Origin of the sequence: Halomonas sp. KG2 (assembly GCA_030440445.1) — a bacterium.
In the GTDB taxonomy this organism is placed as follows: domain Bacteria; phylum Pseudomonadota; class Gammaproteobacteria; order Pseudomonadales; family Halomonadaceae; genus Vreelandella.
In genome coordinates this window covers 2,412,219-2,527,561 of record CP098528.1, presented here as the reverse complement: position 1 = coordinate 2,527,561, position 115,343 = coordinate 2,412,219, and the positions used below count along the sequence as shown (strand labels likewise).

At 51.7% G+C, this 115,343-nt stretch carries 104 protein-coding genes, 1 tRNA gene, 1 other RNA gene and 3 pseudogenes (2 of these 109 cut by a window edge); 67 read left to right on the top strand and 42 right to left on the bottom strand.

The window, feature by feature from the left end; translation table 11 throughout:
* The 7 genes from NDQ72_11865 to NDQ72_11835 form a co-directional block, all read right to left on the bottom strand.
* On the bottom strand, positions 1 to 1,603 hold the 5' portion of the coding sequence (locus NDQ72_11865; protein ID WKD26768.1) for an AMP-binding protein. 101 nt of this gene lie to the left of the window's left edge; the window shows 1,603 of its 1,704 coding nt (coding positions 1-1,603); its start codon is at positions 1,601 to 1,603; its stop codon lies beyond the left edge, outside the window.
* Positions 1,604 to 1,669: 66 nt separating this feature from the next.
* Positions 1,670 to 2,575: a hydroxymethylglutaryl-CoA lyase gene (locus tag NDQ72_11860; protein ID WKD26767.1), complete on the bottom strand. Its 906-nt coding sequence runs from the start codon at positions 2,573 to 2,575 to the stop codon at positions 1,670 to 1,672.
* A gap of 10 nt (positions 2,576 to 2,585) precedes the next feature.
* On the bottom strand, positions 2,586 to 4,625 hold the full coding sequence (locus tag NDQ72_11855) for an acetyl/propionyl/methylcrotonyl-CoA carboxylase subunit alpha (GenBank protein ID WKD26766.1): 2,040 nt from the start codon (positions 4,623 to 4,625) through the stop codon (positions 2,586 to 2,588).
* Entirely contained in the window at positions 4,622 to 5,455 is an 834-nt protein-coding gene (locus NDQ72_11850) for an enoyl-CoA hydratase/isomerase family protein (protein ID WKD26765.1), read from the bottom strand. Before NDQ72_11850 ends, NDQ72_11855 begins: the two co-directional genes overlap by 4 nt.
* A gap of 11 nt (positions 5,456 to 5,466) precedes the next feature.
* The gene (locus tag NDQ72_11845; protein WKD26764.1) at positions 5,467 to 7,074 is read right to left on the bottom strand and encodes a methylcrotonoyl-CoA carboxylase; all 1,608 of its coding nucleotides are present in this window, start codon (positions 7,072 to 7,074) and stop codon (positions 5,467 to 5,469) included.
* A 10-nt stretch (positions 7,075 to 7,084) separates the two neighbouring features.
* Positions 7,085 to 8,254: an isovaleryl-CoA dehydrogenase gene (locus NDQ72_11840; GenBank protein WKD26763.1), complete on the bottom strand. Its 1,170-nt coding sequence runs from the start codon at positions 8,252 to 8,254 to the stop codon at positions 7,085 to 7,087.
* A gap of 20 nt (positions 8,255 to 8,274) precedes the next feature.
* Positions 8,275 to 8,688 carry a MerR family DNA-binding transcriptional regulator gene (locus NDQ72_11835; GenBank protein ID WKD26762.1) on the bottom strand — a complete coding sequence of 138 codons (414 nt, stop codon included), beginning with the start codon at positions 8,686 to 8,688 and terminating at the stop codon, positions 8,275 to 8,277.
* Between the two features lie 360 nt (positions 8,689 to 9,048).
* On the opposite strand from NDQ72_11835, the gene NDQ72_11830 reads away from it, so the two are divergent.
* The 9 genes from NDQ72_11830 (at position 9,049) to NDQ72_11790 (ending at position 18,217) form a co-directional block, all read left to right on the top strand.
* Positions 9,049 to 9,837 carry an ABC transporter ATP-binding protein gene (locus NDQ72_11830; GenBank protein WKD30385.1) on the top strand — a complete coding sequence of 263 codons (789 nt, stop codon included), beginning with the start codon at positions 9,049 to 9,051 and terminating at the stop codon, positions 9,835 to 9,837.
* Positions 9,834 to 10,583, top strand: coding sequence for an ABC transporter ATP-binding protein (locus NDQ72_11825; GenBank protein WKD26761.1), 750 nt, complete (start codon positions 9,834 to 9,836; stop codon positions 10,581 to 10,583). The genes NDQ72_11830 and NDQ72_11825 overlap by 4 nt, the downstream gene beginning before the upstream one ends.
* A 127-nt stretch (positions 10,584 to 10,710) precedes the next feature.
* Positions 10,711 to 11,934 carry an ABC transporter substrate-binding protein gene (locus tag NDQ72_11820; GenBank protein WKD26760.1) on the top strand — a complete coding sequence of 408 codons (1,224 nt, stop codon included), beginning with the start codon at positions 10,711 to 10,713 and terminating at the stop codon, positions 11,932 to 11,934.
* 82 nt (positions 11,935 to 12,016) lie between these two features.
* A complete protein-coding gene (locus NDQ72_11815) occupies positions 12,017 to 12,904 on the top strand; it encodes a branched-chain amino acid ABC transporter permease (protein WKD26759.1) in 888 nt (295 codons plus the stop codon).
* Between the two features lie 2 nt (positions 12,905 to 12,906).
* Complete coding sequence (locus tag NDQ72_11810) at positions 12,907 to 13,899, top strand: branched-chain amino acid ABC transporter permease (protein WKD26758.1); 993 nt, start codon at positions 12,907 to 12,909, stop codon at positions 13,897 to 13,899.
* A 246-nt stretch (positions 13,900 to 14,145) separates the two neighbouring features.
* Positions 14,146 to 15,300, top strand: coding sequence for an acyl-CoA dehydrogenase family protein (locus NDQ72_11805; GenBank protein WKD26757.1), 1,155 nt, complete (start codon positions 14,146 to 14,148; stop codon positions 15,298 to 15,300).
* Positions 15,301 to 15,320: 20 nt separating this feature from the next.
* The gene (locus NDQ72_11800) at positions 15,321 to 16,436 is read left to right on the top strand and encodes an enoyl-CoA hydratase/isomerase family protein (protein ID WKD26756.1); all 1,116 of its coding nucleotides are present in this window, start codon (positions 15,321 to 15,323) and stop codon (positions 16,434 to 16,436) included.
* Positions 16,437 to 16,500: 64 nt separating this feature from the next.
* Positions 16,501 to 17,394, top strand: a complete 894-nt coding sequence (gene mmsB / locus NDQ72_11795; protein ID WKD26755.1) for a 3-hydroxyisobutyrate dehydrogenase — start codon at positions 16,501 to 16,503, stop codon at positions 17,392 to 17,394.
* Positions 17,395 to 17,584: 190 nt separating this feature from the next.
* A complete protein-coding gene (locus NDQ72_11790) occupies positions 17,585 to 18,217 on the top strand; it encodes a glutathione S-transferase family protein (GenBank protein WKD26754.1) in 633 nt (210 codons plus the stop codon).
* A gap of 265 nt (positions 18,218 to 18,482) precedes the next feature.
* On the opposite strand, the gene NDQ72_11785 is transcribed toward NDQ72_11790, so the two are convergent.
* Positions 18,483 to 19,403, bottom strand: a complete 921-nt coding sequence (locus NDQ72_11785; protein ID WKD26753.1) for a 2-dehydropantoate 2-reductase — start codon at positions 19,401 to 19,403, stop codon at positions 18,483 to 18,485.
* Between the two features lie 613 nt (positions 19,404 to 20,016).
* Here NDQ72_11785 and NDQ72_11780 point away from each other — a divergent pair.
* The 5 genes from NDQ72_11780 (at position 20,017) to NDQ72_11760 (ending at position 23,189) form a co-directional block, all read left to right on the top strand.
* Positions 20,017 to 20,763, top strand: a complete 747-nt coding sequence (locus NDQ72_11780; protein ID WKD26752.1) for an endonuclease NucS — start codon at positions 20,017 to 20,019, stop codon at positions 20,761 to 20,763.
* 119 nt (positions 20,764 to 20,882) lie between these two features.
* A complete protein-coding gene (locus NDQ72_11775) occupies positions 20,883 to 21,749 on the top strand; it encodes a DUF4375 domain-containing protein (protein WKD26751.1) in 867 nt (288 codons plus the stop codon).
* Between the two features lie 90 nt (positions 21,750 to 21,839).
* A complete protein-coding gene (locus NDQ72_11770) occupies positions 21,840 to 22,217 on the top strand; it encodes a hypothetical protein (GenBank protein ID WKD26750.1) in 378 nt (125 codons plus the stop codon).
* A 107-nt stretch (positions 22,218 to 22,324) separates the two neighbouring features.
* Complete coding sequence (locus tag NDQ72_11765; GenBank protein ID WKD26749.1) at positions 22,325 to 22,555, top strand: hypothetical protein; 231 nt, start codon at positions 22,325 to 22,327, stop codon at positions 22,553 to 22,555.
* 220 nt (positions 22,556 to 22,775) lie between these two features.
* Positions 22,776 to 23,189, top strand: a complete 414-nt coding sequence (locus tag NDQ72_11760) for an immunity 70 family protein (GenBank protein ID WKD26748.1) — start codon at positions 22,776 to 22,778, stop codon at positions 23,187 to 23,189.
* Between the two features lie 324 nt (positions 23,190 to 23,513).
* Here NDQ72_11760 and NDQ72_11755 read toward each other — a convergent pair whose 3' ends face one another.
* The 7 genes from NDQ72_11755 to NDQ72_11725 form a co-directional block, all read right to left on the bottom strand.
* Complete coding sequence (locus NDQ72_11755) at positions 23,514 to 23,867, bottom strand: RidA family protein (GenBank protein ID WKD26747.1); 354 nt, start codon at positions 23,865 to 23,867, stop codon at positions 23,514 to 23,516.
* A gap of 31 nt (positions 23,868 to 23,898) precedes the next feature.
* Positions 23,899 to 25,311 carry an NAD(P)/FAD-dependent oxidoreductase gene (locus NDQ72_11750; GenBank protein ID WKD26746.1) on the bottom strand — a complete coding sequence of 471 codons (1,413 nt, stop codon included), beginning with the start codon at positions 25,309 to 25,311 and terminating at the stop codon, positions 23,899 to 23,901.
* Positions 25,308 to 25,640, bottom strand: a complete 333-nt coding sequence (locus tag NDQ72_11745; GenBank protein ID WKD26745.1) for a (2Fe-2S)-binding protein — start codon at positions 25,638 to 25,640, stop codon at positions 25,308 to 25,310. The genes NDQ72_11750 and NDQ72_11745 overlap by 4 nt, the downstream gene beginning before the upstream one ends.
* Positions 25,618 to 26,742, bottom strand: a complete 1,125-nt coding sequence (locus tag NDQ72_11740; GenBank protein ID WKD26744.1) for an FAD-binding oxidoreductase — start codon at positions 26,740 to 26,742, stop codon at positions 25,618 to 25,620. The genes NDQ72_11745 and NDQ72_11740 overlap by 23 nt, the downstream gene beginning before the upstream one ends.
* Before the next feature lie 66 nt (positions 26,743 to 26,808).
* On the bottom strand, positions 26,809 to 27,807 hold the full coding sequence (gene dctP, locus NDQ72_11735; GenBank protein ID WKD26743.1) for a TRAP transporter substrate-binding protein DctP: 999 nt from the start codon (positions 27,805 to 27,807) through the stop codon (positions 26,809 to 26,811).
* Between the two features lie 52 nt (positions 27,808 to 27,859).
* Positions 27,860 to 29,158 carry a TRAP transporter large permease gene (locus NDQ72_11730; GenBank protein ID WKD26742.1) on the bottom strand — a complete coding sequence of 433 codons (1,299 nt, stop codon included), beginning with the start codon at positions 29,156 to 29,158 and terminating at the stop codon, positions 27,860 to 27,862.
* Positions 29,151 to 29,717, bottom strand: coding sequence for a TRAP transporter small permease subunit (locus NDQ72_11725; GenBank protein ID WKD26741.1), 567 nt, complete (start codon positions 29,715 to 29,717; stop codon positions 29,151 to 29,153). The genes NDQ72_11730 and NDQ72_11725 overlap by 8 nt, the downstream gene beginning before the upstream one ends.
* A 142-nt stretch (positions 29,718 to 29,859) precedes the next feature.
* On the opposite strand from NDQ72_11725, the gene NDQ72_11720 reads away from it, so the two are divergent.
* Positions 29,860 to 30,789 (top strand): LysR substrate-binding domain-containing protein, encoded by a 930-nt coding sequence (locus NDQ72_11720; protein ID WKD26740.1) that lies wholly within the window; start codon positions 29,860 to 29,862, stop codon positions 30,787 to 30,789.
* Between the two features lie 427 nt (positions 30,790 to 31,216).
* Here the strand turns inward: NDQ72_11720 and NDQ72_11715 are convergent, their stop codons facing one another.
* Complete coding sequence (locus NDQ72_11715; GenBank protein ID WKD26739.1) at positions 31,217 to 32,107, bottom strand: LysR family transcriptional regulator; 891 nt, start codon at positions 32,105 to 32,107, stop codon at positions 31,217 to 31,219.
* A gap of 161 nt (positions 32,108 to 32,268) precedes the next feature.
* Between NDQ72_11715 and NDQ72_11710 the strand changes: the two genes are divergently transcribed.
* From NDQ72_11710 to NDQ72_11685, 6 genes are all read left to right on the top strand, one after another.
* Positions 32,269 to 33,135 (top strand): SDR family NAD(P)-dependent oxidoreductase, encoded by an 867-nt coding sequence (locus NDQ72_11710; protein ID WKD26738.1) that lies wholly within the window; start codon positions 32,269 to 32,271, stop codon positions 33,133 to 33,135.
* Complete coding sequence (locus tag NDQ72_11705; protein ID WKD26737.1) at positions 33,132 to 33,971, top strand: SMP-30/gluconolactonase/LRE family protein; 840 nt, start codon at positions 33,132 to 33,134, stop codon at positions 33,969 to 33,971. The genes NDQ72_11710 and NDQ72_11705 overlap by 4 nt, the downstream gene beginning before the upstream one ends.
* 848 nt (positions 33,972 to 34,819) lie before the next feature.
* The gene (locus NDQ72_11700; protein ID WKD26736.1) at positions 34,820 to 36,781 is read left to right on the top strand and encodes a KAP family NTPase; all 1,962 of its coding nucleotides are present in this window, start codon (positions 34,820 to 34,822) and stop codon (positions 36,779 to 36,781) included.
* Positions 36,781 to 37,647, top strand: a complete 867-nt coding sequence (locus tag NDQ72_11695; GenBank protein WKD26735.1) for a hypothetical protein — start codon at positions 36,781 to 36,783, stop codon at positions 37,645 to 37,647. The genes NDQ72_11700 and NDQ72_11695 overlap by 1 nt, the downstream gene beginning before the upstream one ends.
* Positions 37,644 to 39,011 (top strand): hypothetical protein, encoded by a 1,368-nt coding sequence (locus NDQ72_11690; GenBank protein WKD26734.1) that lies wholly within the window; start codon positions 37,644 to 37,646, stop codon positions 39,009 to 39,011. Before NDQ72_11695 ends, NDQ72_11690 begins: the two co-directional genes overlap by 4 nt.
* Positions 39,011 to 39,778, top strand: coding sequence for a TatD family hydrolase (locus tag NDQ72_11685; GenBank protein WKD26733.1), 768 nt, complete (start codon positions 39,011 to 39,013; stop codon positions 39,776 to 39,778). Before NDQ72_11690 ends, NDQ72_11685 begins: the two co-directional genes overlap by 1 nt.
* A gap of 110 nt (positions 39,779 to 39,888) precedes the next feature.
* On the opposite strand, the pseudogene NDQ72_11680 reads toward NDQ72_11685, so the two are convergent.
* Positions 39,889 to 40,516, bottom strand: a pseudogene (locus tag NDQ72_11680) (tyrosine-type recombinase/integrase).
* Between the two features lie 84 nt (positions 40,517 to 40,600).
* Between NDQ72_11680 and NDQ72_11675 the strand changes: the two are divergent.
* The 3 genes and pseudogenes from NDQ72_11675 (at position 40,601) to NDQ72_11665 (ending at position 43,212) form a co-directional block, all read left to right on the top strand.
* Positions 40,601 to 40,684 (top strand): annotated as a pseudogene (locus NDQ72_11675) (hypothetical protein).
* 209 nt (positions 40,685 to 40,893) lie between these two features.
* The gene (locus NDQ72_11670; protein WKD26732.1) at positions 40,894 to 42,171 is read left to right on the top strand and encodes an IS3 family transposase; all 1,278 of its coding nucleotides are present in this window, start codon (positions 40,894 to 40,896) and stop codon (positions 42,169 to 42,171) included.
* Between the two features lie 312 nt (positions 42,172 to 42,483).
* A complete protein-coding gene (locus NDQ72_11665; protein ID WKD26731.1) occupies positions 42,484 to 43,212 on the top strand; it encodes a hypothetical protein in 729 nt (242 codons plus the stop codon).
* Between the two features lie 666 nt (positions 43,213 to 43,878).
* Here NDQ72_11665 and NDQ72_11660 read toward each other — a convergent pair.
* On the bottom strand, positions 43,879 to 45,243 hold the full coding sequence (locus tag NDQ72_11660) for a PLP-dependent aminotransferase family protein (protein ID WKD26730.1): 1,365 nt from the start codon (positions 45,241 to 45,243) through the stop codon (positions 43,879 to 43,881).
* A gap of 174 nt (positions 45,244 to 45,417) precedes the next feature.
* On the opposite strand from NDQ72_11660, the gene NDQ72_11655 reads away from it, so the two are divergent.
* The 5 genes from NDQ72_11655 (at position 45,418) to NDQ72_11635 (ending at position 49,691) form a co-directional block, all read left to right on the top strand.
* Entirely contained in the window at positions 45,418 to 45,651 is a 234-nt protein-coding gene (locus tag NDQ72_11655; GenBank protein WKD26729.1) for a hypothetical protein, read from the top strand.
* A 2-nt stretch (positions 45,652 to 45,653) separates the two neighbouring features.
* Entirely contained in the window at positions 45,654 to 47,006 is a 1,353-nt protein-coding gene (locus tag NDQ72_11650; GenBank protein ID WKD26728.1) for a tripartite tricarboxylate transporter permease, read from the top strand.
* 100 nt (positions 47,007 to 47,106) lie between these two features.
* Complete coding sequence (locus NDQ72_11645) at positions 47,107 to 48,366, top strand: hydroxymethylglutaryl-CoA reductase, degradative (GenBank protein ID WKD26727.1); 1,260 nt, start codon at positions 47,107 to 47,109, stop codon at positions 48,364 to 48,366.
* Between the two features lie 9 nt (positions 48,367 to 48,375).
* Complete coding sequence (locus NDQ72_11640; protein WKD26726.1) at positions 48,376 to 49,281, top strand: hydroxymethylglutaryl-CoA lyase; 906 nt, start codon at positions 48,376 to 48,378, stop codon at positions 49,279 to 49,281.
* 170 nt (positions 49,282 to 49,451) lie between these two features.
* Positions 49,452 to 49,691: a DUF333 domain-containing protein gene (locus tag NDQ72_11635; protein ID WKD26725.1), complete on the top strand. Its 240-nt coding sequence runs from the start codon at positions 49,452 to 49,454 to the stop codon at positions 49,689 to 49,691.
* Positions 49,692 to 50,211: 520 nt separating this feature from the next.
* Here NDQ72_11635 and NDQ72_11630 read toward each other — a convergent pair.
* Positions 50,212 to 51,165 carry a helix-turn-helix domain-containing protein gene (locus NDQ72_11630; protein WKD26724.1) on the bottom strand — a complete coding sequence of 318 codons (954 nt, stop codon included), beginning with the start codon at positions 51,163 to 51,165 and terminating at the stop codon, positions 50,212 to 50,214.
* Between the two features lie 146 nt (positions 51,166 to 51,311).
* Here NDQ72_11630 and NDQ72_11625 point away from each other — a divergent pair, with 146 nt between their 5' ends.
* Both NDQ72_11625 and NDQ72_11620 read left to right on the top strand, forming a co-directional pair.
* Positions 51,312 to 52,190, top strand: coding sequence for an MBL fold metallo-hydrolase (locus NDQ72_11625; protein ID WKD26723.1), 879 nt, complete (start codon positions 51,312 to 51,314; stop codon positions 52,188 to 52,190).
* A 109-nt stretch (positions 52,191 to 52,299) separates the two neighbouring features.
* The gene (locus NDQ72_11620) at positions 52,300 to 52,815 is read left to right on the top strand and encodes a GNAT family N-acetyltransferase (GenBank protein WKD26722.1); all 516 of its coding nucleotides are present in this window, start codon (positions 52,300 to 52,302) and stop codon (positions 52,813 to 52,815) included.
* Between the two features lie 75 nt (positions 52,816 to 52,890).
* Here NDQ72_11620 and lhgO read toward each other — a convergent pair whose 3' ends face one another.
* Positions 52,891 to 54,105 carry an L-2-hydroxyglutarate oxidase gene (gene lhgO / locus NDQ72_11615; protein ID WKD26721.1) on the bottom strand — a complete coding sequence of 405 codons (1,215 nt, stop codon included), beginning with the start codon at positions 54,103 to 54,105 and terminating at the stop codon, positions 52,891 to 52,893.
* 64 nt (positions 54,106 to 54,169) lie between these two features.
* Entirely contained in the window at positions 54,170 to 55,132 is a 963-nt protein-coding gene (glaH, locus tag NDQ72_11610) for a glutarate dioxygenase GlaH (protein WKD26720.1), read from the bottom strand.
* Positions 55,133 to 55,380: 248 nt separating this feature from the next.
* Here glaH and NDQ72_11605 point away from each other — a divergent pair, with 248 nt between their 5' ends.
* The 14 genes from NDQ72_11605 to NDQ72_11540 all read left to right on the top strand — a co-directional run bounded on the left by NDQ72_11605 (position 55,381) and on the right by NDQ72_11540 (position 65,319).
* On the top strand, positions 55,381 to 56,007 hold the full coding sequence (locus NDQ72_11605) for a LysE family translocator (protein WKD26719.1): 627 nt from the start codon (positions 55,381 to 55,383) through the stop codon (positions 56,005 to 56,007).
* A 91-nt stretch (positions 56,008 to 56,098) separates the two neighbouring features.
* The gene (locus NDQ72_11600; GenBank protein ID WKD26718.1) at positions 56,099 to 56,578 is read left to right on the top strand and encodes a pyridoxamine 5'-phosphate oxidase family protein; all 480 of its coding nucleotides are present in this window, start codon (positions 56,099 to 56,101) and stop codon (positions 56,576 to 56,578) included.
* A gap of 133 nt (positions 56,579 to 56,711) precedes the next feature.
* Positions 56,712 to 56,969, top strand: coding sequence for a type II toxin-antitoxin system Phd/YefM family antitoxin (locus tag NDQ72_11595; protein ID WKD26717.1), 258 nt, complete (start codon positions 56,712 to 56,714; stop codon positions 56,967 to 56,969).
* On the top strand, positions 56,957 to 57,259 hold the full coding sequence (locus tag NDQ72_11590; protein ID WKD26716.1) for a type II toxin-antitoxin system RelE/ParE family toxin: 303 nt from the start codon (positions 56,957 to 56,959) through the stop codon (positions 57,257 to 57,259). Before NDQ72_11595 ends, NDQ72_11590 begins: the two co-directional genes overlap by 13 nt.
* Before the next feature lie 201 nt (positions 57,260 to 57,460).
* Positions 57,461 to 58,048, top strand: coding sequence for an O-methyltransferase (locus NDQ72_11585; GenBank protein ID WKD26715.1), 588 nt, complete (start codon positions 57,461 to 57,463; stop codon positions 58,046 to 58,048).
* An 82-nt stretch (positions 58,049 to 58,130) separates the two neighbouring features.
* Complete coding sequence (locus tag NDQ72_11580; GenBank protein WKD26714.1) at positions 58,131 to 58,535, top strand: DUF1801 domain-containing protein; 405 nt, start codon at positions 58,131 to 58,133, stop codon at positions 58,533 to 58,535.
* Between the two features lie 92 nt (positions 58,536 to 58,627).
* Positions 58,628 to 59,842, top strand: a complete 1,215-nt coding sequence (locus tag NDQ72_11575) for a winged helix DNA-binding domain-containing protein (protein WKD26713.1) — start codon at positions 58,628 to 58,630, stop codon at positions 59,840 to 59,842.
* Between the two features lie 22 nt (positions 59,843 to 59,864).
* Positions 59,865 to 60,284 carry a DUF2784 domain-containing protein gene (locus tag NDQ72_11570; protein WKD26712.1) on the top strand — a complete coding sequence of 140 codons (420 nt, stop codon included), beginning with the start codon at positions 59,865 to 59,867 and terminating at the stop codon, positions 60,282 to 60,284.
* A gap of 140 nt (positions 60,285 to 60,424) precedes the next feature.
* Positions 60,425 to 60,631: a ParD-like family protein gene (locus NDQ72_11565; protein ID WKD26711.1), complete on the top strand. Its 207-nt coding sequence runs from the start codon at positions 60,425 to 60,427 to the stop codon at positions 60,629 to 60,631.
* Positions 60,624 to 61,415 (top strand): type I methionyl aminopeptidase, encoded by a 792-nt coding sequence (gene map, locus NDQ72_11560; GenBank protein ID WKD26710.1) that lies wholly within the window; start codon positions 60,624 to 60,626, stop codon positions 61,413 to 61,415. The genes NDQ72_11565 and map overlap by 8 nt, the downstream gene beginning before the upstream one ends.
* Positions 61,416 to 61,571: 156 nt before the next feature.
* Complete coding sequence (locus NDQ72_11555) at positions 61,572 to 62,015, top strand: VOC family protein (GenBank protein ID WKD26709.1); 444 nt, start codon at positions 61,572 to 61,574, stop codon at positions 62,013 to 62,015.
* Between the two features lie 162 nt (positions 62,016 to 62,177).
* A complete protein-coding gene (locus NDQ72_11550; protein WKD26708.1) occupies positions 62,178 to 62,771 on the top strand; it encodes a LemA family protein in 594 nt (197 codons plus the stop codon).
* Positions 62,772 to 62,796: 25 nt separating this feature from the next.
* Complete coding sequence (locus NDQ72_11545; protein WKD26707.1) at positions 62,797 to 64,752, top strand: M48 family metallopeptidase; 1,956 nt, start codon at positions 62,797 to 62,799, stop codon at positions 64,750 to 64,752.
* 150 nt (positions 64,753 to 64,902) lie between these two features.
* Positions 64,903 to 65,319: a VOC family protein gene (locus NDQ72_11540; GenBank protein ID WKD26706.1), complete on the top strand. Its 417-nt coding sequence runs from the start codon at positions 64,903 to 64,905 to the stop codon at positions 65,317 to 65,319.
* Between the two features lie 196 nt (positions 65,320 to 65,515).
* On the opposite strand, the gene NDQ72_11535 is transcribed toward NDQ72_11540, so the two are convergent.
* On the bottom strand, positions 65,516 to 66,217 hold the full coding sequence (locus tag NDQ72_11535) for an NAD(P)H-dependent oxidoreductase (GenBank protein WKD26705.1): 702 nt from the start codon (positions 66,215 to 66,217) through the stop codon (positions 65,516 to 65,518).
* A 122-nt stretch (positions 66,218 to 66,339) separates the two neighbouring features.
* On the opposite strand from NDQ72_11535, the gene NDQ72_11530 reads away from it, so the two are divergent.
* Positions 66,340 to 67,245, top strand: a complete 906-nt coding sequence (locus tag NDQ72_11530) for a LysR substrate-binding domain-containing protein (GenBank protein WKD26704.1) — start codon at positions 66,340 to 66,342, stop codon at positions 67,243 to 67,245.
* 113 nt (positions 67,246 to 67,358) lie between these two features.
* On the opposite strand, the gene NDQ72_11525 is transcribed toward NDQ72_11530, so the two are convergent.
* Positions 67,359 to 69,275, bottom strand: coding sequence for a DNA topoisomerase III (locus tag NDQ72_11525; protein WKD26703.1), 1,917 nt, complete (start codon positions 69,273 to 69,275; stop codon positions 67,359 to 67,361).
* Positions 69,276 to 69,467: 192 nt separating this feature from the next.
* Between NDQ72_11525 and NDQ72_11520 the strand changes: the two genes are divergently transcribed.
* Positions 69,468 to 70,715: an AarF/ABC1/UbiB kinase family protein gene (locus tag NDQ72_11520; protein WKD26702.1), complete on the top strand. Its 1,248-nt coding sequence runs from the start codon at positions 69,468 to 69,470 to the stop codon at positions 70,713 to 70,715.
* Positions 70,716 to 70,797: 82 nt separating this feature from the next.
* Positions 70,798 to 72,618 carry an SEC-C domain-containing protein gene (locus NDQ72_11515; GenBank protein ID WKD26701.1) on the top strand — a complete coding sequence of 607 codons (1,821 nt, stop codon included), beginning with the start codon at positions 70,798 to 70,800 and terminating at the stop codon, positions 72,616 to 72,618.
* Between the two features lie 2 nt (positions 72,619 to 72,620).
* Here NDQ72_11515 and NDQ72_11510 read toward each other — a convergent pair whose 3' ends face one another.
* Positions 72,621 to 73,991 (bottom strand): MFS transporter, encoded by a 1,371-nt coding sequence (locus NDQ72_11510; protein ID WKD26700.1) that lies wholly within the window; start codon positions 73,989 to 73,991, stop codon positions 72,621 to 72,623.
* Between the two features lie 118 nt (positions 73,992 to 74,109).
* On the opposite strand from NDQ72_11510, the gene NDQ72_11505 reads away from it, so the two are divergent.
* From NDQ72_11505 to NDQ72_11485, 5 genes are all read left to right on the top strand, one after another.
* Positions 74,110 to 74,628, top strand: a complete 519-nt coding sequence (locus NDQ72_11505; GenBank protein WKD26699.1) for a peptidylprolyl isomerase — start codon at positions 74,110 to 74,112, stop codon at positions 74,626 to 74,628.
* A gap of 455 nt (positions 74,629 to 75,083) precedes the next feature.
* Complete coding sequence (locus tag NDQ72_11500; protein WKD26698.1) at positions 75,084 to 75,596, top strand: hypothetical protein; 513 nt, start codon at positions 75,084 to 75,086, stop codon at positions 75,594 to 75,596.
* A gap of 98 nt (positions 75,597 to 75,694) precedes the next feature.
* Positions 75,695 to 76,750, top strand: a complete 1,056-nt coding sequence (locus NDQ72_11495; GenBank protein ID WKD26697.1) for a GGDEF domain-containing protein — start codon at positions 75,695 to 75,697, stop codon at positions 76,748 to 76,750.
* 277 nt (positions 76,751 to 77,027) lie between these two features.
* On the top strand, positions 77,028 to 77,210 hold the full coding sequence (locus tag NDQ72_11490; protein WKD26696.1) for a hypothetical protein: 183 nt from the start codon (positions 77,028 to 77,030) through the stop codon (positions 77,208 to 77,210).
* A gap of 50 nt (positions 77,211 to 77,260) precedes the next feature.
* Positions 77,261 to 78,484, top strand: a complete 1,224-nt coding sequence (locus tag NDQ72_11485) for a PqqD family protein (protein WKD26695.1) — start codon at positions 77,261 to 77,263, stop codon at positions 78,482 to 78,484.
* 149 nt (positions 78,485 to 78,633) lie between these two features.
* Here NDQ72_11485 and NDQ72_11480 read toward each other — a convergent pair whose 3' ends face one another.
* Complete coding sequence (locus NDQ72_11480; protein WKD26694.1) at positions 78,634 to 80,364, bottom strand: proline--tRNA ligase; 1,731 nt, start codon at positions 80,362 to 80,364, stop codon at positions 78,634 to 78,636.
* Positions 80,365 to 80,607: 243 nt separating this feature from the next.
* Between NDQ72_11480 and NDQ72_11475 the strand changes: the two genes are divergently transcribed.
* Positions 80,608 to 81,042, top strand: coding sequence for a hypothetical protein (locus NDQ72_11475; protein ID WKD26693.1), 435 nt, complete (start codon positions 80,608 to 80,610; stop codon positions 81,040 to 81,042).
* A gap of 119 nt (positions 81,043 to 81,161) precedes the next feature.
* Here NDQ72_11475 and NDQ72_11470 read toward each other — a convergent pair whose 3' ends face one another.
* Positions 81,162 to 82,370 (bottom strand): benzoate/H(+) symporter BenE family transporter, encoded by a 1,209-nt coding sequence (locus NDQ72_11470; protein ID WKD26692.1) that lies wholly within the window; start codon positions 82,368 to 82,370, stop codon positions 81,162 to 81,164.
* Positions 82,371 to 82,519: 149 nt separating this feature from the next.
* Between NDQ72_11470 and NDQ72_11465 the strand changes: the two genes are divergently transcribed.
* Positions 82,520 to 83,107: an XRE family transcriptional regulator gene (locus NDQ72_11465; protein WKD30384.1), complete on the top strand. Its 588-nt coding sequence runs from the start codon at positions 82,520 to 82,522 to the stop codon at positions 83,105 to 83,107.
* On the opposite strand, the gene nfo is transcribed toward NDQ72_11465, so the two are convergent.
* Together nfo and NDQ72_11455 are read right to left on the bottom strand one after the other, a co-directional pair.
* Positions 83,077 to 83,937, bottom strand: a complete 861-nt coding sequence (gene nfo, locus NDQ72_11460) for a deoxyribonuclease IV (GenBank protein ID WKD26691.1) — start codon at positions 83,935 to 83,937, stop codon at positions 83,077 to 83,079. The two genes, NDQ72_11465 and nfo, sit on opposite strands and share 31 nt — an antisense overlap.
* A gap of 36 nt (positions 83,938 to 83,973) precedes the next feature.
* Positions 83,974 to 84,741, bottom strand: coding sequence for a glycerophosphoryl diester phosphodiesterase (locus NDQ72_11455; GenBank protein ID WKD26690.1), 768 nt, complete (start codon positions 84,739 to 84,741; stop codon positions 83,974 to 83,976).
* 180 nt (positions 84,742 to 84,921) lie between these two features.
* On the opposite strand from NDQ72_11455, the gene NDQ72_11450 reads away from it, so the two are divergent.
* From NDQ72_11450 to glpK, 4 genes are all read left to right on the top strand, one after another.
* Complete coding sequence (locus NDQ72_11450; GenBank protein WKD26689.1) at positions 84,922 to 85,899, top strand: NADPH:quinone reductase; 978 nt, start codon at positions 84,922 to 84,924, stop codon at positions 85,897 to 85,899.
* A gap of 261 nt (positions 85,900 to 86,160) precedes the next feature.
* Complete coding sequence (locus NDQ72_11445; GenBank protein WKD26688.1) at positions 86,161 to 88,011, top strand: SLC13 family permease; 1,851 nt, start codon at positions 86,161 to 86,163, stop codon at positions 88,009 to 88,011.
* A 126-nt stretch (positions 88,012 to 88,137) separates the two neighbouring features.
* Positions 88,138 to 88,896, top strand: coding sequence for a DeoR/GlpR family transcriptional regulator (locus NDQ72_11440; GenBank protein WKD26687.1), 759 nt, complete (start codon positions 88,138 to 88,140; stop codon positions 88,894 to 88,896).
* A gap of 164 nt (positions 88,897 to 89,060) precedes the next feature.
* On the top strand, positions 89,061 to 90,545 hold the full coding sequence (gene glpK, locus NDQ72_11435; GenBank protein WKD26686.1) for a glycerol kinase GlpK: 1,485 nt from the start codon (positions 89,061 to 89,063) through the stop codon (positions 90,543 to 90,545).
* 76 nt (positions 90,546 to 90,621) lie between these two features.
* On the opposite strand, the gene NDQ72_11430 is transcribed toward glpK, so the two are convergent.
* From NDQ72_11430 to betI, 11 genes are all read right to left on the bottom strand, one after another.
* Positions 90,622 to 92,280, bottom strand: coding sequence for an FAD-dependent oxidoreductase (locus tag NDQ72_11430; GenBank protein WKD26685.1), 1,659 nt, complete (start codon positions 92,278 to 92,280; stop codon positions 90,622 to 90,624).
* Positions 92,281 to 92,449: 169 nt separating this feature from the next.
* Complete coding sequence (locus tag NDQ72_11425; GenBank protein WKD26684.1) at positions 92,450 to 94,189, bottom strand: ABC transporter substrate-binding protein; 1,740 nt, start codon at positions 94,187 to 94,189, stop codon at positions 92,450 to 92,452.
* Between the two features lie 94 nt (positions 94,190 to 94,283).
* Positions 94,284 to 94,556 carry a DUF2160 domain-containing protein gene (locus NDQ72_11420; GenBank protein WKD26683.1) on the bottom strand — a complete coding sequence of 91 codons (273 nt, stop codon included), beginning with the start codon at positions 94,554 to 94,556 and terminating at the stop codon, positions 94,284 to 94,286.
* A gap of 15 nt (positions 94,557 to 94,571) precedes the next feature.
* Positions 94,572 to 95,468, bottom strand: a complete 897-nt coding sequence (locus NDQ72_11415; GenBank protein ID WKD26682.1) for a carbohydrate ABC transporter permease — start codon at positions 95,466 to 95,468, stop codon at positions 94,572 to 94,574.
* Position 95,469: 1 nt separating this feature from the next.
* Positions 95,470 to 96,357 (bottom strand): sugar ABC transporter permease, encoded by an 888-nt coding sequence (locus tag NDQ72_11410; GenBank protein WKD26681.1) that lies wholly within the window; start codon positions 96,355 to 96,357, stop codon positions 95,470 to 95,472.
* On the bottom strand, positions 96,354 to 97,451 hold the full coding sequence (locus tag NDQ72_11405) for an ABC transporter ATP-binding protein (protein WKD26680.1): 1,098 nt from the start codon (positions 97,449 to 97,451) through the stop codon (positions 96,354 to 96,356). Before NDQ72_11405 ends, NDQ72_11410 begins: the two co-directional genes overlap by 4 nt.
* Positions 97,444 to 98,541, bottom strand: coding sequence for an ABC transporter ATP-binding protein (locus tag NDQ72_11400; GenBank protein WKD26679.1), 1,098 nt, complete (start codon positions 98,539 to 98,541; stop codon positions 97,444 to 97,446). Before NDQ72_11400 ends, NDQ72_11405 begins: the two co-directional genes overlap by 8 nt.
* Before the next feature lie 444 nt (positions 98,542 to 98,985).
* A complete protein-coding gene (locus NDQ72_11395; protein WKD26678.1) occupies positions 98,986 to 101,472 on the bottom strand; it encodes an acyl-CoA dehydrogenase in 2,487 nt (828 codons plus the stop codon).
* A 198-nt stretch (positions 101,473 to 101,670) separates the two neighbouring features.
* Positions 101,671 to 103,347: a choline dehydrogenase gene (gene betA, locus NDQ72_11390; GenBank protein WKD26677.1), complete on the bottom strand. Its 1,677-nt coding sequence runs from the start codon at positions 103,345 to 103,347 to the stop codon at positions 101,671 to 101,673.
* A gap of 99 nt (positions 103,348 to 103,446) precedes the next feature.
* A complete protein-coding gene (gene betB / locus NDQ72_11385; GenBank protein WKD26676.1) occupies positions 103,447 to 104,916 on the bottom strand; it encodes a betaine-aldehyde dehydrogenase in 1,470 nt (489 codons plus the stop codon).
* Between the two features lie 10 nt (positions 104,917 to 104,926).
* Positions 104,927 to 105,550 carry a transcriptional regulator BetI gene (gene betI / locus NDQ72_11380; GenBank protein WKD26675.1) on the bottom strand — a complete coding sequence of 208 codons (624 nt, stop codon included), beginning with the start codon at positions 105,548 to 105,550 and terminating at the stop codon, positions 104,927 to 104,929.
* A gap of 191 nt (positions 105,551 to 105,741) precedes the next feature.
* Between betI and NDQ72_11375 the strand changes: the two genes are divergently transcribed.
* From NDQ72_11375 to ffs, 3 genes are all read left to right on the top strand, one after another.
* Entirely contained in the window at positions 105,742 to 106,674 is a 933-nt protein-coding gene (locus NDQ72_11375; protein WKD26674.1) for a choline ABC transporter substrate-binding protein, read from the top strand.
* A gap of 103 nt (positions 106,675 to 106,777) precedes the next feature.
* Positions 106,778 to 106,854: transfer RNA gene (locus NDQ72_11370), tRNA-Met, on the top strand.
* 55 nt (positions 106,855 to 106,909) lie between these two features.
* Positions 106,910 to 107,006: signal recognition particle sRNA small type (ffs, locus tag NDQ72_11365), an RNA gene on the top strand.
* A gap of 690 nt (positions 107,007 to 107,696) precedes the next feature.
* Here ffs and NDQ72_11360 read toward each other — a convergent pair.
* The gene (locus tag NDQ72_11360; GenBank protein WKD26673.1) at positions 107,697 to 109,082 is read right to left on the bottom strand and encodes a HEPN domain-containing protein; all 1,386 of its coding nucleotides are present in this window, start codon (positions 109,080 to 109,082) and stop codon (positions 107,697 to 107,699) included.
* Positions 109,083 to 109,639: 557 nt separating this feature from the next.
* Here NDQ72_11360 and NDQ72_11355 point away from each other — a divergent pair.
* From NDQ72_11355 to NDQ72_11340, 4 genes and pseudogenes are all read left to right on the top strand, one after another.
* Positions 109,640 to 109,960: a hypothetical protein gene (locus NDQ72_11355; GenBank protein WKD26672.1), complete on the top strand. Its 321-nt coding sequence runs from the start codon at positions 109,640 to 109,642 to the stop codon at positions 109,958 to 109,960.
* A 315-nt stretch (positions 109,961 to 110,275) separates the two neighbouring features.
* Positions 110,276 to 110,359 (top strand): annotated as a pseudogene (locus NDQ72_11350) (hypothetical protein).
* Between the two features lie 209 nt (positions 110,360 to 110,568).
* A complete protein-coding gene (locus NDQ72_11345) occupies positions 110,569 to 111,846 on the top strand; it encodes an IS3 family transposase (protein ID WKD26671.1) in 1,278 nt (425 codons plus the stop codon).
* Positions 111,847 to 112,461: 615 nt separating this feature from the next.
* Positions 112,462 to 112,893 carry a DUF488 family protein gene (locus tag NDQ72_11340; protein WKD26670.1) on the top strand — a complete coding sequence of 144 codons (432 nt, stop codon included), beginning with the start codon at positions 112,462 to 112,464 and terminating at the stop codon, positions 112,891 to 112,893.
* Between the two features lie 34 nt (positions 112,894 to 112,927).
* On the opposite strand, the gene NDQ72_11335 is transcribed toward NDQ72_11340, so the two are convergent.
* Positions 112,928 to 113,494, bottom strand: a complete 567-nt coding sequence (locus tag NDQ72_11335) for a YIP1 family protein (GenBank protein ID WKD26669.1) — start codon at positions 113,492 to 113,494, stop codon at positions 112,928 to 112,930.
* A gap of 125 nt (positions 113,495 to 113,619) precedes the next feature.
* Between NDQ72_11335 and NDQ72_11330 the strand changes: the two genes are divergently transcribed.
* On the top strand, positions 113,620 to 114,036 hold the full coding sequence (locus tag NDQ72_11330; protein ID WKD26668.1) for a MarR family transcriptional regulator: 417 nt from the start codon (positions 113,620 to 113,622) through the stop codon (positions 114,034 to 114,036).
* A gap of 188 nt (positions 114,037 to 114,224) precedes the next feature.
* Here the strand turns inward: NDQ72_11330 and NDQ72_11325 are convergent, their stop codons facing one another.
* Positions 114,225 to 115,343 carry the 3' portion of an MFS transporter gene (locus tag NDQ72_11325; GenBank protein ID WKD26667.1) on the bottom strand. The gene runs 375 nt beyond the window's last position, so only the last 1,119 of its 1,494 coding nucleotides appear in the window; its start codon lies off the right edge, out of view — the gene reads right to left on this strand; the stop codon is at positions 114,225 to 114,227.

The window sequence follows — 115,343 nt, the reverse complement described above, 5'->3', positions numbered from 1 at the left end:
TAAAGTAGCGGGGAATCTTAAAGTGAGTGATTTTGCCTTTGCAGTACTCGCGCAGGTCTTCTCCAGTGACGTCTCCTGCGCTGCTATTGAGCTTCACCCAAGCAATTAACTCTTCGCCATACTTCTTATCCGGAACACCGGTGACCTGTACTTCTGAAATCGCAGGGTGGGCGTATAAAAACTCCTCGATCTCTTTAGGGTATACGTTCTCACCGCCGCGAATCACCATATCTTTAATGCGGCCAACGATCTGGATGTAGCCTTCCTCGTCCATCGTGGCAAGGTCGCCTGTGTGCATCCAGCCGGCTTCGTCAATGGCTTCAGCCGTGGCTTTGTCATTGTTCCAGTACTTGAGCATCACACTGTAGCCACGGGTGCAGAGCTCACCAATTTCACCACGGGGCAGAATGCCGCCGTTGCCAGGATCGACGATCTTACTTTCCAGGTGGGGTTGGGTACGGCCAACGGTAGAAACGCGCTTATCAATGGTGTCGTTAGCGCCGGTTTGGGTGGAAACCGGGCTGGTTTCTGTCATGCCGTAGGCGATCTGTACGCCTTTCATGTTCATCTTTTCGATGACCTGCTTCATGATTTCTGCAGGACAAATAGAACCCGCCATAATGCCGGTGCGCAGCGTGGAAAAATCAGTCGTGGCAAAGTCGGGGTGCTCTAGTTCGGCGATGAACATCGTGGGTACGCCGTAAAGCGCGGTGGATTTTTGCTCGTGTACCGCTTTTAGCACTTTGCCGGGCTCGAACCCTTCATCTGGATAAATCATCGCCGCGCCATGGGTCATGCAGCCCAGGTTACCCATCACCATGCCGAAGCAGTGGTAGAGCGGTACGGGAATGACCAAGCGGTCTTCGCTGGTAAAGCCCATGCTTTCGGCAACAAAGAAGCCATTGTTGAGGATGTTATGGTGAGAGAGCGTCGCGCCTTTCGGAAAGCCTGTTGTGCCCGAGGTGTACTGAATATTGATCGGGTCATCAAACTGTAGCGTGGCCTGCAGGTCATCAACATCCGTCTGGCTGATCTTGTTGGCTTCGTTAATGAAGTCTTCCCAGCGCCACATGCCACTATGCTTGTCAGTGCTCAGATTAATGATGCACTCAAGATCAGGCAGCTTTTGCGATTTTAGCTGACCCTCTGCGCTGCTATTTAGCTCGGGCGCGAGTTCAAACAGCATGGCGGTGTAATCAGAGCTTTTGAATTGATTGGCAGTGACTAAAAAACGCGCACCGGATTGATTCAACGCGTAGTCCAGCTCATGGGTGCGATAAGAGGGGTTAATGTTGACTAAAATTGCACCGATCTTGGCGGTGGCAAACTGGGTTAGGGTCCATTCGCAGCAGTTAGGTGCCCAGATGGCAACCCGGTCGCCTTTTTTAACGCCAATGGCCAGCAACGCACGGGCGCAGCGGTTAACTTCTTCCTGAAGCTGGCGGTAGCTCCAGTGAATGTTCTGATGAAGAGCGATTAGCGCGTCGTTATCGGCATACTGTGCGGCGATTTGATCAAATTTATCACCAATGGTCATGCCCAGCAGCGGCTTGTCTGCGGTGCTGCTGGTATAGCTAGGTAGGGTGTGTGCAGGTGATGCCATGGATGTCTCTCCGAACTGTTTTTTTTGTCTCAACGGGAAGAAAGCAGTTGGCTTCTATAGTTATGATTAACTAACCGTGCTTTTGGCCAACGCGACTTTAGAGCTGGGCTTGCGACCAAGCTGCTGAGTGATCCAGACGCCCGTCTCAATCACTGCCTGGAGGTCGATGCCGGTGTTAATGCCCAGCCCCTCCAGCAGGTAAAGTACGTCTTCTGTGGCCACATTGCCGGACGCACCTTTGGCATAAGGGCAGCCGCCAAGCCCTGCAGTCGCGGCGTCAATCACGCTCACGCCTTCTTCCATTACGGCATATAAGTTAGCTAGCGCCATGCCATAGGTGTCATGGAAATGGGCCGCTAAATACTCGATGGGCACCTGCTGGCGGGCAGCCTCAATCATTCGCTTGGCGGCTAGTGGCGTGCCCACGCCGATGGTGTCACCCAGAGAGATTTCATAGCAGCCCATCTCATAAAGTGCGCTAGCGACCTCGGCAACTTTTTGCGGAGAAATAGCCCCTTCATAGGGGCAGCCCAGCACGCAGGACACATAGCCACGTACCCGCACACCTGCTTCATTGGCACGCGCCAGCACTGGCTCAAAGCGTGTCAGCGACTCAGCAATCGAGCAGTTGATGTTTTTCTGAGAAAACGCCTCAGAAGCGGCGCCAAATACCGCGACTTCTTCAACGCCCGCTGCCAGTGCGCCTTCCAGGCCTTTCAGATTAGGCGTTAACGCCGAATAAACCACGCCGGGTTTGCGGGCAATACCGCGCATTACCTCGCTGGCATCGCCCATTTGTGGCACCCATTTTGGCGAGACAAAGCTGGCGGCCTCAATATGGGTAAGGCCAGCATTCGCCAGCCGTTCGATCAGTTCGATTTTGGTAGCGGTGGGCACCAGGGTGCCCGGTTCGTTTTGCAAGCCATCGCGGGGGGCCATTTCAAACAGCTTAATAGATGTCGGCAGTGCCATCGGTTAGCTCCTATTCGCTGGGGGCAAAGTCGAGTAGCACGTCACCTTGACTCACGGTATCGCCCGACTGGAAGTGGAACGTCTCCACGCTACCATCGGCAGGCGCAGTCATGGTGTGCTCCATCTTCATCGCTTCCATGACCATCAACGGCATGCCTTTCTCTACCGCCGCGCCAGGCTCTACCAGCAGCGCGACAACGGTGCCATTCATGGGGGCGGTGAGGGTTGATTCCGCTTCATGGTGACCGTGGTCAATGGCATCAATGCGTCGCCAGAAGAGGCGTGTTTCGCCACTGGGTTCAGCCATCACTACGATATGACCATCGCGGCGTGCCTGTAGACGGCGGCGGTGGCCGTTTAGCGTGACGGCTACCGCATCACCTGTCAGCGATTGTAGGCTAGCGGTCAACGTTTGATCGCCGATGGTCAAGTTCCACAGCGATTCGCCGCTTTCGCGTTTACCTTCAACAATCACCACCGCTGCGTCGCTGTCGGCTGCCTGGGCGCTTGCCGGGTCACACAGCGCAATACGAATGGTATGAGGAGCATTCAAGCGGAAACCGTCATGGCGATCCCACGGAGAGTCGCTCTCGCACTCTTTGGCCAGTTGGTTTAAACCGATCAGCGCGGCGCTGGCGTAAGCCTCGGTAGAGTAGCTGCGCGGCGCAAACAGGGTGGCTTCATTGCGTTCGATAAAACGCGTGTCGAGCTCGACGATTTTAAAGCCTGGGTGATTTGCCAAGCGCTGCAGGAAAGCGCGGTTAGTCACCACGCCCTGCACATCCAACGCCGCCAGGGCGCGGTTGAGAGTGGCTAGTGCTGCATCCCGGTCAGCGCCGTGAACAATCAGTTTGGCCAGCATGGGGTCGTAGTGCATGGAAACAACATCACCACTTTCTACGCCGCTGTCTAAACGCACCTGATCGCTATCTAAGTCGGCACCTTCTAAATCCAGTGCGAAGCGAGTTAATAAACCGGTGGCCGGCAGGAAGTCTTGCTCTGGGTCTTCAGCATACAGGCGCGCTTCAAAACTATGGCCGGTGATGGTGAGCTCGTCTTGTGTGCAGGGGAGCGGTTCACCCATCGCAACGCGCAGCTGCCATTCGACCAAATCCTGGCCGGTAATCATTTCAGTAACAGGGTGCTCAACCTGCAGGCGGGTGTTCATCTCCATAAAGTAGAACGAGCCGTCGGCGTCGAGCAGGAACTCCACAGTACCTGCGCCCACATAGCCAATTTCTTTGGCCGCGCGAACGGCAGCGTCGCCCATCGCACTGCGCAGTTCAGGCGTCATGCCTGGGGCTGGCGCTTCTTCTATGACTTTCTGATGGCGGCGCTGAACGCTGCAATCCCGCTCGAATAGGTAGACGCCGTTGCCGTAGCGGTCGCAGAATACCTGTACTTCGACATGACGAGGCTGCACCAGGTATTTCTCAATCAGCATGCGGTCGTCGCCGAAAGCGGCGCTGGATTCGCGCCGACAGCCATCCAGCGCTGCTTTAAATCCTTCGCCGCTTTCCACCACGCGCATGCCTTTACCACCGCCACCGGCGCTGGCTTTCAACATCACCGGATAACCGATTTTGTCGGCTTCGCTGCGCAGCAGTGCATCATCCTGATCGTCACCATGATAGCCAGGTACCAGCGGCACGCCTGCATTGGCCATACGTGCTTTCGCGGCAGATTTATCGCCCATCGCGGCAATCGCCGACGCAGGGGGGCCAACAAAGATGATGCCCGCTTGCTCAAGGGCTTTAACAAACCCACCGTTTTCCGAAAGAAAGCCGTAGCCGGGATGAATGGCACCAGTACCGGTGCGTTTGGCGGCATCGATAACCGCATCAACATTAAGGTAGCTTTCGCGGGCGGCGGCAGGGCCTAAGCGAACGGCTTCATCAGCCTCGCGTACATGGCGAGCCGTGGCATCGGCATCTGAATAAACGGCAACCGTTTTCAGCCCCATGCGGCGGGCGGTGCGCATTACGCGACAGGCAATTTCACCGCGGTTGGCCACTAGCAACGTGTCGAATTTAGTAAGGTCAAGCGTCATGAGCGTGGCTCCGCAGCAGTGTTGTGTTCTTGAAGGCCAGACGGTTGTGTCCAGGCAGGGCGGCGCTTTTCAAAAAAGCTCGCTAAGCCCTCTTGACCCTCTTGGCTCACCCGCAGTTTGGAGATCACCTGGCAGGTGTGTTCTCGGGTGGCGTCACTGCCGGGTGCTTGAGCCACGCTTGCCAGCAGTGCTTTGGTTGCCCGTTGGGCTTGGGGAGAGCCACCCAGCAGGGTGTCGAGCATGGCGTCTACGGCGCTATCCAAGGCATCGTGTTCCACCACTTGGTGAACCAAGCCGAGCGCCATCGCCGTTGGCGCGTCCATCACTTCAGCAGTGAGTGCGTAACGGCGCATTTGGCGTTCGCCAAGCGCGCGCTGAACATAGGGGCTAATCACCGCGGGCGATAGGCCAATTTTGACTTCCGATAGGCAGAATTTAGCTTTATCTGAAGCGACGACCAGATCGCAACAGGCGGCTAGACCCACCGCGCCACCAAAGGCCGCCCCCTGAACTCGGCAAACGGTAGGGCACGGCAGGGTGTCTAACCCAAACATAAGCGCCGACAGTTTGCGTGAGTCCGCTAGGTTGTCTTCCAAACCGTAATCGACCATGCGCTTCATCCAGTTGAGATCAGCGCCCGCAGAGAAACTTTTACCTTCAGAGCCAAGCACCACCACCCGAACGTCACCGGCGTTGGCCAGCGCGTGCAATTCGTCTAAATGGGCGTTTAGTTCAGCGATCAGGCTGTCGTCAAAGGCGTTATGCACCTCTGGGCGGTTTAACGTCAGGCGCGCCACGCCTTCTTCGATCAGTAGCGTTGAGTAAGCCATAGTGTTCGCCCTTACATCCGGAACACGCCGAAGCGTGTCTCTTCGACGTCAGCATTCATTGCAGCGGCCAGCGAAAGCCCTAAGACATCGCGAGTTTGAAGTGGATCAATGACGCCGTCATCCCATAGGCGGGCGCTAGCATAGTAGGGGTGACCCTGGTGCTCGTACTGGTCGCGAGTGGGCTGCTTAAAGGCTTCTTCTTCCTCTTTGGTCCACTCGCGGCCCTCGCGCTCATACTGCTCACGTTTAACCTGAGAGAGCACGCCTGCTGCCTGCTCGCCGCCCATTACCGAAATACGCGCATTGGGCCACATGAACAGCAGGTTAGGGTCATAGGCGCGACCACACATTCCGTAGTTACCTGCGCCAAAACTGCCGCCAATCAAAACGGTGAACTTGGGTACTTTGGCGCAGGCGACGGCAGTCACTAACTTCGCACCGTGCTTAGCGATGCCTTCATGCTCGTACTTAGAGCCGACCATGAAGCCAGTAATGTTTTGCAGGAACACCAGCGGAATCTTGCGCTGGGCGCAAAGCTCAATAAAGTGTGCACCTTTTACCGCGCTCTCTGAAAACAGCACGCCGTTGTTGGCCACAATGCCCACCGGATAGCCGTGGATATGCGCAAAGCCGGTTACCAAGGTGTCGCCGTAGTAGCGCTTGAACTCGTCAAAGTCAGAACCATCAACAATGCGACCAATCACTTCGCGAACGTCGTAAGGCTTCTTAAGGTCGGTGCCAACAATGCCGTACAGTTCGCTGGGGTCGAGTTTGGGAGGTTGGGGCGCTTGCATGGCTAATTTGCCGCGCTTTTGCCAATTTAAACGGGACACACAAGCACGCGCCAACTGCAGGGCATGGGCATCATTTTCAGCGTAGTGATCGGCTACGCCGCTGATTTTGGCGTGCACATCGGCACCGCCCAGGTCTTCAGCACTAATGTTTTCGCCCGTGGCCGCCTTCACTAGCGGTGGGCCGCCCAGGAAAATCGTGCCCTGTTCTTTAACGATGATTGATTCATCCGCCATGGCGGGTACATACGCACCGCCAGCTGTGCAGGAGCCCATGACCACCGCTATTTGCGGGATGCCCTCTGCCGACATCGTGGCTTGGTTATAGAAAATGCGCCCGAAGTGATCGCGGTCGGGGAACACTTCATCCTGGCGGGGCAGGAAAGCGCCGCCGGAATCGACTAAATAGATGCACGGTAAACGGTGCTTGCGGGCGATTTCTTGGGCGCGCAGGTGCTTTTTCACCGTTAGCGGGAAATACGTACCGCCTTTTACCGTGGCATCGTTGGCCACAATCACGCACTCAACGCCAGATACCCGGCCAATGCCCGTTACCACGCCTGCCGCAGGTACGTCGCTATCGTAAACGTGATGGGCAGCCAGGGCGGAAAACTCTAAAAATGGCGAGCCTTCGTCAATTAAGTGATCGATACGGTCACGCACAAATAGCTTGCCGCGGCTCTCGTGGCGTTCACGCGCCTTGGGGCCGCCGCCTTGGGCGACGGCAGCGGTCAATTCTCGTAGCTTGGAAACTTCCCCCAGCATGGACGCTGCATTGCTTTGAAAGACATCGCTGCGGGGATTGATCTGTGTAGAGAGTGTGCTCATGGCGCGGCCCTTACTTTGTTTCGGTGAAGAGTTCGCGGCCAATCAGCATCCGGCGAATTTCGCTGGTGCCCGCGCCAATTTCATACAGTTTGGCATCGCGCAGAAGGCGACCGGTAGGGTACTCGTTGATATAGCCGTTGCCGCCGAGCAGCTGAATGGCATCTAGGGCAACTTGGGTGGCTTTCTCTGCGCAGTAAAGAATCACGCCCGCTGCGTCTTTACGCGAGGTCTGGCCGCGGTCGCAGGCTCCGGCAACGGCGTATAAGTAGGCGCGACAAGCGTTCAGCGTGGTGTACATATCCGCCACTTTGCCTTGTACCAACTGGAACTCGCCAATTGACTGGTTGAACTGCTTGCGCTCGTGGATATAGGGCATCACCACATCCATAGCGGCCTGCATAATACCAATAGGGCCAGCAGCCAGTACGGTGCGCTCGTAATCCAAGCCACTCATGAGCACGCGAACCCCTCTACCGACCTCGCCCAGTACGTTTTCAACCGGTACTTTGCAGTCTTGGAAAACCAGTTCGCAGGTGTTAGAGCCGCGCATGCCCAGCTTGTCGAGCTTCTGTGCCGTAGTGAAGCCAGGCATGCCTTTTTCAATAATGAACGCTGTAATGCCTTTAGAGCCTGCGTCTGGATCAGTTTTGGCGTACACCACCAGTACGTCGGCGTCAGGGCCATTGGTGATCCACATCTTGTTGCCGTTAAGGATGTAATGATCACCATCCAGCTTGGCACGTAGCTGCATTGACACGACGTCAGACCCTGCACCTGGCTCTGACATTGCCAGTGCGCCTACGTGGTCGCCGCTGATCAGCTTGGGCAGGTATTTCTCTTTTTGTGCAGCGCTGGCGTTGATCTTTAGCTGATTGACGCACAGGTTCGAGTGCGCGCCATAGGAGAGGGCGACGGAGGCGCTTGCCCGGGAAATTTCTTCCATCGCAATACAGTGGGCAAGATAGCCCATACCACTACCGCCATCTTCTTCAGATACGGTAATCCCCAACAGACCCATGTCGCCAAACTTCTTCCACAGATCATTTGGGAATTCGTTGTTGCGGTCGATTTCAGCAGCGCGCGGGGCAATTTCGCTAGCGGCAAAGGCATTGACCTGCTCGCGCAGCATGTTCAGTTCATCGTCGAGGCCGAAATTGAGTTCTGAATAGTGTGAAAACATGGTCAATCACCTTGTCATTGTTAAAGGGAGCTTTTCGTCGTTAAAGAAGGTTTTTCATTGAGTTCTTCAAGGGCCTGGCGGCAGCGAATTTCAGCGCTTTCAAGTTCCAGCTGCACCATCGTGATGTCTTTCATTTGTTGTTCTAGAGCCGATTTACGCTCGCTGATTTTGCTTAGCATCAAATGCAGCTGCTTTTCGCTGCCGCTGCGGGTCTCATCCCACAACTCAAAAAGTTCGCGAATTTCTGCTAAGGAAAAGCCGAGTCGTTTACCGCGTAGCGTTAATTTCAGGCGCACGCGATCTTTGCTGCTGTAGATGCGTGTTTGACCACGGCGAGCAGGGTGGAGTAACTCCTGATCTTCATAAAAGCGGATGCTTCGAGTGGTAACGTCGAACTCGCTGGCCAGTTCACTGATCGTGTAGGTTTTGCTCATGATCATTGTTCTCGTCGATAGGGGGATGTCCCTATGGAACACTGACCATGAGGCTAAAACAAGTTTACGTTAACGTAAAGCAGTAGTTGTGCTTGTGTGATTTCCTTGATTTTTCGTTAATCAATTGAAAAATAACTATTTTTATTATTAACGTGAAGAAACGTTAAAGAAGCGTAGACCAAAGTTGTAATTGTAATACCCCTCAAGTGATTGCTAGTTTGCACCTACACCTTACGTTCAGGTAAGGGTGTGTTGCCGGCTAACGAGTTTTACTTGATGAAGCGGTTGGTGAAACGTCAGCACCCAACACCCGGATACAAGAACACCCGAACACAAGAACAAAAAGAGGCTTACCACTCCATGCGTGAAGACGATGTTCTTAATGGGCCAGTGCTCGAAACGCGAGGACTGACCAAAGAATTCCGCGGTTTTACCGCCGTGGATGACGTTAATCTTCAAGTTCAAGAAGGGCATATTCACGCCCTGATTGGCCCCAACGGTGCTGGAAAGACCACCGTTTTTAACTTGCTAACCAAGTTTCTGCCGCCTACACGTGGAGAAATCCTTTATCGCGGTAAGCCCATTACCAGCAAAAAATCCAATGAGATTGCGCAGCTGGGTCTCGTGCGCTCATTTCAAATTTCAGCGGTGTTTGCGCACATGACGGCGCTGGAAAACGTCCGAGTAGCGCTACAGCGTCAATTAGGCACATCGTTTCACTTCTGGAAATCAGAAAAGTCGCTAGATCACCTTAATGAGCGTGCGCTAGAGCTGCTTGATGAGGTCGGCCTGCGTGAATACGCCGATACATTAACGGTAGAAATGCCTTACGGCCGTAAGCGCGCCCTGGAAGTTGCCACCACGCTGGCGCTTGACCCTAAGATGATGCTGTTGGATGAGCCGACTCAGGGGATGGGGGCAGAGGACGTTGATCGTATCGTCGAGCTGATTAAGCGTGTTTCGAAAGGGCGCACCGTCTTAATGGTGGAGCACAATTTGAGCGTAGTAAGCAGGCTTTGTGACCGTATTACGGTATTAGCCCGCGGCGCGGTGTTGGCCGAAGGTAATTATGACGAGGTTTCCCGCAATCCATTAGTGCGCGAGGCTTATATGGGCAGTGAAGCTGCTGAAGAGGAGGCTGCCGTATGAATACTGCCGAAGCCTATGAAGCCAACGAGCTAGCCGATTCCCAAACGCTAGAAATGTTGAGAGTGCAAGACTTGCACGCTTTCTATGGTGAGTCACACATTCTTCACGGCGTGAACTTTGATGTTAAGCGTGGGGAGTTGGTTACGCTGCTGGGTCGCAACGGCGCGGGACGTAGTACTACCCTGAAGTCCATTATGAATATGGTCGGGCGTCGCACCGGCTCGATTGTGATTAATGGCAACGAAACGCTGAATATGAAGGCGCACCATATTCCAAGGCTTGGGATTGGTTACTGCCCCGAAGAGCGCGGTATTTTTGCCAGCCTAGATGTGCACGAAAATTTATTGCTTCCGCCCACGGTTCGCTCTGGCGGAATGAGCCTAGATGAAATCTACGGCATGTTTCCTAACCTTTACGAGCGCCGCAGAAGCCAGGGGACGCGGCTTTCTGGTGGTGAGCAGCAGATGCTTGCCATGGCACGCATTCTACGCACCGGCGCGCGGCTTTTGCTGCTCGATGAAATTACCGAAGGCTTAGCCCCCGTTATTGTGCAAAAACTTGGCGAAGTGCTTATTCAACTGAAAGAGCGCGGTATGACTATTGTTCTGGTGGAGCAGAACTTCCGTTTTGCAGCGCCGCTGGCAGATCGTCATTTTGTAATGGATCACGGTCAGATTGTTGAAGAGATTAGCGCTGAGCAGCTTCCGTCACGTCGAGACCATCTCAACACCATGCTGGGGGTATAACGCCAATCTAGATCATAAACACAGCATCAGCTTCGCAGTAGGTGCACTACAACACTAAACGCTCTATAAGCATTTTATTCGTACGTCGTAACACAACAACAAAGGCCTCAAGGGCCAGGAGACGAACATGACCTTTATGAAAAAAACGCTGACCGCCAGCATCGCCGTTGCCGCCGCTTCTACTATGGCAGTCTCAACCGCTCACGCCGAAATTAGCGATAATGAGGTACGCATTGGTTATTTGGCAGATATGTCAGGGACTTATCGTGACTTAGCTGGCCCAGGCGGCGAAACAGCCATGGAAATGGCGGTTGCTGATTTTGGTGGCAGTGTTAACGGCTCGCCCATTGTGATTTTTAGTGCTGATGATCGTAACAGTGCCGACGTCGGTGCTAACACGGTGCGTGAGTGGATCGACCAGCGTAACGTCGACATGGTGGGTGGCCTAGTGGCGTCCTCGGTGTCTATTGCGGTCACTAAAGTGCTGGAAGAAAACAATGGCCTGGGCATTGTGTCGGGTTCTGCGGCATCAAGCATTACCAATGAGCACTGCACGCCCAACCACATTCACTGGGTTTACGATACTTATCCACTAGCAAACGGTACTGCAAAAGCAGTTGTAGAGCAGGGCGGCGACAGCTGGTTCTTGTTAACTGCTGATTATGCGTTTGGCCATGCGCTGGAAGCTGATGTGACCAACGTGGTTGAAGCCAATGGCGGCGAGATTGTTGGCGGCGTACGCCACCCGTTCCCGACAAGCGACTTCTCCTCGTACATCCTTCAGGCCCAAGGGTCTGGCGCGAAGATTGTAGGTTTGGCTAACGCCGGTGCTGACACCGTGAACGCGATCACCACCGCTAGCCAGTTCGGTCTCACGCAGAGTGGCCAGCAACTAGCAGGCCTGCTGATCTTCCTCAACGATGTACACGCGCTAGGTCTGGAATCCACCCAAGGACTGCTGCTAACGACGGGCTGGTACTGGAACATGGATGAAGAGGCGCGCGCTTGGTCAGATCGTTATTTTGAAGAAGTTGGTCGTATGCCCACCATGGTTCAGGCGGGTATCTACTCAAGCACCATGCACTACCTGAAAGCCGTAGAAGCCGCGGGAACCGACGATCCTGAAGTTGTACGCGCCCAGATGGCTGATATGCCCATTGAGGACTTCTTTGCGCGTAACGGCTCCATTCGTGAAGATGGCCGCATGATTCATGACATGTACCTTGCCCAAGTGAAAACACCGGAAGAGTCTACCGGTGAGTGGGATCTGTATGAAATCCTCAGCACCATTCCTGCCGATGAAGCCTACCGTCCGCTCTCTGATAGCCAGTGCAAACTGGTTCAAAACTAAGTCGAATAACAACCGCAAGTGACGTTAGAACTGGTTGGTGGCAGCTTGCCACCAACCGCTTGACGGCGAGGAGAGTCATACAATGACGATGATATTCGGCGTGCCATTGGCCGTTTTCATGGGCCAGTTAACGCTTGGGCTTGTGAATGGCGCCTTTTACGCACTGCTCAGTTTGGGCCTGGCGGTCATCTTCGGCCTACTGAAGATCGTCAACTTTGCCCATGGGGCGCAATACATGCTGGGAGCCTTCGCCGCACTGTTAGGCTTTCGCTATTTAGGCATCAACTATTGGCTGGCGCTGTTTCTGGTGCCACTGGTGGTGGGTGGTTTCGGCATGCTAATGGAGCGCTTCTTACTGCGTCGCATTGCCCATTTAGACCATCTTTATGGACTGTTGCTCACCTTCGGGTTGGCGCTAATTTTTGAAGGCACGCTGGTTAATTTCTTTGGCGTTTCGGGTGCGCGGTACGCGACTCCGGAGGCACTGCAGGGCGGCCTGAATCTAGGCTTCATGTTCCTGCCTACCTATCGTGCCTGGGTGCTGGTAGCGGCACTGGCCATGTGTTTATTTACCTGGTTTATGATTGAGCGCACCCGCTTGGGGGCCTATCTGCGTGCAGGTACTGAAAACTCCCAACTGATGCAAGCGTTTGGGGTAAACGTACCGCTATTGATCACGCTTACTTATGGCTTTGGCGTAGCGCTAGCCGCTTTTGCGGGGGTGTTGGCAGCGCCGTTATATCCTGTGTCCCCGACCATGGGGTCAAGCCTGCTGATTGTGGTGTTCGCGGTGGTCGTTATTGGGGGTATGGGATCTATTCTAGGTGCGATTCTTACTGGCCTGGGAATGGGGATCATCGAAGGCTTAACCAAAGTGTATTACCCCGAAGCCTCCAATACCGTGATCTTCTTGGTGATGATATTGGTGCTCATGTTACGCCCCGCTGGGCTGTTCGGTAAGGAGGCATAACCATGGCAGACTCTCAAGCACTCAATGCGCCATCAGCCGTAAAAGAGCGACAGAAGCGGGCCAAAATGCGCCGTAACATGTTTTATATAGCGCTCTTGGCCATCGGGTTAGTTGCGCCTTTTTTGGCCTATCCCGTTTTTCTAATGAAAATTCTTTGCTTCGCGCTTTTTGCCTGCGCCTTTAATTTGCTGCTGGGCTATGCGGGATTACTCTCGTTCGGGCACGCGGCATTTTTAGCCACCGGTGGTTATGTGACTGGCTACTTGTTGGCAAGCTATCCAGGGCTAACGCCAGAGGTGGGGATTATTGCGGGCACCTTAATGGCAACCCTGTTAGGGCTGTTGTTTGGGGTGCTTTCGATCCGGCGTCAGGGCATTTACTTTGCCATGGTGACGTTGGCACTGGCTCAACTGATGTTTTTCGTCTTTGTTCAGTCATCGTTTACCGGTGGTGAGGATGGCCTGCATGGTGTGCCACGCGGTGACTTGTTTGGCGTGATCAGTCTAAGCAGTAACTTGGCGATGTATTACTTCGTTTTTGCCATCTTCATAGTTGGCTTTGCGCTGATCCAACGCACCGTGCATTCTCCCTTTGGCCAGGTGCTTAAAGCGATTCGTGAAAATGAGCCGCGCGCTATTTCGCTGGGCTACAACGTTGATGCTTACAAGCTGTTGGCGTTTGTACTCTCTGCGGCGCTGGCCGGGTTGGCGGGCTCTACCAAAACCGTCGTGTTTCAGTTGGCGTCGTTAACCGATGCGCACTGGCACATGTCGGGTGAAGTTATCCTAATGACGCTGCTGGGTGGGGTAGGCACACTGCTTGGCCCTCTTATGGGCGCGGGCATTGTGGTTAGCCTGCAGCACATTTTGGCGCAGTCGCCGTTGGGAAACTGGGTAAGCGTTATTCTGGGGATTATCTTTGTTGTCTGCGTACTTAGCTTCCGCAGCGGCATTGTGGGCGAGCTCACCAAAATGTATCGCAAAAATTTCAAATAACCGGTTCTGTCCGATGATTGGGTGCCCTAGGGCACCCTTTTTTCTGCCCAAATCACGTTTCTACGCCAAAGGTAGTGAGGTAAGCCGGTTGCACCTGTCAGGTTAAGAATATAAGTTAACGTAAACGTCAACGTGCCTGTAAAGACAATTGCCAATAACGCCAACGGCTAATAAAGATAATAGCAAACGCCAAGCTGCCCAACCTGCTCACAGGCTGTTCAGCGACGCATGCTGCGGAGATTCGCCATGAATTTTGAGTTAAGTGAAGACCAGGTCGCCTTTGCCGATATGGCCCGGGCATTCGCCCAGAACGAGTTAGAACCCAACGCTGCGCAGTGGGATGCCGAAGCCTTCTTTCCTGTCGATGTTATCCGCAAAGCGGGGGAGTTAGGTTTTTGTTCACTTTACGCGCCAGAACGCGTTGGCGGGCTGGGCCTTTCCCGTCTGGATGCCAGCATTATTTTTGAACAGCTTTCCATGGGCTGCACCTCAACCACCGCCTATCTCACCATTCATAACATGGTGACCTGGATGCTGGCTGACTTCGGCACCTCCGAAGCAGTGGAACAGTGGGGCGAAAAGCTCGCCACCGGCGAGTTACTGGGTTCTTACTGCTTAACTGAACCCAATGCAGGCTCTGATGCAGCCTCGCTTAAAACCACCGCCAAGCGTGATGGCGATGACTACGTACTCAACGGTAGCAAGATGTTTATCTCTGGCGCCGGCAGCACCGACTTTTTGGTGGTGATGGCGCGTACCGGCGGTGAAGGTCCCAGCGGCGTTTCTGCCTTTGCGGTTGATGCCAAAGCAAGCGGCATTAGTTACGGCCGTAAAGAAGACAAAATGGGTTGGAACAGTCAGCCAACCCGCATGATTACCTTTGAAGATGTGCGCGTTCCCGCTAACCACCTGTTAGGCAACGAAGGCGATGGCTTTAAAATTGCCATGAAAGGCTTGGATGGCGGACGTATCAACATCGCTACCTGCTCAATCGGCACTGCCCAGCAGGCGATCAATAAAGCCCGTGAATATATGCTGGAGCGTAAGCAGTTTGGTAAGCGTTTGGCAGACTTCCAGGCGCTTCAGTTCCGCATGGCGGATATGGTTACTGAGCTTGTTGCGGCTCGCCAGTTAGTGCGTATGGCAGCCACAAAGCTGGATGCTGGCCATCCCGATGCCACTACCTATTGCGCCATGGCTAAGCGCTTTGCGACTGATGTCGGCTTCAAAGTGTGTGATGAAGCGCTGCAGCTCTATGGTGGCAACGGCTACATTAAAGAGTATCCGATGGAGCGCTATGTGCGTGATTCTCGTGTACACCGTATTTTGGAAGGAACTAACGAAATCATGCGGCTGATTATTTCCCGTCGCGTGCTCTCTGATGGTGCCTCTGAGCTTTAGCCAACCACAAGGACAATGGAATGAGTAGCGTACTGTTTGCTGAACACGCCACCCAAGATGGCCATGTTATTGGCGAGATCACGCTTAACGCCGAACGTTCGCTGAATGCTCTGACGTTAGAGATGATTGAAGAGATTTTGCCGCGCTTGAACGCGTGGCAAACCGACGAGCGAGTTGTTGCGGTTCTGCTGGACAGCGCCGGTGAAAAAGCCTTTTGCGCAGGGGGCGATGTCGTCAATCTGTATAAAGCGATTAAAGGTGACGGCGAACCAGACTTTCCTGAGCGTTTCTTTGAACACGAGTACCGCCTGGACTACCTGCTTCACACCTATCCCAAACCGGTCATTTGCTGGGGCAGCGGTATTGTGATGGGTGGGGGAATGGGGTTGCTTAGCGGAAGCAGCCACCGAATTGTGACAGAAACCTCTCGGCTGGCGATGCCAGAAGTGACGATTGGCCTTTACCCGGACGTTGGCGCTAGCTGGTTTTTAAACCGTCTGCCGAATGGCACCGGACGCTTTTTAGCCATGACCGGCAGCCAAATTAACGCGCCAGATGCCGTTCATCTCGGCCTTGCCGATCGTGCGATTGCTAGCCATTACCGCGCAGACCTAGCTCAAAAACTGATGGACGCCACCTGGGGGGAAGGAAAGCAAACTGACGCCCATGGTGTGGTCAACCGAGTGCTGCGCGAATTTGAACAAGCCTCTCAAGAGGTGTTTGCCGAGCTGGAATCGCCGGTTCACAAATCCGCCGCATTGATTCGTGAACTAATGGATCACGATACGGTTGAGCAAACCGTGGATGCCGTGTTAGCGGTTCGCAGTGACGACAAATGGTTCAGCAAAGCGCAGAAAACGCTTTCCCACGGCAGCCCCGTATCAGTGAAGCTGATTGATGAGCAGCTAAAGCGCGCCAAGCATATGTCGTTGGCTGAGGTGTTCCAGTTTGAGCTGGCGCTTTCAGTGCAGTGTTGCCGCCATCAGGAATTCCCCGAAGGCGTACGTGCGCTGTTGGTCGATAAAGACGGTAAGCCTGCCTGGAAATACCCAGATGTCGCGTCCGTCGAACAAGCTTTTATCGATGAGCTGCTGGCTTCGCCGTGGCAAACGAGCCCTCTGGCGGATCTTCACTAAGCTATTTCTTCAAACCATTTTCCCAACCCAATTCACCGTCAATTTTCTAACAAGGACAATAAAGATGACCACTGTCGCGTTTATCGGTTTAGGCAATATGGGCGGCCCTATGGCGGCCAACTTGGCGAAAGCGGGCTTTAACGTTCGCGCGTTCGACCTTTCTGAACAAGCGCTGGAAACCGCGAAATCCCAAGGCTGTGAAGTAGCAGTCTCTGCAAAAGCAGCGGCCACCGATGCAGACTTTATTATTTCCATGCTGCCCGCAGGCAAGCACGTGCGTGGGCTGTATGTGGATGGCGACGAGCCGCTGTTTGATGTCATCAAAAAGAGCGCTCTGGTGATTGATTGCTCGACCATCGATGCGGATACCGCCCGCAGCGTTGCTGCCGCTGGCGCTGAAAAAGGCGTTGGTTTTGTCGACGCGCCTGTGTCTGGCGGGGTAGGCGGCGCGCAGGCCGGCACATTGAGCTTTATTGTGGGCGGTAGCGCGGCACAATTTGAACAGGCCAAGCCCGTACTAGAAGTGATGGGTAAGAATATCTTCCACGCTGGCGACCACGGTGCAGGCCAAGTGGCCAAAGTGTGCAACAACATGCTGCTTTCCATCCTGATGGCGGGCACCTGCGAAGCGATCAACATGGGCGTAAAAAATGGCCTGGATCCAGCGGTGCTTTCCGAAATCATGAAACAAAGCTCGGGGGGGAACTGGGCGCTAAACGTTTACAACCCGTACCCCGGCGTGATGGAAAATGCCCCCGCTTCGAAGGGCTATCAAGGCGGCTTCCAGGTAGACCTGATGATTAAAGATCTGGGCCTCGCTATGGATGTTAGCCAGCAAAGCGCCTCACCGGTGCCCATGGGGTCTGCCGCACGCTCGCTATTCACCCTGCATAAAGCCGGCGGCAACGGCAAACTCGACTTCTCCAGCCTGCTGCAGTTTTATCAAGATAAGGAGTGAGGGTACGGCGTGAATGGAAAATGGTGAGGAGCAAGGGGTGGTGTCGCGCGTGGTAGCGAGTTTTGCGCGGAACGAGCAACACTAGGCACCCGTGAGCGGGCGGCATAGCCGCCCCTTGCCACTTGCTTCAAAGGCGGGCACACTCATTTTCTTCACTATTCTCAGATGTATGCCCAGAAAAAGGACTGCCATGATTACGCTTTGGGGCCGCAATAACTCCACGAACGTCAAAAAAGTGCGCTGGGTGCTCGAAGAGCTCGGTTTGGCGTTTGAACAAATTCCGGCAGGAATGCAGCACGGGGTCAACAATACCTCAGCGTACTTGGCCATGAATCCCAATGGGCTAGTGCCGCTACTCAAAGACGACGCGACCGATAGCGTGTTATGGGAATCCAACACCATTATCCGCTACTTGGCCGCGCAGTATGGCCAAGGCAGCTTATGGGTAGATGATCCCGCCAAGCGCGCCCAGGCAGAGAAATGGATGGACTGGGCGAACAATACGCTTTCGCCCAAGCACCGCGTTATTTTGCAGGGGTTCGTAAGAACACCGCCGGAAGAGCGGGATAACGCCGCTATTGATGCCGGAATGCTAGCCTGTGAAAGGTCATTCGAGCTGTTAGATAACGCGCTGGCAAACCAAAGCCAACCCTGGTTTTCCGGCGATGAGTTCGGCCTCGGCGACATTGCCCTAGCGCCGTTTATCTATAATTTATGGAACATTGGGTTAACCTGGCAGCGGCGCCCCAGTCTGGAGCGCTGGTACCAACAGCTCGCAGAACGCCCCGCCTTTCAGAACGTAGTGATGATCCCTGTAACCTGATCTAGAAAGTGCTCTCCCGCCATCAGGGAGAGCGCTTTAGCGCGCGACAATTTGCTAAATGGCTAAATACACGGGCTGTATCGTGCATTTATGCGATGGAGCATACGGGTTTTGTAGTGCGTGGTAAGCGAAGCGCACCCGCAATGGCAGCCCGGCGCAGCGGTTTTAAGTGGAACAGCACAGCCCTGGCAGCGCAGTAAATAAGGGCAATTTAATATTGTGGGAGGGCGCTTTAGTGGGCGATGATTCAGCCACCAAATGTTCCCTAAAACTCCGCCTCCAATTTAGCCAATTCGCTATTAAGTTCCTTCAACACCCCATATGGCAAGCCATGGCGCTCGGCGTTATCAATCAACGGCCCTAAAATTGCCCCGCGCTCGGTGGGGCGCTTGGCCTCAACATCCTGCAACATCGAGGCCTTATTGTTAGCGGTGTTCTCCACCACCTGCCACACCAGTGCCAACCACGCGTCTTCACCTTCGCTACCATTCGGTGATGCAATGTTTTCCTGGTTTAAAATCGCCGCGACCTCTTTTACCACCGCTTCCACGCGGCCTGCATAAGCGTTACCGCGCAGCTCACCATTGCGCACGCCATTAAGCGCGACCAATGGGTTGATCGCCGCATTCACCGCCAGCTTCTGCCACAAACGCTGGCGTATATCACCGACCGCCGTTGCGGCAAAACCTGCCTCACTCAATAGCGCCGCTAACGCCTCCGCCAACCCCGCGTGCTGATTATCTAAATCACCGATAAACGTAGGCCCGCGCCCCGCGTGAACTACGCCATCATCCCCAGTGAGATAAGCACCCTGAGTCGTGGTCGCGCACAGCACTGGCCCCGGCCACGTTTGTGTAATACGCGGCTGTGCTAAAAAGCCGTTCTGCCACAGCACCAGCGGGGTCGTGGGCGAAACCCTATCGGCAATACTGGCAAGTGCCGCCTCGGCGGCCATGGCTTTGGTGGTGATATGTACAAACCCAGGCGCGGGCAGTGGATGAGAAGTCAGCTCTGCAGCCGTAAAGCTCGCCAGCCGCTGAATTCGCTCTTCACCTTCAGGGAGGGTTAGGCGCTGTTGTTCAGGCAGCGCACGTCGGCCAATCAAAGTAGTGTCAGTCAAGGGGGAAAGCGAATGCGCCAACAGGCGACCAATGGCCCCAGGGCCAAGTATCCAATGGGAAGTCATCGTTGATTTTTAGCCATTAGCAGCAGTGTAGCCGCCAAGCTTACCGTGTTCAGCACTAGGAAATGAAGGTGAAGTGATCAGCGACTGCATGGTCACCGAGAGATCCCCGCATTAAAGCAGCCCATATCGCGCCGATGCAGTTGACCTAACTAACCTGGTTCACTGCATCGGCTTTTTTTGTATAAGTGATAGCAGCGGAAAGGTGTGTTATCAGCCAATAGACTCTAGACGTGGTAGAAAACTGCAATGCGCGGCTAATGACTAATGACGAGGCTAAGGTTTATCTGATAGCGTTAAGCCTAAGAAGATTTTGTTTGAGTAATTGGGCCGCGTTACAGAGAAGAGAGGAGCACGTTTGAAATGGTGCATGTGATGTCGGTTTTACGGCCTTGAGAGGCTCATCGAGTCAAGGTGTCATGCTGGTTCAGCAGTGTTATGCAGCCGGCACGATAATCTATGTTATACAGCCTATTTATACTTAATTTTTTCTTTATTTCAATGAGCTAGGTCGTAAATGATAGGCGGTATAACCTGAATGAGCGCGCCGCCGGGTTTATTGAGGTTATGTAGCGGGATGTATAATCACTGTTGGGCGTCATAGGGGGAGAATTAGATGCCAGCAATGTACGACAAGCCTGTCCGAATTCTCATGCAGGAGATGATCCCCGCCCTTGGGCTCTCTCCAGGCGATACATTCACCAGGGAACAAGCTGTCCAATGGTTCTCTGAAAATTATCCAAAGATTAAACAGGGCACCGTCGCTGCACACTTGGTCCGTCTCTCGACCAATGTGCCGACCAGACTGCAATACAGCGTTCGGCCCGACGGATCGGATGATCACTTCTTCAAGATCGATAGCAGCACTTTTCGCCTATACGAACCAGGAAGAGACCCAACTCCGATCTCAGAATCCACCCCAGCCCCTGAAGAGCCAGCTGAAGCCACTTCAGAGGGAACGGGTCAGTTTGCTTATGAGCACGACCTTCGAGATTTCCTTGCGAGGAATCTTCAACTTATTGAGCCAGGCCTTACTCTGTACACCGATGAAGGCATCACTGGTGTGGAATTTCCAGTCGGCGGTCGTTTCATCGATCTACTAGCTATTGACTCATCTGGGAATTACGTCGTGATCGAGCTCAAGGTATCGAAGGGCTATGATCGAGTAGTCGGCCAGCTCCTTCGCTACATGAACTGGATCAAGATCAATCAAGCTGACGAAGGCCAGAGGGTCAGAGGCGTGATCGTCGCAAAGAACATTAGTGAAGACCTTCGGCTTGCCTGTGCGGGGTTGCCAGATGTTGCATTGGCGGAATACGAATTGGCAGTATCCATTAAGCCAATTGCCGGGCTGAAGGTATGACGCCCAACAAAGTGTTGCAGCGGACATTTGAACCGCTGCCCATTTTTGCTGACGCAAAAACAGGCATCGCCTCAAATGCCGCTGAACACAGGCGTTAGTTGTCCTGGAGAAATCGGTACATGCATAAAGTAGAGAAAGAAATTAAAGCCATATTTGGTCGAGCTGACCTAGGCATCTGGGCGGAGGGGCAAGTTAAATGCGATATGTCAGGTGGATCTGTAGGCTACACAGGCAGCATTAAATCCGGACTGCTAAAGAAAACTAAAAGTGATATCACTGAAACATTAAACAGGCTAGATCTAGAGTATGGCGAAGATTTTGGCAGCAAACTTTTCGAGCTTCGAGAAGAGTCAAAAAGAGAAAGTTACGGCCCTATCTACCGGTGCAATATTAATGTAAAGGGCAAAAATATTGGGTTTGAGTATTTCTGGGAAGGCGCGCCGTTTCAGTCCCTGTCTGAAGTCGAGCCAGGCATTAACGGAAGTCTACCTAACTTTATTTACGAAAGGATGTTCACGAAAGAATTAATAGCCCATGTGAATAAATGGGAATTAGACACCGCTATATTTATGTTCGTGCCAGCTCAAAAGCAGCGGAATGAAGTAATACCAGAAGACCTCTTAGATATGTACGCATTAGTTGATTGGCAGGCTGATACCGACAATGGTGGGCTGAATCAGTACTTTGCGAGAGAGATTGACTACTTTGGTTGTTTTGATAGGGAGGAACTTTATCCAAGGGTTTTACGGGCCATTAAAAAAGTGAATCATCAAATTGGCGAAAACCTTTTTTCTGAGGCAATGGCTCTCTTTTCACACTTTTACGAACGGGTAGATCGTGCAAGGGAAGCAATGGATATTGTGGCAGTTGAAAAGCAAGAGGAAAGCGATATTAATGATAGGTATTTTAAAATGTACGATGATCTTGAATTAAAGAGGTGTGATTTTGTCAAACAACACTCAGAGCTTTTTGCAGTCAGCAACTAACAAACGGCGGCAGGCGGACTAATTTACGCTCCTTCGTCGCTACAATTGGCCCGCTGCACCGGGCGTTATAGCCCATATTGAGGAGGTGGTATGTCGTTCGAAGAATTAAGGTCTGAAGTGCACGAGACTTACATGGAAAACTATGTTGCTGGGTTTAAGAATAACAACGTTACGCTAATCGATAAGATGGTCAAGTATCCAATCGCATACATTAAAAATGGCACGGTGACGATGTGTGATTCCTATCCTATAGACCCCAAAAGCCTTAAAGAGGAAAAAGGTTGGGATCATTCTGTCGAGTGGAAGTTTGAGGTTACAGCTGTCAACGATAGTGAAGCCCATGCAGTTGCCTCTGCTGTTAGATGCAGAATAGATGGTTCTAGAATTGAGAGTGTTCATGGATTTTATGCTTTTACAAAAACAATCGATGGATGGAAGATATACGCCGTTGCGGATACAACATTCTAGCCATAATAATTCGCAGCAGTACGCGGCTGATGGCCGCCGGATGCTCCTGACGTCGCGCCGCTGTGCTTTGCGTTATGTGAAAGACGACTATTCAGCTAAGAGTATATATGGGTACAGCTACGAAATTTTTAATATTATATTTAATTCCAGTGATTTCCTTTGCTGGTACTGTTGGTGCCTATATATTTGTTTATGGAGAGAGTGTTGATCATCCTCTAATAGATGTTGCCTTGGCGTTAGTTGTATTAGGTTTTCTGTTTTCATCGATTATCAGTGTTAAGCTAATCTCTCATTTTTTAAGTAGTAATATAAATTACTTGGGTGTTTTTTTACTGTAGTGGGTTGGCTGTTAGAGCTTTTCCCAGTAAGTGTGTATATGTTATTGCTTGTGCAGTGAGTGCAACCAATAATACAGATATAACAAGACGCTTAAGGCACATTTCCAACGCATGGCATTTTTAGTTTGAATTGGATTTAGTATTTACGGCACAATGGGTTAAGTTTAGCGGTGGCGTTGTTCGCTATTTAACGCGACGTTAGCAATACTGAGGATCAGGCATGGCTGTAGGCATTAAGGTTGGGAGCATTACAGATGAAATTGGCACCTCAGACTTTTTCCATGCCTTTTTCAGCACTGTAAGCTTTAACCTCGAAAAGGGATGGGGAAGTCGTTTCCCTCTTCTTCTCACTAACCTATATCAAGGTGGACTTGATGCGGCGTTCGCTGAAAATGCTCTAGCCGAGTTAGCGCAGGTTAAAGAGGAGTTGTCCGCATTCTCTCCAGAGCAGGTGGTTTGGGATATCGAAGATCTTTCAAAGCAACCGCCGTGGGGTTCTGACATTTCACAGGACATCACGTCACTGGCCAACTATTTTGTGGCGTCTACAGGTCGTGATCTCATAGAAATTTTATTAGAAGCGCTAGATGAAGCTGCCAAGAGCAAAAGGCCAACTGCTATTGTTCATTGCTAACAAGGTGCTGCTATCGGGCAAATTTCCGCAGAGCGCGGCGCTATGTGTTGTTATAGTTAGGGGAAGTCCACCCCGCTTTTCGCTCCCCCTCGATCATTCGCTCCAAGCGGTCAGCTTAGTTCAGGTGTTAGTCCTACTATAGGATTTGAAAGCTGAGCAAGATGAAGACTGGTGGACTAATGCTCATTCAAACATTCATCTCGAAAGCGTCCATGACAACATGGCGTTCCCACAGAACTGCTTGCCCATAGGGTCGAATTCTAAAGTGCAGTGCTACTCAATCTGGGGTGACGTCTGCGGTAAGGGCGATCCGGAGTAGTGAAATTACTTAGCCACTGCAGCAACAATGGATATTTCCACCAGTAATTCAGGGCTAGCCATTTTTGCCTCTACACAGGCACGTGCAGGCGCACACCCTTCGGGTACCCAGGTGTCCCACACTTGGTTCATTGCCTCGAAAAGAGCCATATCTTTCAAATACAATGTAGCAGAGAGCATGTGATGCTTATTGCTACCAACGGATTCAAGAAGGGCATCGACTTTGGCGAGCATTGTTTCGGTCTGGCCGATAATATTGGCGCGACGGTCTTCTGCTACCTGACCACATAAGTAGACAGTGTCGTGGTGTACAACTGCTCGGCTCATACGGGTGCCGGTTTCGTAGCGTAAAAGTGACATTTTGGGACTCCAAGAAAAATTGAAAAAGTAGTCAGTCTGCAATGTCTGCAATGTCTGCAAGCTCACCGATTGTCAAGGGCTTAATTGGTGGGCGAAGGTGATAGTAGCCAACAGCATCGACAGGTTGATTAGTGCGCTCAGCGAGCACCTGAGAAACCGTCAGACCGCATAGGCGACCCTGGCAAGGCCCCATGCCAGCTCGGCAGAAAGCTTTGGCTTGGTTGGGTCCTTGGCAACCAGCGTCTGCGATGTGGCGCAGTTCACCTGCAGTGATTTCCTCGCAGCGACAGACAATAGTGTCATCTTCAGGAATAAGAAAAGTTCGGGCAGGTTGATAAAGCACATCCAGGAAAGGCCGTATGGCTTGGTGCGGTCTCAAGCGCCGCCGAAGGGGCGCCGCTCGTGTATCGCGCGCACTTTCCTCCAACTGCCCTAATTGATTGGCAATCTGCAATACTGAAATTCGTCCAGCTTCCTCAGCTGCCTGAGCACCGGCAATACCGCTTGAGTCACCTGCCACAAAGATGCCTGCCCTAGAGGTTTCACCCCAGAGGTCGACCTGGGGATGCCAGCAAAGCTGTTGCTCGTGCCAGTGGTGTTCAAGCTCTAACGCTCTTGTTAACTGCACATTGGGTACGACGCCTTGGTGGACCAGAAGTGAGCGACAATGTAACTCTTGATCAATCCCTTTGCGGCGATAGTACACCTTGCCTAAATGATCATCGTTACCTAGTTCGGCTCTAAGGCTTTCTACTCCAGTAATATATGGAATCCCCGAGCGCTTGAGTGAGCTCAGCAAGCCAACTCCTTTAAGAAGCAACTTGGGGTTACGCAGCGCACCAGGGATAAACCGTGCTGCATGAAGGTAGTTTGCGCGGGGGGTGGTATCCAGTACCGCTTCGATAGCAACACCTGCATTAGACAACTGGCTAGCTATCAACAGCAAAAGAGGGCCACTGCCAGCCAGCACCAGAGGTGCCGGTGGCACCAGGGCGCTACTCTTGAGCAGTACTTGAGCGGCGCCGCAGGTCATGACACCCGGAAGCGTCCAGCCCGTAAACGGCACTGGCCGCTCCTGGGCGCCAGTCGCAATCAGTAATCTACGGGCACGGATCTGTCGGCTACGGCCATGATAGGAAACATTTAGCGTTAGATTTTCCTCGACATCCCATACCGAGGTGCTAGGAAGGTAGTCGATGTGTGATGCCTGCATGGCTTCTAGTAGGAGCCGGCCCTTGTAGTAGTCGCTACCAAGTACCCCCTTGTCAGCTAACGGTGCTCGCTCGATAGCTCTGTAGATTTGCCCGCCGGCTTCTTCTTGCTCATCGATCAAAACGGTGGCTAGCCCAAGTTGTCCCGCTTCAGCTGCAGCGGCCATTCCAGCTGGGCCTGCACCTATGATTGCAAGGTCATAGCAGTACTCGGCCATACTACGTTTATTCATGTTGCTGCCTCCTGCGGGAGAGCATGGATATCGCGGGCACCGAGTTGGCGGCGAATCTGCATCCCATCGCGAACTTTCACCATGCAGCCCTGCTGATTGGACACGCCATCTATATCCAGCAGGCATTCGAAGCATACGCCCATGAGGCAGTAGGGGGCTCGTGGGCTGCCGCTTGTCGGCGTCGTGCGAGACGGCACCAAACCCGCCATTAACACGACTGAGGCGGCGGTATCATGACTGTCTACTTTGATTGCCTGATCCTCTAAAAAGACTGTCACTGACTCACCTATACGCGTGGGCAAGCGTTCAAAGTGTGAAACGTTCGGCATGGAATACCTCAAAAGAAGAGTCGTATAGACCGCTGGCAATCGAGTCAGCCAGCGGACCTTCATGAAAGGCCGTCAAGGTGACGCCGCTGTGGCAAGTAACAAGGTGCGCACCAGGATAAGCCGTCGACGATTGATAGATTGGATAGCCATCCTGTGTCATGACGCGCAATGCGCCCCAAGCGCGAACCAGTTTCACATCGCGTAGCAAAGGGAACAGCCTGATTGCACGGTGGGCTATCTTTGCCATGACCTTGGTAGTAGTTCCACTGTCGAAGCCCACGTCTTCTTTGGAGTCACCGATCTGGAGGGTACCCTCGCCAGTCTGGCGAACATGCCCGGTTGGATAGTTAAGGAAGGGGCGAACCCGTTCGCCCACGAGCACTTGTCCACGGTTGGGCAACAATGGTGCAGACAGGCCAACTTGGGGAGCCAGCTCACGATTACCTAGGCCGGCACACAGCACAACCCGAGCACACTCCCAGTCACCAGCACGCCCACGGATACGAAATCCTGCGGGGCGGGGGACAATAGTTTCCACCCGTCCAGTATTGTCAATGATGCCCCCTTGCATCTTGAAACGTTTCGTCATGGCACGCAGCAGCAGCAGTGGGTTTACGTGGCCATCTTCCGGGCACCAAGTGGCACCAGCCACTGTGTCTCCTACTTCTGGAATTTTTTCCCGAGCCTGCTTCAGATCCATTGTTTCGTAGGGGTAGTCTCCGCCTGCCGCTTCGCGCATTTTTTCCAGCATGCGTGTGCGGTCCTCAAGCTCTTGTTCTGTCAGGCAGAGGTACAATCCTCCACGCTGCTGAAGCTGAACATCGACTCCGGTGTAGTCCTCAATAGCTGCAGCGAAGGTGGGCCATAGCCGTGCGGATAGCCGAGTGATATCGGCATATTCCGGCAAGGTATCTCCTTTACCCTGTACCCACACCAAGCCAAAATTACCTCTTGAGGCACGCAACGCCACGTCACCTTCGTCGAGCACCGCGACATGCAATCCGTTGCGCTGCAAACCTAATGCGATTGCCATGCCAACCAGGCCGCCACCTATCACGCAGACGTCGGCGATACGCGCTCCTGGCGTCACTGTTTCTTTCATGGTGAATCCTTGCGTCGTTCCGGGTAACTCGGTGAGCCCGGCCGAGTGGCCGAGCTAGGAAGCGTATCAACGACCAGCGCGATCCAGCACATCGTTAGCCCATTCGCTACCGATATCGTCGAGAATTACGGGCCATACTGTCTCGCGAACGATTTCCGCATGCTCGGCGATCTGCTCGTCCGACGTTGAGACAATGGTGGCACCCGCTTCTTCAAGAAGCTGCTCGTTACGATCCTGATCCGCCTCGGCCTTTTCCCAGCGATTTCTCTCGAAGCGCTCTGCTGCTGCGCTTAAGGCTTCTTGCTGATCTTCAGCCAAGCTTTCGTAGGCGGGTTGGCTAATCAATAGGTACCACATCTCGAAATGTGTGTTGAGCGGTAAGTAATACTGCGTAACATCTCGGAAAGAGGCGTAATAGCCCTCGGCTCCCGAGCCCATGATGCCGTCGACCACGCCAGTTTGGATGGCGGTAAAGGCGTCTGAAAAAGGTAAGGGAGAGCCGATATACCCGATGTTATCTGCCATCAGCTGGAAAGATTTCATCGGTGGCACACGCAGTCGGGCGCCTTTGTCAGCGGTAGGGTCGTTGGCATTATCCACTTCACTATTTAGTGCCACCCCACCGAAATAGACTGGCCATGCTCCTAGAACATGAATGCCCTGATCTGAGTAAAGTTCTTCGACAGTCTCACGCAAAGGAGCGCCAGCTGTGAACGTCTCTTCAGCGTCTTCCCAGTTCTGCACAAGATAAGGCAAGTAGGCTAACTGGAAGCGACGATCAACTTCCGATGACGGAGGCTGAATAGCCATATCCACCGAGCCGATGCTAAGACCTTCCTGCACCGTGGTGTAGTCGCCGAGAGCACTGGCAGGAAACAACCGGATACTAATTGCTCCATTGGTGGCTTCTGCTACGTCTGCTGCGAATGTGCGCGCATCATTATCGATGGCGGTTCCTTCGGGGCGTACATGCGATAACATCAGGTTGGCAGCTTCAGCCATCGTGCTTGCTGAAACCGATAAGGCGATAGCAGCCGTCAGAAACTTAATTGAAGGCATTTTCATTGTTTTCTCCACTTTTTTATTGCAGGTATCGTGCTCGATTTATTGGAATTGATCAGTAACCGAACAGGCTGGGTAGATATTCGGACAGGTCAGGCCAGGCTGAAACAAGTACCACCACTGGCAGATAACCAAACAGGATCAGTGTCATGGCGGGTTTGACTACTTCGGTGAACTTCACCTTGCCAATGCGGGCGCCGAGATAAAGGATGCTTGCGTAGGGTGGGGTTACGCCGCCCATGGCGGTGTTGACACCCATGATGGCAGCAAACTGAATGGGACTGACTCCCAAGGCTTCCATCAGAGGAAGTAGCAAAGGACCGGTCAGGATAATAGCGGTGATATCGTTGACTACCATGCCGATGCCGAAAAGCATCAGATTGATAAGCAGTAATAAAAGGAACTTGTTGTCAGTAACCGCGAAGATCATCTCGACCAAGGCTTGGGGAATACCTTCCCGTACAAACAGCTGACTGAGTATCAAGCTGAACAGGATCATGATCAGGATGGCACCAATGGAGGTAGCGGACTCCTTGCCTGACTCAAGCAGCGTCTTCCAGGTTAGGCCACGATAGATCATGAAACCTACTGGTACGGCGTAAATAACAGCAACTGCAGCGGCCTCGGTAGGCGTCATGATGCCACCGTAAATACCACCTAGAATTATCACTGGCATTAGTAGTGCTGGTAGTGCATGAAACGTGCGTCGACCGGCATCACGAATTCGCTTGTCGAATGCCATTGGTTCGTCAAGCACCAGATCGAATTTGCGCGACATAAACATGTTGACAGCACAGAACAGAAACATGATCAGGAGGCCTGGGCCTAACGTTGCCAGGAAGCTTGCTAAGATAGATGTGTCCGTAACCCATCCATAGACAATCATTGTGACGCTGGGAGGAATCAGTAAGCCCAGAATCGAGGAGTTTGCAATCAGCGCTGTCGCGTAGGCTCGGGGATATCCTTTGCGCTCCATTTCAGGAATGAGAATGGGGCCAATAGCCGCAATTCCCGTTAGACCGCTTCCGGAAATAGCGCCAATGATGGCGCAACTAATTGTTGCCATTACACCCAAGCCGCCACGAACCCGTCCCACGAAGATGTTGACGAACCTGAGAAGACTGGAGGCAATGCCACTAACGCTCATCAATGTTCCAGCAAAGACGAAGAGTGGGATTGCCAGGAGTATCGGGTTGGTGAGCTGGCTGAATCCCCACATCATCATACCGCGCATTGTCGACTCGCCGATCATGGTCATGACCATGAGAGCCGCACCGAAGCAGTAGGGTAGGGGGACTCCTAGGGTCAGCAACACGATCAGCACAGCAAATGCAAGAAGTGCTATCTCAATCATGATTTTTATCCTTGTTATTATCGGCCAAAACCTTGAATTCCTGAACTTCAGCAGTTTCGGGATAATTGGGGTCACTAGGGGGATGGTCGGGCTTTTGGCGAATACCAAATAGGTAGCCGAGATTGCGCAGCAAGTGCCACAGAGTAAAAATAACCATTAGAACGAGACCGATTATTAGTGCGGACTCATAAATAATGGTTGGTATATAAAGGGTTGGAGTGCTTTTGCCTACCCGAGAGGCATAGCTGATGTAATCCCATGCCCAAGTAGTCAGCCAAATCGAGATAATCACGCTGAGCGCATCGGAAAAAGCCTGCAGATAACTTTTAGCACGATCAGTTTTCAAAAAAATATCTAGCACATTAGCTCTAATCTGAGTGTCTTCACGTGACGCATTGACACTGCCGAGCATATAAAGCCAAAGAGTAGGAATCAGCGTGGCTTCTTCAAGACCCATTACCGGCATCTCAAGCAGGTAACGAGTAATAACCTGAATAAACTGGCTACCTGCTACCAAAATGATAAGAAAAGTTAAGGTATAGCGAAAAAATCGTTCCATAGGGCCTTCTCGCGTGTTTTGTTTGTTTGCTAGGGCCGTAAAGCAGCTTCATCGACATCTTGGCTTTCGTGACGTATAACATCCAATCGTTTGTTTGTATTTATTGATAACATTATGTTGTTAACTATTTCGGAAATTGAACATGCCAAAGTTGACTTATCGGCAGATCGAAGCCTTTCGAGCAGTCATGATCAGTGGAACAACTAGGGGAGCAGCAGATATCCTTTATGTCTCCCAACCTGCAGTAAGCCGCTTGTTAACTGACTTCGAGGAGACTATTGGGGTTAAGATGTTTGAACGGCATCGGCGCAGGCTGGTTCCTACGCCGGAAGCGCGCTTCTTCTACGAGGAAGTGGAACGGGCCTTCGTCTCACTTGAAAAGCTATCTCGAGCTGCTGAAGAGCTGAGGGAGTTCCATCTGGGATCGCTGCGTATCGCTTCCATGCCTGCTGTGTCGCTGGAGTTTCTGCCAGCTTTGACCGACCAGTTCTGTCGACTACATCCCGGCGTGTCAGTCACCTTGCAGGTGCGCAGTACCCAGCAAGTAGCTGATCTAGTGGCCAGTCAGCACTTCGACCTAGGGGTAATCTCAGGCATAGAACTTAACGACCCGAGTATCGAAGCAAGCGTTCTCGCGGATAGCCGCTTGGTCTGTGTTCTACCGTCTGGGCATCGGCTAGCCGATCACAAGGATATTCGGCCGCGAGACCTTGAGGGCGAAATTTTTGTCTCACTAGGCTCAGAGCAGAGTATCCGCCACAAGATTGATAGTGTCTTCGAACACGAGAACGTCAGCCGACAACTAATGATCGAAACACAACTAGGGTTCGGTGCCTGCGCCTTCGTCCTGGCTGGCAGCGGTGTCTCATTAGTTGATCCTATTACTGCTTGGCACTATCAGCGCTTAGGTCTAATCGTAAAGCGTTTCGAGCCAAGAATTCCATATCGTTACAGTTTGATTTTACCTAAACAGAGAGGGCAGTCCGGCCTTACCAAGTCCTTTCTAGAACTGCTGAATAGCTCGCTGATAAAACTAGAAAAAGAAACTGGTGGTCTTTTTGAGAGACAGTGAGTTAATTTTTTATAGCGGGGTTGTGGTTCTCTCAAGATGGAAAACATTAGAAAGCTCCATCTAATCGGCTTTTGGCTTTTTCTACTTTGCCGAGTATAACCAGCAAGAGGGCTTTAGTCGTATCTATGAGGTCTGAAAACGCTCGAAAAAGCATTAAAAATTTAATCCCCTAGCTACTTATATAGCTTTTTCCTGTAAGACTGCTCTTGGCCGAAGACCAACATTACCAGTACCGCTAATGTCGGTTTTGATTATAGCCTTCTACATCCCACTCACCCTCATCACCTCTCGTTATCGCCTGCGTCTGATTTCCATTAGCGTGAGCCAGTCGCGGGTGTGGATGATGCCGGTGTAGACTCGTTCGCAGGCGAGAAGGGGGCTAGCTACAGATATCCAATGCCGTCAACATTTTGTGCGGGAAAGTATTTTATTGAGTCGAACGAATAAAGGCGTCAGCTGCAGGAGATAAATGGCGGTAACCCAACACGAGATCGAAGTGAGCTTCCGAACCCGGTAGCGAACGATAGCTGATACGGTCTGCCTGAAAGCCACTCATGCTTTCGGGAACAACGGAGACGCCGCTTCCTACGGCTACCAGAGACAGCACCGCATGCATCCCATATGCCTCTTGCGCCACTCTAGGAACAAAGCCTGCATTGGCGCAAAGGCGGATAACCTGCAGGTGAAAGCCACGCCCCTCCACCATTGGCCATAGAATGAAAGGTTCGTCAGAGAGGTCAGCAAGCGTCAGCGTTGGCCGACGACAGAGAGGATGACCTTTCGGGATAGCCATGCACAAGTGGTCACTATCGAAGCGTGTTTGCTCGATATCGTCAGCCTTGGCAAGCGGTGGAATCAAAACGCCCAGGTCGAGTGTTTCGTCGCGTAACGCATCAACCTGTGCGGCCGTCGTGAGCTCGCGTAGCTCAAGACGAACTTCTGGATGATTTGTCCGAAATTCACGAATGACATCAGGCAGTCGCCCATAAAGCGAACTTCCCACATAGCCTAGGCGTACTAAACCTGATCTGCCTGCTGCAACATCTTGCGTCGCGGTGACCGCTTGCTCTGCTCGTCGAAGTGTCTCGTAGGCTTCCTCAAGGAATCGCCTGCCCGCAGGGGTTAAGCCAAGCACACGTTTTCCGCGTTCTATAAGAGTGACATTGATATCGCCCTCCAGCTTGCGGATCGCACTGGTAAGCGGGGGTTGCGACATGTTCAAGCGCGCAGCAGCTCGGTGAAAGTGTAACTCTTCCGCCACTGCCACAAACTGCGCCATGGCGCGTAAGGTGATGCGCGTTTTGGTGTCATTCGTCATGCTGCAACTCCGAATAGGCCATTAGTGACTTAACAGATCAGCTATTTATTTAGCGCCGTAATATTAAAAATATATCAAAAGATCATATTATTAGTATTTTATATATTGAATTTCCCCTTTCATACTTTTGCCTCGTATCCACAGAAAGCAAGGAGTATGAAATGGTGCGCTTTGATGGGCAGGTGGTGCTGATTACCGGAGCAGGTCGTGGGCTGGGTTTAGCATATGCCCGGTGTGTTGCACGCCTTGGGGCAACGGTGCTGCTGCAGGATAATGGTGCCAATTCTGCGGGGCATGGAACCGATCCGCAGGTGGCGGAGCAAGCCGCCGAGCAACTCCGGTTGGAAGGTCTGGATGCAAGAGCCGTCTTGGTGGATATTGGGTCACGTGAAGGCTGCCATGCACTCGTACGCAGTGTTCTGATGACCAACGGACGATTGGATGCGCTGATTCATAATGCAGGGTGGGTCGCCTACAACAACATTGACGCTATAGAGGAGAGCGCCTTCGACCACATGATGGCCGTCGCCGCCAAGGCGCCGCTTTGGCTCGCACAGGCAGCTTGGCCTGCGATGAAAACAGCGGGCTATGGCCGTATCGTCATGACTACGTCTTGTCGGGCACTCTTTCCGCAGTATGTTCAGAGCGGGCTTGCTTCCTACGCAGCTGCCAAGCTGGCGGTAGTGGGAATCATGAATGTGCTGACTGCCGAAGGCCAACAGGATGGGATTATCGTCAATGTGGTTTCCCCCGTTGCCAAGACACGCATGTGGGGAGTCGAGGGGGAGCCAGACGAACTGCGCCCCTCTGATGTTGCGCCAGGCGTGGCATATCTTGCCTCTTCACAATGCGCAGAGGGTGGCTGGATACTGCGTGCCGCGAACGGTCAGTTTCATGCCACCAAAGCACTGGAAGCAGAGGGAGTTGACTATCCGCGTGATCTGCGTGCAGTTGGTGCCTCGACAGCGGATGAGGTAGCGGCGAACTGGGTACTGATAGCTGTTCCTAGCATAGAGCCCCGTTCATGAGCGAGGTGGCCTTTGCCAGTCAAGCCGTGCTGGGAGAGTCGCCGGTCTGGAGCGCTTCCACTAATCGGCTGCTATGGGTAGATGCCCTGGGTGCCTCACTCAATCTATTCGATCCAATAACGGGCCAAAATGATGTCTATGCGATGCCCAGCCCGTTGGGCTTTGTCGCGGAGACATCGGCTGGCCAGTGGATCGTCGGCATCGGTTGCCATGTTGAGCGAGTCAGTAGGTCAGGTGATCGGCAGAGAATAGCGACCGCGCTGCATGGCAAAGTAGGATATCGGTTTAATGATGCTACCCTCGACCCGTTCGGTCGCCTGTGGGTGGGCCTGATGAATGAAGCGCTAAAAGAGGATTCGGGCTATCTCTATCGGCTTGACCCTGATGGCGCGTGGTACACGGTCGATTCGGGATTCACGCTCATTAATGGCATTGACTGGAGCCGTGATAGGAGCACGCTCTACGTGACTGACTCCCGCAAGGGTGTCATCTACGCCTATGATCACGACCCCTTATCCGGCGAGGTTAAAAATCGGCGCCCCCTGATCCTTATTAACCCTCATCAAGGCAAACCGGATGGGCTAACGGTGGATAGAGAGGGATGCCTACTCAGTGTTCTTTTTGATGGCGCTGCTATCGCCCGGATATCTCCAGAGGGGTATATTGCCAGTACGATTGCGCTCCCCGTCCCGCGCCCAACCAGCTGTGCCTTTGATGTAACGGGCCAACACCTCTACGTTACCTCTGCACGGCTTGGTTTATCCAAAAGCGAAATAGCAAGAGCGCCCGCCTCTGGGGCGCTGCTTCGAATTGACTATCAACAGGTGACGGGATGAATTGTCGACTAACCTTCATTAAATAATAGGGAGGTCGCAGGTACGCGTTGGCCAAAAGCGCATCGCGCATCGTCTGCCCCTCATTAAAGCGATTATGAGCACTGTTCAAAAATTACCCGGCTGCTCCATGATAACGAGGACGGTATCAAGCAGCGCTAGTTTATCGGTCCTCACGTCAATGTATGCTGCAGCTATGGCGCTGGCAAATTTGTGGAACCTTAGCTGGCTGGAACGCTGCAGCGAGACTAACTGTGAAAGCCAAGAGTATTCAGCTCAGTTTGGTGCAGTACCACCCTAGCCAAGATGCATTAAACGGTAGCGTAGAGGCGATGAATGACCTAGGTCATGAAGTGTCCACTATCGACTAAAAACCTAAGTGCTCAAAGTGGGCTAAATATAATTTAACTGCTAGGATCGAAGCAGTAGAGCGACAAAAGCCGCAGGGAATAATCTAATGCCAAATGTTCCATGTATTGAGCTTCACCCTAATAGCCAACGCGTGCAGGCGCATGTTGATGTTACGCTAATCGCCGACCCTGCCAATGCGGTGACTTTTTTCGCTGGGTGAGCGCTAGGTATCGCCTGAAGCTACAAGCAGCCGATTGAATGCATAGAGGCGATAGCAGGGAAGGTGACCTTTTATAAGGAAGTGATTGAATGACTGTTTTCGACCCAAAGCGGACTTTAGGAAAATATCTGCCAAGATTGTCATGGCTATCCCTTCTTTAACAAAAAGTATGTTTAAGAGAATGGTGTTCCTTCTAAATAGAGAATTTTGTTTGTAACTGTTTATGATAGGAAAGGCGACGTAGAAGGTAGTTAGCTCATGAAGAGTAAAATAATTAAATATGATTTTAGGGGAAAAAATGCTCCTGACTGACAACGAAACAAAGGTTGATCTTCTTAATAATGAAGCAATAGCTAGTACTATCATAGAATTGCTCCAATCGCGACCTAATCACCCTATAACCATTGGCGTCCATGGAGATTGGGGGGCTGGTAAGTCCAGTGTGCTAGAAATGGTTGAGTCAGGCCTAGATGGTAATGACGAAGTATTGTGTCTCAAGTTCAATGGTTGGAGATTTCAGGGCTTTGAAGATGCCAAAATCGCACTAATCGAAGGCATAGTATCAGGGTTAATTAAGAAGCGTCCTGCATTAACAAAAGCTGCAGGTGCTGTTAAAGAAGTATTCCAATGTATTGATTGGTTAAAACTTGCAAAGCGGGCTGGCGGTCTTGCAGTTACTACTTTTACCGGAATTCCATCGAAGGATCAAATCCAGTCTCTAGTAGGCTCGCTCGAATCTATGGTAGGTGCTCCTGGAGAGCTAGCGACAAAAGAGAACCTTTTGACAGCTATCGAAGAGACTAAAGGTGTCTTAAAGCCCGGTGAGATAAAGAATGTCCCTGAAGAGGTAGAAGCGTTTCGGAAAGCTTTTGATGACCTGCTTAAGGAAGCAGGAATTAAGCAACTTATTGTCCTAGTTGATGATCTTGATCGCTGTCTACCCGATACAGCCATTGAGACCCTTGAGGCTATTAGGCTGTTTGTGTTCACCTCACGGACTGCGTTTGTTGTCGCAGCTGACGAAGCTATGATCGAATACGCAGTGCGCAAGCACTTTCCTGATTTGCCGGATAGCACTGGCCCGAGAGATTATGCTCGTAATTACCTAGAGAAGCTCATTCAGGTACCGATCCGCATCCCTGCTCTGGGTGAAACAGAAACACGTATCTACGTGACGTTATTATTGGTTGGCGTCGACCTTGGAGAAACAGACGCTGGTTATGCAAAACTGATTGACGCGGCCAGGGAGCAGTTAAAGCGCCCTTGGGTGAGTAGTGGATTGGATGGGGCAATCATTCGAAATGCGTTGGGTGACAGTGCTAAAAAAGCAAACAACGCTCTTATCCTAAGCGATCAGATTGGTCCTATCCTCGCCAGTGGAACCAAGGGAAATCCGCGACAAATAAAACGCTTTCTCAACACGTTGCTGTTGCGGGAGCGCACGGCAATCGCCAGAGGCTTTGGTGAGGATATCAAGCTTCCCATTCTAGCAAAGCTAATGCTAGCCGAACGGTTTATACCCAAACTGTTCGAGCAGATTGCTTATGTCTCTGCAACTCACCCAAAGGGCCAATGTGAAGACCTTGGATTACTCGAAGAAAGTTTAAAAACTGTGGCTACAGATGAGAAGCCCATTGATGATAAAGGTGCAGAAGATTTTCAAGAAATATCGCCACAGCCTGAAACAGCAGTGCTTGCTGAGTGGAAAGCCAGTGAGGTAGTAAGAGAGTGGGCACTTTTAAAACCAGCTTTAGCGGGAGTCGATATCCGGCCTTATCTTTTCGTGACCAAGGATAAGAAGGATTACTTCGGTCCAGTATCGGTTTTGGGTCATTTGTCTGCTGTGGTAGATAAGCTTTTTGGTGGAAAGATGGTTGTACAGGGTTTTGAGGCAGAGCTTAAACAGCTTGCCCAGCCTGAGGCAGATAAGGTGTTCGAGGCAGTGCGTGGCAGGATTGTGAGTGCTGGGGAATTCAGTACAAAGCCTGAAGGTATTGACGGTCTTATTGTACTTGTAAAAGCTCAGCCTGGCTTGCAGGGCCCTCTGTTGGATTTTCTGGAATCGTTACCCAAGGATAAATGTGGCCCCTGGGTTGTCGGTGGATGGCAAGGTGCAATCAAAGACCAGGGGCCTAATGCACGTTTAACAGCTCTGTTAGGTAACTGGAGTAAAGTTACTAACAATAAATTCTTGAAAGCAGCGGCTGAGAGGGCGCTCAGTCAACCAAAAGGAAGTCGTTGATGGGTACTTCAACAGCATATGGTGGACCAGGGGGTGGTACCCCTTTAATTCCTTCTTGGTTGGGTGATCCTGAAACAGGATCTGAGCCTGACGTAGATCAAAACGGACCACCTGCACCGGATTTAGTTAATCCACCTACCCCTCCTGATAAACCTCCAATTTCGAAGGCTGCAGATCCTCAGCGCTTTTCCGGTGCTCGTAGCAACTTCACGAGGTTTGCAGTATCTGGTGGTAATGATCGAGCCAGTCTTGGTCGTGCGGTTTCTCGGTATGTTTCCACATCCTCAGGAGGCGCTCGTCAAGCTGCACAGCGCATGGGGGCTTCACGAGGAGCAGGAGCGCGACTTCTTGGATTCCTAGCAGATGCTAATGCTAGGGGGATGCGGGAGGCGTTGCTGGAGCTCAATTTAGGCTCCATGGCTGGACGTCCGATATCAGAAGTTTTCGTTGCTTTGGCAGATCACATTTGTCCAGGGGCGGGCACTGTTGATGAAGGAATAGCACGTGAAGCATATATTGAGACGATTATTGACCTGGCTGGCGAAGGCCTAGCGGATCTAGATGCTTTTACGTCCGAGCAAATGGATACGGTTTTTGAGCTTTATGCCACACATGCGATCGAAGCACGAATTTGCAATGATATTGGCACTAAAGTTGTCACAATGCCATCAAATGCACGAGTCGCGCATCAAGTTGAAAAGCAGTTGCGCGACTTTATTCGCGGAGCAGTAAGTGATGCACTTATCAGAACGCAGGAGAGTGCGCCAAACATGGCTCAGAATCATGTTTTGACTTTTGTTGACTCTGTATACGAATCTGCTTTTTCGATTTTACAGTCTCTGGGTGATGCGGAGGCTGACCAATGAAACGACAATTACTAGCAGGCCGGTTCGGAGAAGATGACAAGTTAGATGTTCCCGTGGGAAGGGATGAGCAGAGAACTTACTTACAATTCGTTGCAGGAGAAAAATCGCTAGATCACGGTATCGGAAGCGCTTTATCAAGCCTGACGAAACTTGGTATCTATCCCACTGAAATAGGACTGGATTTGTTGGTTTTGGCTGCACATGTTCATGCTGCTGATACTCGAATTTCACGCGAACAACAATCACAAGATTCTTGGACTCGGGAAATTCGCCTCGTAGTGCCAGTGAGTGACCCGGACAGATGGGGTGCTGCTACGTCAGTACTAAAAAATATGTTGGACTTTTTGACTGGTGACCGATGGGAGTTTGGTTTTAGAAAACGTCCATCTCGTTTCCAGTCTATTGTAGAGCAGCAAGGAACAGATCTTTTTTCTCATCCTTTTGATGCGCTAAGCCTATTTTCTGGGGGGCTTGATAGCCTGATTGGAGCGATTGATTTATTGGAAAACGGGAGCACACCGTTATTGATCAGCCATTCTGGCGACGGTGCTTCAAGTGATGCTCAGAATAAACTGGTTTCAGGCCTGAATGAACGTTACAAAAAGGTTTCTTTTGATCGCTTACGAGTGGGGATGACCTTTAAGCAGGATTTGATAAAAGGAGTTAGTTCGGAGGACAGCACAAGAGGACGATCTTTTTTATTCTTTGCGTTGGGAGTTTTTGCAGGAACAGGTTTTGGACGGCACTTTACACTTCGTGTCCCTGAGAATGGGCTTATTGCACTAAACGTACCCTTAGACCCTTTGCGACTTGGCTCTAACAGTACACGAACAACTCACCCTTACTACATGTCTCGCTGGAATGACTTTCTAAAAATAATGAATGTAAATGGAGAGGTACGGAATCCTTATTGGGATAAAACGAAGGGAGAAATGGCTTCATGCTGTCAAAACACTAGTTTACTTAAACAGCTAGCTGAGAACTCATTGTCGTGCTCCTCTCCTACGAAAGGTCGTTGGCAGGGTCTTGGAATTGAACATTGTGGCTATTGTCTTCCTTGTATAATTCGACGAGCCTCATTGGAATCTGCGTTTGGCCCTAAAAATGATGGTACTCAATACACTATACTTGATTTGGAAGCGCAAGCGCTGGATACCCGCAAAGCAGAGGGAGTGCAGATTAGGTCATTTCAGTACGCGATTGAGAGGTTAAAAAAACGGCCACAACTTGCAAATCTATTGATTCATAAACCTGGTTCGCTCGCTGATGAAGCAGACAATTTAGATGAACTTGCTAATGTTTATCGCCGCGGACTTGCAGAAGTCAGCCAATTCATCTCTGGTGTACAAACTAGGCCGAAATAATGGTTGAAAGTAATATAGCTAAAAAGGGGTTAGTGGACTTCCATTGCCATCTTGACCTTTATCCAGATCATGAGAAGGCCGTTCTACAAGCGGAATTAGCTGGGATATTCACTCTTTCGGTCACAACAACACCACGAGCTTGGCCTCGTAATAATGAGTTGGCAAAGAAGACAAAGCACGTACGTGCAGCGCTAGGGTTGCATCCTCAATTAGTAGCTGAGCACGAAGCTGAAATAGCGATTTGGGATAGTCTTCTCGCTGAAACTCGATACATTGGTGAAGTGGGCCTTGATGCAGGCCCACGTTTTTACAAGTCGATGGATGCTCAAAAGAGAGTTTTTCGACATGTATTAAAGCGATGTGCGGAAGCAGGAGACAAGATCCTTTCCATCCATAGTATAAGAACATCTAAATTGGTTCTGGACTATGTGGAGGAGTTCTTGCCTGCTGGAAAAGGAAAAGTTGTCCTTCACTGGTTCTCAGGCACAAAAAAAGAAGTGCAGCGAGCAGTTAAGCTGGGTTGCTATTTTTCAGTTAACTCAACGATGTTAGCAAGCGAGCGAAATCTTCCTATAATTATGGAAATACCTATGGAGAGGATGCTAACCGAAACTGATGGCCCTTTTACGGAGTCATTTGGTAGGCCATCAGTACCGTCCGATGTAGCTTATGCAATAGATTCTATTAGTCGTTTGCGTAAAAAGCAGCCGACTGAACTTGCTTCGATTGTTCGCACCAATCTGAAGGAGCTTCTAACAGAGACATGAGCTGTAAATACCTTCATCAACCTCATGAATTTTTGGTTCATGAAATTAGTTATTAAAGTCCGCTCTTGGCCGGGCAACGACGGCCCGAAATAGGCCGTCGTTTACACTCATCAAACTTCTGTCTGTTCTGCCATTTCCAACGCGTCATCTACCTCTATCCCTAGATACCTGACGGTGCTTTCAGGCTTCGTATGACCCAGGAGCAGTTGCACTGCCCTCAAGTTTTTCGTGGCGACGGTATATCAGCGAAGCTTTCGTACGACGCATCGTGTGCGTGCCATAAATTGATGCATCTAGACCTATTTCGGTAACCCAAGCTTTGACAATACGGGCATATTGGCGCGTTGAGAGATGCTTTGCGCTATTGATTCGGCTGGGAAATAAGAAGTCTTCGTTTCGGAGCTGAGCCAGCTGTATCCAGTCAATAATAGCGATGCGCGTTTGCTCGGTTATTTCGAACTGGACAGGTCGATGCGTTTTTTGCTGCATCACGATCGCTCGTGGGGATATACACGCACCACGAGCTATATCCCGTACTCGTAAATTGACGAGGTCGCAGCCTCGTAATTTGCTATCGATGGCTAAATTGAAGAGGGCGAGGTCTCTCGTCTTTTTGGCAAGCTGTAGACGAACACGGATGGCCCAGATATCTCGAAGACGCAGAGGCGCTTTCTGATCAACCAACTGGCCTTTATTCCAAGGTGTAGGTGTACAGGAGATTTCAGTCAAAACGTTCATGGAATGTTCCCCCCTCTGTCAGCCTAGTTGTCCGGTTGGCGATATCGCCTAAACTCAGTCCAGAGGGAGCGGTATGGAATTCATGTGCCACGTTATTCTGAAGAGCGTAAAGCCGCCATCCTGAAAAAGTTATTGCCGCCCCACAATCGCAGTGTGGCGTCGGTAGCAACGGAAGAAGGCATCTCCAACGCGACGCTGTATAGTTGGTTAAAACAGTGTCGAGAAAAAGGAGTGCCTGTGCCGGGTTACACCCAAGGCGACAACGAATGGTCACCTGACGCCAAGCTAGCCGTTGTCATCGAAACCGCGACGATGTCAGAAACAGAGCTTGGCGCTTACTGTCGTGAAAAAGGCCTTTATCCCGAGCAAATCCAGCAATGGAAAGCCGCTTGTCTCGAAGGAGCTGGTCGGCAAGAAGAGCAGGCAAAAGCAGCGCAGAAACAGCGCAAAGAAGACCGAAAGACCATCAAGCAGCTCAAAGCGGAAGTACGGCGCAAAGACAAGGTGCTGGCAGAAACAACGTCGTTGCTGGTGCTTTCAAAAAAGCTCGAAGCCTTGTACGGCGAGGATCCGGACAGCGGCGAGGACGACTAACGCCTCTAAAGGAACGTGCAAGGCTCATCGCGCTATTTGACGAAGCGGTTATGGGTGGCGCGTCCCGTTATCAAGCGGCTGCCGTGATCGGCATAAGCGAACGCACACTGAAGCGGTGGCGATCTGAGCGCGGCGCTATTGTCGAGGATCAGCGTCCACATGCAGGGCAACACAGGCAGCCGCATCAGCTGACGCATGAGGAAGAGCAAGCCATTTTGAACACGTGCCATCGCCCCGAGTATCAGAGCTTGCCGCCGTCTCAAATCGTTCCTTTATTGGCCGACGAAGGCGTCTATCTGGCCTCCGAATCGTCGTTTTATCGGGTCTTGAAAAAGCATCATCAGCAGCACCATCGTGGCCGTATGAAACCACGTCGTTCAGTCCCCGAGCCGACTAGCTTTACGGCTACAGGGCCAAACCAGGTCTGGAGCTGGGACATCAGTTATTGTGCCTCCGTTGTGCGAGGTCAGCACTGGTATCTTTACCTGATCATGGATATCTACAGCCGCAAAATCATTGCTTGGGAAGTCCACGACACGGAATCGGGCGAGTTGGCTAAACAGCTTTTGGAACGTGCCTTGCTGCGAGAAGGTTGCTGGCATCAGCCGCCAGTACTGCACTCTGATAACGGAGCACCGATGACCTCCTATACGCTCAAAGCGAGGCTAACAGAGCTGGGCATGTTGATGTCTTACAGTCGGCCGAGAGTAAGCAATGATAACCCTTACTCGGAAGCGCTGTTCCGTACCGTCAAATACTGTCCAGCGTGGCCCACCAAGGGCTTCGCATCGCTGGGCGCGGTACGAGAATGGATGCTAGCGTTCGAGCGGGCTTACAACGAACAGCACCTGCACAGTGGCATCCAGTATGTCACGCCAGCGGACCGTCATCGCGGCGTAGACCAAGAGCGCCTGGAACGCCGGAACGCGGTATACCAACGTGCGAAGCAGCGACATCCGCAACGCTGGTCGGGCCACACTCGAAACTGGGAAGTCACCGGCCCAGTCTCGCTTAACCCGGGAAAAATGCACGAAATCGAGCGTAATCAACAGGCTGCTTAAGCGCAGCCATTTGGACAACTGGGTTGAAAATCACCGGTTCCTCCATCGGGTGGAGGTCAAAGGATGGCTCAATTCACGCTCGTCATGTGCTAAGGTTAATTTAAACTCGGTGGTCGACCCAAAGCTAACATGCAGGAAACTGCAGGAATGCGAATTTTGGATATATAGCGTAGATTCAGTTAGTAGGTTTGTGGTTTAAAGGGCTCGCGAGAGCCTTGGTTGGCTGCATTTTTCAAAAACGTGCCGGCAAGTTGATCCAATGATAGAACGTGCCGTCTAACACGCTATTCGCCACCAGAAAGGGTGATTCCAATGTTAGTTTTGAATTCATCGGTTGCAGGAACAACATGGTGCGGTGAGGCAAAGTCTATTATCGGCCCTCTTGTGATGAAGCAAGAAGAAGGTGGCGGCGGGCCGTCTCACAAAGAACTATTGCAGTGGTCACAAGACGCTGTGTTCGAGTCGTTCCGAAAATGGACCAACGAGAATAAACCAAGACCTTACAAGTATATAGCCCTTATTCTCAATGCCAAAACTACAGGACTGGAGTCGACACTTCAGGCCTACACACAGGCACAGCTTGCCTGGCTGGATGTGGAGTCGGGGCCAGATATCCTCATCCTCCACAGCGATAGTCCATCAAACGAAGATGAAGCGTCAATCGACCTCATTCGAAAGACAGCACGCTGGGTGGAGTATCTCCACATTCCTCGTACTTCGCTTCCGTGCCTGTTTATCATGCCCCACTCTGCATTTTCATGCATCAAGGAGAAGCGCAATAGCCTGATTTACTCTCTGGCTGAGCCTCGCGCTCATTGGCATGGCTCAGATGAGGACTACATTACATACACACTTCGTGCTCTATTTGATTCCGTTGATGCGGTTGCTACGGATACTGCGAGGCCAACCAGGGATCTTGAAAGAGAATTCACGAAACGCCTGCGAGGAGCCATTGCTCCCCCCTGGATTAAGAAAGCGATGAATACTGTGAACCTTCCGTTTGTAGGGCACCTACTCAAGCTGTTGTCGATGATGGGATGATGCACACAGGCGAGCAAGTGGCTGCAGGCGGACGCGCTATCGCGCGCCTGTGAACCCTGACGTTAGGCAGATCGAGAAACGAGGAAATAATGGCGTCACCTGTCCTATAGAGAAAGACCTATTAGATACGATCAGCGCAATAGCTACGCTGGTTACGCCGTTCTTGCTGCTTGGTCGAGGTGGACTTGGTTGGGTAATCAAAAGCAAGGTTCAGGCATCGCAAGCGAAAGTGGTGCCAAGAGACGCAAGAATTTGAAGCTTAAGCAGGCACATCCAAATTAGGACGTTTACGTGTTCTCAGATGAAGACCATTATTATGAAAAGCTCGGGTACAAGCGAGTTGGCTCAGTCTTTCAACTGTAAATTGGCTAACATGACCAAGCACGGCGATGGATTTTTCCTTGCGGCTTCGCCTACACCGCAACGCTGAGCGTGTTGATGTCTTTATATCAGCACTAACTAAAAGACTGCTTATGGCCGTAAGCAGCCCATATATGCTCCAAACAGAATTAGCAGTGATTGATATTATCCAATGATAAGCTTTTCTTTTAGCGGGTTGCACCTAGGGGCACTGGTATACGCAACGGTATACTTTTCGAGTTTGCATATAAAATCTTTTAGATTTATATGTTTGCTTATAGTTTTGGACTTGCCAGGAGCCCAACCCTACCCCAAAAAACGCTCAAGAAACCCCAAAAACCGATGATCATTGGCATAGGCAATATGCATACGCATAGACGATGCATCCGGCCCATTAGGGCGTAGTGAAAAGATACTGCCGGGCGCGATGAAAATACCTTCGTCCGAGGCTATTTTGGCAAGTTGCATCGCGTCGATATTATTCGGCAGGCGCGCCCATAAGTAATAACCTTCACCAGGCCCCTCTATATTCTCAAGTCCCACTTCTTTCAATGCAGTAATGGTACTGGCACTGGCCTTGGTAATACGTTCGCGAAGCTGTACCAGGTGACGGCGGTAACGGCCGTGGGCAATCATGTCGTGAATCAGGCGCTCGCTGAAGGTGGAGCTGTTAACGACAGTCACCATTTTGATATCGGTAAGTGCATTAACCAGCCCAGGGTTGGCCGCCAAGTAACCCGAGCGAATGCCGGTGGAAAGCGTCTTGGAAAACGTACCGACGTAAATCACGCGACTCAGGTCATCCAGTGCTGCCAAGTGAGCGCTTCCTCGGTGGAGTAGATCTGCGAAGGCGTCGTCTTCTACCAGAATCAGGTTGTAGCGTTCTGCGAGTGTCAGTAGCCGATACAGCTGGTTAAGTGAAAGGGTAGAGCCCGTCGGGTTATGGGCATTAGGCTGGAGAAAGAAAACATTGGGGCGATATTGAATAATCTTGCGCTCCAGGTCATCTAGGTCCAGCCCATCGTGGCTGCGCGAAACGCCAATCAGCTTGGCCTTGGCCAGGCGCAGCTTGCCAAACAGCGGGTAATAGCCGGGCGTTTCCACCAGGACGCGGTCGCCCGGGGCGATTAGGTGGCGAATAATCAGATCGAAGGCATGATTGGCGCCGAAGGTCAGCAATACCTGTTCATGAGAAGCGTGAATGGAGCGTCCGGCCAGTACCCTGGCAATCGTTTCACGCAGTGGGAGATACCCTTGAGGAGCACCGTACTCGATATCATCATTGCCGATAGACGTTAATCGCTTGGCTTGCCGCGCAAGCGCCGCGCCGCCCATCCAGCTGGCGGGCGCTCGGCCGTCGCCTACCCGTACCTGAAAGTTACCTACCAACTGCTCCCTCAGAAGCGAGACGCTATCGACGGCTTCCTTTAGCTCGTAGGTCTTTTCCCGCGCTTCAAGCGCGGGTGGCTGCGTAACAAAAAAGCCTGCCCCTTGGCGGGCGCGCAACCTGCCCAGCGCAATCAACTGATCATAAGCATCCACAATGGTGTTTTTTGACACTCCATGCTGCCGGGCAGCTTCGCGTATAGAAGCGAGCCTAGCCCCTGGGGCAAGGCGGCCTTCGTTGATAGCCTTGAGAATGGTGTCGGCCACGTGCCTGGATTTCGACATGATCCGTATCTTCCGCAAAACGGGTTAAGCCCGGTGAAATCAGTGTACCTGCCTTTTGATGGGTACAGTACTTCGTGCAATCTCGCCAACTGTACCTATCAGTACTCAGCAAGTTTACCCATCATGTGCTCCATTAAAAAAGACACATCCATAATAAATTCAAGGAGACACGCTATGTCTGAACAGAAGAATCGGTTTCTCAATGTGTGGGATGACTCGGTGAGTGGGAGAGATCTTCTGCTGTCACTGTATATTTCGACGCCGTTAACACTAGGCGGCTATCTGCTTGCTCCAGCGCAGCCTCCGCTTCCTCTTATTCTTGGGTTGAGCGGCGCTATTCTGGGCTTCTTCATCAATGCGCTGCTGTTTCGCCCTAAACGGCAGCTGCAAACCGGTGAGGATAAGTAGTCATGGATCCCGTCTTATTACTTCAAATGTTGGCGGCTGCGATCATTGCCGTCATCGTTTATACCGCGATTGGTGTTGCACCGGGTACCGATGAAACCGCCGTACTGGCTCCGGTAACGCTGGCTCTGGTGGTCGCGGGCATACCGCTTCCCGTGGTGCTGGCTTTCTTTATGGCGGCCATTGTTGCTAAGAAGCTGACCGACTCCATTCCCGTTTCGGTAGCCGGTATACCGGGAGGGGTGATGTCGGCACCTATGGTTGAGCACGCACTGATCTTGAAGCGTGAAGGTCATGCCACCCTGGCGATTCGTAAAATGGCGTCCGGTTCGGTCATCGGTACGCTGGTGGCGATCCCCATTAGTCTGTTTCTGGCTTTTCTATTGACACCCCTAGCCGATTTGCTTGGCCAGTATGCCAGCCAGATATTCTTTGGCGGGGCCGTATTTCTTGCTCTGATGAGCAAGGAGAAAGTCATCAGCCTGATCAGTATTGTGCTACTGGCTGCATTGATTCAGGGCTTGCGGCACCTGTATTGGGGGATGGGCGTCATTCCAGAAGGGCAGACTGTATTCATCTCGTTCTTCTTGGGCATCACCATTGGCCCGATGATGTTTAATCTGGCACAGCTCACGGTCAACAGTGAGCGCCATAAAATGGCGGAGTCTGAGCCTAAGCAGATCCAGATCTACGGTAACGATGAGAAAGGGCAGCTACCCAATCCGTTTCGCATTCTGACGCGTCAGGAAACCGCCTCGGCCGCAGCTAGCTCTGTCCTGGGTTCGGTCACATTCTTCATGAGCCCAGTCGGCATCACGATCTTTCTGGGCGAAGTAATGTCGAGCTGGGTGAAAGGTACGGTCAATAAGGCTAGTCGCGCGCTATCTTCAATGGATGCCGTCACCAACGCCTCTTACATCGCGGGCATCTTGATTCCCTTAGCGGCACTAGGCATACCGATGAGCCCGATGGCGATTGGCCCGGGCAACGCCTTCTTCAACGCACCGCCGGTACTGACGCTCGAGCAGAATGCTCACCACTTGATGAGTTTTTCTGAAATTACCATCGCAAGCATTTTGGGTGCCGGTGTCGCTTTGCTGATTACCTACCCGATTGCGGTTCGGTACGCGCGGCGTATCTGCATCTTTGTGTTCAAGCACATTCCTCACGAAGCGTTCCTGGCGATGTTCTTCTCGCTGGTCATGCTGCTTGCCTATATGGATGCCGGAGTAATGGGCATTTTGGGCGTGATGGTGCTGGCACTGATGGCAGGTCTACTCAACCGTTGGGGCGTCAACTATGGCGTGCAGTTCATGACGCTTTATGCCGCACCGTGGCTTTTAGGGCTAATCGCTTAATCCGTTTGGATCCATGCCTGACGCATATGCTGACTCTTGGTAAATCGTACACGTCAGGCACATTTACTTATTCAACCTCAATTGATCAGAGGCATTATTCATGGCACACAGCACATCCCGCATTCCTGGTTTTTATCAGCTTACTCCCAGCGAGCGGCTTGAGAAAGTCATCGAAATAGCTGAGCTCGGCAGCGAGGTTCGCACGCATTTCTCTGATACGGGCAATATCTCGTCGGCCACTGCCGATGCCATGATCGAAAACGTCATTGGTACGCTGAACCTGCCAATCGGCGTTGCCACCAATTTGATTATTGATGACGAGGAACAGCTGGTACCCATGGCGACCGAAGAGTCTTCCGTGGTCGCCGCCGTGTGTAATGCGGCCAGGCAGTGTCGCGCATTGGGCGGGTTTCATACCGATACGTCAGAACCCATCATGATTGCGCAGGTACAGTTGCTGGATGTGCCTAACCCCGAGTTTGCACGCCTTCGGCTGCTTTCCGAATTCGAACAGGTAAAAAGCATTTGTGATGCAACCGACCCAGTACTGCTCCAGCACGGTGGGGGTTTCCGTGACCTGGAAGTGCGCGTTCTCAACAACATGCTGATCGTTCATCTGCTGGTGGATGTGCGTGACGCCATGGGTGCCAATGCTGTCAACTCGATGGCGGAAGCTGTCGCGCCTTCTCTAGCGGAGTGGAGCGGTGGTCGCAGCTGTCTGCGTATTCTGTCCAACCTCGCTGATCGGCGTATTGCTCGCGCACGTGCTACCTGGAAACTTGAAGATCTTGGCGGGGAGTCGGTACGTGACGGTATGCTCAACGCGTATCGCTTCGCAGACCAGGACCCTTACCGGGCAGCTACCCACAACAAAGGCATCATGAATGGAGTTAGCGCTGTCGTGCTGTCAACGGGCAACGATACCCGCGCGGTAGAAGCGGGTGCTCATGCCTACGCCGCTCGCACGGGGCGTTACCGTTCCTTGACACATTGGGAAGCCGATAGTGAAGGGAACCTGACTGGTACCTTAGAAATGCCTATGCCGGTAGGCTTGGTAGGCGGCGCTACTCGATCGCACCCTAGTGCTCGGCACTGTCTTGATATTCTGGGCGTTAAAACAGCGGATCGCTTGGCACGTATTATTGTCGCGGTGGGTTTGGCGCAGAATTTTGCCGCCATTAAGGCGCTGGCGACCACCGGCATTCAGAAGGGCCATATGGCACTGCATGCTAAAAATATTGCGGTAATGGCCGGGGCCGAGAACGATGAAGTTGATCGTATCGCAGCGCTGCTTGTGGATGGCGGTAAGGTGCGTGTGGATATCGCCCAGCAACTGCTTGAACAGCTGCGTAACGGCTAAGGAGACAACATGGCCTTGCCATCCTCTGTGCGCCTGGTCGAGGTCGGTCCGCGCGACGGTTTGCAAAATGAACAGGCGTTTGTGCCTACTCACCTGAAGCTTGCGTTTATCAAGCGCCTGGTGGAGGCGGGTTGTGCAAATATCGAGGCGGCGAGCTTTGTGTCGCCTAGCTGGGTGTCGCAAATGGCCGACCATCGGGAAATAATGCAGGGCGTTGAGCGACGCCCTGGCGTTGTCTATTCAGCCTTGACACCTAATCTGAAAGGCCTTGAAGCAGCGATTGAGTGCGATGTTGACGAAGTCGCCGTATTTGGCGCAGCAAGTGAAGCCTTTTCTCACAAGAACATAAACTGCTCTATCGCCGAGTCGCTCGAGCGTTTTGAGCAGGTGGTAGAGCATGCGCGCCAGGCCGGGCTACGTGTACGGGGATATATTTCCTGCGTGCTTGGCTGCCCTTATGAGGGGGAGATCGCGCCTTTACAGGTGGCGCGAGTTGCCAAGGCGCTATACCAGATGGGCTGCTATGAGGTATCACTGGGCGATACGATCGGCACCGGAACGCCATCAAAAGCCAAACATATGTTGGCGGCTGTTGCCGCTCAGGTGCCAATAAATAACCTGGCCGCCCACTGTCATGATACCTACGGCCAAGCACTTGCGAATCTCTATGCGATGCTGGAAGAGGGCCTAAGCGTTATTGATAGTTCCGTCGCCGGTTTGGGGGGCTGCCCCTATGCCAAAGGAGCTTCTGGCAATGTGCCAAGCGAAGATGTGGTGTATATGCTTGAGGGTTTGGGAATCGAGTCAGGCATTGATTTAAACGCGCTGGCAAGAACGGGGGATTGGATCACAAAAGTGATCAACGTACCCAATCGGTCACGCGCTGGCAGCGCCTTGATGGTGGCAGGGGGATAGCGTATTCAACCTGACTTTCGACATATTAGAAGCAGGTCATCATTTCTGGCTGCCATGCCAAGAAAGTCCGAACGTTGACTATAATGAATGAATATCAGCGGGTTTTGCGCTGCTAATAATCACTGTTCAACGAATCACTGTTCAACGTAACAATGCAAAGGGAGAAGCACATGGCTCGTTATGGCATGTTGATTTTGATAGGGATGGCACTGGCGGGATGTTCGACCCTAGGTACTACTGATGGTGCTAACCAGGCGCAGCAGGTTGCCGTCAATTACTGTGAGCAGGAAGGCGGCGAGGTGCGATCGCGCCAGGAAGCGGGCAAGACTCGTCAGTATTGCCACCTTTTAGAAGGACGGGTGGTAGAAGTCAATCTGCTTTATCAGACGGAAGGTTTGCGCGTTCACTAAGCGAGGTGCGGCGTATGCGTTGTCGTACCGGCGCTTGCCTAGTGTTTTAACTATTCTTGATTCAGTGCGTTGACAACAGTTGTGTTGGAGACGATGGACAGCAACGGTAGCTGGAAGAGGCACTTGCGCGTGAGCTCGAAGCGGCTGGCCACAGTATAGATTGGAACACGGTTATGCGCGCTTGATACGCTATCGGCTACGATTGAAGGGCCGCTGCAACGGCCTCGAAATGCACTTTGTCAGGTTCCTTTCTGACAACCTTTAAATCGCGTGTACCGGGACTGGTTTTGCGCTGCCACTACAAACCAGCCCGTAATGCGGGCGTTATAAATCGCTACATCAGTGATACCTAAAAGACCGCTTCTGGCCGATAACGACGGCTTGGCCTAAACCGTCGTTTGACGAATCCATGGGATAGCGCTGAAAACGCGACGAGACTTGAAGGTGGCTCTTGTCAGTTAACCCAAAAATTTATGAACGCGGTTAACGGCAGAGCGGGGCAATGCTAGCCAGAAACAACTCAGGAGTTGCCGCCAAAAGTTTTACGCCAGTCGCGTGGGCTGACTTGATGATGTTGCCTAAAATGTTGACGGAAAGACGTTGCCGTATGAAAGCCAACTCGTTCCGCAATCGCTTCCACCGACAGGGAGGTGGTTTCCAGTAGCTCGCGCCCGCGCCGTAGGCGCTCGTTGACAAGCCACTCCACCACCGTCATTCCGGTTGCTTTTTGAAAGTGGCGCGTGAAGGTGCGTCTGCTCATGGAGGTTCGAGCCGCTAGCTCATCGATGCGATGCGAGCCGACTAGGTTTTCTCTCAAATAATCCAATAAGCGATTGATATGGGCGTCTTGAGTGGAAATGGCAACGGGTTGCTCAATGAACTGCGCCTGCCCACCTTCGCGGTGCGGGGGAACCACCATAATACGGGCAATCTTGTTGGCAATCGTTGCGCCGTAATACTCGCGCACCAGGAATAAGCAGCAATCTAGGCCTGCCGCCGTGCCTGCGGACGTCACTAAACGATCCTCCTCCACATAAAGCGCATTGGTGTCCAGCTTGACTCTTGGGAATCGGTCACTAAAGTCCTGCTCGGCGACCCAGTGAGTTGATGCCCGCCTGCCGTCGAGCAGTCCAGCGTACGCCAGTGCATACGTGCCGTAACAAAGCCCCACCACATGAGTGCCCCGTTCATGGCAGCGGACAAGCGCCTCGGCCAGCTCAGGCGGTGGCGGTTCATCCAGGTCATGCCAGCCAGGGACCACGGCTATATCCACGTTATCCAAGAGCGTTAAGCCGCCGTTGGGCTTTATTGTCATCACCTCATCACTCTCTGGCGAGTCTTCCCAAGCTGCAACGATGGACAGATCGAAGAGTGAGCGATCAGGAAAGGCCATGCCGAACACCGTATAGGGCACCGAGAAATGAAAAGGAGTGATACGGGGATGGAGAATTAAACCTACGCGTGGTAAGGACATGGGTAATTCCTTAGCTGTTCTTAACTTAGCCTTACCATAGTGGCCCAAAACTTTCGAACACTGACTTTCAGGCCAATTTTTTTGACGGTCGCCTCTCTCTACACTGTTGTCTACCAATCCAGCAGCGTATTGAAGGAAGTCATTAGATGCCTATCAAAACCTTATCCAGTTCTCCTGTCCTCACAACAGGGCTCATTACCGGTAACTCCTTGGCGGATTCAAACGCTCAGGGGGCGACGCAAAAGCTGCAGCAGATTCGCAATGCAACAGTGAAGGTTAGCTATGGGGACACCACCTTTTTGGTGGACCCGATGCTGGCTGAGCAGGGCACTTATCCTGGCTTTGAAAATACCTACCGTAGCGAGTTACGCAACCCGCTGGAGGGGCTGCCTATGCCCGTTGAGGAGATAATCGACGGTGTCGATGCCATTATCGTTACTCACACACACCTCGATCACTGGGACGATGCTGCCCAGCAGCTGTTGCCCAAAGACCTGCCGCTATTTACACAGAATGCCACCGATGCTGAGCTGATACGCTCTCAGGGATTCAATGATGTGCGCATTTTGGACGGTAAAGTTGAATTTGGTGGAGTGACACTGCATAAAACGGGCGGCCAACACGGCTCTGACACCCTCTATGCAGTTCCTGAACTGGCCCAATTGCTCGGTGAGGTGATGGGGGTGGTTTTCGAAGCCCCCGAGCACAAAACTACCTACTTGGTGGGTGACACCATCTGGCGCGATGAAGTTGAGCAGACGCTGGCGCGTTATAATCCCGAGGTGATTGTCGTGAATGCCGGCGCCGCAGAGATCACAGGCTTCTCAGGTGACCCAATCATCATGGGGAAGCAAGATACGCTGCGTATGCATCAGGCAGCCCCTAATGCGGCGATCATCGCGGTGCATATGGGCGCGGTGAACCATATGACATTAAGCCGTGAAGAGTTGTCTGATTACGTGCGAGAAGTTGGGATCCAGGATCGCGTGTCTATCCCCGCTGATGGCCAAATTATTGCCTTTTAATGCCATGGGTCGCCTTTGATGGCGGCCTGTTTCTGTGTATTAATGTCTTAACGCTGGCTTGCTGCCTTCATTCCCTAAGCACCCACACACCATGCAGCCCATCCCTTAAATGAAAAATTTCAACATCAAACTAGTAACCCCAGAAGATTGGGCGCTGTATAAGTCCGTTAGGCTGGAATCACTCAAGGATTCCCCTGACTCATTTGGCGCTACTTACGAGCAGGAATCTGTATTGTCGGATGCTGATTGGCGGGTGCGCTTAGATCTTAGCGCGCGGGGGCTTGTGGCTTTTCCGTTAGTGGCCGAGCAGGGTGGCCGGGCGATGGGGCTTGCTTGGGGAGTGATACATGCACCAGAGGTGGAAACCGCTCACATCTACCAAATGTGGGTTTCGCCTGCGGCAAGAGGGCAAGGCATCGCCAAGGCGCTTCTGGGTAAAATTAAAACCTGGGCGATAGATAAAGAGTGTGAGCGTCTCGCGCTTGACGTTACAATCAGTAATGAGGCGGCAGTTGATTTGTATCGGTCGTCTGGATTTATGGCAATGGGGCAGCCGGTGCCGCTTAGGAAGGACTCTTCTCTTATGATGCAGGCAATGCTGATGGCGTTACGCGGCGCTGGTTAAGTAACCGCTTAAGCCTATTTCGGACGCAGACTATGCGCCCGAAATAGGCTTGTTACTAATCAGCTTGGTGTGCTCTTAGCTCACTACAACAGCGCTATCGCCAACCTGCTGTTTAACTTTCTCTACGATATACGCGCCAATGGGAATGGCAGACGTCGCCGCAGGCGAGGGTGCGTTACACACGTTGACAGTACGTGGCGTGTTGACGAACAGGAAGTCGTCGACCAGCTTGCCATCGTTGGACACCGCTTGGGCACGCACGCCAGCCGGGTAAGGCTCAAGATCAGCAAGCGTTAAGCTTGGGCAGTACTTACGCACTTGCTGCAGGTAGCCTTTTTTATAGATTGAGTTCTTAAACTCGGAAAGCCCAGGACGCAGGTTGTCTTTCAGCACCTGGCGGATGCCGCGGTGGCGCAGCATGGCTAGCGTGTCGGATAGCGACACATCGGTTTTTCGGTAGCCTTCACGTTTCCAAGCCAGCACAGCGTTAGGGCCGACCGTCACGCTGCCGTCGATCATGCGTGTCAGGTGAACACCAAGAAACGGCATCGAAGGGTCTGGAATCGGGTAGATCAGGTGATTAACAATTTGATTGTGCTGTGCAGGCAGTCGGAAGTACTCGCCGCGGAACGGACAGATCGTAAAGTCTGGCTCGATACCCAGCATACGTACCACGCGGTCTGCCATCAGGCCAGAGCAGGACACCATGTAGCGGGTAGAGAAATCCCCCTGGCTGGTAGATACCACCACCTCATTGGGGAGCTCACTTAAGCCGGTGACTGACGTGGTGTAGCGGATTTCACCGCCAGCGGCTTCAAATTCGCGGCCCATGGCGGCAGCCACTTCAGCGTAATTGACGATACCGCTGGAAGGAACAAAGATACCACCGACGCCGGTGATGTTAGGCTCACGTTCTTGCAGTTCTTCTGCCGTCAGCCAATACCGTTCCAAGCCATTAGCCTCTGTACGCTCCCATAGTGCTTTCATACGCTGGAGTTCGAGGTCATTCGTGGCGACCAGCAGCTTGCCGCATTCGTCGTAGGCAATGCTATGTTCGTCACAAAACGCCTTGGTGGCGAGGTTACCCTCTAAACAAAAACGCGCCTTTAAACTGCCTGGCGTGTAGTAAACTCCTGCATGAATCACGCCACTGTTGTGGCCTGTTTGATGGCGGGCAGGGCCATCCTCTTTCTCAACCAGCAGCATCTTCTTGTCAGGATAGGCGCGGATCAGCTGCATGGCAGTCGACAGCCCAAGAATGCCGCCCCCGATAATAATGTAGTCGTACATAGGCGTCTCGGTAGCCAAGGGAAAATGGCCACCGTCATGGCGGTGGCCAGCTTATTCTAAATGATTATACCTGACGCGGCTGACGTAGTGTTTTGGCATGGGTGAAATAGCCACGCTGACGCATCAACTCACGACGCAGGTCAGGGTGCGGGGTGAAGCGATCGCGCCCATGTAGCCAGAAGTGATTGTTAATCAAAAGGAAGCTGCCAGTAGCGACCGGAACCGATAGCTGATGTTGGCTACCTTCCAGCGAATCAGACAGATCAGCTAGCCAATTGCCTTCTTCAAAGTCCTTCGGCTGAACGAACTGGTCAATGTAGGCCATGATCGGGCGACCCTCGGTGTCCACATCGAACACGGGGTGGTAGATATCGCGATCAACATTCTTGCTCGGTGGCGCGGTCCAGCGCATGTTACGACGCGCCAGTGGGTGAGAGTAGAAACTGTCTAACCCTTCCCAGTCATCAAGGTGCAACAGTAACGAGTTGCCGCCTTGCATGTTCTGTTCGTCAACTTTCATCATCAACACGTAGTCGGTGTCCTGCTCCACGAACGTACCGTCGTTATGCAGCTCCATCACGCGGTGTGGCTGACGTAGGTAACTGTCTGAGTTATCGACGTTCTTGACCACAAAACGCGCATAGTACTGGCCGCTCATAGCGTCGTAGTTAGAGCGCCCCATCAGGTGAGCCACTGCCGTGGCAAATATCACCATATCATCAGCTTGCTCAACCTGATCCAGCCCCTCTGGTGTCACCAGAAATGCCCCGGTATCCCGATCCACCATGGTCTCAATCAACACCGGCTGAAGGGTGTTCTTACACAGGTCATCAAGAATCTTGGCCACTCGAAAACGCAGGAAAGACTTATATTCCAGTGCCTGAACCGGCCATTCCGACACGGCGTCAAGAAACGCTTTCACTGTTTCCTTAGGGAAGCTCAGTTGCAGTAAACGGTCCGACTGCGGTGAGCGGCCAAGGGTGAAACCATGATGCTGCTGTGCGGGGATAGTGGCTGGAGCGTTCATTGGACGCCTCTCTTTAGCAAAAGGGTGAAAAAGAACTGAATCAAACAGAGAACCTACGCTTAAAAAATATCTACATTTTTATATTTCGTCAACGTTTTGTGTTTATTTAGTTAAAAATAGTGTGAGAACGACCATCAGGGGCGCTCATATCGTCAAAGTAATGAGGGGCTCAGGGGGACTAATGGGGGACTCCAGCCTATTGCGGCTTATGCTAACTTAGCCATTATCACGTCTAAGGTGCTGTCCCGATGTCTATCGAAATTTGGTTTGCCTTTGCGCTTGCATCCGTGGCCTTGCTCGCTATTCCTGGGCCGACGATTTTGACGGTTGTCAGCTACTCCATCGCCCAAGGTCGACGCGCTAATATTCCACTTGTCGCCGCGGTTGCCCTGGGCGATTCCACGGCGCTGGTTTTTTCGCTACTTGGCTTGGGAGCTGTTTTGGCCGCTTCGGCGTTTTGGTTCACCGTTATCAAATGGATCGGCGGTTTATATCTGCTCTATATGGGGATAAAGCTGTTGCGTGCCGGGATATCGTCAGTTCAGCCGGTAACACCTGCGGTATCAGGGGCGCGTTGGAAGCTGTTCACCAATACCTATTTGGTAACGGCACTGAACCCCAAGGGCATCATCTTCTTCGTCGCCTTTTTGCCGCAATTTGTTAGCCCTGGTGCTAATGCGGGGCAGCAGTTGTGGATTTTGGCGGTCACCTTTGTGGTGTTAGCGACACTCAATGCCACGCTTTACGCGGTGTTTGCCTCATCCGTGCGCAAAATGCTTGCCTCACGCCGCGCCCAGCGCCGTTTCAATATTGTGGGCGGAACGCTACTTTCTTCAGCGGGTGTTTGGGCACTGCTGGCTAAGCGGCCTGCGTAATAGGCGGTTGGTGGTTTTAGAAAGTGTCAGCACGTTCACTCAATGATAAAGCGTGCCGTCTAGCACCTGTTAGGCATTCGAGGAAAAGACCGTGTCAGACCTAATGACTACCGAAGTTCGTGAATCTGTAGAGCGAAGCGTGCTCTGTTGGTTAGCCACAAGTGACGAAAACGGGCAGCCGAATGTGTCGCCCAAGGAAGTCTTTGCTGTGGCGGATGGCGAGAATATAGTGATCGCAAATATTGCCTCACCTCGCTCAGCGAAGAATGTCAGGACAAATCAGAAGGTTTGCCTTAGTTTTGTTGATGTTTTTGTCCAAAAAGGCTTCAAGATCATTGGCATGGCAACTGAACTGAAGCCGTCAGAACCGGAGTATTCTCGCTGGGTTGGTCCACTTCTCCCGATGGCTGGCGATCGCTATCCAATACACAGTGTCTTCGTTGTAAGAGCTAGCGCTGTAGAGCCAATAGTTGCGCCTAGCTACCGGCTTTATCCCTCAGAGGCTACTGAAGAGTCTCAAGTTCAGTCCGCGCTTCGCACTTACGGAGTTACCCTGGATAAAGATGCCTAACCAAGCCATCAAATTCGCACCCTTCGGTCGCTGGACATCGTCTCACTGGCCGTTTATGGCGGGCGTTAGCTGTGATTGCTGCGCTAGCAAAGTGATACTATAGTGTCACTTTGGTCTGGATCAGGGTGAGCCCATGAAAGTTGAACTTGTTACAAATCTTAAGCGCCAAGCCACAAAAATCTTGGCAGACCTGCATCTTTCGAAAGAGCCGGTACTGATCACTGAACATGGCAAGCCATCCGCATACCTTGTCGATGTGCAAGATTTCGAGTTTATGCAGCGCCGACTAGAGCTGCTTGAGGGGCTTTCGCGGGGAGAGCGCGCTGTACTTGAGGGAAGAACGTACAGCCAACGTGAGGCCAGGGAGAAAATGAGTAAATGGCTGAAGTAATTTGGACAGAGCCTGCTCTTCAAGAACTGGATGCCATCGCTGAGTACATTGCTCTGGATAATCCTGCTGCCGCAAGCCATCTGGTCCAAAACGTTTTCGATAAGACCGAGCGTTTGGAAAACTTCCCCCAATCCGGACGGATTCCTCCTGAGCTCCCCAATTCGGTATACAGGGAGATAGTGGTTCCACCCTGTCGCATTTTTTATCGTGAGGATGAGAAACAGATTCTGGTCCTTCATGTTATGCGAGAGGAGCGGCAGCTCCGTGCATACATGCTTGGGAATAGCTAACCAGGCGAGTTACTAGAATACTGTTGTCTTCGCTGCGTCAACGTCATCGGTGAGCTTTCGATCAATCTGGCGAAGTGCATTATGTGCGTTAAGCTAAAAACGTTAGGTTTCTAAGTTAGGTGGGCATGATGTTTTACCACCTTCTGAGCCTGATCAGTCGGCTCTCGTTTTAAAGCTGTTTAGATTGCTAAGGGGGTAAGTGTGGTCGAATCATTACGCGAGTTGCTAACTGAGTTAGAGCAATTTGGCCAGGAAAACGATGCTGCCATTGCTGATCGTCTGCGTCGTATGTTGAATATCACTCGTGATACGGGGGAGTTTCTTTCAGTACTTACCCAAGCCACGGACGCAAAAAGAGTGCTGGAGATTGGTACCTCTAATGGCTATTCCACCTTGTGGTTTGCCCAGGCAGCTCAAAAGATTGGTGGGCACGTCACGACAGTAGAACTTGCCGAATACAAGTTCGATCTGGCAGCCAAGAATTTTGAGCGCTCGGGTCTTTCTAACTACATTACATCGCTGCAATGTGAAGCTGGCAAGTTGCTGGAAAGCGTGGAGGATTCTTCGTTCGATCTGCTCTTTCTTGACTCTAATCGTTCTGAGTATGTGCCGTGGTGGCCGCATATTAAGCGGGTCTTGAGAGGTGGTGGGCTTCTGGTGGTGGATAATGCCACTTCCCATGCTGATGAAATGGCGGCTTTTATAGAACTGGTGTCGGCAGACCCAGATTTCGCCACGTGCACTGTGCCAGTCGGCAATGGTCAATTTATGGCAACGCGGGCCGCATGATATTTGAACCATTGAGCATAGCCAATTGAGTTAATAAATAAACGTTTATACTAAATGTCGTTAATTTCTTGGAAAGATCATCATGAGTCCAGCTGTTCAGGCTAAGTTTGAAACCTATCCGATAAGCGCTCGGCGACAGCTTGAGCGTGTGCGGCAACTTATTCTGACAAGAGCGGCTGAAGATGCGTTGGGCGAAGTTGAAGAAGTGCTCAAATGGGGAGAGGCGAGTTACCTTGTCAAAGGAGGCACGACCATTCGCATCGATTGGAAAGCGAAAGACCCAGATGCGATTAAGGTATTTTTTCACTGCCAAACGCGTTTGATTGAAACGTTCAAAGAGAGATATCCCAGTGAATTTGAGTATGAAGGCAAGCGCGCTATTGTGATCCCTTTGGGCATGAATATTGAGCAATCCCCATTAGGGCATTGCATCGAGTTGGCACTGAAGTATCACAGGCTTAAGCATTTGCCTCTTCTCGGTGTGTAGCTGTTGAGTAGAACGCATTAAATACATTTAGTACGGTCGTCAGGCGCTTGTCTTTCGCGCAGTTTATGGCGAGCGTTGAGGCAAGTACGACGATGATTGAAATTGAACGTCCGCAAGCGCTGGCGCGCCTACGTCGCGTTGCCCTGGCTGCGCAAGGATTGCTGCAAGTTCAGCCGTTCGGGCGCGGTTTGGCTGGAACCCGTTCCGCAATTAATCACCTGGGTTATGTTCAGATCGACACCATATCCGTGGTCGAGCGAGCCCATCACCATGTGGTTCACTCGCGAGTGCCTGGGTTCAAACCAGATATGATTCATCAGTTGTTGATCAATAGAGACATCTTTGAATATTGGGCCCATGCGGCTGCTTTTTTACCCATCGACGATTTTCGCTTTTCGTTACCCTACAAACACACCATCAAAAGTGGCCAAACGCACTGGTTCAGAAACCCTGACAAAAAGCTAATGAGTGAGCTATTGGCTCGCATAGAATCAGATGGCCCGCTGCGCTCTCGAGACCTGGAAAACACGACGACGAAACGCTCAGGCTGGTGGGACTGGAAACCTGCCAAAAAGGCGCTGGAACAGCTGTATATGCAGGGCGACCTTATGGTCAGCGACCGCGAAGGTTTTCAAAAAACCTACGATCTAACCGAGCGGGTACTTCCATCTCATATCAATACGCAAATGCCCAGCGTGGCAGCGTTTGCGACGCACATGGTCGACCAGCAATTACGCTGTCATGGGTTTGCATCACTCAAAGGTTTTACCTATCTACGGCGTAGCTCTGAGCTGCGCAATGCAGTGAAAAATCTGGTAAACGAACGGTTGGCGCAGGGAACGTTAGAAAGCGTAAAAGTAAGCAGTGGTGAGGTTTTTATAGTGGAAGCAGGGGCGCTTGAACGCCCGTTGCCTAGATTGAAAAATCGGCTGCTGATTCTTTCCCCGTTCGATAATAGTGTTATTCAGCGCGAACGGCTTAAGGCGCTTTTTCAATATGATTATCAATTGGAATGTTATGTGCCTGAAGCCAAACGTCAGTATGGCTATTTTTGCCTGCCGCTACTTTATCGCGACGCCTTTATTGGGCGTATGGATTGTAAAGCCCATCGAAAAAGCCGTCATTTAGAGATCAGGTTCTTACATTTCGAACCACATACGTTTGATGAGGGGCTCGTCGTAACGGATTTTGTGGATGCCATCACCCAGTTTTGTCATTTCCAGCAGTGTGATACTGTGTCGTTGACTAATGTCCACCCCGACCATCTAACCCAGCATTTGCGCAGTGCGCTTCAAGCCCTGGGGTAAGGTGAGGATCACGTAGATTACTATGTCTCAACAAACGCTACTATTACGCTTGGCAGATTTGATTTTAATTCTCCACGTTTTGTTTGTGGCCTTTGTTGTTGTCGGCCTGCTAGCCATCTACGCAGGGTATTTTCTGCGATGGCAGTGGGTGCGGCATCGAACATTCCGGGTCATTCATTTATGTGCCATTGGTTATGTGGTCGTGCAGGCGTGGTTTGGGATCGTTTGCCCATTAACCACGTGGGAAATGGCGCTACGGGCCAAGGCTGGGGCGGGCACTTATACGGGCTCTTTTATTCAATACTGGTTGCAGAGCCTGCTCTATTTCACTATGCCTGAATGGGTATTTATCTTGGTTTATACCCTGTTTGGTTGCTTGGTGCTGGCTAGCTGGTTTGTCGTGCGGCCAAATCACACTTCCGTTAGTTTTTTCAGATCCTGATATCTTCGAACTCGGCTAACCAAGCGCTATGCATTGGTGTGGCCTGCTGCGCTAATGGCCGGGAAGCTTGTCGCTCAATGTTTGATAATATATGATTCGTATATGTTTCATATTCGTTTTGTATGTTTTGAGAGGGCGCTATGGGGATCGTGAAAATTAATGATCAGCTACACGAAGACGTGCGCAAGGCTAGTTCGGTGATGGTGCGTTCCATCAATGCCCAGGCTGAATATTGGATAAAAGTAGGGATGCTCGCGGAGGCCAATCCGAGTATGACCTTCTCTGAAATTATGCGTGACCAAATGCAGCAAGCCGATGTCGATTTAAGGAAGGTGATTGGTGGCTAAGGTAACGCTGAAAAGTGCAGAGGAACTGCGCGTAATGCGCGAGGCTGGGCGGCTACTCGCATCAGTTTTCAGTTATCTCGATAAACAAATAGTGCCCGGTATCTCCACGATGGATATTAACCATTGGGCCGAGCGCTATATCGTTGACCATTTACAGGCTCGCCCTGCCAGCAAGGGCCAGTATGGCTATCAGTATGTGTTGAACGCGTCAGTCAACCATGTAGTTTGTCATGGCATTCCATCTGAAACGCAAAAACTTAAGTCTGGCGATATCGTTAATGTCGATATTACCTTAGAGAAGGGCGGATTTATCGCAGATTCAAGCAAGATGTACCTTCTTGGAGATGTAAAGCCCTATGCCAAGCGACTGGTCGATAAAACCTACGAGTCCATGTGGCAAGGGATACAAGCGGTTAAGCCTGGCGCAACGTTAGGCGATGTAGGTTACGCGATTCAGCAATATGCTGAAAAACAGGGCTACTCTATCGTTCGTGAGTATTGTGGGCATGGAATTGGCCGAGAAATGCACGAAGAGCCCCAGGTGTTGCACTATGGGAAGAAGGGCAAAGGGCTGGTTTTACAAGAGGGCATGGTATTTACCATAGAACCGATGGTTAACCAGGGGAAAGCCAAGATAAAAACCAAGAGAGATGGTTGGACAGTGGTTACCAGTGACAAGAAGTTGTCTGCACAGTGGGAGCACACGATTGCGGTCACTTCATCCGGTTTCGAAGTGTTAACACTTCGCGATGATGAAATCATCCCTACAGCCATTAGCCAATAACTGTTCACCATTCACCACCGTATTTCATCCTCTCAAATCCCTTCTGGCGAAGCATGTCAGGTGCGTTAAGCTGAAAACCTAGGTGCTATTAGGTACGCATATCTTGGAGAAATCTCATGACAAGCTTCGCAAAGAACACTATTTGCCTTTGGTACGATGGTCGCGGAAGAGGCTGCACGCTTTTACGCTGACACCTTTCCCGATTCGTTCGTCAAGGCTGTTCATTATGCACCGGGAGACTTTCCGTCGGGTAAACAAGGGGATGTATTAACCGTCGAGTTTTCTGTGATGGGCATTCCGTGCCTTGGGCTCAACGGTGGACCTGCGATCACACACAATGAGTCGTTCTCTTTTCAAGTCTCAACGAATGATCAAGCCGAAACGGATTACTATTGGCATGCCATTGTTAGCAACGGTGGTGAAGAAAGTGCCTGTGGCTGGTGTAAGGACAAATGGGGCATATCTTGGCAGATAACACCGGCGGTACTAATGAACGCGATTGCCAATCCCGACCCTGCCACCGCGAAGCGTGCCTTTGATGCAATGATGCAAATGAGAAAAATCAACATTGCTGAGATTGAGGCGGCGCTTAAGGGGTGATGAGTTTGCAAGGTCGATCGAATGGCTGGCAGCACGTTTGTAGTGCGGCCAAACGTCCGCTTTCGTTAATACGCGTCTGACGCTCAACTGCTATTATTTTTCCGCTAGCACTTTCCGCAAATATTTTCCGCTAACTACAGCTAACGCTAAGGATGGACCCAGATGCTGACACTCATCATTGTTTTGGTAGTCGTCGCCGTGATCGCGTTTTACGTTATTGGAATCTACAACCGGCTTGTTTCGTTGAAAAATCGCTTTGAGAACGCCTTTGCCCAGATTGAGGTACAGCTTAAGCGGCGGCATGATCTAATTCCCAACTTGGTAGAGACCGCCAAAGGCTATCTGAGTCATGAGCGGGAAACGCTGCAGTCGGTCATTGAGGCTCGCAATACGGCAGTGGCCGGCCTTAAAGCAGCAGCGGCGAACCCTGGTAGCGCCAAGGCGATTGCTGACCTTGGTGGTGCTGAAGGTGCGCTAACTCAAGCGATGGGACGGCTCAATGTCGTCATGGAAGCTTACCCAGACCTAAAAGCGTCGCAAAATATGATGCAGTTGTCAGAAGAGCTCACCAGCACGGAAAACAAGGTGGCTTTTGCGCGTCAGTCATTTAACGATGCGGTAATGCACTACAACACTTATCGGCAGAGCTTCCCCCCAGTGGCAGTGGCTGGCATGTTTGGGCATGGCCAGGATGCCTCATTGCTAGAATTTGAAGATAGCGCCCAGATCCAGGTGGCACCCAAAGTGTCGTTCTAAGCTACTGCGCAGGAGCCAGGATTAGATGGATTTTTTCACTGCTCAGGAACACGCTCGGCGCAAAACCTGGCATCTGGTTGTCTTGCTGGCACTAGCAGTGCTGGCGCTGATTGCCGTGACGACATTGGTCGTTGCCATTGCCTTGCAGTTGATGCGCGGCGCAGAGCAAACCAGCCTTTCGGCGCAGGGAGTGTGGTCCGCGTTTTCATTCCAGCTAGTGGCTGGTGTGGCTGCCGGGGTGCTGGCTGTTGTGGTGCTGGGTGGTCTATTCAAACAACGTCAACTAAGCGGTGGTGGCAGGGCGGTGGCCGAAGCGCTGGGTGGGCGTGAGATTAATCTAACGACCCGCGACCCCGATGAACGCCGCATTCTCAATGTCGTTGAAGAAATGGCCATTGCATCGGGCACGCAGGTGCCTTCCGTTTATATCGTAGAGGAAGAGGGCATCAATGCTTTCGCGGCAGGGTACCAAACCAGCGATGCGGTGATCGGTATTACCCGTGGCACCATCCGCAACCTGACACGGGAAGAGTTACAGGGGGTGATCGCGCATGAGTTTAGTCATATTTTGTACGGCGATATGCGACTAAACATACGCTTGGTTAGTATCCTCCACGGTATTCTGCTGATAGGGCTATTGGGCGGTACTTTGCTACGTAGCATGCGTTATCGGCGTGCTGGGAACAGTAAACGTAACAACTCAGCGGTGGTAATTTTAGGGTTGGGAGCGGCGCTAATGGTGGTCGGCTATGCCGGCACCTTTTTTGGCAATCTGATTAAGTCTGCGGTTAGCCGTCAGCGCGAATATCTGGCGGATGCTTCCGCCGTACAGTTCACTCGTAACCCCTATGGCATTGGTAATGCGCTGGTCAAAATTAGCGCGCATAGCCAAGGCTCTTACCTGAAAGCGCCACAGACAGCCGAATTCAGCCACCTGTTTTTCGGCCAGGGCATCAAGCTGGGGTTTACTCGTATGATGGCGACCCACCCGCCACTAAAAGAGCGTATTCAGCGGGTAATGCCAGACTGGGATGGCCGCTTCGAGGTTCGCTGGCCCCCGCAGCAAATTGATCATGACGCTCCTGGTTCAGTAGATAATGAAGATGATAGTGAAGATGGCAGAGAAGACCGTTCTGCTGCGACGCTAAGCAGAGGGACGTTGGCTGCTGTATTAACCGCAGCTTCTGCTCAAACGGCCATTAACGCCATCGGTAAGCCCAGCCGACACCACCTGGCGCAAGCCAGGGCAACGCTAAATGCGCTGCCAGAACGAATCAAAGCCGCAGCCCATGAACCCTATACCGCCCGTGCGTTAATTTATGCACTACTGCTAAGCGATGAACCGTCAGTTCGTGAGCAGCAGTTAGAGGCATTACAACAAATTGCCTTGCCAGATGTTTATCGAGCGCTGATGGATATTGGCCCTGAGGTATTGAGGCTGGATATCGAGTTACGTCTACCGCTGATTGAGCTGGCACTACCAGCCTTAAAGTTGCTTTCCGTTGATCAGGCTCAGCACTTTCGCCTCTGTATGGAGCGGTTGATCAACGTAGATGGCCACGTCAGCTTGTTTGAATGGGCGCTGTATCAGCTGCTGTTGAACAATCTGGGCGAAAAGTACAGCGGGCTCTCTCATCTGAAACTTGGTGATTTACAGCGAGAGTGCCAGCGCCTACTCAGTGTGCTGGCAGCAGCTGGTCAGGATAACCCTGAAGAGATTAGCGCAGCGCTTAACGCAGCGGAAAGCGAGCTGCCGTTTGCCTTATCTGCCCCAGACGAAGTAAATGATATGCGGGCATTAAGCTTGGCTGTGGAGCGTTTACGGCGCTTAAAGCCGTTGCAAAAGCCCGTTCTTCTGCAAGCCATGGCGCGCTGCATTGAGCATAGCGGGCATATTCGCCCAGCCGAAGCTGAGTTGTTTCGGGTAATAGCAGATATTCTCGACTGCCCGATGCCGCCACTGTTATCAAATGAGACATAGACTGCTATCAGATAAGACATGGTTAGCCCCGTGGGATATCCGAGTATGCCTAGGATATTGCAATGTTGTGCAGGTATTACTAAGAGCGTGGGTTATTAAACCCTGAATTCAGTAGCAGAGTGTGTGCTTAAAACCGAAACGGAGGCCAATATGAAGTCTATAACAACGTCGCTGATGTTTGTGGGTGCTCAAGCCGGTAAAGCAGAAGAGGCCATTAAGCTGTATACATCTGTGTTTGCCAACTCGAAGATTATTGATATCCAGCATCATGAAACCAGAGAGCATGAACCCGCCGGGACGGTTAAGGTTGCGTGGTTCACAATCAATGAAACCACCTTCATGGCAATGGATAGCCATTTTGACCATCAGTTTAGTTTTACCCCGTCTATTTCCTTGTACGTTGAGTGCGAGTCAGAACGTGAAATAGAAGAAGCATTTCGAACCTTGGCAGAAGGCGGGACTGATTTGATGCCGTTGGCTAATTATGGTTTTAGCGAGAAGTTTGGTTGGCTGAACGATAAGTATGGTGTTTCTTGGCAGCTTAACCTTTCGAACCAGCATGGGTAGGCGATGTGGTCGCAAGGTTGGTATGACTCGGCTGCTAATAAAGAGATTCGCCCCATGCGCACCCATCATACTGAAGGTGATGTGCTTTTAGTTCAGGGCGTACCAGAAGGGCATAAAGGTGCGGATATCTTGGGTTAGCGATCTCCGCACCAAACAATACCGACATGTTAAGGGGGGCGGGATTAAGCTCCTCTACTTAGGCTGGTTCGGGAATGGGAGCGTCCCGGAAGGCCACCTGCAATTCCTCAACCAGAGCTTCGACCTTGCCTAACGCCTCATTCACCGAGTCTGCCAGCAGTTCGCCACCAACCTCCTGGCCTTCGATAGCGATGTAGTGGACACGGGTAATGCCAATAAAGCCAAGCGCTGTGGCTAGATTTGGTTCCAAATGATTCATATGAGCCATCTTACCGCCTGGGTCAAAGCCTATTCCACCCCTGGCAGTGAGAACGACAGCATGCCTTTTTCGGTCTGCGAGCTTGGGGATGTAGGGTTCGATCCGGTTAGTTTCATCGATATCGACGGTTCGACCGGGCCGCACGACTTGGTCAATCCACGCTTTCAGGGCAGCAGGCATACCGAAGTTGTAGAGCGGCGTTCCAATCACCACAATATCAGCGGCAATTAATTCATCAATCAGTTGATCGCTCTCTGTCAGTGTCTCCTCCATCCAGCTTTCTCGACGCTCTGCGGGGGTGAAGGCAGACGCAATCCAATCATGGCTAATAATAGATGGCGGGTTTTGGCCTATGTCGCGATAGGTGAGCGTGTCTTGCGGTCGGCCAAATTGCCACTGACTGACAAACTGATAGGTCAAATGGCGGCTATGAGAGCCGTGATTATCTTTTCCAGCAATACCGAGCCGGGCGCTAGCGTCTATGTGCAGTATATGTGCCATGGTAATAGCCTCCTAATCTGAGATGAACTCATCTATGATTAACAACGGGCTCAGCTTAGTCTGGCCATGTCAGCCTAAACAAACGATCTTTTCTTGCCGCTATAGATGAGGAAAACTCATTCATGAGCCATCGCCGATTACCCTCTCTTTCGTCGCTTCGCGCTTTTGAAGCGGCTGCCCGCCATGAAAGCGCCAAACAGGCCGCACAAGAGCTGTCGGTCACCGCTACCGCCATTAGTCATCAGGTTCGGGGGCTTGAAGAGGCGCTGGGTGTCCCTCTCTTTCTGCGTAAGCCGCGTCAGTTGGAGCTGACCGCTCAGGGCCGTGAGCTGCAGCAAGTGTTGGAAACAGCATTTGATAGCATCAGCAGTGTTGTCGAGCGATTAAGCGCGGTACCTGTTCGCCAAACCATTACGCTGTCTACAACGCCTGCTATTGCAGTGCGCTGGTTACTACCTTGGGTATGTATGCTGCGCGACGCCCATCCCGATATTGATCTGCGTATCCACGCGACACATGAGCCGGTTGCTCTGGACGGGGTGACGGCGGACCTTGCCGTTCGTTATGGCGATGGCCGTTGGCCTGGGTTGGTAGCAGAGAAACTCTTGGATAACACCTTTATCCCAGCGTGTAGTCCCTACCTAGGCTTGAACGATATAGCGCAGCTACCTGGGCACTCGCTTATCCATTTCCGCAACCCAGGGGCGGTGTCTTCGCCACTGGATTGGAGCGTTTGGCAGAAATTGGCAAAAGTTCCTGGGCTGGATGTGAGTGCCGGGTTGGTATTTTCTGATGAAACCCACGTTATTTCGGCCGCCGTTGGTGCGCAGGGTGTGGCGCTGATGAGCCGCCAGTTGATTCAGGATGAGTTGGAGGAGGGGCGCTTGGTGCAACCCTTCGGCCCGGAATTTGAAGGCAAGCCGTTCTTTCTGGTCTACCCAGAAAGCCGACGGCATGATCCGACGGTTCTGGCTATTCGCGATTGGGTGTTGGCAGTGCCGGGTGGGCTGTGTACGTTATCGCGCTGAGATAATGGAATAATTTTTATACCGTTATCTTGCCTGTAATAACTACAAATAACGCTAAGCTGCCTGCTCGCTGTTCAACACAAGTTAAGCGCTGCGCATTGATTAAATGCTCATCAGCTCATCTTCTTCCTGGCCCCGGTACTTTTCCTTTTCGAATAACTTTTTCTTGGCTTGGCTGAGCGTTTTGCCGGGCCTCCGGCTTCACCTTGAGCGGTCTGTAGGCTGTGTCTCAGCTTGGCGGCATCGCTGTGGGTGAGCAGGCCACGTAGATCATCCAGGAGTGCTTGCTGAAACGCGCCGGGGTCATCCTGCTGTTCTGAGATCGCCCGAAGCCGCTGCTCCCACAGGGCGGTGCGTTCTGGCGTGCTTACGGCGCTGGGCAAGGCGGCAATCAGCGCACAGCCAAGCTTGGTGGCACGCAGGGCTTTTTGCTGGCGCACCAAGTAGCCACGCTGCACCAGCGTTTCAATAATACCTGCGCGGGTTGCTTCGGTGCCAAGGCCATCGGTGTCACGCAGCGTGCGGCGCACGTTGGGGTCATCCACGTAGCGGCCAATGTTCATCATCGCTTTAATCAAGCTGGCATCGGTGAACGGTTCCGGCGGGCGGGTTTCTTTCTCCTCAACGCCTGCGCCAAGCGCTTGGCAGGCTTCCCCCTGGGTAAGCGGCGGTAGCGGCGGGGTTTCGTCGCGGGTGGTGAAGAGTGGCTTCCAACCATGATCAAGAATGCTCTGGCCACGGGCACGAAACGCTTCATCAAGCAGGGTGAACTCTGCTTTCACCTCAAAGGTGCGCAGCAGCCGATAAAACTGCGCCATCACATTACGCACAATCAACCGAAATACATGGCCTTCAGTGGCGGAAAGTTGGCTAAAGTCCGCAGGCTTGCCGGTAGGCGCTAGGGCATGGTGTGCGCCTACCTGTTTGTCGTTCCAGGCTTTTGAGCGCAGGGTAAAGTCAGCACCGCCCAGCCATTGACGCAGCGTATCATCGTTCTGGCAGGCGCTGCTTAAGCTACCCTGGGCCAGCGCTAGATGCTCTTCGGGCAGGTAGCGGCAGTCGGAGCGGGGGTAGGTAATTAACTTGTGCTGTTCATACAGCCGCTGGCAAATATCCAGCACCATCTGTGCGGAGAGCCCGTGGCGACGCGCGGCGTCTACTTGTAACGCGGAAAGCGAATAGGGTAGCGGCGGCGCTTGGCGCTTTTCCTGTTGATCGAGCGTGGTCAGGGTGCCCCGTGCGCTGGGAAGTTGTGCTGCTAAGGCATCTGCGGGGGTGCGATCGATCAGCCGCCCTTGTTCATCTAAAGGCTGGTGCGCTTTGGGTGCCCACCAGGCGCGCAGCTGGCCTTGAGCCACCTGCAAATCAACCCATAGCGGGTAAAACGGGTGAGGCTTGAAATCACGAATAGCATTGTCGCGGCGCACGATCAACCCGAGTACCGGTGTTTGCACACGGCCAACGGAAAGCACGCCGTCATGTCCCGCTTGGCGGCCGGTGAGTGTCCAGGCACGGGTTAAGTTAATGCCGTAAAGCCAGTCAGCACGCGAGCGCGCCTGGGCCGCTTGAAACAGCGGCTGGTATTCGGCGTTGGAGCGCAGCTTGGCAAGCGCACGGCTCACGGCGGGTTTGTTAAGGTCACTGATCAGCAGCCTCTGAACGGGGCCGCGATACTTCATGTACTCAATCACTTCCTGCACCAGTAGCTGGCCTTCACGGTCTGGATCGCCGGCGTGCACAACGCTAGTGGCCTGCTTAATCAACTTGCGAATCACTGCCAGTTGCCCTCGCGCCTTGGGGCGCGGCATCAGTTTCCACTGCTGCGGCACAATGGGTAGCCGGTCTAGTCGCCACTGTTTATCGGCAGGGTCGTAGGCTTCGGGCGGAGCTTGTTCTAGCAAGTGGCCTAGGCACCAAGTGACGGTGGTATCGCCGCAGACCATAGCGCCATCCTGGCGTTTTGAGCTGCCGGGCAGCGCGTCGGCTATGGCCCGTGCAAGGCTGGGTTTCTCGGCGATAATCAAGCGCATACAGTGTCTTGCCCTGTCTGATAACAACAAGCTGCCATCTTAGCAGAACCCGTAGCAGGTTAGCGTCTAGCTTGTGTGTTAGGTGACTAGTGAGTTGTTTTGTAAATGGATGAATTTATTATTGTGTATAGTTTTTGTATAAAATTAACGAATTGAGTAAGCTGTCAAAAAGCAATTAATGAGGCGGTTTCCATGCGCGAGCGCGGTAGAACACGACGTTTATTGGGGCTGGGTGCCCGCACGGGCGGGGCGTTGCTGAAAACTCGTCTAGGTGGTCAAGCGGATTGGCGGGCGCTGGGTGAAGCGCTGTTTGAAGGGCTTTCGGAGCTGAAAGGTCCGGCCATGAAGCTGGCGCAAATTATGTCCCAGTGGGATGACCTGCTGCCCCCAGACCTGGCTAATGAGCTTGCTCGCTTGCAGCGTCAAGCAGAGCCAATGCCTTGGCCGCGTATCCGTGAAGCGTTGGTGCTGCAATACGGTGATATTGACCAGTACTTTAGCGATATAGAAGAGCGTCCGTTTGCCAGCGCTTCCATGGGGCAGGTGCATAAAGCGGTCACCCATGCAGGTGAAACCGTGGTGCTGAAAGTGCAGTACCCAGGGCTTGCGGATGTGTTGGAAAGCGATCTTAAGCAGGTCAAACGGATCATGAGCTTGGGTCGCTGGTTTAAAGTGCCTCAAGCGCGTTTGGATGCGCTGTTTGAAGAGTTGGCGGCGGGGCTGCGTGAAGAGTTGGATTATCACGCCGAAGCACGGGCGCTGGCTCGCTATCGCGAGCGGTATCAGGATAACCCTCAGTTGGTCATCCCCGAGCCACTGTTTGAGTTATCTGGCCAGCATGTCCTGGCTATGCGCTTTGTAGACGGTACACCGCTACGGGATTTAGAAAGCACCGATGATGGCACTTGTCAAAAAGTGGCCGTGGCGTTGGCTGATTGGATTACCGAGGAGCTGTTTACCTACGGTGAGTTGCATGCCGACCCACACGCCGGTAACTTCGCGGCGGATGCTGAAGGTCGCCTGATCATCTACGATTTTGGTGCAGTAATTCCTGTGCCCGAAGCGCGTCTAAAAGCCATGATGCAGCTATTAGATGCCACCCTGGCGCAAGATCCGATGGCAATGGATGATGCGTTAATGAAAATGGGCGGCCGCCAGGGGCAGGGCGCGCCGCTGGCGCTTTATCGAGAGTCCGCTGAGTGCGTATCACCACTATTCTGCCCTGGTGAGCAGGACTTCAGCGATGTGCGGGTACACCGCCGCCTGCGCGAGCTAACGCCAAAAGTGTGGGCTGCCATGGATCGCTTGCAACCGCCTGCGGATACTTTGCTGCTCTCCCGGGCGCTGAATGGGCACTATTGGAACTTAGTACGTCTTAAGGCACGTCTCGATATGCATACCCGTACTGAGCCGCTGCTAGCCTGGGCGCGTAGTCGCTAACTAATTGCCGCTGCGGGAGCGCCGCCTGTCATGCTAGACTATTGCGCTTTTCAATCGCGTTTTGAAGACAGTGGAGACGGCAATGCTGGCGGTATGGGTCGATCAACTGCTGGGATTTGCCTCTGGGGCACTCTCGGCAATTAGGAAGCAGGAACACTACCCCGATTTTATGACCTGGGTACGTGACGAAGGCGCAGATTCGTTTAATGGCGATGTGGCAACTGCCCAGGCGCTTGCGCCTATTTTATGGTCGCAAACGCCGCTAGAGCGGCTTGATTTTGCGAACGAACCGTTGGCCACCCCAGGGCGCAACGAACCTTGCTGGTGTGATTCAGGGCGTAAATTCAAACAGTGCTGCTACCGCGTTGACTTCCCTACGGATATTCCTGAGCAGATGATGTGGATGCTTTCCCTGCGTGAGTGGAAAGGCGCTACGCTGAAAGCGGCGCTGGAAAGCCAGCAAGCACCTGCCCAGGCGTTATTAGAAGCCGGATTAATTGCTGCTGAAAGCGGTCAAACCGGTCGTTCAATGCAGATTCTTGAGTCGCTGTTCGACGGCAGTGATTGGTCGCGACTGCCGGAGCAGGCCGAGCCTGCGTTTGAAATTCTGTTAGATATCTATCAAGAGCGCGGCTTTACCCGCAAGCGTGCTGACCTGCTTGATGACGTTATGGAGCGCGGCCCGCTGTTTTTGCGCGGCGTGGCGCTTGAGCGGTTGTGCCTCATGCACCTGGATAACGACGACTTAGACAGCGCCCGCGCTGCGTTCGTGAAAGCCCAGCAGGCGCTACCGGATTCACCGACGCTAGCCTACATTGAAGCCATGTTGCTGCTGCATGAAGGTCATGAGGAAGAGGCCAAAGAGCGAGCTAACTTCTGGTACCGCCGTTTGGTTCGCCAGGGCGACTTGGATGAAGAGCAGCTCGAATTCCTGGCAGCGCTGGCTGAAAATCCTGGTGCCACCTTGGCCGACCAGTTATTGAGCGCCGAAGAAGATATGGCGACGCCGCTGGTATCGCTACAGGCGCTGTTGGCGGCACTCCCTATCGCACCGAAGCTTACCATTGAGCAAGATGCCGATTCCGGTAGGTTGCACTACACCACTACTGCTCGTGAAGAAACCCTGTTTGCGGCTTGGCACGAACAGTTTCAGGTCATGGTCGATGAAGAGGTCGCTTTGGGCTTTCGCGATGACCCCTGGGGCAACGCGATAGAGTGGATGTCTGAGCTATGTGCCCACCCTGAATGGTTGGATGCGCCCCAGGTGGTGCAAGATTTAACGTTAGCACTGACCAGCCGCTTTGGTAGCCTGCCGTGGATGGCACCGAGCCTGCTGGAGCCGCTAGCGCTGCGCCTTTCTCGCTGGCTCGAACAGGCCCGTGCAGCCGGTGACGGCAGCCTGTGTTGGGATGATGCCGATAACGCCATGCTACTGCGCACCGGCCTTGCGCTGGTGGTGGGTATGGAGCGCGGAGCGCGCCAGCACTCCCGAGAGTTGGCTGAAGAACTGCTAGCCATAGACCAGGAAGATAGCCTTGGCTTAAGAGAGTTGGTACTTGACCAATTGCTGCGTGATGACCGCAATGAAGAAGCGCTAGCGCTCACTGATGAGCCCCAAAAAGATGATGGTTCTTTAGAGTTGGGGCTATTAATGGGCCGTACGCTGGCGCTGTATCGATTGGAAAAGCACGATGCCGCGGAAGCTGCATTGGCGGATGTGATCGCCCATAATCGCCATGCGATTGAGCTGTTATGTGCCGAGAACCCGCGTCCTTCAATGCCTCACGCGGATGGGCAAGTTGATCCTGGCTCCCGTGCGGAAGCGTGGCAGTATCGTACCTTGATGCGTGACCAGTGGCGCACCACGCCAGGCGCGCTGGCGTGGTTGGCGGACCACCGATAGCTTTATTTTGCTTCTGCAATCACTGGGGTAGGCACCAGCTGCTTATCTCGGCTGATCCAGATAGCTAGCAGAATGGCGGGTAAACCGAGCAGGGTGGCCACTACGAAGAAGGTGGCGTATCCCTGAGCCGTGACGACTAGCCCGCCGAAACCGCTCAGAAACTTCCCTGGTAACGTCATCAGCGACGAAAACAGTGCGTATTGAGTGGCGGTATAAGCCCTCGACGTTAAACTGGAAAGAAACGCAATAAAGACGGCGCTGGCTAAGCCATTGGCAAGATTATCGCCAATAATGGTGACGACCAGCATGGGGAGTTGGTTGCCTATCAACGCTAACGCGGCAAACAGCAGGTTAGTCACCATGACAAAGCCTGCGCCAATGATCAGCAGTGGCCCAATACCGTAGCGAGCAACCAGCAAGCCGCCAAGAATGCCTCCCGTAATACTCATGGCAATACCAAAAATATTGGTCACGTTGGCGATAGTGGCCAGCGAAAAGCCTAAATCGATGTAGAGCGGATTTGCCATAGAGGCCATGGCAAGGTCGCTAATCCGGAACACCGCGATAAACACTAAAATGCCCAACGCCTTCACCCCATAGCGGCGGAAGAAGTCGGTGAAAGGGCACACAATGGCACCAATCACCCAAGCACCTAGACGTCGTAAAACTTTCGGTTGGCCACGGCTGGCACGAATGAAGGCGCGTACCTTGGGTTCGTGAATGAGCTGAACCGTCAGCGATGCACGCTTTGGTTCTGGGCGAATGAGTACGGTGAGCACGCCAATGCCCACAAGCGCTGCCATGCAGAGGTACGCTGCGCTCCAGGAAATCGCTGATGCTACATACAGCGCTCCTGCACCTGCCGCTAACAGCCCCCCGCGGTAACCGATAATGTAAGTAGAGGCCATCGCTGCTTGTACATCGTCATCGGCGGATTCGATGCGATACGCGTCAATAGCAATATCCTGGGTGGCCGAGCCAAAGGCGACCAGCAGTGCAAAGGCGGCTACCCAGCCTAGGTTGCCTACTGGACTGACTCCCGCTAAGCCAATCAACCCTGCCGCAATCATCCCCTGGGCAAGCAGCATCCAGCCACGCCGCTGGCCAAACGTGCGGGTCAAGATCGGTAGGGCAAGTCGGTCAACGATAGGCGCCCAAAAAAACTTGATTGAGTAGAGCATGCCAATCCAAGCGAAGAAGCCAATGGCGGCCACTTCAACGCCGTCACTGCGTAGCCATGCAGACAGAGTCGAGAACACCAGCAAAAAAGGTAAGCCTGCTGAAAAGCCTAGAAACAACATGGTGATAACAGGTGCACGACAGTAAATACCTAGCGCATCCAACCAGCTGCGCTGGGGAGTAGGGGTGGGCATATTGGTTAACACTCCAGGAAAGAAAACGTCTGCATCGAGGCCCGCTAAAAACCGCTCAGTGGTAGACTAGGCCTGATATCCATGACAAAGCCGATAGCTTACCGGAGAGGAGTTTTCAATGTCGATTACAGCCCATCAAGTAGTTACTTTACACTACGTGTTAAGCGATGTGCTTAGCGATGGCAGTACCCGCGTGCTAGATGACTCCAACGCACGTGATAAGCCCTTAGAGTACCTTCATGGACACGATAATATTTTGCCCGGTTTAGAGAGTGCCCTGGAAGATAAAGCCGCTGGAGATGTGCTGCGTGTCACGCTTGCGCCTGCTGATGCCTACGGCATCCGTAATGAAGACTTGGTGCAACAGGTGAGTCGTGCCTCATTTGGCAGCGCAGCGCTTGAACCCGGTAGCCGTTTCCAAACAGAAGGTGAAGCAGGCCCGCAAATTGTCACAGTGATGAGTATTGATGGGGACATGGTAACGGTCGATACAAATCATCCGCTGGCAGGCCATACGCTTCGCTATCAAGTCAACGTGCTGGATGTGCGCGAAGCAACCCGTGCAGAGCTGGCGAAAGGCCACCCTCTACCGCCGGGAACCGAACACAGCAAAGTAGAAGACCGAAAAGTGCTTTAGCGGTTAGTTTTGAGCGCTAAAAAATGACCCATATCAAGTTCCTGATGGGCCGCAAATAACCCCGCTGAAAAGCTTGACCCAGGTCAGCTTCCTGCCGTTATTAACGCACTAGGATGGCGTCATACATCACGGCAGGAGGGGATCACCATGTATTGGGATGATGCTGTTATTTTCGGTCTAGTTACTGTCGCGTTAATGATTGCTTTTATGATTGGTTGGGTAGGTTTTATTGTACGCGACCACCTCCGTAAGGATGAACGTAAAAAGCATTAACGCCGTTGTGGTGACCGTCGTCAGGGGAGGGAGCTTGCTTTTAACAGCGAGCTTCCTGTTGCCGGCCCAGTTGGGTCGGCTTTTTTATTAATTAAAACTATGTTTTCGAGTATTCGCATTAATCGTCTGGTAAAGTACCTAGTTGTACAATAAGGCATTGTACCGCAAGGAAGCCATTTGCCATGAATGCTGCTAGTTCAATCGTTGCCATACGCTGTTGCGCTCATCATTATCCCAAAGCTAGTGTTGCCTGTATTCTTCTATTACTTAGCTGGCTATCAGTGCCGGTCTATGCTCAAGCATTAAGCGTCATTAATGGTGAAAAAAACACTGCACTCTCTCTTAATGAGTTGCGTCAACAATCTACGATTACCTCGCCAGTATTTGATCCTTTTCAAGGCGGAGAAGTAGAGATGCATGGGCTTGAATTCCGTCGCTTCCTCATTAATCAGTTTGGCGAAGTTCCTCCCGCATTGCACTTTACGACATGGGATGATTACGAAGTGACGTTAGGTGGCTGGGATGATCCTAAGTGGTTAATGGTCACGGCAGAGAGTGGTGAGCCACTGACATTGCGTTCGCGGGGGCCATTGCGGCTGGTTGATCTGGCTTATAATGATCAGCGTGATATCAAGAGCCTGCGTGAATTCAACGACTGGATATGGATGATTCGAAGTATTGAGGCCCGCTGGTGATCATTGAGCCGCCGCCTTCTCCACCTGCTGTGCCACTGCCAGTACCCGCTCCTTTCGCTAGGAAGCGCCGCTATGTAACGTGGTTATCATTGAGCCTCATGAGTTTTATGGCATTGATGGTGGTGATTGTTTATGAGTCGCGCTGGGTATATCCCGAAATACAGGCTTACTTCAGCCAAACAGGCAATTTGACAGGGCAGCAATTGGCTACCAGGTCTCGGGCATATTTACAGCTCGCCCAACAACATTTGTTAGGCGAACAGCCCTTTGACGATGAACAGCGACAAACGGTTAGGCTTAATCTCGATCTTGCCTACGGGCTAATTGATGTCGAGGTCTATCGTCAAAGGTACAGCTGTACCCAGCCGAGTTTACAAACCCTCAATTTACTAACAGAGCGCCTTACAGAAACTACCGTGACACCGTTTGATGCCGCAGCTGAACTGTTGGGCCCCATTGATTGTTTAACGAGCATTGAGATGAACCAGCTCGACCTGCGTGGTATGGCAATTAATGAGTTTTCCGAAAGCACCCGACGATATAATCAGATTCTCACCTATTCGAGCATGGTTATTTTTGCACTAGGGCTGCTGTTTTGGGTAATGCATGAGCGTCAGTTGCGGCGTACAGAGCGCGCTACTAAGCAAACCATAGCCTGGATGCAGCACGCGATGCGTGATCCGCTGACGGGGATAGGTAACCGCAGTGCGCTGCATCAGGATGTCGCTACCAAAGAAGGAGCTGCGCTTGCTTTGATCTTGGTCGATATCGACTTCTTTAAGCAGTACAACGATTCACTGGGGCATCCAGAGGGTGATCAACTGTTACGGCGCCTAGCCAGTCTGTTGAAATATGTACTGGGAGCAGAGGCAAAACTGTACCGATTAGGGGGTGATGAGTTTGCCGCAGTATTGCCTTGTGATGATGACGCGTTATTGATTGGCTACTGTGATCAATTAACGTCTGTTTTAGAGCAGGCTGATTTCAAACACCCCGCGCATCCGCACAATGAAAGGGTCACCTTGAGTATTGGGGCAGTGTGCTTTACCGCAGGGGATGCCACCTTTCCAAGTGCCTATAAAGCTGCTGATAAGGCGCTTTACCGAGTAAAGAGCGCAGGCCGTAATGGTTGGCAAATTACTGCAGCTGCATAATGTTTCCACAAAACGCTGAGTGTAGTTAAAAAAAGTAAATAATGGGAAAGTGACGCTCAGCCGGTGGTTTGCTGTGTGCTTCGAGGCTAGGATTGTTTTTAAAACAGTGTTTCATAACCTTTCTAGCGATTAATCCGGAGTGCTGATATGAGCAATGAAGCCGATTCCCTGCTGAATAAACGGCGTTCACGACGTCAAGTGCTAGCAAGTTTAGGCCTTGGTGCCGCTGCACTTTACGTGGCCCCGACGCTGTTTTCCATGGGGCAAGCTGAAGCGCGTGAACATTCCCGTTCACGTTACTCGCGGCCCAGCTATTCGAGGCCCCGTTATTCAAGACATAGCTATTCAAGACATAGCTATTCAAGACATGGCCATTCAAGACCCCATTATTCTAAACCCAGGCATTCACGTCCTTACTACGCTCGGCCACAACGCTCTCGTTGGGATGGAGACGCTGTGATTGAGATTCGCATAAGCCGCTTATTACCTCGCTGGTAAGGGAGAGGTGCTGTGTCTACCACCTCGATAGCTGTCGATTATGCGCTGGAAAATGTTGGCCCGTGCATACGCTTGATTGATGCAGAGCAGCTACTGCCAGTGATTCATCAAGCCATGCCAGGTTGGCGGCTAACGCCCTGTGGGCTTCAGCAGCACGCACCCTCTATTTGTGTTTGGCGGCATCCTAATGGTTACTGGCAAGAAGCACCGGCTCTGCCGGAAGGTATGTTATTAGATACGCCAGCAGGAACCGCATGTAGTGTGATTGCTGATTTAGCAGGGGCTTATCTGCGCCATCATCCTGAGCATATTGGGCTTCACTGTGGGGCGGTAGAGGTTAATCAACAGCTATTCATATTCCCAAATAGCCATCGAGCGGGAAAAAGCACGCTCACGGCAGCGTTTGCCGCGGCTGGTTATCGGGTGTTCGGCGATGATGTGCTGGCACTCACTCGCTGTGGTGAAGGGGTAGCACTGGGCGTTGCACCTAGATTGCGCTTGCCGTTGCCGGAGACGCTTGCACCGGAGTTCCATCAGTTTGTTGCCAACCACCTAGGGCCTCATGACGATCGCTATGGTTACCTGGCGTTAGACGAGCAACAGCTGGCATCGCATGGGATGCGTTGTCCGTTAGGCGCCGTACTGCTTATTGAGCGTGATGAATCGCTCAGTGAGCCACAGCTGGTTCGTCTGCAGCCGGGAGATGGATTATGGCAGTTGTTGCAGCAAAATTTCGCTGAGCATGAGTCGGATAAAACGTTGATTGAGCGCTTTTTGCCACTCTTAAAAGGGTTGCCGTGTTTTTTAATCCGTTACCGAGATGCTTATGAAGCGGCAACGTGGCTGGCAGCTGAGATAGATAACAATGGGTTGCTTGACGGTGCTGTGGCGATGAATCCGTGTAGTCGTCAAACGGAGTCGGAGGCGTTGAAGCAGAGCCAGGGGCTGGCAGCAAACGACACGCGCAGGTGGCAAATCAGCCCGGTGGCGCATGAGTTCCCTCTGGGTGAAGAGCTGTTCGTCATTGCTAAAGAGGGCGGCGAAATTCATCGTTTGAATGTGACGAGTAGAGCCGTGTGGGCACTGCTGCAGCATGAGGCTCTATGCCAAGATGAAATTATTGATACCTTGATGGCTTTTTTTGTTGGCGCTAGCAGGCAAAGTATCAAGCGAGATATCTGCCAGTTATTGGGTCAATTAGTCAGCTTGGGATTAGTTCAGCCTGTCACCGACTAGCGTCAATCATCACGCTATGTTTTAGCAGCGCTGTTATTGTTGAGTTTGGCACTGGCGAGGCAACCTAACTGATGATGCCTGCCAGTGTCTCTTTTATTGGCCACGACGCGGTTCTAGTGCTGCGTGGCTGACGTGGCCGTTATAAACGGTTATGCGCTGATCAGTCCTGCTTTTTCGCGTAGGAAATCAACAATTGTGTCAGCCGGAACCATGGTCGCTTCGCTGTCTCGGCGGCCTTTGTATTCCAGCTCGCCGTTATCCAAACCGCGATCACCAATCACTAAGCGGTGGGGCACTCCCATAAGCTCCAGGTCAGCAAACTTGACGCCGGGACGCGTGTCGCGGTCATCAAGCAACACGTCTAAGCCAGCCGCTGTTAGCGCTTGATAGAGACGCTCGGACTCTTCGCGCACACGTTGTGATTTGTGGGCATTCATCGGCACCAGCGCTACTTGGAACGGTGCAATAGCGTTTGGCCAGATAATGCCTGAATCATCGTGATTTTGCTCAATGGCAGCAGCGACCACGCGGGTAACGCCGATACCATAGCAGCCCATCCACGGATGGCTGGTTTTGCCGTTGTCGCCCAGAACCGTCGCGTTCATTGCTTCGGAGTACTTTTGCCCAAGCTGGAAAACGTGGCCTACTTCAATACCACGCTTGATAGACAGCGTACCTTTGCCGTCTGGCGAAGGGTCGCCTTCGACAACGTTACGTAGATCGGCAACTTGGGGCAGCACCACGTCACGCTCCCAGTTAATGCCGAAGTAGTGCTTGCCATCGATGTTGGCGCCCGCACCAAAGTCACTCATAAGTGCCACGCTGTGATCAATAATGATCGGCATGTTTAGGCCAACGGGGCCAAGTGAGCCTGGGCCAGCGCCAACCACGGCGCGGATCTCTTCTTCGTTCGCCATGGTAAGTGGAGCGGCTACCTGGGGCAGGTTTTCAGCTTTGACTTCATTCAGCTCATGGTCACCACGGATCAGCAGGGCAATCAAACCACCTTCAGCGGCATGCACCATCAGTGTCTTGATGGTTTTCTCAATTGGAAGGCCATGCTGCTCTACCAGGGCGGCAATTGTCTTAGCGTTGGGCGTATCGACCAGGTGCATCTCTTCGCTGGGGGCTGCACGCTCGGCGTTGCTGCCTAGCGGCGCGGGCAGAGCCTCAGCTTTTTCCATATTAGCGGCGTAATCGGAGGCGTTGGAGAACACGATATCATCTTCGCCTGATTCCGCCAGCACGTGGAATTCGTGAGAACCCGTGCCGCCAATCGAGCCGTTATCAGCAATCACAGGACGGAAATCGAGACCCAGGCGGGTGAAGATGCGTGTATAGGCATCATACATCGTCTGGTAAGTCTCTTTGAGGGAGGCTTCGTCCAGGTGGAAGGAGTAAGCATCCTTCATAATGAATTCGCGAGAACGCATCACCCCAAAGCGCGGGCGAATCTCGTCACGGAACTTGGTTTGGATTTGGTAAAAATTAACCGGCAGCTGCTTGTAGCTGGCAATCTCTTTGCGCACCAAATCGGTAATGACTTCTTCGTGGGTCGGGCCTACGCAGTAGTCACGCTCGTGGCGATCTTTCAGGCGTAGTAGCTCCGGACCGTACTGCTCCCAGCGGCCCGACTCTTGCCATAGGTCTGCTGGTTGCACGGCAGGCATCAATACTTCCTGAGCGCCGGCACGGTTCATCTCTTCGCGGACAATGGCTTCAACCTTACGCAGCGTGCGCAGGCCAAGAGGCAGCCACGTATAGAGGCCAGAGGTAAGACGACGGATCATACCGGCGCGCAGCATTAACTGGTGGCTGATGACTTCAGCGTCGGCCGGGGTTTCTTTTAATGTCGCAATCAATAATTGGCTGGCGCGCATGGGCGTGAGCATTCCTTGTTGGTAGGGGTGATGCTTAATCGTTTAGTAATGTAGCGCTTAAACTAGCGTTGAATGCGGCATTGTACGGCTAAGCGAGTATGGCGGCAAAACCCTACGTTAACAGCTTGGCGTGTGCTGGTAAGCAAATGTGTTAAACTTGCCCAGTTTTGTGGCTCGATAGCAGTGGGCAAACAACCGCATCTTTTTCAGCTATCGGTACGTTAGGACTTTGAGGGAACCTTCATGCAGCAAGCTGTACGCCGTTGGTTAACGGGGGCCATTGTTGGTGTCTCCATTGTAACGTTAAGTGGTTGTGGGACGCTTTTTCATCCTGAACGTAAAGGACAATTAAGCGGTAATATTGACCCAGTGGTGGCTGTCGCCAATGGTGTTGGACTGCTGTTTTTTATTGTGCCGGGGGTTATCGCGTATGCCGTGGATTTCTCTAATGGCACTATTTACTTACCAAGTGCGAGCAGTGCGTCGGTAGATATTCACCACTTAGACGACGCTATGGACGTAGCTTCGCTGGAAAAGCTGCTGTCAGATAAAGCGGGACAGCCGGTTAGCTTGGAAAACGAATTATTGATGATGGAAGAAGTGGCCAGCCTGGATGAAGCGTTAGCCATGGTGCGGATGTCGGGCGTATTGGATGAAGAACGCCTCGCTACGATGTAATGCGTAATGGCCTCATACGCAGAGACAGATAGTGCTGAGAAGAGATAATAAAATGCCCCCAGTGGTGAGTGTTCTGGGGACATTTTTTATCGTCTTGTCATTACATCAATAACATACCGCTAATGCTTTGGAGCCTTGGTCAGCTTTAGTACCACCAAGCCCGCCACAAGCCCCCAGAATGCGCCGCCGATACCTAACAACGTGATGCCAGAGCCGGTTAGTAAAAAGGTAACAATGGCGGCATCTCGTTGCCCGCTATTTTCAAATGCATTCGCTAACCCACCGCTTAATGTGCCCAGTAATGCTATCCCTGCCAGCGACATCACTAGGACGCTGGGAAGGGCATTGAAGATACCGGTAACCGTCCCCCCAAAGATGCCCATCGCGATATAGAACACGCCCGCTGCAACGCCTGCGGTATAGCGTTTAAGAGGGTTCGCATGGGCGTCAGGCCCTATGCATACCGCGGCGCTAATGGCCGCCATATTGAATGCATAGCCACCAAAAGGGGCAAGTAACAGCGTTGCCCCCCCTGTCCAACTAATGAGCGGCGAACTGTTTGGCTGATAGCCTGCTGCGCGTAGCACGGCTACCCCAGGTAAATTTTGAGTTGCCATGGTAATGACAAACAGGGGGATGCCAATGCTGATCAGCGTTGTCAGCGAAAAGGTAGGCGCAGTGAAAACAGGTACGGTAGGCGCTAACGGAATGCTGTGTACGTTAAGTTGACCCTGCCAAAGGGCAATAGCAATGCCGATTAACAGCACGCCAGGCACTGCGAGCGTTGGCCATAGGCGCCGACCTGCTACCCAAGCGGCTAACATGGCCAGTGGTAGCAGCCATTGGCTTTCCATCACGTTAAACAGCTCTAGGCCAAAGCGCAGCAGAATACCTGCCAGTAGAGCTGAGGCGATTGCGCTGGGGATATAGCGCATCAAGCGCTCGAATAAACCTGTTACCCCGCAGAGCGTAATGAGCAGCGCGGAGAAGAGGAAGGCACCGATGGCTTCATCAAGTGGAATGCCAGGAAGATTAGTCGCCAAAAACGCCGCACCTGGCGTTGACCACGCTGTCAATAAAGGCATGCGGTAGCGCAGCGATAGTCCTATCGAGGTAATGCCCATGCCTATGCCCAGCGCCCACAGCCAAGAGCTGATTTGCGCAGTACTGGCGCCCGCCGCGGCTGCCGCCTGGAAAATGATTGCCGCTGAGCTTGTGTAGCCAATGGTGACCGCAACGAAGCCTGCAGTGACGGCCGAGAGGCTAATGTCTCGCCAGAAAGGGGTTTTATGGCTTCCTGTGGGCTGTAGGGTAGGTGGCGCCTCCATAGTGTTACCTCATACGTTGAGTGGCGTGCGCTATAACGCACAATGCTGCAAGACTATCACTGTGCGTTATAGCGCACAATATGGGCGTCACCGGTGTTCATCGCTGACCGGATAGGTAAACTACGACACTAAATTCTATGGAGAACCGCATAGTGAGTGACCCTCATACCATTGCCGAACACATTGCGGGAACCGTTAAAAAGCTACGTAAAGATCGTGGTTGGAGCCTAGATCGCGCGGCGGGTGAAACGGGTGTGAGTAAAGCCATGTTGGGACAGATAGAGCGTGGTGAGTCTAGCCCTACCATCTCAACGCTGTGGAAGATCGCGAGTGGTTTTCGAGTGTCGTTTTCAACCCTGTTTGATGGTGACAAGCCTGCGTTAGGCGAACTTCATAGAGATGGCTGGGAGTTCGTTTGGGGCGATGATAGCGCTGGGATGCAAGCGCGGCTGCTGTTCCCTTACGACCCGCTGCTGGGCTTTGAAATGTTTATGATTGAGCTAGCGCCAGGGGCGATCAGTGAGTCGTCACCCCACGCCAGCGGTGTGGTAGAACACATCGTCGTTGTTGAGGGCGAGATGGAGTTGCGCATTGACGAGCGCTGGCAAACGCTGCGAGTAGGCGAGGGGCTGCGTTTTTTTGCCGACCGCCCCCACGCCATGCGTAACAGCGCTACGACGCGGCTACGTTTTCACGATGTGATTCACTATTTGCCAGGCGCTGCTTCAGGCACTTGAGTACGTAACCAGTTGATTTCATCAGCCCAAATGCCGGGTTCGACGGTTTCAAGAATCATCGGTATGTCATGAATGCGTTCGTCTCGCATGATCGTAGTGAACGCATCCAGGCCGATATTGCCTTTACCCAGGCTATGGTGGCGGTCGACACGGCTGGCGAAGGCACTCTTAGCATCGTTTAAATGCATGCCGCGTAAATACTCAAAGCCGACCACCTTGCCGAGCTCATTCAACGTTGTTTTGGTGGCCTCGGTGGTACGTAGGTCATACCCGGCGGCGAAGGCGTGACAGGTATCAATACAAACGCCAACACGGGTTTTATCATCGACCTGGGCAATAATTTCCGCTAAATGCTCGAAGCGCCAGCCAAGGTTAGTGCCTTGCCCGGCGGTGTTTTCAATTACCGCCGTGACACCCTGTGAGGCTAGCAAAGCCTCGTTGATGGAGTCTGCAATGCGTTTCAAACAGTCGGTTTCGCTGATTTTGTTCAGATGACTGCCAGGGTGGAAGTTTAATAACGTGAGACCTAGTTGCTCACAACGCTGCATTTCGTCTAAAAACGCAGCACGTGATTTTTCAAGCCCAGCGGTTTCCGGATGGCCTAGGTTAATCAGGTAACTGTCGTGGGGTAAAATTTGTTCTGGGCCAAACCCGTGGGTTTTGCAGGCCTGTTTAAACGCCGCAATGGCCTCGTCGGTCAGCGGTTTACCTTTCCACTGCCGCTGATTTTTGGTGAACAGAGCAAAGCCATTTGCGCCAATTTCTACCGCACGGAGCACTGCTTGATCCGCGCCACCCGCGGCGCTTACGTGGGCACCAAGATAGTGCATAGTTTTCCTTAGGTAGAGTAGTGAGTATTGGCGAATTTAACCGTGTCGACGTCGATTATTCAAATAGCGTTGAAATGCTTCAGGCTCATCAGTAATCGCGCTGGCTACTCCCCAGCCCCAGCGACTTTCAAAAGCGCTGGGGTCGTTGGCGGTATAGCATAAAATTTCATAACCATCTCGGCGCATGGCAGCAGCCTGAGTGTGTTTTAAGCGCGGCCAATGAGGGTGGATACTAAAGGCGTCGATAGCTTGACACTGGTCACGCCAGGTTGGAGGTGTACTGCCAAATAGTACGCCCAGTGCGAGGGCTTCTTTGGGTGCGATACTGCGACATCGCGCTAACGCTCGGGCATCAAATGAGGACACAATCAGCCGTTCGGCGGGCAGTGTTGCTAATACGATTGGTAAGACGGTATCTACCAAGGCGATGGGGTCACGGCCTTTGTTTACTTTGATCTCTAAATTCACCCCCATATTGAGTTCGTTCAACAGCGCCAGCATGGCCTCTAGACTGGCCATCTTTTCACCTACAAACGCATCGCCAAACCAACTGCCGACGTCAAGCTGTTGCGCACGCTGCCACGTCAGGCTAGCAAGGTCGCCACGGCTATCGGAGCAGCGGCTAATATTGCTATCGTGCCAGATGACAGGGGTCCCATCGCCCAATAGTTGAACGTCTAACTCCACCCAAGTCGTGCCCGCTTGATGCGCGGCACGCACTGCCGTTAGGGTGTTTTCAGGTGCGGCGGCGGAGTATCCGCGGTGGGCTATAAGGGTAGGCAAACAGATTGCTGGGTGCGTCATAGTCTGTCCGTTTTAGAGGAATCAATAAACATTGCTATTAACACTTTTCAGATAGTCTAGCATGGCTGCATGACAGCGATATGTCCTGTATGGCTGGCTAATCGCTTGATTTGAGGCGCATAACGCGGTTGGATAGCCAGCTAATGTGTGTCCAATAATTAACAGTGGGAGTGTGCCCAAATGTCTAAACGTATTCAGTTTTCCAAAACGGGTGATTCAGATGTGTTGGAGTGGGTCGACACAGCGCCTAGGGCACCCGGCAGCGGTGAAGTGCGTATTGCTAATAAAGCGGTGGGCCTGAATTTTATTGATATCTACTTTCGTACAGGGCTCTATCCTGCGCCATCTATGCCTTCTGGATTAGGCACTGAAGGTGCAGGGGTTGTCGACGCAGTGGGTGAAGGCGTTACCCATCTAAAAGAGGGTGACCGGGTAGCGTATGCACAAGGGCCATTGGGTGCTTATGCAGAGATGCATACCTTGCCAGCGGCCAAGGTAATTAAGCTGCCAGACTTTATTGATTTTGAAACCGCTGCGGCCAGTATGCTGAAAGGGCTAACCGTGCAGTATCTGCTGCGTCAAACTTATGAGCTAAAGGGCGGTGAGACCATTCTTTTTCATGCCGCTGCTGGAGGCGTTGGCTCGATTGCCTGCCAGTGGGCTAAAGCGCTAGGCGTCAAGCTGATTGGAACGGTTAGCTCAAAAGAGAAAGCAGACTTGGCGATGGCCAACGGGGCATGGGCAACGATCAACTACAGCGAAGAGAATGTGGTAGAGCGGGTGCGTGAGCTAACCAATGGCGAAATGTGCGATGTGGTTTATGACTCAGTAGGAAAAGATACCTGGGAAATGTCGTTAGACTGCCTAAAGCCTCGCTCGCTAATGGTCAGCTTTGGTAATGCGTCTGGCCCCGTAGACGGGGTGAATATAGGTATTCTGAACCAAAAAGGCGCGCTGTTTGTCACCCGCCCAAGTTTGAACGGCTATGCTGACACCCGTGAACGCTTTGAAATGATGTGCGATGACTTTTTTGGCATGATCAAAAGCGGCAAACTTCGTATTGACGTAGCAAACCGCTACCCGCTTAAAGACGCAGGAAAGGCTCAAGATGCCCTGCAAAGCCGTCAAACAACTGGCTCGACCGTGCTAATCCCTTAATACGCTTGCGCTCTTGGCTAAACGACCGCTCTTCGCAGCCACTCTTTGCGCCACTTTTTGCAACACTCAGTGAGCTGGGTGGCTTAGTGGTTCTTTAACCACTTTTTATGAATGCCTGGCCACGCCAGGCATTTTATTGCTCCAACGTTCTTTTGTTGCTCTGCGCTGCTAGGGCTATACGGTCGTATAGTCATCATCTAATGTGTTGTTAGTGAGTTGGCGCATCAGCTGAGCGTACCCACACAAGGAGAGGGACACCGCATGACAATGGAAAGCATTGGGCTTGCGCCTAGCACGTTGATTTTTATCATTTTGGGATTAACGCTTGCCGCTTTTATGTGGGGTCGATTTCGCTATGATCTCGTTGCGCTTGCGGCGTTGCTCGGCTCGGTAATGCTTGGGCTTGTGCCTACCGATGAGGCTTTTAAAGGCTTTGGGCATCCAGCCGTGATTACGGTGGCCGCGGTATTGGTCATCAGTCGAGGGTTTGAGCGCTCGGGTGTTGTCGATATCATCGCCAATCAAGTGCTCAAAGTAGGTGAACGGCTGCTACTGCAGTTACTGGTATTAGTGGGTACGGTCGTGGTGCTTTCTGGGGTGATGAATAACGTAGGGGCACTGGCGTTACTGTTGCCCGTTGCCATGCGGCTTGCTCGAGAGCACAACACATCCCCATCGCTGTTATTAATGCCGTTGGCGTTTGGTTCATTGCTGGGAGGCTTAACCACGCTGATTGGCACGCCACCTAACATTATTATTGCCACATACAGGGGTAATATCACCGGTGAAAACTTCGGCATGTTCAGCTTTACCCCGGTGGGGGTTGCTGTTGCGTTAGTCGGTCTGGTGTTTATTGTGCTTGTGGGCTGGCGCTTAACGCCTAAGCGCAGTGGGCAGGCTTCAACCGAAGAAATGTTTGATACTGCTAATTATTTGGTTGAGCTAAAGGTCTCAGAAGAGTCAAAGGCTAATGGTCTGACACTCCAGCAACTACATGATGAGTTAGAGGAGGCTATTCCGGTTCTTGCCGTGGTACGAGAAGATGATCGCCGCGCCGGGTACTCATTTCACGGGGTGCTTCGGGAAGGGGATATTTTGCTGCTGGAAGCAGGGCCTGATGAACTCAAGCTGCTGGAAGACAAAGTAGGGCTGAGCGCGATTGCGGAACCCGAGAAAGATGAGCAAGACAGTGATGAGGCCGATAGCGAAAATGGAGATTCACAACCGTCGGATGAGCGCCAGCCTGTCGATACGGAAGGTCTGCAGCTGATTGAGGCGGTGGTGCGTAACGATTCGATGATGGTCAATCGAAGCGTACGCCAGCTGCGGTTAAACCAGCAGTTCGGGCTGCATTTAGTGGCGGTGGCCCGGGATGGAGGGCGTTTAAAGCAACGTCTTCGGGACATTCGTTTTCAAACCGGTGATGTACTGCTGTTACAAGGCAGTGAAAACGAAATCGCCGATAGCTTAGCGACCCTTGGCTGTTTGCCGCTGGCTAACCGTGAGCTTCACTTAGGGCAACCGCGAAAATTGGCGCTGTCGATCGGTATTTTTGCCCTCGCCATTCTTGCGATGCTGTTTGATCTGCTTCCTGCGGCTGTTGCCATGAGTAGCGCGGCGTTGATATCACTGCTGATAGGAGTGCTGCCGCTGAGAGAAGGTTATCAAGCCATTGATGGACCCGTTATTGTTCTCCTGGCGGCCATGCTACCGGTTGGGGAAGCGCTTGAAACGAGCGGTGGCGCTGAAATTATTGCTGATGCACTACTACGATTTGGCGTTGAGTGGCCCATCACTATTTCATTGGCCGGGCTATTTATTCTCTCGATGTTACTGTCCAACGTGGTCAATAACGCCGCAGCCGCGTTGTTGATGGCGCCTATTGCCGCCAGTCTTGCGAGTGGTTTTGATGTATCACTCGATCCCTTTCTAATGGTGGTGGCTGTCAGCGCCTCATGCGCCTTTCTAACACCGATAGGCCACCAGTCCAATACGCTAGTGTTAGGCCCGGGTGGTTACCAGTTCGGTGATTATTGGAAGCTTGGCCTTCCGCTTTCGTTAGTGGTGATGGTGGTCGCTATTCCTGCCATTTTATGGGTCTGGCCGCTCTAGTGGAGCAGGTATTTGGCGAAAAAATGAGGGCTTAATGTTCGTATTATTAAATTTCGAAAATTTGCTACTCTATAGCTCATAGAGAATAGCGCTTAAACACTAATAAATAACGAATAGGCCGAGCTTATGAACCAACAGTTTCGCCAAGATGCTATCGTCGAGCTAGTCCGCCAGCATGGCTATATGAGCATTGAGCAACTGACCGATCACTTCGCAGTGACGCCACAAACCATTCGGCGTGATTTAAATACGCTAGCAAACGAAGGGCGGGTTCGTCGTGTTCATGGCGGTGCAGGAATAGAGTCGAGCACTGTTAACACCGCCTACAGCACGCGTAAAACGCTACATTTAGAAGAGAAAGAGCGGATTGCTCACTGTTTAGCGCAGCAAATTCCTCATCACTCTTCACTGTTTATTAATATCGGTACCAGTAACGAGATGATCGCCCAAGCGTTGCTTGAACACCAGGGCTTAGAAATCATTACCAATAACCTGAACGTGGCCGCCATTCTTCAGCACAAAGAAGACTTCACGGTGATTATTGCTGGCGGGCAAGTTCGCTCTCGCGATGGCGGTATTATCGGCGAAGCCACTATCGATTTTATCAATCAATTTAAAGTGGATTACGGAATCATCGGGATTAGCGGTATTGATGAAGATGGCTCGCTCCTTGAATTTGATTACCAGGAAGTCCGTGTTGCTCAAGCGATTATTGCCAATTCGCGACGCATTTATCTCGCCGCAGATTACTCAAAATTTCATCGAAATCCGGTGGTGCGCCAAGGGAATATTTCCCAGCTCGATGCTCTGTTCACTGATCGGAAGCCTCCTGAATCGATTCTGCAGCTGTTATCGCAGCACGGTGTCGCGTTGCATATCGCTTAAGCATGATGCGTAAGCTAAGGCAGAGCACGGCCACCGGCGAGTTTAAGAGCGAAGGAGAGTAGTTTCATACTTGAGCATTTGGGGCGGCTAGAGTAGCCTTGGATGATAATAAAGCGAAACAAAACACACAAAACCGAAAGAACCTACAACAAAGTGAACGTGATATGTCCTCCTTTATTCTCGCCATCGATCAAGGTACGACCAGCTCGCGCGCCATTTTATTTGACCGCCAAGGCCAAATAGAGGCGGTTGCCCAACAGGAATTTCCTCAGCACTTCCCTCAAGATGGGTGGATAGAGCATGATCCCGAAAATATTTGGGAGACTGTCCTCGCCACCTGTCGTGAGGTATTAGAAAAGGCGAATGTTTCGCCAGAGCAGATTGATGGAATTGGCATTACTAACCAACGTGAAACCACGGTGGTGTGGGATAGAGAGACGGGTAAGCCGCTCTATAACGCGATTGTCTGGCAGGATCGACGTACCTCTGAACTTTGTCAAACACTCCGTGACCAAGGGCATACAGAGGCAGTACAAGCGAAAACAGGCCTCTTAATAGACCCTTATTTTTCTGCCACCAAGCTCGCCTGGATACTCGATAATGTAGCAGGAGCCCGCGAGCGTGCGCAGCGTGGTGAGCTACTCTTTGGCACTATCGATACCTTTTTGATTTGGCGATTAACGAATGGCAAGCAACATGTCACTGATGCCACCAACGCATCACGAACAGCCATTTTTAATATCCATAATCAAACATGGGACGATGAGCTGTTAGCGTTGTTTAACGTTCCTGCCAACATGCTGCCCGAAGTAAAAGACTCCAGCGATGATTTTGGCACCACTGACGCGGACTGGTTAGGGGCGTCTATTCCTATTGCGGGTGTGGCAGGGGATCAGCAGGCCGCGCTAGTGGGGCAAGCGTGCTTTCAGCCAGGAATGGGTAAAAGCACCTATGGCACCGGCTGTTTTATGATCGTTAACACTGGGGATACACCGTCGGTATCACGAAATCGCCTGCTAACCACCATTGGCTACCGAATTAATGGCAAGCCGACCTATGCGATGGAGGGCAGTATTTTCGTTGCTGGGGCGACTGTACAGTGGCTACGCGATGGGTTGAACCTGTTTGCGGATGCGTCAGAAACAGAAGCGCTTGCTAAAGAAACCCGCAGCGGACATAGCGTTTACTTGGTACCGGCCTTTACTGGCTTGGGTGCGCCCCATTGGGACCCTAAAGCGCGAGGGGCGATTTTTGGCCTCACTCGGGATACCGGTATTGCCGAAATCGTTGCGGCGGGGCTCCAGGCGGTGTGTTACCAGACCCGTGACCTTCAGCACTGTATGAATGACGACATGGAAGCTACGCCTGGCAACCTACGGGTCGATGGTGGCATGGTGAAAAACAGCTGGGTGATGCAGTTTTTAGCCGATATGCTCGATGTCCAGGTAGATAGACCGACTATTCTTGAAACGACAGCGCTTGGAGCTGCTTATTTGGCAGGCCTACGTTTGGGTTGGTATGACACGCTTGAAGAAATTGAGCAGCTCTGGCGTTGCGAAAAGAGCTTTACCCCTAAAATGCCAGAATCGACTCGGGAGGCGTTGTACCAGGGTTGGCTAGACGCTGTGAATCGCGTGCGTTGTAATTAACAACCGTTTATTGGCTACTTCAATAGGCAAAAGCCGCTATCGATGATAGCGGCTTTTTAATGTTGTTGATGGTTAATCAGTGAGTGTTCTGTGGCTCTGCTTGTGCAACGAAAGGCTGTGAGGTGTCACGATTTTCAGCAAAGTAGGTAGCAAAGCGCTCTTCTGCTTGGTCTCCGAATAGGACACGACAAGCTTCTTTCAGCCCCTTAGAGTGGCGCAGCTGTTCATGGTGAACAACTAGTGAGACTTTGGCTCTTCGGCGCAGGAAGTCCTCCAGTTGCGTAATCATTTCGTGGTCTCGGGCATGCTCTAGTTCGCAGCGAATATATTCGGTACCTTCAATGAGAATATCGGCTTCCGCTGGATCCTGACGGATTTTTTCTAGCATTTGCATGGCCTGTTCTGCATAACGCCGCCACAGCCGGGAAGAGAGCGGCTCGGTAGACGTTGGTGCGGTCATAGCATCTAGATTCATCCGTTTAGCTTGGTCCATAAACTGCTGTTTAACAGGCTCTGGCGGCTCGCCGTACCAGCGATAGTTGATATCGCTGAGATTGACACCTAGGCGGACCACTTCTTCTGCGATTTCATCACCTACATTCAAGCAGTCGGTTAATTTACCCCCAAAAATACTAATGTGGGCGCTATCCGCATTGGTATCGATGACATGTTTACGCGATAGCTGGAGAAAATCGCGATCGCCGTCACCCTGATCTGCTTTGATAGCCAGGGGCCGAACACCGCAGCGTGTTGAAATAATATCGTCTTGGCTAAGCGGCTTTTCTAACGTTAGGCGCTTATTGATATTTTCCAATACAAACTCAATATCTTCAGCGGTGACATCCACCTCTGGATGTTCCATATGTGTATCAGTCGTGCCGATGCAGGTGCGATTCCCCATGGGAATGACAAAAAACAGTCGCCCATCGTCGGCAAAAAACGCCAGTACCCGTTTAGTTTCCGTCAATTGCGGAACGATCAGATGAATGCCTTTTGAGTAAAGATGTTGATGGGTGGTTTTCTCGCCGGTAAGTGCGTTGTGCTGGTCTACCCAGGGGCCAGCCGCATTAATTAATACTTTGGAACGGATATTGAATGTGCTGCCATCCATGACATTGCGCGCTTTCGTTACCCAGTGCTGACCTTCGCGTTCAGCACCAAGCGACTCAACATAATTAGCTGCAATTGCCCCATAGTTAAGCGAATGGCGAACAAAATTAAATACAAATCGGGCATCGTTATCGTGTAAGTAGGCATCTGAGTATTCAAACCCACCGACTGAGCCTTCGATATCAATAATGGGTTCTTCTTGCTTAATGTTCTTGGGAGACAGTAAGCGGGGCAGCTTAGTAAACCCGTTTCCCATTAGCCAGTAGAGCCAGGTGCCTGCCCACAAATACCAGGGTGAATGGCGGAAACCTTTGCTGATGGTAGTCAGAAAGCGAATTTCCTGAACGGTAGATGGGTAACTTTTAATCAAGTGATTACGGCTTTTGCACAGTTTGCGTACTAATGCGAAATCCTTGCTCTCCATATACTTAATGCCTCCCCAAACTAAGTTGGAGGAGTGCATACTGGTGCTTCCCGCAAAATCACCGCGGTCTATTAAGGCGACTTTAGCGCCTTTGCCTGCAAGCGCGGCTGCCGTTGCTGCGCCGTTAATGCCGCCACCGATGATTAGTGCGTCAAAGTCGTCAGTGTGCAATTTCTCGATATTCCGGTTACGCAGTTTCATAGCGGTTCCAATTAACAAAGAAAAAGCCCCGTGTTTAGGTAGCGGTTTCAACATGACAACAAAGCAATAAGCCTATGTAGACCAGCGAGCCCTGCTGTTATTTGCTCGCCGCTGATGAAACCTAGTTTTTGAGCCTTAATAGGGCGGGCCGAAGCCCGCCCCAACTGGATTAGCGGGTACCCGCTTCCATCCAGGCTTCCATCATTTCATCGTAAGGAACGGTTGTTCCTTGCGGCATTTCATCATCAAGCTTTTGCTTAGGAGAGCCTTCTTGATCCAGCCAGTATTGCGGGTCGCGCTCTTCGTTAAGCGCTGGGGCGTAGCTATCGAAGACGTTTGCGCGAGCTAAGCGGTACATGGTGTTATCCATATCTGCCGCCAGCTTATCCAAGCCCTCTTGAGGGGTAACTTCGCCACTCATTACCGGTGCTAGGTTTTGCCACCATAGCGGAGCCATACGCGGATAATCCGGTACGTTGGTGCCCGTAGGCGTCCAGTTGGATTCGTTGGGGCTGCGGTAGAACTCAACCAAACCGCCAAGCTTAGGTGCCATTTCGGTCATCTGCTCAGAGAAAATGTCAGATTCACGAATCGGCGTTAGACCAGCTATCAGTTTTTCAAGAGAGGTCGTTTTGGCTACCGTAAACTGGGCAAATAGCCAAGCAGCGGTTCGACGGTCTTCGGGTGTGGAGTCAAAGAACGTCCATGCGCCTACATCCTGATAACCCACTTTCATGCCTTCTTCCCAGTAAGGGCCGGTAGGGGAAGGTGCCATGCGCCAAAGTGGGTTGCCTTCATCGTCGGTCACAGCCACGGCAGGATCGGTCATGTCTGCTGTGAAGGCGGTGTACCAGAAAATTTGCTGAGCAATATGGCCTTGAGCAGGCACAGGACCCGCTTCCCCAAAGGTCATGCCCTGTGCTTCAGGCGGTGCGAAGTCACGTAGCCAATCAACGGCTTTTTGCATGGCAAAGACAGACGCTGGCGAGTTGGTTGCACCGCCACGACTAACGCTGGCACCTACCGGCTGACTATCTTCGTTAACGCGAATGCCCCAGTCATCGACGGGATTACCTGATGGCACGCCCGGACTACCCATGCCGGCCATTGAGAGCCAGGAGTCGTGGAAGCGCCAGCCAAGCGACGGATCACGGCGGCCGTAGTCCATGTGGCCATAGACGGTAGTGCCGTCGAGTTCACCAACATGTTCGGTAAAGAACTCGGCAATATCTTGATAAGCCGTCCAGTTGGTGGGTACCCCAAGATCATAACCATAGATTTCACGGAACTGAGCTTGCAGGTCTTCGCGCTGGAACCAGTCATAACGGAACCAGTAAAGGTTGGCGAACTGCTGGGTGGGTAGTTGGTATAGGCTGCCATCGGGGCCGGTGCCGTACTGCAAGCCAATGAAGTCGTCTAGGTCCAGCGTTGGAAGTGTGTAGTCAGCCCATTCGTTTTCCATCGCTTCGGTAAGGTTGATGGTGGTGCCGTAACGAATGTGCGTGCCGATAGCGTCGGTGTCATTAACAAAACCGTCGTAGATGCTGTTACCTGACTGCATCTGATTTTGCATCGTATCAACGACGTCGCCTTCGCCGATAATATTGTGAGTAAGGTTGATACCGGTTAACTCACTGAATGCTTCTGCCAGCACTTCACTTTCATAGACGTGAGTGGTCAAGCCTTCTGCGACAGTTTGAATATCCATACCGCGGAAAGGCTCGGCTGCTTTTGCAAACCAAAGCAGTTCTTCGATTTGCTCTTCACGACTCAAGGTAGAGTTTTGGAAGTGTTCATCGACCAAACGCTCCGCGATTGCCCGCGCATCGTGATCGTCGGCCATCAGTGTCCCCGATGCGAGCATGAGGCTGGCGGCGAGGGTAGTAAGTTTGAACTTGTTGTTGCGCATGTTGACCTCGTTTTGTTGTGCTCTTCCCTGATCTCTTGAGCGTCCTTGATACTGCCGTACTTAACGCCAGGGTTTTCCTGGAATTGCTGATTGGCTAACCCCAGCGCATTAACACCAGCAGCCATACCGCTGAAAGTGCTAGTGCAATCCAAATTGAAAGCGACGTGAACCCAATGAAGCCCAAGTGAATAAACGCGGCAGACAGCAAGCCGATAAACAGCCGATCACCGCGGGTGGTGCTAATAGGTAAAAATCCCTTTCTTTCAATGCTTGGCGAGCGTAGTTCCCAAATCGTCATGCCAGCGAGCATGGCCGCAATGGAAGAAAAGAAAATAGCCGTCGGTAAAGTCCATACCATCCAGGACATAAGGTTTCCTCCTACTCAGGTGCGGCCCAGGGCAAAGCCCTTGGCGATATGGTTGCGTACGAAGTAAACCACCAGAATGCCGGGAACAATGGTCAACATACCGGCGGCCGCGAGTGTGCCCCAGTCGATACCTGATGCCGTTGAGGTTCTGGTCATGATCATGCCGATCGGCTGAGCGTCTGTAGACGTCAGTGTGCGTGCCAGCAGCAGTTCAACCCAGGAAAACATGAACAGGAAGAAAAGCACCACGCCAATGCCGGAGCTGATCATGGGAATGAAGATCTTGATGAAAAACTTGGGAAAGCTGTAGCCGTCGATATAGGCAGTTTCGTCGATTTCCTTAGGCACGCTGCTCATAAAGCCTTCCAGAATCCAGATGGCCAGCGGAATGTTGAATAGGCAGTGAGCTAGCGCGACGGCGATGTGCGTATCAAATAAGCCGACCGAGTAATAAAGCTGGAAGTAGGGCAGCAAAAATACCGCGGGTGGCGCCATCAAGTTGGTTAATAGCCAGAAGAACAGGTGCTTATCACCGATGAACTTGTAACGGCTGAAGGCATAGGCGGCCGGAAGTGCCACTAACATGGTGATGATCATATTCATCACCACATACATGATGGAGTTGACGTACCCCATGTACCAGCTTGGGTTAGTGAAGATGCCGATGTAGTTGTCAAAGGTCAGGTTTTGTGGCCACAGCGTCATCGACCCGAGGATCTCGCTGTTAGTCTGCAGCGACATATTGAGCAGCCAATAAAGGGGCAGTATCAGCAGCACGATATAGGTGCCAAGCAGAAGCCGCTTTCTCAGCCGAGAGCGTGAGTGGCGCTTGCGTCGCTCGGCTGCTGGTACCTTACTGAAAATAGTGTTGTATTTTTCACCCTGCTGGGTGTTTTCAAGTTGGTAAGACATCTCACGCGCCTCCCTGTGAATTCTTGTCTTTCTGCAGATGCATGATGGTGGTATAGAACACCCAACTGACTAGCAGAATGACGAGGAAGTAAATGATCGAGAAGGCGGCAGAAGGCCCCAGATCCTGCTGGCCGATAGCCATGGTGGCAAGCGATTGGGTTAGGAAGGTGGTTGAGCTACCAGGCCCACCTCCGGTTAACACAAAGGGCTCGGCGTAGATCATGAAGGAGTGCATGAAGCGCAGCAGTACGGCGATGACCAGAACGTTGGTTAGCTTCGGTAGCTGAATATAGCGAAACACTGCCCATTTAGAGGCACGGTCAATCCTGGCCGCTTGATAGTAGGCTTCAGGAATAGAGCGCAGCCCGCTATAGCAGAGCATTGCGACAAGCGGTGTCCAGTGCCAAACATCCATTAAAATAATGGTTGCCCAGGCGTCACCGGCATTACGGGTAATATTGTAATTAATGCCCAGCTCGCGCAGCCCCCAGCCCATTAGCCCAATATCGCCACGGGTAAAGATTTGCCAGATACTGCCGACGACGTTCCAAGGAATTAGCAGGGGTAGGGTAATCAGAATTAGTACGGCGGACGCCTGCCAGCCCTGTTTTGGCATAATCAGCGCTATTCCTATCCCCAGTGGGATCTGGATAGCCAGAATAATCAATGAAAACAGTATCTGTCGACCAAATGCAGCTTGCAGCTCCGAATCGTTGAGCATAGTGCGAAACCACTCGGTGCCGGTAAAGAAGCTGGCGTTGGGACCTAGCACATCCTGTACCGAGTAGTTGACCACTGTCATCAAGGGGATAATGGCGGAAAATGCCACGAGCACTAACATGGGTAGAACTAATAGCCAAGCGCGGTTGTTATAGACTTTATTATTCATGAGGTAACCTCCACCCGATATTCGTCCACAAACAGCCCTAACTGATCGTGGTCAAAGGTGAGATAAATATCGTCTCCGAATTCAGGATGACCTTCCGGCAAGCGTGCCTTGAACGCCTGACCACCCAACTCAAAGGTAACAATTGAATAGGTGCCTAGATCTTGCACCTGTCGTTTACGAGCGGGCAGGGCACCTTCACGTTTGCTGGCATGCACGGTTACAAACTCGGGGCGAATGCCGATTTTTATATTCGAACTTTTGGTGTTGGCAATGGCGTCAACAAACGTCTGCGGTATGGGGAGCGGTATATCAGCAAAGATGACTTCCCCCCCATGGTGGTGTACATCCAGAATGTTCATACCAGGGCTGCCGATAAAATAGCCAACAAAGGTATGCGCGGGGGTTTCAAAGAGTTCTTGAGGAGTGCCGAACTGAACCACCTGGCCTTCATACATCACGGCGATTTTGTCGGCAAACGTTGCCGCTTCCAGCTGGTCATGGGTGACGTAAATCATGGTGATATTGAAGCGCTGGTGAATCTCCTTCAGCTTGCGGCGTAATTTCCACTTGAGCTGTGGGTCGATAACCGTTAACGGCTCGTCAAACAGAATTGCCGAGACATCATCGCGCACCAAGCCGCGCCCCATTGAAACTTTCTGCTTCTCATCGGCGGTCAGCCCTTTGGCTTTACGCTTTAGCAGTGGGGTTAACTCCAGAATCTCCGCGACTTCCTCTACCTTTGGCGTGATGCGGTGGCCTGGAATGTTGATGTTACGCAATGGAAAGGCGAGGTTATCAAACACCGTCATGGTGTCGTAAATCACCGGGAACTGAAAAACCTGAGCGATGTTACGCTCCTCAGGCGGCAACTCGTTAACTCGCTGGCCATCAAACAGCACATCCCCTTCGGAGGGTTCGAGCAGCCCGGAAATAATGTTCAGCAGAGTAGATTTGCCACACCCCGATGGCCCCAGCAGGGCATAAGCGCCGCCTTGGTGCCAGATATGTTCCATCTGGCGAATCGCGTAATCTTCAGGTGATTTCGGGTTGGCGCTATAAGTATGCGCGAGAGCCTTTAGTATGATCTCAGCCATGCTGATTCACTCCCCGTGTTTCCGGCGTATGAACAATAGAACCCTGCTGATCGAAGACAAACAGCTTGTGGGTAGGGAAGTAGATCTTTATGCGCTGATTGACTTTAGGTGTATGGATGCCAAGCAAATGGAGTACTAAAGAGAATAAGTTGTGCCGCACGTGGAGGAAGGTTTCCGAACCGCTGATTTCAGCCACTTCAACTTCAACTTCAAGCTCTAGATCATCCGCTGCATTCGGCTGTAGGCTGACGTGAGAGGCACGGACTCCAAATCGGTATGCTCCTGCAGGTAGATTGCGTAGCGCCAAATCGCAGGGGAAATGGATATCCTGGTCGAAGGTGATTTCATTGGCAGTAAGATGCCCAGGCACAATATTGATCGGCGGTTCTGAAAACATCTCAGCGCTTAGGATGCCGTTAGGCTCGCGATAAATTTGCTCGGTTGGGCCATATTGCAGCAGCTTGCCTTCATGCAATACGGCAGTGTTGCCGCCTAACGCTAGCGCTTCGTTGGGCTCGGTGGTGGCATAAACGGCAATGCAGTTACGCGCCTTGAATAGCCCGCGAAGTTCATCGCGCAACGCTTCACGCAGTTTGTAGTCAAGATTGACCAACGGTTCATCAAACAGGATCAGGTCCGCATCCTTAACCAAAGCGCGGCCCATGGCGGTACGCTGCTGTTGCCCACCAGAAAGCTCAAGCGGCAAGCGGTCCAACAAGTGGTCAATCCCCAGCATGGCAGCCGTTTCGCGCACACGCTTGTCGATTTCCTGCTTGGATGCCTTAGCCAGTTTAAGTGGTGACGCTATATTGTCGTAAACGTTAAGGCTTGGGTAATTGATGAATTGCTGATACACCATGGAGACATTGCGCTTACGGACGGATACGCCTGTGACATCCTTGCCATCCATGTAGATTCGCCCCCGGGTAGGTTGCTCCAAACCCGCCATTAATCGCATGAGCGTTGTTTTACCTGCCAGGGTTCGTCCTAGCAGCACATTAAAAGAACCCGGCTCCAGCTCGAGGTTCACCCCACTGATATGGGATTCACCACCGACGATGTGGTCGATATTTTGCAGATGTAAGGACATGCCGATCTCGCTAACGTCATTGTTATAGATAAATGTTATTGGTAGAGGTCTTGCGTTGATCGCTATTGATGAAAGTGAAGCAATACACGCTTATTCGAGATGTTAGCCTTGGCTGTTTGCACTTTATTGTCAGCCAACCATAAAGCGGACTTCCATTCACTTTATTTTCAATAACGAAAGGCTAGTTGATCATTTGCGAACTTGCAACGACTTTTGTAGCGGTTTGTATTCGCTTTTAGGCGTATATCGTCGCTTCTTCGGTGGTAGGGAGTACTGCATGACGGTTGTTTTGGTGAGAAATTGGCATTAAAGCGAGGTGTTTAGAGGGGAAAAGCAGCCGCTGAGTGAGATAAGCGAATGTTCGTTTGTTTCGTTTTTGAAAATATAGGTAAAAAAACCGGCCTGGAGAGGCCGGTTAGGATCGCTAGTTAAAGCGAGAAAGGACTACTTAACGGTGGTTTCTGCTTGCTGCGGTGTGGCCACAGGCGCTGCATTGTGATTAATCAACGTCGATTTATCATTGGCAAACGCGTCATAGGCGAAATCATCAACCGTCAGCATCTCGAGTACTTCTGCCTCGAAAGTGCGCATAAACTGTGCGTCGTCTTCTTGGATAATGCCTTTGTCCAGTGCGGCCTCAATGCGTGCTTCAGGGTGTAGTGCCGTTTGTGGCAGCTCACCTTTGGCATAGGCTTTGTTCACCGTGCGATAGAGAGTTTCGGCACGGTCATAATCCACCAGCAGCGCGTTGTAGCGCGCAAGCGGGTTAGACTCTGCGCCATCATCTTTATCCCAGGTATTGGAAAGTAGCTTGCTGCGCAGGGCGCTATGTGTGGATACGCGCTGTGCGATATCGCGAGCCAAGTCGTCATGCGGTTTATTCCAACGGCGGCCGGTCGGCATGATGATAACTTTCAATACCTTGCCTAGCGCGCGGTTCGGTAGGTTATCGAAAATTTCAACGAATGCCTCTTCGGCACGGTTTAGCAGGAACCGCAGGCTATAGTGTAGCAGCGCTTCTTCACCCTCTACTTGGTCACCGGTGTGCCACTGTTTCAGTACCATGGAAGCTAGATACAGATTAGACAGAACATCACCCAAACGTGCTGAGAGCATTTCGCGCTTCTTGAGTTCAGAGCCAAGGCTGGCCATGGCGGCGTCGGCACATAGGCCAAAGCCTGCTGAAATGCGTGCAATATCCTGGGCGTAGATAGCCGCAGGGCCGCTAAAGGGTACATTTGCTTTGCCCAGGCCAAACCCAAGCGTAAAGGCACGAGCAGCATTGCCGAAAATCAGCCCTGCGTGGCCAAAGAAGGCTTTGTCGAAGGCTTTAACGTCGTTGGCATCTTTAGCGGCTAGCTCGTCCAGTACATAGGGATGGCAGCGAATCGCACCTTGACCAAAGATCATCAGGTTGCGGGTCATAATGTTGGCGCCTTCCACGGTGATGGCCACCGGGTTAGCACTGTAGCCAATGCCCAGGTAGTTGCGTGGGCCAAGGGTAACGGCTTTACCACCGTGGACATCCATTGCGTCGCTAAGCAGCACGCGCTGGAACTCGGTTAGCTGGCTCTTCAAAATTGCTGAAGGTACCGCAGGTTTTTCGCCATGGTCGATCAGGTTGGCGGTTTGGTAGACCGTAGCAGCAGAGATGTAAGCCAGCGAGGCCATGCGTGCTAACGGCTCCTGTACGCCTTCCATTTCAGCGACGGGTACGTTGAACTGACGGCGTACGCGGGTAAAACCACCGCTCCAGCCTAGCGCGTAGCGGGTGGTGCCGGTCGCGCCAGAAGGCAAGGTAATGCAACGTCCAATCGAGAGGCACTCGACCAGCATGCGCCAGCCTTGGCCGATCATGTCTGGGCCACCAATAATGGTATCCAGCGGCACAAACACGTCGTTACCTTTAATCGGGCCGTTCATAAACGGGCTGCCGATAGGGTGGTGACGGCGACCGATGTCCATGCCCTGAGTATCCCGGGGGACTAGTGCAAGGGTAATACCGCGGTCTTCTTCGTCACCGAGCAATTTTTCTGGATCGAAAAGACGGAAGGCTAGGCCTACCACGGTGGCGATGGGAGCCAGGGTAATCCAGCGTTTTTCAAAGTTAAGGCGTAAGCCAAGCACTTCTTCGCCATTGATAACTTGCTTACAGACAACGCCTGTATCCGGTAACGACGTGGCATCAGAGCCAGCACGCGGGCCGGTTAGGCCGAAGCAGGGGATTTCGCGGCCATCAGCAAGGCGGGGCAAGTAGTGATCTTTCTGTTGCTGAGTGCCGTATTTAAGCAGCAGTTCGCCTGGGCCGAGTGAGTTCGGTACGCCAACGGTGACCATCAGCGTCTCATTGGCGGAGAGCTTCTGCAGTACCATGGACTGGGCTTTAGCTGAGAATCCGAGGCCGCCGTACTCCTTCGGAATAATCATGCCGAAGAAGCCTTCTTTCTTTAGATAATCCCACAGTTGTTGGGGGAGGTCAGCGCGTTCTTGGGCGATATCCCAGGCGTTACACATGCCTGCTGCTTTTGCACACTGGTTATCCAAGAATGCTTGTTCTGCCTCGCTCAGGCCGTCGTCTTTATAGTTAAGTAAAGACTCCCATTGGGGGTTGCCTGAGAAGAGCTCGCCATCCCAGGAGACGCTGCCCGCTTCTAATGCCGTGCGCTCCGTATCGGACACTTTCGGCGCTACCTTTTTGAAGGTGGCGAAAATGCGCGGCGTCAGCCACTTGCTGCGTAATACGGGTAGACCAGCAATGGCAACGGCGGCAGCCGCAATCAATAGCAGCGTGCCAATAACGCTCGCGCCAAGCACTAAGCCTACTAAGCCCAGTACGCCAAGCAGGGCGAGTGCTGGCGTAGCGCCTGCTTCGCGGCGCATCACCACGAGCAAGCCTGCAACGGCAAGCACAATGAGTAGTAAGGTGAGCATGGATGTTTCTCCGTGGGTGGTTAATTGTAGACGTATTTAAACGTATGTTTGAATATTGTCAGAGTCACCTATATCAGTGCAAGCATTTCACTCTTATACATTCGCTATAGTCTCTTTACTGTAGCGTAAATAGGCCATAAAAAAACGCCATGGCGAGTGGCCATGGCGTTTAGCGTGTTGCATACAGGTGTGAGTGAGCTACGAAGCCTGTTTAGCGGGTGCGCCGTGAGCGACGTAATAATCCACCTTGGCGCGTGGCAAAGATTCACGTCCACGGATGCGGTCAGCAATTTTCTCCGCCAGCATAATAGTCGGCGCGTTTAGGTTGCCGGTAGGGATCACCGGGAACAGCGAGGCATCGACGACGCGCAGGCCTTCGAGCCCATGTACACGGCCTTGGCTATCGGTCACTGCCATCTCACCTTCGCCCATGCGGCAACTGCCACACGGGTGATAAGCCGTTTCAGCGTGTTGCTTGACGAAGTTGTCGAGTTCTTCATCACTTTGTACGCTAGGGCCAGGTGAAATTTCACGGCCACGGTACTTATCAAACGCTGGTTGCGCGATGATATCGCGGGTTAAGCGAATCGCATCGCGGAACTCTTGCCAATCTTTCTCTTTGGCCATGTAGTTAAACAAGATGCTGGGTGCCGCGTGTGGGTCTTTCGAGGTTAAGCGAATTCGTCCACGGCTTTCCGAACGCATCGAGCCAACGTGAGCCTGGAAGCCATGTGCCTGGACGGCGCTTTTACCGTTGTAACTGATCGCGATGGGCAGGAAGTGGTACTGCAGGTTTGGCCACTCTTCCGCATCATTGCTACGAATAAATCCGCAGGATTCAAACTGGTTGCTGGCGCCAACGCCAGTGCCTTTAAATAACCACTCGGCACCAATTTTCGGCTGGTTGTACCATTTCAGCGCCGGATACAGCGAAATAGGCTCTTTGCATTCGTACTGAATGTACATCTCAAGGTGGTCCTGGAGATTCTCGCCTACGCCGGGTAGCTCATGGACGACTGAAATGCCTAATTCCCGAAGCCATTCGGGGTTGCCTACGCCAGAGCGCTGAAGAATCTGTGGTGAGGCAATGGCACCGCCACACAACAGCACTTCCCGGCGAGCGCGGGCCTTGTGTGGCTGACCTTTCTGCTCGTAACGCACGCCAACGGCACGTTTGCCGTCAAATTCAATCACATCGGTGACTGCGTGGGTTTCAATGGTTAGGTTGCTGCGCTGCTTGGCAGTGTCCAGGTAACCGCGTGCAGTCGACGCACGGCGCCCCTTGGGTGTGACGAAACGGTCCATAGGGCCAAAGCCCTCTTGCTGGTAGCCGTTAACATCCTCGGTTTCAGGGTAGCCAGCCTGTTTCCCCGCTTCGATAAATGTGCGGTAAAGCGGATTATTGCCAGCTTTCGGCGTGGTCACGCTGACCGGGCCGTCGCCGCCGTGGTAATCATTAGAGCCAATATCGCGGGTTTCGCACTTTTTGAAATAGGGCAGGCAGCTGAGGTAATCCCACTCTTCCAAGCCGGGTTGCTTGGCCCAGTTATCGTAATCCAGGGCGTTGCCACGGATATAGCACATGCCGTTGATCAGTGAAGAGCCGCCCAGGCCTTTGCCACGGCCACACTCCATACGGCGGCCATCCATATACGGTTCGGGATCGGTTTCAAATGCCCAGTTGTAGCGTTTGCCTTGTAGCGGGTAGGCCAGTGCGGCAGGCATTTGGGTGCGAAAATCGAAACGGTAATCGGGGCCGCCTGCTTCAAGCAGCAAAACGCTGACGTCACTGTCTTCGGTGAGGCGGGTAGCCAGTACATTGCCGGCCGAGCCTGCACCGATAATGATGTAATCAAATTCGCGTGATTGAGACATGCTTTTACCTTGGAGGAGCCGAATGATGGGTAATGAGCCGGTAGGTATAAAAGGGGTACTTATCTTCGATATACCTACCGGGAGCGTTCATTACTTCGATTAGAACACCGACTCAAATGGCCCCATCTCGATCTGTACCGACTTGGTCTGGGTGTAGTGATTGAGCGTCTCGACGCCGTTCTCGCGGCCAATGCCCGACTCTTTGTAACCACCTACCGGCATTTCAGAAGGTGACTCGCCCCAGGTGTTGATCCAGCAAATGCCGGCTTCCAACTGATGAATAACCCGGTGAGCACGGTTTAGGCTTTCGCTGAACACACCCGCCGCTAGACCGTATTTGGTGTCATTGGCGCGACGAATAACGTCGTCTTCGTCTTCAAAGGCAAGTACGGACATTACTGGGCCAAAAATCTCTTCTCTTACGATGCGCATATCGTCAGTGCAATCGGTAAAGATGGTGGGGGCTGCCCAGGCACCCTTCGACCAATCACCGCTATTCCACGCATCGCCACCTGCCAATACTCGCGCGCCTTGCTCTTTACCCAAGGCAATATAGGAAAGCACTTTTTGCTGATGTTCAAAGCTTACTAGCGGGCCGAAGTTAACGCTGGGGTCCATCGGGTCACCCGCTTTGATACGCTGAACGCGTTCAACCAGCTTCGCCTCAAAGGCATCTTTCACGCTGTGCTCCACGAACACGCGAGTGCCATTAGTGCAGATTTGTCCGCTGGAGTAGAAGTTGGCCATCATGGCGGCATCGGCGGCACGATCTAAATCAGCATCGGCAAACACGATCAGCGGAGATTTACCGCCTAGTTCCATAGTGACATCTTTCAGCGTAGAGCCACCCGCAGCAGCCATCACTTTTTTGCCCGTGCCGACTTCGCCAGTAAACGATACCTTGGCGATACCTGGGTGCTCAGTCAGCATTGCGCCAACGCGGCCATCGCCTTGAACGACATTGAAAACACCGTTAGGTAGGCCTGCCTCAGTGAAAATTTCAGCCAGTTTGATAGCGGATAGCGGTGTAACTTCACTGGGTTTGAAGACAATGGCGTTGCCCGCTGCCAACGCAGGTGCGGCTTTCCAGCAGGCGATTTGAATGGGGTAGTTCCAGGCGCCAATGGCACCAATGACGCCGAGTGGCTCGCGACGGGTATACACAAAGGAGCTATCACGCAGCGGAATCTGGCTGCCTTCGATAGCGGGGGCAAGGCCTGCGTAGTACTCCAAGGCATCGGCACCCGTCACAATATCGACACTGGCGGTTTCGCTAATAGGCTTGCCGGTATTTTGAGTTTCTAACTCGGCAAGCTCATCGTTTCGTTCTCTTAACAGTGCAACAGCGCGCAGCAGAACACGTGAGCGCTCCATGCCCGTCATCGAAGCCCATTGACGCTGTCCGCGTTGAGCGGCTTCTACAGCGCTATCGACATCAGCTTGGCTTGCCTGGCCAATCGTGGCAAGCAGGCTGCCATCGTAGGGGTTTGAAACGGTAAATGTCTCGCCTGAAGAGGCGTCTACCGGACGACCATCAATATAAAGTGGCTGAATATCTTGAGCGGCCATGTTGGTCTCCTTACTGTGTTTCTGCAGTGGATGCGCGTTGCTGGCATCCATGATGAATAAGCAATTGGTCGAGATAGGTGTGCGCAAGATGTCGCGCTTCAGCGGCGTCGAGCCCTTCTGGTGTAAGTGCACCACGCAGCCATAGACCATCAATCATCGCGGCTAGCCCGCGGGCGGCATTGCGAGCGTCTGCGCGGGGCATTACACGCTGGAATTGATGACATAAGTTGGCGTACAAACGGCGATCATTGACATTCTGCAGCCGCTGAAGCACGGGCTTATGCATGCTGCTAGCCCAAAAGGCGAGCCATGTTTTGGCGGCGGGGCCGGTCACCTGGGTGCGATCAAAGTTACCTTCGATGATGGCGCCAATATGCGCGCGGGGGGAGTCGTCTTCTAACGCACGGCGGCGTGCTGCAACGGCATCACTAAGATCGGTCAAGATCTGCCGCATTGTTGCTTCCAGCAGGCCATCCTTGCCGCCAAAATAGTGACTAATAATGCCCGCTGAAACGCCAGCATGACGGGCAATTCGCATGACGGTTGCTTCTGCTAAACCAACTTCGTCAATGGCCGCCATGGTAGCCTTAATTAACTGCTGGCGGCGTATCGGTTCCATTCCCACCTTAGGCACAGCTATCTCCTACTGACGTTGAATGCCCATTGGCTCCTGTCCTTGAAAACCAGGAGTAGGCATGATTACCTGAGCATGATGACATTTTTTTATTGAACGTTCAATCAATAAAAGCCTGCGTTGTTTTCTCGTCTCTACGACTATTACGTATAGGGCGTGTTCATATAAAACCGATAATGGGGAAGATCAATATGAAACGGACATACACCCGAAGCCTAAGTACATTACTGCTGACTGCCTGTTTGCCGGCAGCTGCCTATGCTAATGAGTGTAGTAGTGTTCGCTTTGCAGAAGTGGGCTGGACTGACATTACAGCAACGACAGCACTGGCCAGTGAAGTACTGGAAGCACTTGGCTATGAAACGCGTGTCGATACTGTCTCGGTGCCGATTGCTTATGCGGGCATGGGTAATAATGATTTTGACGTCTTCTTAGGCAACTGGATGCCGTCGATGGCCTCTATCAGCGACCCCTATGTCGAGCGCGGCGAGGTTGAGCGCTTAGTGGTCAACCTTGAGGGAGCTAAGTACACCCTGGCAGTGCCCCAATATGTCTATGATGCGGGCGTGACCTCCGTGAATGATCTGGCAGAGCATGCTGATCAGTTTGAGCAGCGTTTACACGGCATTGAAGCTGGCAATGATGGTAACGAGCTGATTGAGCAAATGATTGATGATAACGCCTATGGGCTAGGTGATTGGCAAGTCGTCGATTCGAGTGAGGCGGGTATGCTGGCTGAGCTTCGCGCGAGGGTACCCAATGAGAAATGGATGGTGTTTTTAGGCTGGGAACCGCATCCAATGAATACTAATTTTGATATGGCGTATTTATCTGATGCTGGCGACTATTTTGGCCCCAACCTGGGGGGCGCAACCGTACATACCAATACTCGTGCGGGGTTTGTTGAAGCGTGCCCTAATGTCGGTGAATTGCTGAAAAATATGACATTCACCCTGGAGATGGAAAACCAACTGATGAGTGCCATTATGGACGATGGGGTAGACCCGCGAGAGGCAGCACGCAGTTACCTCAATGAAAACGATGATGTGTTAGCAGCATGGCTCGAAGGAGTGACTACCCGAGCTGGCGAAGAAGCACTGCCAGCAGTCCAAGCAGCCTTATAAGCACACTATTCACTTAACAGGGTAGTTGAATGAAAGGCAGGTCGTTTTTGGCTTGCCTTTCATAGTTAAGATAGGCATAATCTGCACCCGTTGATGAGGGAAAGGCTACGTAGCTCAGCTGGTTAGAGCACATCACTCATAATGATGGGGTCCCCTGTTCAAATCAGGGCGTAGCCACCACATCAGCATCAGTACACTCACCTAGAAGTAACAGAGTGTGCCGTTATGGTGGCCCCTTAGGTCCTCCCGCAACGCTAAACTGCAAACCCCGCCAGGCCCGGAAGGGAGCAACGGTAGTGGTGGCTGCGTGTGCCGGGATGTGGCTTTTGGGGCCGCCTCCATTTCTACCTAAGCAATCTAAAGAGCTTAAAAATTTCGCCTTCTGAGCCTGAGTGATACAGAATTGTTGTACAAATGAGTTCACTTTACCTATTAAAATCTCGCCATGTCATTTACTATTTTCGTTTAGTTATTCCTGCCTCGCTTCGGGTAGCCATTGGAAAGACGGAATTAAGACGACCCCTCAAAATCAGAAACTTTATTTAAAGGCCGCTAGGTTGCTGCTGGAAGAAACTCAAGAGCTATTGGTAGGGCACAGAGAAGTGTGTATCGCCCCTGATTCTGCCCCTATAGACGCTTCTTGACCCGTCGTAAAACCTTCTGATGCTCACAGCCTGTCCCTACGCTATCCCAATTCTTTGAGTCGTCTCGTCAATTTCATCTAGTCCAAGGTGTTGGCTTAAAGGCGCTAGACGACAAAGACACCGTTATTCGTCTGCTGCCGTTGATCTGCCAATATATGAGGGTTGATTGCTACTCTATAGACGATGCCAAACTAATCCGAGAGTAATCTTTACAACTACCTCCTTTAGCGCTTAATCATCTATGACAGGCTTTTCAAGTTTTTTCAAAAAAAGAATTAATTGTTAATATTTGTAAAATAAAGAAGATATTTCAGAATGTAATACCTATAGTCTTACAAAAATATCTTCTTGAAATGCTATCTGTAGTGCTTTGATTGTTTAAGGTAACCGATTTCTATCTTCAACTATTGCGTATTGAAAGTTGCTTCTGGAAATAATTGCATCTATGCTTCTCTCAATTAAGATTTCTAAATGCCTTTGAAAATATATTATTTTTTCTATTGTGTTTTCATCATATGGTTCACCATGTACAAGCTTATTTCTTAGGCTGGATAAAGACTCAACTTTATTAGAGGATAAGGGGGTCAAGCCGTCAGTGTTTATTTTATAGTTGGAAATAAAATCATTATAGGCTACTTCCAAGGATTTTCTATGTAATCCATTTAATTTATTATAAATTTCAGAACGTTCTTTTCTTTTTTCATCTGGTTCGTTTTCTGTATAATAATTTTTTATTGCTTTTTTAATTTTTCCCTTTAAAGAGTTCCATTTGGCCCCTTTGGGAATTATAAACTCTTTTCCATCTGTTCTGCTATGGCTAAGTATTAAGCTTTCAATGCATGTGAATGCTTGTAGATAATTCATTTCGATAGAGTTGCTACTTGGGGTGACGAGGTGGTTAAATGCTAGCTTTAGTGAATGATCGAAACTTGGTTTTTTGAGCTTGTTATAAGCTTTTGAAATAAAAGAAGGTAAATCATTGTGGTTCCTGCGTTCAGAAGTTACTGTCCCTCGATCGTTAAGGTCAGGCATAACACGATCGCCCCGATGGCGTGTAACATGCCAATCAGTTGATATAACTTCCCACATGTAACAAACAGTATGTTTACTGGTTGCATAAGAAGCTATTAAAAGAATATCATCAATCAGTCTGCATAGCTCTTCCCCTTTTTCTTCCAGGCTTGCTATGGGGTTGGTTTTGATCTCAATAAAATGAGCTATTTCTTGAGTGATTTTTCCACCAAAAATATTAGATCTATAGTAAAAGTCAAACTCTAATATTAAGTTATTTGCTTCAATAACCAGTTTTTTATTAGGCTCAATGTTAACAATTCCACGCTCATCAAAGGAGTAGATGATATCTCTGTTTAAAAAGCTGTTTTTCGTAATATGAAAGCGAAATATTAATTCATTTATACTGATGTTAGAATGTTTTATCTTGTTTTTGATAGTTATTTTTAATGGTTTTGTTTTTACAAAGTTTTCTCCTGGAAAGCCATTGCTTGAGTTTTCACCAAGCATCATATTTTCTGCTTCTATTATTAAGTGAGGCTCTCCCTCTTTATCAAATATATTCTTGCCGATAAGCTTGCTTGATCCGAGGTTACAAGCAACTTGATGATAATTGATGCTTTCAGGATATAGTTCGATGCATGGTTGATCATATTGACTTTCGCCGTATATTAGCTTGGTTGGTATGGCTTTCGAGCTGATGCCGTTTTTTAATAAAGTTGCCTCAAATCTTAGGCTGTTTTTTAATGTCATTTTTAACTCCTTTTTTGTTTGGATACTTATTAAGTTTAGCATGTGAAACGCTGTTATTTTAGTTTCTAGATATTTATTTTGTTTTATTCATAACTTATGCTTCGAGTCTCTATAGATGCCAAAAGAAAAGTGCTTTTTGTGATTTTTATGAGTTGATGTGATTAATTGCTATATTTATAATAAATGATTAATTTTAGTTTTCAATCTCTATTTATGGACATGGTGTAGACTTATGTTTGACGTATTCTATTAGGTATGGCTCAACGAAAAAAGTCAGTTTGGAACCTATCAGTATGTCCTTTATTCGTGCCTCAACCGAAGACCAAAATGCTAGCCGTGCGAGGGAGATTTTAGAAGCTTTTACACACGATAACAAAGGTAGCGTCTTGGTACATCGAGAATGCTAGTGGCACCACGTCTGACCGTACAGAACTGGCACGATTGATGATGCGCAAGCAGGGGACATACTTCTAATTGGACAGGTTGATTGCCTTACACGCCTCACAAAAGCCGATTGGGACAAGCTGAAAGCTGCTATACGTGGCGTCGGTCTACGTGTGATCAGCCTTGATCTGCCAATTAGCCATGTAGCTATGACCGTAAACACCAGCGATGATTTCACAGGGCGAATGCTTGACGCTTTATCCATGCTAATGGATATGCTTGCCGCTGTTGATCGCAAGGATTATGACGACAGACGTAGAAGACAAGTCGAACGAATTGATAAGGCAAAGGCTCAAGGTGTTTACAGGGGACGGCCAGTAGACGAGGAGCTACATAGAAAGATTAAAGAACTACGTGAGATGGGCTTTAGGATTAGGAAAACGGCTGCTATGGCTGGCCGTGGGGCGTCTGCTGTGCTGCGTGCTTTGAAATGAAATTCGTGGCTGTGCACGTAACTGATAAGGAGATATGAATTTTAGAAAAAATTACATAGAAAAGTAAGCACTAGCATAGGGATGCCATATGCCAGTGCCCTATGCTTTCACTAAGCAAAAACTCAAAGTCTGCTTGTGTGCTTGTCCGTGCTCATATCGTATTTGGGAGAGGGCGCTTGAAATTTTTGATATGAGTCTAGTGGTAGACGATAGGCTTTTAGAATTCTTTGCTGACGGTTTCCCCCTCTGTCAGCCTAGTTGTCCGGTTGGCGATATCGCCTAAACTCAGTCCAGAGGGAGCGGTATGGAATTCATGTGCCACGTTATTCTGAAGAGCGTAAAGCCGCCATCCTGAAAAAGTTATTGCCGCCCCACAATCGCAGTGTGGCGTCGGTAGCAACGGAAGAAGGCATCTCCAACGCGACGCTGTATAGTTGGTTAAAACAGTGTCGAGAAAAAGGAGTGCCTGTGCCGGGTTACACCCAAGGCGACAACGAATGGTCACCTGACGCCAAGCTAGCCGTTGTCATCGAAACCGCGACGATGTCAGAAACAGAGCTTGGCGCTTACTGTCGTGAAAAAGGCCTTTATCCCGAGCAAATCCAGCAATGGAAAGCCGCTTGTCTCGAAGGAGCTGGTCGGCAAGAAGAGCAGGCAAAAGCAGCGCAGAAACAGCGCAAAGAAGACCGAAAGACCATCAAGCAGCTCAAAGCGGAAGTACGGCGCAAAGACAAGGTGCTGGCAGAAACAACGTCGTTGCTGGTGCTTTCAAAAAAGCTCGAAGCCTTGTACGGCGAGGATCCGGACAGCGGCGAGGACGACTAACGCCTCTAAAGGAACGTGCAAGGCTCATCGCGCTATTTGACGAAGCGGTTATGGGTGGCGCGTCCCGTTATCAAGCGGCTGCCGTGATCGGCATAAGCGAACGCACACTGAAGCGGTGGCGATCTGAGCGCGGCGCTATTGTCGAGGATCAGCGTCCACATGCAGGGCAACACAGGCAGCCGCATCAGCTGACGCATGAGGAAGAGCAAGCCATTTTGAACACGTGCCATCGCCCCGAGTATCAGAGCTTGCCGCCGTCTCAAATCGTTCCTTTATTGGCCGACGAAGGCGTCTATCTGGCCTCCGAATCGTCGTTTTATCGGGTCTTGAAAAAGCATCATCAGCAGCACCATCGTGGCCGTATGAAACCACGTCGTTCAGTCCCCGAGCCGACTAGCTTTACGGCTACAGGGCCAAACCAGGTCTGGAGCTGGGACATCAGTTATTGTGCCTCCGTTGTGCGAGGTCAGCACTGGTATCTTTACCTGATCATGGATATCTACAGCCGCAAAATCATTGCTTGGGAAGTCCACGACACGGAATCGGGCGAGTTGGCTAAACAGCTTTTGGAACGTGCCTTGCTGCGAGAAGGTTGCTGGCATCAGCCGCCAGTACTGCACTCTGATAACGGAGCACCGATGACCTCCTATACGCTCAAAGCGAGGCTAACAGAGCTGGGCATGTTGATGTCTTACAGTCGGCCGAGAGTAAGCAATGATAACCCTTACTCGGAAGCGCTGTTCCGTACCGTCAAATACTGTCCAGCGTGGCCCACCAAGGGCTTCGCATCGCTGGGCGCGGTACGAGAATGGATGCTAGCGTTCGAGCGGGCTTACAACGAACAGCACCTGCACAGTGGCATCCAGTATGTCACGCCAGCGGACCGTCATCGCGGCGTAGACCAAGAGCGCCTGGAACGCCGGAACGCGGTATACCAACGTGCGAAGCAGCGACATCCGCAACGCTGGTCGGGCCACACTCGAAACTGGGAAGTCACCGGCCCAGTCTCGCTTAACCCGGGAAAAATGCACGAAATCGAGCGTAATCAACAGGCTGCTTAAGCGCAGCCATTTGGACAACTGGGTTGAAAATCACCGGTTTCAAAGGCATCAATTTTGGGACCAGATTGGTGATACAAAATGGATATTTTTAGGCACAATCTGGGCAGTTTGTTGGGAAGTAATCGCTAACTAGTGAAGGCTTTAATTTCTATATAAATCAATTGCTAGGGCGCGCGGAAAGCGACTCGGTAGTGGTGGCTGCGTGTGCCGGGATGTGGCTTTTGGGGCCGCCTCCATTTCTAGTGCTGATTTTTACCTGAAATCACTGGTATAGATTATTTCTTGGTAACATTGCTATAGAAATAGTGATGCCATTCATGGAAGTAATGCCCATCGTTCCCGCGTCAAAAATCGCTGCAAACTTGTTAGCGCAAAAAGGCTATTAGCGTACTGATTGTTGTCGTCGTAGTTTGATACTGGTTTTTATTTTAAGTATTCAGATGCTGTTGTGTTTTTCGAAACGCAGTCTGGACGCTTTCTATATTGCTACAAAGCTATATCCCTCACTATATGCCTGATTTTCTGTTAGTTAATTTGTCGGGCATCGCTGCTATGCTGTTATTTATATAAGGTACTCGCTGAAGCCATGAGCGCACTGGCAGAGGTATGTAATCGATGTCATATGAAATAACGCTTAAGCATATATATGTGCCGATGGGTGAGCACGACGGCACTCGAGTGTTGGTTGATCGTTTATACCCTAACGGGTTGTCTTCAAGTTTCCTGGCACTGAATGAATGGTACCCGGAGATAGCACCTGCATCTCAACTATACCGTCAGTATCGTCAGCAAAAAATCAGTAAATCCCTCTTTCTTGAGCGATACAGACGTGAGCTGAAGGCGTGCCCTGATAAGCTACTGCCTTTAATGAGATTCGCACGAGTGGGGCGAGTGACCCTACTCACTGCCGCTCGTCAAATTGACGATTCCCACCTTTCGGTAATAAAAGAACTGACGCTATTAGCGCTTGCAGAGGAAGACGCGAGTGATCGTGAATTTTGCTCCTCTCCCTGCCTGGCACACACGTTACCCACTTCCCAGCGTTAGGCCGTTTGGTTACACGCCTTCAAATGGCAATAGCTTAGTAAGCCCAGATAACAGCAAATAAAATACCCCATCCCAGAGCACTGGCAGCCATAATTGTGTAAGTGGCTGAGATAGTAGCAACATCAACTTCTTGCTGCGTACAGAGTGCTTGTAAGCCGTGGTAAATCAAGCTGCAAGAGATGCCCAGCCCGCTAAGTATAACCACGACATTAAAAAATAAGTTGGGTACCAAGAGTGCCAACGACGAGGCAAATAAAGGCAGTGGTGCAAGCCCGGCAAGTAAATAGGCATCTTGATAGCTAATAGATAGCTCTTCAGTTCCATTGACTACAGCGTAGATTACCCACCCGATAACGAAAAAACTCACTATCTCTGCAAGGAAAATAATGGTGGTGATAAAACGCCACTCTCGGTCAGCAAACCCCGTCATAAATGTATCGCCGTAATGGGTGCCCGCATAATAGAGCAGTACTGGCGGCAAGAGTGACATGGGTAAAACTACCCGCCACGCTAGTAAAGAAATAGAGGGGCGGGAAGCCTGTAACTCTTTCCAGCCTTCACGATGGTTAAATGGTAATTTGAGAAATGTGAGTGCTCTCATTCCAGGTCTCCTTGGAGGTGTCATCTCAATGGATATTTATATCATGGTGTGATATTTTTTATTTTAAAGGCGTGATAAATTAGCAAGTAAGCGATAGTTGAATACGTGGTTAAGAGAATTGGAATATGAATAAAAAACAAATGCTTGATAAGAACGACTTTGAGCGGTTATCACAGTTCCGTTACCGATTACGTTGTTTTCTTCGCCATAGTGAAGATATCTGTCGCCGCTATGGGCTGACGCCATTGCAGTATCAACTATTGCTACATCTTCGTGGTTTCCATGGCAGAGATTGGGCAACGGTGGGAGAACTTGCTGAGCGGCTTCAATCAAAACATCATGGAGTGGTGGCGCTAGTCGACCGCTGTGAGCAACTGTCGCTGGTTGTGCGGCGGCAAGGGCGTGAGGATCGCCGCCAAATAGAAGTGCATTTATTGGAAGAGGGCGTGAATCGGGTAACGCAGATTGCTGAAGCTCATCAACCTGAATTGCGTCATTTGCAGGAAGATGCGCCATTTCCTGGCTGGAATAAGTCCACTTAATGCAGAACTTAGAAGGCTTAATATAGCCAGTATGCATTCCGTACCCTTGTCAGAAATGATAGGGGCGATCGCCGTGTATAGCTCTTAAGAGTGCTGTATGGCATTTCGGTTAGATGTCGACCAATAGAGGCACTGTCCGAATCCAATCGACGCGAACAGTGCCGTGATGCTACAGATGATGCTAACGTTTAGTGCTTGGCACTCTGTAAAGCCTGTTCTTCGATGTCTCTATCAACAGAAGAGACGTAGTACTCGTCATCGAAAGCGCCTTCCGGCTCCTTGAGCCACACCAAGCAGATTATCCAACTGATAAAGGCGCCTGTCGCGATGATGTAGAAGAACTGCGATGGTGTGACGAACGTGAAGATGGTGAGGTAAACCACCGCGCCAACATTACCGTAGGCGCCGGCCATACCGGATATCTGCCCAGTGATGCGGCGCTTGATGGAGGGAATGATACCGAAGGTTGCCCCCTCAGCCCCTTGCACGAAAATCGAGGTGCCAATGGTCACCGCAATGGCCAGAATGAGCGGCCAACTCGAATTGAGCATGGCCATCAGCAAGAACCCAACGCTAATGCCAAACATGTAGCACAGCATCACAAAACGCCGGTTACCCATGCGGTCGGAAACCATGCCGCCCATGGGGCGCGCCACCAAGTTGACGAACGCGAATGACGCAGCGATCAGGCCAGCCGTAGCGGCATTTAGCCCCCAAGTCTCCTCAAAGAACATGGGCAGCATCGACACTACGGCCAGTTCAGCGCCAAAGTTGGCAAAATAGGTGCTGTTAAGCGCTGCTACGCTGTTGAATGAGTACTTATCATCTTCCGGTACGCCCTTGCGCAGGATCGGTAGGTTGACTCTCAGGATCTGAACAATTTGATAGATGACGATCGTGATAATGGCTAGATAAGCGATGGTCGCACCGGTAACTGATAAATAGCCCATATACTGGATGCGCCAGACCAGGATGGCGAGTACGCCAACCAGTGGGATCGTCCAGATGATCAGCTTGATCATATCGCCCCAAGAGCTCACTTCCATGGCGGCGGATTTGCGTGGCTTACGGTGCGCCTGGGCATCCGGGCCATCGGTAATCGCGAACCAGTAGTAAATACCGTAAGCGGCCATAACAATAGCGCTCTGGGCGATGGCCCAGCGCCAGCCATCGGCGCCGCCGTACATGCTCAGGGCGATGGTCGGCAGCGACATGGCCGCGACGGCGGAGCCGAAGTTACCCCAGCCAGCGTAGAAGCCTTCGGCGAAGCCGATGTCCTTGGGCTTGAACCACAGCGCCGTCATGTG

Coding starts and splice junctions, on each gene's coding strand:
- NDQ72_11780 (WKD26752.1), top strand. CDS start 20,017: ATGCCAGCAATGTACGACAAGCCTGTCCGAATTCTCATGCAGGAGATG.
- NDQ72_11570 (WKD26712.1), top strand. CDS start 59,865: ATGTCTCAACAAACGCTACTATTACGCTTGGCAGATTTGATTTTAATT.
- NDQ72_11800 (WKD26756.1), top strand. CDS start 15,321: ATGAGTAGCGTACTGTTTGCTGAACACGCCACCCAAGATGGCCATGTT.
- NDQ72_11550 (WKD26708.1), top strand. CDS start 62,178: ATGCTGACACTCATCATTGTTTTGGTAGTCGTCGCCGTGATCGCGTTT.
- NDQ72_11340 (WKD26670.1), top strand. CDS start 112,462: ATGTCATATGAAATAACGCTTAAGCATATATATGTGCCGATGGGTGAG.
- NDQ72_11835 (WKD26762.1), bottom strand. CDS start 8,688: ATGAGCAAAACCTACACGATCAGTGAACTGGCCAGCGAGTTCGACGTT.
- NDQ72_11830 (WKD30385.1), top strand. CDS start 9,049: ATGCGTGAAGACGATGTTCTTAATGGGCCAGTGCTCGAAACGCGAGGA.
- NDQ72_11645 (WKD26727.1), top strand. CDS start 47,107: ATGGCACACAGCACATCCCGCATTCCTGGTTTTTATCAGCTTACTCCC.
- NDQ72_11825 (WKD26761.1), top strand. CDS start 9,834: ATGAATACTGCCGAAGCCTATGAAGCCAACGAGCTAGCCGATTCCCAA.
- NDQ72_11515 (WKD26701.1), top strand. CDS start 70,798: ATGCTGGCGGTATGGGTCGATCAACTGCTGGGATTTGCCTCTGGGGCA.
- NDQ72_11655 (WKD26729.1), top strand. CDS start 45,418: ATGTCTGAACAGAAGAATCGGTTTCTCAATGTGTGGGATGACTCGGTG.
- NDQ72_11635 (WKD26725.1), top strand. CDS start 49,452: ATGGCTCGTTATGGCATGTTGATTTTGATAGGGATGGCACTGGCGGGA.
- NDQ72_11755 (WKD26747.1), bottom strand. CDS start 23,867: ATGTCACTTTTACGCTACGAAACCGGCACCCGTATGAGCCGAGCAGTT.
- NDQ72_11670 (WKD26732.1), top strand. CDS start 40,894: ATGGAAAGCCGCTTGTCTCGAAGGAGCTGGTCGGCAAGAAGAGCAGGC.
- NDQ72_11805 (WKD26757.1), top strand. CDS start 14,146: ATGAATTTTGAGTTAAGTGAAGACCAGGTCGCCTTTGCCGATATGGCC.
- NDQ72_11625 (WKD26723.1), top strand. CDS start 51,312: ATGCCTATCAAAACCTTATCCAGTTCTCCTGTCCTCACAACAGGGCTC.
- NDQ72_11500 (WKD26698.1), top strand. CDS start 75,084: ATGAATGCTGCTAGTTCAATCGTTGCCATACGCTGTTGCGCTCATCAT.
- NDQ72_11545 (WKD26707.1), top strand. CDS start 62,797: ATGGATTTTTTCACTGCTCAGGAACACGCTCGGCGCAAAACCTGGCAT.
- NDQ72_11595 (WKD26717.1), top strand. CDS start 56,712: ATGAAAGTTGAACTTGTTACAAATCTTAAGCGCCAAGCCACAAAAATC.
- NDQ72_11790 (WKD26754.1), top strand. CDS start 17,585: ATGATTACGCTTTGGGGCCGCAATAACTCCACGAACGTCAAAAAAGTG.
- NDQ72_11720 (WKD26740.1), top strand. CDS start 29,860: ATGCCAAAGTTGACTTATCGGCAGATCGAAGCCTTTCGAGCAGTCATG.
- NDQ72_11555 (WKD26709.1), top strand. CDS start 61,572: ATGGTCGCGGAAGAGGCTGCACGCTTTTACGCTGACACCTTTCCCGAT.
- NDQ72_11415 (WKD26682.1), bottom strand. CDS start 95,468: ATGTCTTACCAACTTGAAAACACCCAGCAGGGTGAAAAATACAACACT.
- mmsB (WKD26755.1), top strand. CDS start 16,501: ATGACCACTGTCGCGTTTATCGGTTTAGGCAATATGGGCGGCCCTATG.
- NDQ72_11850 (WKD26765.1), bottom strand. CDS start 5,455: ATGGCTTACTCAACGCTACTGATCGAAGAAGGCGTGGCGCGCCTGACG.
- NDQ72_11580 (WKD26714.1), top strand. CDS start 58,131: ATGAGTCCAGCTGTTCAGGCTAAGTTTGAAACCTATCCGATAAGCGCT.
- NDQ72_11840 (WKD26763.1), bottom strand. CDS start 8,254: ATGTTTTCACACTATTCAGAACTCAATTTCGGCCTCGACGATGAACTG.
- NDQ72_11845 (WKD26764.1), bottom strand. CDS start 7,074: ATGAGCACACTCTCTACACAGATCAATCCCCGCAGCGATGTCTTTCAA.
- NDQ72_11745 (WKD26745.1), bottom strand. CDS start 25,640: ATGCCGAACGTTTCACACTTTGAACGCTTGCCCACGCGTATAGGTGAG.
- NDQ72_11855 (WKD26766.1), bottom strand. CDS start 4,625: ATGACGCTTGACCTTACTAAATTCGACACGTTGCTAGTGGCCAACCGC.
- NDQ72_11770 (WKD26750.1), top strand. CDS start 21,840: ATGTCGTTCGAAGAATTAAGGTCTGAAGTGCACGAGACTTACATGGAA.
- NDQ72_11740 (WKD26744.1), bottom strand. CDS start 26,742: ATGAAAGAAACAGTGACGCCAGGAGCGCGTATCGCCGACGTCTGCGTG.
- NDQ72_11425 (WKD26684.1), bottom strand. CDS start 94,189: ATGCGCAACAACAAGTTCAAACTTACTACCCTCGCCGCCAGCCTCATG.
- NDQ72_11815 (WKD26759.1), top strand. CDS start 12,017: ATGACGATGATATTCGGCGTGCCATTGGCCGTTTTCATGGGCCAGTTA.
- NDQ72_11525 (WKD26703.1), bottom strand. CDS start 69,275: ATGCGCTTGATTATCGCCGAGAAACCCAGCCTTGCACGGGCCATAGCC.
- NDQ72_11715 (WKD26739.1), bottom strand. CDS start 32,107: ATGACGAATGACACCAAAACGCGCATCACCTTACGCGCCATGGCGCAG.
- NDQ72_11640 (WKD26726.1), top strand. CDS start 48,376: ATGGCCTTGCCATCCTCTGTGCGCCTGGTCGAGGTCGGTCCGCGCGAC.
- NDQ72_11455 (WKD26690.1), bottom strand. CDS start 84,741: ATGACGCACCCAGCAATCTGTTTGCCTACCCTTATAGCCCACCGCGGA.
- NDQ72_11430 (WKD26685.1), bottom strand. CDS start 92,280: ATGAAACTGCGTAACCGGAATATCGAGAAATTGCACACTGACGACTTT.
- NDQ72_11520 (WKD26702.1), top strand. CDS start 69,468: ATGCGCGAGCGCGGTAGAACACGACGTTTATTGGGGCTGGGTGCCCGC.
- NDQ72_11420 (WKD26683.1), bottom strand. CDS start 94,556: ATGTCCTGGATGGTATGGACTTTACCGACGGCTATTTTCTTTTCTTCC.
- NDQ72_11705 (WKD26737.1), top strand. CDS start 33,132: ATGAGCGAGGTGGCCTTTGCCAGTCAAGCCGTGCTGGGAGAGTCGCCG.
- NDQ72_11575 (WKD26713.1), top strand. CDS start 58,628: ATGATTGAAATTGAACGTCCGCAAGCGCTGGCGCGCCTACGTCGCGTT.
- NDQ72_11475 (WKD26693.1), top strand. CDS start 80,608: ATGCAGCAAGCTGTACGCCGTTGGTTAACGGGGGCCATTGTTGGTGTC.
- glaH (WKD26720.1), bottom strand. CDS start 55,132: ATGAACGCTCCAGCCACTATCCCCGCACAGCAGCATCATGGTTTCACC.
- NDQ72_11470 (WKD26692.1), bottom strand. CDS start 82,370: ATGGAGGCGCCACCTACCCTACAGCCCACAGGAAGCCATAAAACCCCT.
- NDQ72_11785 (WKD26753.1), bottom strand. CDS start 19,403: ATGACTTCCCATTGGATACTTGGCCCTGGGGCCATTGGTCGCCTGTTG.
- NDQ72_11510 (WKD26700.1), bottom strand. CDS start 73,991: ATGCCCACCCCTACTCCCCAGCGCAGCTGGTTGGATGCGCTAGGTATT.
- NDQ72_11685 (WKD26733.1), top strand. CDS start 39,011: ATGGTTGAAAGTAATATAGCTAAAAAGGGGTTAGTGGACTTCCATTGC.
- NDQ72_11535 (WKD26705.1), bottom strand. CDS start 66,217: ATGGCACATATACTGCACATAGACGCTAGCGCCCGGCTCGGTATTGCT.
- betA (WKD26677.1), bottom strand. CDS start 103,347: ATGTCTCAATCACGCGAATTTGATTACATCATTATCGGTGCAGGCTCG.
- NDQ72_11695 (WKD26735.1), top strand. CDS start 36,781: ATGGGTACTTCAACAGCATATGGTGGACCAGGGGGTGGTACCCCTTTA.
- NDQ72_11665 (WKD26731.1), top strand. CDS start 42,484: ATGTTAGTTTTGAATTCATCGGTTGCAGGAACAACATGGTGCGGTGAG.
- NDQ72_11395 (WKD26678.1), bottom strand. CDS start 101,472: ATGCTCACCTTACTACTCATTGTGCTTGCCGTTGCAGGCTTGCTCGTG.
- NDQ72_11725 (WKD26741.1), bottom strand. CDS start 29,717: ATGGAACGATTTTTTCGCTATACCTTAACTTTTCTTATCATTTTGGTA.
- NDQ72_11860 (WKD26767.1), bottom strand. CDS start 2,575: ATGGCACTGCCGACATCTATTAAGCTGTTTGAAATGGCCCCCCGCGAT.
- NDQ72_11730 (WKD26742.1), bottom strand. CDS start 29,158: ATGATTGAGATAGCACTTCTTGCATTTGCTGTGCTGATCGTGTTGCTG.
- NDQ72_11590 (WKD26716.1), top strand. CDS start 56,957: ATGGCTGAAGTAATTTGGACAGAGCCTGCTCTTCAAGAACTGGATGCC.
- NDQ72_11375 (WKD26674.1), top strand. CDS start 105,742: ATGAAACGGACATACACCCGAAGCCTAAGTACATTACTGCTGACTGCC.
- NDQ72_11620 (WKD26722.1), top strand. CDS start 52,300: ATGAAAAATTTCAACATCAAACTAGTAACCCCAGAAGATTGGGCGCTG.
- NDQ72_11605 (WKD26719.1), top strand. CDS start 55,381: ATGTCTATCGAAATTTGGTTTGCCTTTGCGCTTGCATCCGTGGCCTTG.
- NDQ72_11345 (WKD26671.1), top strand. CDS start 110,569: ATGGAAAGCCGCTTGTCTCGAAGGAGCTGGTCGGCAAGAAGAGCAGGC.
- lhgO (WKD26721.1), bottom strand. CDS start 54,105: ATGTACGACTACATTATTATCGGGGGCGGCATTCTTGGGCTGTCGACT.
- NDQ72_11690 (WKD26734.1), top strand. CDS start 37,644: ATGAAACGACAATTACTAGCAGGCCGGTTCGGAGAAGATGACAAGTTA.
- NDQ72_11710 (WKD26738.1), top strand. CDS start 32,269: ATGGTGCGCTTTGATGGGCAGGTGGTGCTGATTACCGGAGCAGGTCGT.
- NDQ72_11540 (WKD26706.1), top strand. CDS start 64,903: ATGAAGTCTATAACAACGTCGCTGATGTTTGTGGGTGCTCAAGCCGGT.
- NDQ72_11480 (WKD26694.1), bottom strand. CDS start 80,364: ATGCGCGCCAGCCAATTATTGATTGCGACATTAAAAGAAACCCCGGCC.
- NDQ72_11530 (WKD26704.1), top strand. CDS start 66,340: ATGAGCCATCGCCGATTACCCTCTCTTTCGTCGCTTCGCGCTTTTGAA.
- glpK (WKD26686.1), top strand. CDS start 89,061: ATGTCCTCCTTTATTCTCGCCATCGATCAAGGTACGACCAGCTCGCGC.
- NDQ72_11700 (WKD26736.1), top strand. CDS start 34,820: ATGATTTTAGGGGAAAAAATGCTCCTGACTGACAACGAAACAAAGGTT.
- NDQ72_11810 (WKD26758.1), top strand. CDS start 12,907: ATGGCAGACTCTCAAGCACTCAATGCGCCATCAGCCGTAAAAGAGCGA.
- nfo (WKD26691.1), bottom strand. CDS start 83,937: ATGCACTATCTTGGTGCCCACGTAAGCGCCGCGGGTGGCGCGGATCAA.
- NDQ72_11335 (WKD26669.1), bottom strand. CDS start 113,494: ATGAGAGCACTCACATTTCTCAAATTACCATTTAACCATCGTGAAGGC.
- NDQ72_11760 (WKD26748.1), top strand. CDS start 22,776: ATGGCTGTAGGCATTAAGGTTGGGAGCATTACAGATGAAATTGGCACC.
- NDQ72_11445 (WKD26688.1), top strand. CDS start 86,161: ATGACAATGGAAAGCATTGGGCTTGCGCCTAGCACGTTGATTTTTATC.
- NDQ72_11820 (WKD26760.1), top strand. CDS start 10,711: ATGACCTTTATGAAAAAAACGCTGACCGCCAGCATCGCCGTTGCCGCC.
- betB (WKD26676.1), bottom strand. CDS start 104,916: ATGGCCGCTCAAGATATTCAGCCACTTTATATTGATGGTCGTCCGGTA.
- NDQ72_11360 (WKD26673.1), bottom strand. CDS start 109,082: ATGACATTAAAAAACAGCCTAAGATTTGAGGCAACTTTATTAAAAAAC.
- NDQ72_11565 (WKD26711.1), top strand. CDS start 60,425: ATGGGGATCGTGAAAATTAATGATCAGCTACACGAAGACGTGCGCAAG.
- NDQ72_11765 (WKD26749.1), top strand. CDS start 22,325: ATGGGTACAGCTACGAAATTTTTAATATTATATTTAATTCCAGTGATT.
- NDQ72_11400 (WKD26679.1), bottom strand. CDS start 98,541: ATGTCCTTACATCTGCAAAATATCGACCACATCGTCGGTGGTGAATCC.
- NDQ72_11630 (WKD26724.1), bottom strand. CDS start 51,165: ATGTCCTTACCACGCGTAGGTTTAATTCTCCATCCCCGTATCACTCCT.
- NDQ72_11450 (WKD26689.1), top strand. CDS start 84,922: ATGTCTAAACGTATTCAGTTTTCCAAAACGGGTGATTCAGATGTGTTG.
- NDQ72_11505 (WKD26699.1), top strand. CDS start 74,110: ATGTCGATTACAGCCCATCAAGTAGTTACTTTACACTACGTGTTAAGC.
- NDQ72_11440 (WKD26687.1), top strand. CDS start 88,138: ATGAACCAACAGTTTCGCCAAGATGCTATCGTCGAGCTAGTCCGCCAG.
- dctP (WKD26743.1), bottom strand. CDS start 27,807: ATGAAAATGCCTTCAATTAAGTTTCTGACGGCTGCTATCGCCTTATCG.
- NDQ72_11330 (WKD26668.1), top strand. CDS start 113,620: ATGAATAAAAAACAAATGCTTGATAAGAACGACTTTGAGCGGTTATCA.
- NDQ72_11750 (WKD26746.1), bottom strand. CDS start 25,311: ATGAATAAACGTAGTATGGCCGAGTACTGCTATGACCTTGCAATCATA.
- NDQ72_11405 (WKD26680.1), bottom strand. CDS start 97,451: ATGGCTGAGATCATACTAAAGGCTCTCGCGCATACTTATAGCGCCAAC.
- NDQ72_11650 (WKD26728.1), top strand. CDS start 45,654: ATGGATCCCGTCTTATTACTTCAAATGTTGGCGGCTGCGATCATTGCC.
- NDQ72_11495 (WKD26697.1), top strand. CDS start 75,695: ATGAGTTTTATGGCATTGATGGTGGTGATTGTTTATGAGTCGCGCTGG.
- NDQ72_11660 (WKD26730.1), bottom strand. CDS start 45,243: ATGTCGAAATCCAGGCACGTGGCCGACACCATTCTCAAGGCTATCAAC.
- NDQ72_11410 (WKD26681.1), bottom strand. CDS start 96,357: ATGAATAATAAAGTCTATAACAACCGCGCTTGGCTATTAGTTCTACCC.
- NDQ72_11775 (WKD26751.1), top strand. CDS start 20,883: ATGCATAAAGTAGAGAAAGAAATTAAAGCCATATTTGGTCGAGCTGAC.